Source organism: Agrobacterium sp. 6Ca8, from assembly GCF_055382765.1.
In genome coordinates this window covers 1290608-1404579 of sequence record NZ_AP026433.1, presented here as the reverse complement: position 1 = coordinate 1404579, position 113972 = coordinate 1290608, and the positions used below count along the sequence as shown (strand labels likewise).

103 protein-coding genes, 3 tRNA genes, 1 pseudogene and 1 riboswitch (2 of these 108 running past the window's edge) are annotated in these 113972 nt (G+C 58.9%); of the genes and pseudogenes, 58 read left to right on the top strand and 49 right to left on the bottom strand.

Going from position 1 to position 113972, the window contains the following annotated elements; translation table 11 throughout:
- Positions 1–1028 carry the 3' portion of an ABC transporter ATP-binding protein gene (locus tag ACZ5A6_RS06945; RefSeq protein WP_019566142.1) on the top strand. Its footprint begins 706 nt before the window's first position, so 1028 of the gene's 1734 nt are visible here — the last part of the coding sequence; the start codon falls outside the window, past its left edge; it ends in the stop codon at positions 1026–1028.
- Between the two features lie 22 nt (positions 1029–1050).
- Here ACZ5A6_RS06945 and ACZ5A6_RS06940 read toward each other — a convergent pair whose 3' ends face one another.
- Entirely contained in the window at positions 1051–1275 is a 225-nt protein-coding gene (locus tag ACZ5A6_RS06940; RefSeq protein ID WP_013636298.1) for a hypothetical protein, read from the bottom strand.
- 398 nt (positions 1276–1673) lie between these two features.
- Between ACZ5A6_RS06940 and ACZ5A6_RS06935 the strand changes: the two genes are divergently transcribed.
- On the top strand, positions 1674–2999 hold the full coding sequence (locus ACZ5A6_RS06935) for an Nramp family divalent metal transporter (protein ID WP_013636297.1): 1326 nt from the start codon (positions 1674–1676) through the stop codon (positions 2997–2999).
- Positions 3000–3005: 6 nt separating this feature from the next.
- Here the strand turns inward: ACZ5A6_RS06935 and ACZ5A6_RS06930 are convergent.
- The 7 genes and pseudogenes from ACZ5A6_RS06930 to ACZ5A6_RS06900 all read right to left on the bottom strand — a co-directional run bounded on the left by ACZ5A6_RS06930 (position 3006) and on the right by ACZ5A6_RS06900 (position 10671).
- Positions 3006–3293 (bottom strand): annotated as a pseudogene (locus ACZ5A6_RS06930) (helix-turn-helix domain-containing protein).
- 57 nt (positions 3294–3350) lie between these two features.
- Complete coding sequence (locus ACZ5A6_RS06925) at positions 3351–3698, bottom strand: hypothetical protein (protein WP_065659318.1); 348 nt, start codon at positions 3696–3698, stop codon at positions 3351–3353.
- A 142-nt stretch (positions 3699–3840) separates the two neighbouring features.
- The gene (locus tag ACZ5A6_RS06920; RefSeq protein WP_112292216.1) at positions 3841–7659 is read right to left on the bottom strand and encodes a vitamin B12-dependent ribonucleotide reductase; all 3819 of its coding nucleotides are present in this window, start codon (positions 7657–7659) and stop codon (positions 3841–3843) included.
- A gap of 382 nt (positions 7660–8041) precedes the next feature.
- A complete protein-coding gene (locus tag ACZ5A6_RS06915) occupies positions 8042–8314 on the bottom strand; it encodes a hypothetical protein (protein ID WP_162632910.1) in 273 nt (90 codons plus the stop codon).
- 22 nt (positions 8315–8336) lie between these two features.
- Positions 8337–8834 carry a xanthine phosphoribosyltransferase gene (gene gpt, locus ACZ5A6_RS06910; RefSeq protein ID WP_003515641.1) on the bottom strand — a complete coding sequence of 166 codons (498 nt, stop codon included), beginning with the start codon at positions 8832–8834 and terminating at the stop codon, positions 8337–8339.
- 113 nt (positions 8835–8947) lie between these two features.
- Complete coding sequence (locus tag ACZ5A6_RS06905; RefSeq protein ID WP_003515639.1) at positions 8948–9793, bottom strand: universal stress protein; 846 nt, start codon at positions 9791–9793, stop codon at positions 8948–8950.
- Between the two features lie 86 nt (positions 9794–9879).
- On the bottom strand, positions 9880–10671 hold the full coding sequence (locus tag ACZ5A6_RS06900; RefSeq protein ID WP_013636292.1) for a competence/damage-inducible protein A: 792 nt from the start codon (positions 10669–10671) through the stop codon (positions 9880–9882).
- Between the two features lie 277 nt (positions 10672–10948).
- Here ACZ5A6_RS06900 and wrbA point away from each other — a divergent pair, with 277 nt between their 5' ends.
- Positions 10949–11548, top strand: coding sequence for an NAD(P)H:quinone oxidoreductase type IV (gene wrbA, locus ACZ5A6_RS06895; protein WP_019566148.1), 600 nt, complete (start codon positions 10949–10951; stop codon positions 11546–11548).
- Between the two features lie 509 nt (positions 11549–12057).
- On the opposite strand, the gene ACZ5A6_RS06890 is transcribed toward wrbA, so the two are convergent.
- Complete coding sequence (locus ACZ5A6_RS06890; RefSeq protein ID WP_003515635.1) at positions 12058–12303, bottom strand: DUF982 domain-containing protein; 246 nt, start codon at positions 12301–12303, stop codon at positions 12058–12060.
- A gap of 83 nt (positions 12304–12386) precedes the next feature.
- Positions 12387–12668 carry a hypothetical protein gene (locus ACZ5A6_RS06885; RefSeq protein WP_003515633.1) on the bottom strand — a complete coding sequence of 94 codons (282 nt, stop codon included), beginning with the start codon at positions 12666–12668 and terminating at the stop codon, positions 12387–12389.
- 697 nt (positions 12669–13365) lie between these two features.
- Here ACZ5A6_RS06885 and ACZ5A6_RS06880 point away from each other — a divergent pair.
- The 8 genes from ACZ5A6_RS06880 to exoR all read left to right on the top strand — a co-directional run bounded on the left by ACZ5A6_RS06880 (position 13366) and on the right by exoR (position 22199).
- Complete coding sequence (locus tag ACZ5A6_RS06880) at positions 13366–13518, top strand: DUF3309 family protein (RefSeq protein WP_003515628.1); 153 nt, start codon at positions 13366–13368, stop codon at positions 13516–13518.
- A gap of 240 nt (positions 13519–13758) precedes the next feature.
- A tRNA-Cys gene (locus tag ACZ5A6_RS06875) sits at positions 13759–13832 on the top strand.
- Between the two features lie 245 nt (positions 13833–14077).
- The gene (locus ACZ5A6_RS06870) at positions 14078–14749 is read left to right on the top strand and encodes a protein-L-isoaspartate O-methyltransferase family protein (protein WP_003515626.1); all 672 of its coding nucleotides are present in this window, start codon (positions 14078–14080) and stop codon (positions 14747–14749) included.
- Positions 14750–15104: 355 nt separating this feature from the next.
- Complete coding sequence (gene popZ, locus ACZ5A6_RS06865; RefSeq protein ID WP_141193774.1) at positions 15105–16064, top strand: cell division protein PopZ; 960 nt, start codon at positions 15105–15107, stop codon at positions 16062–16064.
- 193 nt (positions 16065–16257) lie between these two features.
- Positions 16258–19101 carry a valine--tRNA ligase gene (locus ACZ5A6_RS06860; protein ID WP_065687297.1) on the top strand — a complete coding sequence of 948 codons (2844 nt, stop codon included), beginning with the start codon at positions 16258–16260 and terminating at the stop codon, positions 19099–19101.
- Between the two features lie 449 nt (positions 19102–19550).
- Entirely contained in the window at positions 19551–20840 is a 1290-nt protein-coding gene (locus ACZ5A6_RS06855; protein WP_003515621.1) for an outer membrane protein transport protein, read from the top strand.
- A 269-nt stretch (positions 20841–21109) separates the two neighbouring features.
- The gene (locus ACZ5A6_RS06850; protein WP_233283652.1) at positions 21110–21418 is read left to right on the top strand and encodes a hypothetical protein; all 309 of its coding nucleotides are present in this window, start codon (positions 21110–21112) and stop codon (positions 21416–21418) included.
- Complete coding sequence (exoR, locus tag ACZ5A6_RS06845) at positions 21405–22199, top strand: exopolysaccharide production regulator ExoR (RefSeq protein ID WP_003515620.1); 795 nt, start codon at positions 21405–21407, stop codon at positions 22197–22199. The genes ACZ5A6_RS06850 and exoR overlap by 14 nt, the downstream gene beginning before the upstream one ends.
- A 129-nt stretch (positions 22200–22328) precedes the next feature.
- Here exoR and xth read toward each other — a convergent pair whose 3' ends face one another.
- Both xth and erpA read right to left on the bottom strand, forming a co-directional pair.
- Positions 22329–23126 (bottom strand): exodeoxyribonuclease III, encoded by a 798-nt coding sequence (xth, locus tag ACZ5A6_RS06840; protein WP_141193770.1) that lies wholly within the window; start codon positions 23124–23126, stop codon positions 22329–22331.
- A gap of 222 nt (positions 23127–23348) precedes the next feature.
- Complete coding sequence (gene erpA / locus ACZ5A6_RS06835; RefSeq protein ID WP_003515615.1) at positions 23349–23681, bottom strand: iron-sulfur cluster insertion protein ErpA; 333 nt, start codon at positions 23679–23681, stop codon at positions 23349–23351.
- Between the two features lie 229 nt (positions 23682–23910).
- On the opposite strand from erpA, the gene ACZ5A6_RS06830 reads away from it, so the two are divergent.
- The 13 genes from ACZ5A6_RS06830 (at position 23911) to ACZ5A6_RS06770 (ending at position 39790) form a co-directional block, all read left to right on the top strand.
- A complete protein-coding gene (locus ACZ5A6_RS06830) occupies positions 23911–25128 on the top strand; it encodes a deoxyguanosinetriphosphate triphosphohydrolase (RefSeq protein ID WP_003515612.1) in 1218 nt (405 codons plus the stop codon).
- A 76-nt stretch (positions 25129–25204) separates the two neighbouring features.
- The gene (gene argS, locus ACZ5A6_RS06825) at positions 25205–26962 is read left to right on the top strand and encodes an arginine--tRNA ligase (protein WP_038492845.1); all 1758 of its coding nucleotides are present in this window, start codon (positions 25205–25207) and stop codon (positions 26960–26962) included.
- Positions 26963–27028: 66 nt separating this feature from the next.
- Positions 27029–30037 carry an SPOR domain-containing protein gene (locus tag ACZ5A6_RS06820; RefSeq protein ID WP_464111072.1) on the top strand — a complete coding sequence of 1003 codons (3009 nt, stop codon included), beginning with the start codon at positions 27029–27031 and terminating at the stop codon, positions 30035–30037.
- 242 nt (positions 30038–30279) lie between these two features.
- The gene (gene nagZ, locus ACZ5A6_RS06815) at positions 30280–31296 is read left to right on the top strand and encodes a beta-N-acetylhexosaminidase (RefSeq protein WP_026330914.1); all 1017 of its coding nucleotides are present in this window, start codon (positions 30280–30282) and stop codon (positions 31294–31296) included.
- 58 nt (positions 31297–31354) lie between these two features.
- The gene (locus ACZ5A6_RS06810; protein WP_025593638.1) at positions 31355–32203 is read left to right on the top strand and encodes a segregation and condensation protein A; all 849 of its coding nucleotides are present in this window, start codon (positions 31355–31357) and stop codon (positions 32201–32203) included.
- Positions 32193–32939, top strand: coding sequence for an SMC-Scp complex subunit ScpB (gene scpB / locus ACZ5A6_RS06805; RefSeq protein ID WP_019566157.1), 747 nt, complete (start codon positions 32193–32195; stop codon positions 32937–32939). The genes ACZ5A6_RS06810 and scpB overlap by 11 nt, the downstream gene beginning before the upstream one ends.
- 130 nt (positions 32940–33069) lie before the next feature.
- Positions 33070–33276 (top strand): twin-arginine translocase TatA/TatE family subunit, encoded by a 207-nt coding sequence (locus tag ACZ5A6_RS06800; RefSeq protein ID WP_003515599.1) that lies wholly within the window; start codon positions 33070–33072, stop codon positions 33274–33276.
- A 54-nt stretch (positions 33277–33330) separates the two neighbouring features.
- Positions 33331–34059, top strand: coding sequence for a Sec-independent protein translocase protein TatB (tatB, locus tag ACZ5A6_RS06795; protein ID WP_464111071.1), 729 nt, complete (start codon positions 33331–33333; stop codon positions 34057–34059).
- A complete protein-coding gene (tatC, locus tag ACZ5A6_RS06790) occupies positions 34056–34859 on the top strand; it encodes a twin-arginine translocase subunit TatC (protein WP_003515595.1) in 804 nt (267 codons plus the stop codon). The genes tatB and tatC overlap by 4 nt, the downstream gene beginning before the upstream one ends.
- Before the next feature lie 104 nt (positions 34860–34963).
- Entirely contained in the window at positions 34964–36247 is a 1284-nt protein-coding gene (serS, locus tag ACZ5A6_RS06785; RefSeq protein WP_065687302.1) for a serine--tRNA ligase, read from the top strand.
- A 211-nt stretch (positions 36248–36458) separates the two neighbouring features.
- Complete coding sequence (gene surE, locus ACZ5A6_RS06780) at positions 36459–37229, top strand: 5'/3'-nucleotidase SurE (RefSeq protein ID WP_003515592.1); 771 nt, start codon at positions 36459–36461, stop codon at positions 37227–37229.
- Between the two features lie 8 nt (positions 37230–37237).
- Entirely contained in the window at positions 37238–37879 is a 642-nt protein-coding gene (locus tag ACZ5A6_RS06775) for a protein-L-isoaspartate(D-aspartate) O-methyltransferase (protein WP_019566160.1), read from the top strand.
- Positions 37880–38224: 345 nt separating this feature from the next.
- Positions 38225–39790: a LysM peptidoglycan-binding domain-containing M23 family metallopeptidase gene (locus ACZ5A6_RS06770; protein ID WP_003515587.1), complete on the top strand. Its 1566-nt coding sequence runs from the start codon at positions 38225–38227 to the stop codon at positions 39788–39790.
- A gap of 190 nt (positions 39791–39980) precedes the next feature.
- On the opposite strand, the gene mobB is transcribed toward ACZ5A6_RS06770, so the two are convergent.
- From mobB to moaA, 5 genes are all read right to left on the bottom strand, one after another.
- Positions 39981–40496, bottom strand: a complete 516-nt coding sequence (gene mobB / locus ACZ5A6_RS06765) for a molybdopterin-guanine dinucleotide biosynthesis protein B (protein WP_112497282.1) — start codon at positions 40494–40496, stop codon at positions 39981–39983.
- Positions 40493–41119, bottom strand: a complete 627-nt coding sequence (gene mobA / locus ACZ5A6_RS06760) for a molybdenum cofactor guanylyltransferase MobA (protein WP_174061380.1) — start codon at positions 41117–41119, stop codon at positions 40493–40495. The genes mobB and mobA overlap by 4 nt, the downstream gene beginning before the upstream one ends.
- On the bottom strand, positions 41116–42315 hold the full coding sequence (locus ACZ5A6_RS06755; RefSeq protein WP_025593627.1) for a multidrug effflux MFS transporter: 1200 nt from the start codon (positions 42313–42315) through the stop codon (positions 41116–41118). The genes mobA and ACZ5A6_RS06755 overlap by 4 nt, the downstream gene beginning before the upstream one ends.
- Position 42316: 1 nt before the next feature.
- On the bottom strand, positions 42317–43285 hold the full coding sequence (locus ACZ5A6_RS06750; RefSeq protein ID WP_174061379.1) for a DMT family transporter: 969 nt from the start codon (positions 43283–43285) through the stop codon (positions 42317–42319).
- 153 nt (positions 43286–43438) lie between these two features.
- The gene (gene moaA / locus ACZ5A6_RS06745) at positions 43439–44536 is read right to left on the bottom strand and encodes a GTP 3',8-cyclase MoaA (protein ID WP_174061378.1); all 1098 of its coding nucleotides are present in this window, start codon (positions 44534–44536) and stop codon (positions 43439–43441) included.
- 85 nt (positions 44537–44621) lie between these two features.
- On the opposite strand from moaA, the gene ACZ5A6_RS06740 reads away from it, so the two are divergent.
- From ACZ5A6_RS06740 to ACZ5A6_RS06730, 3 genes are all read left to right on the top strand, one after another.
- The gene (locus ACZ5A6_RS06740) at positions 44622–44990 is read left to right on the top strand and encodes a gamma-butyrobetaine hydroxylase family protein (protein ID WP_003515573.1); all 369 of its coding nucleotides are present in this window, start codon (positions 44622–44624) and stop codon (positions 44988–44990) included.
- 222 nt (positions 44991–45212) lie between these two features.
- Positions 45213–47024: a monovalent cation:proton antiporter-2 (CPA2) family protein gene (locus ACZ5A6_RS06735; protein WP_003515571.1), complete on the top strand. Its 1812-nt coding sequence runs from the start codon at positions 45213–45215 to the stop codon at positions 47022–47024.
- A 52-nt stretch (positions 47025–47076) separates the two neighbouring features.
- Complete coding sequence (locus ACZ5A6_RS06730) at positions 47077–47685, top strand: pyridoxamine 5'-phosphate oxidase family protein (protein ID WP_003515570.1); 609 nt, start codon at positions 47077–47079, stop codon at positions 47683–47685.
- A 238-nt stretch (positions 47686–47923) separates the two neighbouring features.
- Here ACZ5A6_RS06730 and ACZ5A6_RS06725 read toward each other — a convergent pair whose 3' ends face one another.
- From ACZ5A6_RS06725 to ACZ5A6_RS06690, 8 genes are all read right to left on the bottom strand, one after another.
- Complete coding sequence (locus ACZ5A6_RS06725; RefSeq protein ID WP_065687305.1) at positions 47924–48994, bottom strand: GGDEF domain-containing protein; 1071 nt, start codon at positions 48992–48994, stop codon at positions 47924–47926.
- Positions 48995–49494: 500 nt separating this feature from the next.
- On the bottom strand, positions 49495–50712 hold the full coding sequence (locus ACZ5A6_RS06720) for a molybdopterin molybdotransferase MoeA (protein WP_174061377.1): 1218 nt from the start codon (positions 50710–50712) through the stop codon (positions 49495–49497).
- Positions 50713–51204, bottom strand: a complete 492-nt coding sequence (gene moaC, locus ACZ5A6_RS06715) for a cyclic pyranopterin monophosphate synthase MoaC (RefSeq protein WP_174061376.1) — start codon at positions 51202–51204, stop codon at positions 50713–50715.
- A gap of 7 nt (positions 51205–51211) precedes the next feature.
- Positions 51212–52027 carry an indole-3-glycerol phosphate synthase TrpC gene (trpC, locus tag ACZ5A6_RS06710; protein ID WP_111796362.1) on the bottom strand — a complete coding sequence of 272 codons (816 nt, stop codon included), beginning with the start codon at positions 52025–52027 and terminating at the stop codon, positions 51212–51214.
- Positions 52028–52046: 19 nt separating this feature from the next.
- Positions 52047–53081, bottom strand: a complete 1035-nt coding sequence (gene trpD, locus ACZ5A6_RS06705; protein WP_013636264.1) for an anthranilate phosphoribosyltransferase — start codon at positions 53079–53081, stop codon at positions 52047–52049.
- A gap of 16 nt (positions 53082–53097) precedes the next feature.
- Positions 53098–54990 (bottom strand): peptidylprolyl isomerase, encoded by a 1893-nt coding sequence (locus ACZ5A6_RS06700; protein ID WP_174061375.1) that lies wholly within the window; start codon positions 54988–54990, stop codon positions 53098–53100.
- Positions 54991–55260: 270 nt separating this feature from the next.
- Complete coding sequence (locus ACZ5A6_RS06695) at positions 55261–55395, bottom strand: hypothetical protein (RefSeq protein WP_003515556.1); 135 nt, start codon at positions 55393–55395, stop codon at positions 55261–55263.
- Between the two features lie 41 nt (positions 55396–55436).
- Entirely contained in the window at positions 55437–55616 is a 180-nt protein-coding gene (locus ACZ5A6_RS06690) for a hypothetical protein (protein WP_003515553.1), read from the bottom strand.
- A 418-nt stretch (positions 55617–56034) separates the two neighbouring features.
- On the opposite strand from ACZ5A6_RS06690, the gene coaD reads away from it, so the two are divergent.
- The 6 genes from coaD (at position 56035) to ACZ5A6_RS06660 (ending at position 61275) form a co-directional block, all read left to right on the top strand.
- A complete protein-coding gene (gene coaD / locus ACZ5A6_RS06685; protein WP_464111070.1) occupies positions 56035–56529 on the top strand; it encodes a pantetheine-phosphate adenylyltransferase in 495 nt (164 codons plus the stop codon).
- Positions 56530–56558: 29 nt separating this feature from the next.
- Positions 56559–57128 (top strand): peptidylprolyl isomerase, encoded by a 570-nt coding sequence (locus tag ACZ5A6_RS06680; RefSeq protein ID WP_019566173.1) that lies wholly within the window; start codon positions 56559–56561, stop codon positions 57126–57128.
- Between the two features lie 36 nt (positions 57129–57164).
- The gene (locus ACZ5A6_RS06675) at positions 57165–57674 is read left to right on the top strand and encodes a peptidylprolyl isomerase (protein ID WP_003515547.1); all 510 of its coding nucleotides are present in this window, start codon (positions 57165–57167) and stop codon (positions 57672–57674) included.
- Between the two features lie 194 nt (positions 57675–57868).
- Complete coding sequence (gene queA, locus ACZ5A6_RS06670) at positions 57869–58951, top strand: tRNA preQ1(34) S-adenosylmethionine ribosyltransferase-isomerase QueA (RefSeq protein WP_019566174.1); 1083 nt, start codon at positions 57869–57871, stop codon at positions 58949–58951.
- On the top strand, positions 58951–60081 hold the full coding sequence (gene tgt, locus ACZ5A6_RS06665; protein ID WP_003515541.1) for a tRNA guanosine(34) transglycosylase Tgt: 1131 nt from the start codon (positions 58951–58953) through the stop codon (positions 60079–60081). Before queA ends, tgt begins: the two co-directional genes overlap by 1 nt.
- A 36-nt stretch (positions 60082–60117) precedes the next feature.
- On the top strand, positions 60118–61275 hold the full coding sequence (locus ACZ5A6_RS06660) for an aminodeoxychorismate synthase component I (protein WP_464111069.1): 1158 nt from the start codon (positions 60118–60120) through the stop codon (positions 61273–61275).
- Between the two features lie 114 nt (positions 61276–61389).
- On the opposite strand, the gene ACZ5A6_RS06655 is transcribed toward ACZ5A6_RS06660, so the two are convergent.
- The 5 genes from ACZ5A6_RS06655 to ACZ5A6_RS06635 form a co-directional block, all read right to left on the bottom strand.
- Positions 61390–62667 (bottom strand): type III PLP-dependent enzyme, encoded by a 1278-nt coding sequence (locus tag ACZ5A6_RS06655; protein ID WP_162692068.1) that lies wholly within the window; start codon positions 62665–62667, stop codon positions 61390–61392.
- On the bottom strand, positions 62651–64183 hold the full coding sequence (locus tag ACZ5A6_RS06650; RefSeq protein ID WP_111799558.1) for an AMP-binding protein: 1533 nt from the start codon (positions 64181–64183) through the stop codon (positions 62651–62653). Before ACZ5A6_RS06650 ends, ACZ5A6_RS06655 begins: the two co-directional genes overlap by 17 nt.
- Entirely contained in the window at positions 64180–64443 is a 264-nt protein-coding gene (locus ACZ5A6_RS06645; RefSeq protein WP_003515534.1) for an acyl carrier protein, read from the bottom strand. Before ACZ5A6_RS06645 ends, ACZ5A6_RS06650 begins: the two co-directional genes overlap by 4 nt.
- Before the next feature lie 88 nt (positions 64444–64531).
- A complete protein-coding gene (locus tag ACZ5A6_RS06640) occupies positions 64532–65290 on the bottom strand; it encodes a hypothetical protein (RefSeq protein WP_174061372.1) in 759 nt (252 codons plus the stop codon).
- Positions 65291–65566: 276 nt separating this feature from the next.
- Positions 65567–66694, bottom strand: coding sequence for an S-(hydroxymethyl)glutathione dehydrogenase/class III alcohol dehydrogenase (locus tag ACZ5A6_RS06635; RefSeq protein WP_013636254.1), 1128 nt, complete (start codon positions 66692–66694; stop codon positions 65567–65569).
- A 543-nt stretch (positions 66695–67237) separates the two neighbouring features.
- Between ACZ5A6_RS06635 and ACZ5A6_RS06630 the strand changes: the two genes are divergently transcribed.
- The 3 genes from ACZ5A6_RS06630 (at position 67238) to ACZ5A6_RS06620 (ending at position 69610) form a co-directional block, all read left to right on the top strand.
- Positions 67238–68515: a pilus assembly protein gene (locus tag ACZ5A6_RS06630; RefSeq protein ID WP_236776054.1), complete on the top strand. Its 1278-nt coding sequence runs from the start codon at positions 67238–67240 to the stop codon at positions 68513–68515.
- Positions 68502–69035 carry a TadE/TadG family type IV pilus assembly protein gene (locus ACZ5A6_RS06625; protein ID WP_038491175.1) on the top strand — a complete coding sequence of 178 codons (534 nt, stop codon included), beginning with the start codon at positions 68502–68504 and terminating at the stop codon, positions 69033–69035. Before ACZ5A6_RS06630 ends, ACZ5A6_RS06625 begins: the two co-directional genes overlap by 14 nt.
- An 80-nt stretch (positions 69036–69115) precedes the next feature.
- A complete protein-coding gene (locus ACZ5A6_RS06620; RefSeq protein WP_236735574.1) occupies positions 69116–69610 on the top strand; it encodes a pilus assembly protein in 495 nt (164 codons plus the stop codon).
- A gap of 43 nt (positions 69611–69653) precedes the next feature.
- On the opposite strand, the gene trmFO is transcribed toward ACZ5A6_RS06620, so the two are convergent.
- The 3 genes from trmFO to ACZ5A6_RS06605 all read right to left on the bottom strand — a co-directional run bounded on the left by trmFO (position 69654) and on the right by ACZ5A6_RS06605 (position 72176).
- Entirely contained in the window at positions 69654–71111 is a 1458-nt protein-coding gene (trmFO, locus tag ACZ5A6_RS06615; protein ID WP_162995185.1) for a methylenetetrahydrofolate--tRNA-(uracil(54)-C(5))-methyltransferase (FADH(2)-oxidizing) TrmFO, read from the bottom strand.
- A gap of 296 nt (positions 71112–71407) precedes the next feature.
- Positions 71408–71551, bottom strand: coding sequence for a DUF1127 domain-containing protein (locus ACZ5A6_RS06610; RefSeq protein WP_003515516.1), 144 nt, complete (start codon positions 71549–71551; stop codon positions 71408–71410).
- Positions 71552–72029: 478 nt separating this feature from the next.
- Positions 72030–72176 (bottom strand): DUF1127 domain-containing protein, encoded by a 147-nt coding sequence (locus ACZ5A6_RS06605; RefSeq protein ID WP_003502992.1) that lies wholly within the window; start codon positions 72174–72176, stop codon positions 72030–72032.
- Positions 72177–72835: 659 nt separating this feature from the next.
- On the opposite strand from ACZ5A6_RS06605, the gene ACZ5A6_RS06600 reads away from it, so the two are divergent.
- Together ACZ5A6_RS06600 and tig are read left to right on the top strand one after the other, a co-directional pair.
- Positions 72836–72918, top strand: a tRNA-Leu gene (locus tag ACZ5A6_RS06600).
- Between the two features lie 240 nt (positions 72919–73158).
- Entirely contained in the window at positions 73159–74637 is a 1479-nt protein-coding gene (tig, locus tag ACZ5A6_RS06595; RefSeq protein ID WP_003515514.1) for a trigger factor, read from the top strand.
- Between the two features lie 139 nt (positions 74638–74776).
- Here the strand turns inward: tig and ACZ5A6_RS06590 are convergent, their stop codons facing one another.
- Positions 74777–75766 (bottom strand): carbon-nitrogen hydrolase family protein, encoded by a 990-nt coding sequence (locus tag ACZ5A6_RS06590; RefSeq protein ID WP_025593588.1) that lies wholly within the window; start codon positions 75764–75766, stop codon positions 74777–74779.
- Between the two features lie 299 nt (positions 75767–76065).
- Here ACZ5A6_RS06590 and ACZ5A6_RS06585 point away from each other — a divergent pair, with 299 nt between their 5' ends.
- A complete protein-coding gene (locus ACZ5A6_RS06585; RefSeq protein WP_112674304.1) occupies positions 76066–76605 on the top strand; it encodes an AAA family ATPase in 540 nt (179 codons plus the stop codon).
- Positions 76606–76860: 255 nt separating this feature from the next.
- The gene (locus tag ACZ5A6_RS06580) at positions 76861–77511 is read left to right on the top strand and encodes a hypothetical protein (protein WP_065660894.1); all 651 of its coding nucleotides are present in this window, start codon (positions 76861–76863) and stop codon (positions 77509–77511) included.
- Positions 77512–77712: 201 nt separating this feature from the next.
- Here ACZ5A6_RS06580 and sthA read toward each other — a convergent pair whose 3' ends face one another.
- From sthA to ACZ5A6_RS06565, 3 genes are all read right to left on the bottom strand, one after another.
- Positions 77713–79116: a Si-specific NAD(P)(+) transhydrogenase gene (sthA, locus tag ACZ5A6_RS06575; RefSeq protein ID WP_003515506.1), complete on the bottom strand. Its 1404-nt coding sequence runs from the start codon at positions 79114–79116 to the stop codon at positions 77713–77715.
- A gap of 542 nt (positions 79117–79658) precedes the next feature.
- A complete protein-coding gene (locus tag ACZ5A6_RS06570; RefSeq protein WP_065687317.1) occupies positions 79659–80192 on the bottom strand; it encodes a DUF1003 domain-containing protein in 534 nt (177 codons plus the stop codon).
- Between the two features lie 109 nt (positions 80193–80301).
- The gene (locus ACZ5A6_RS06565; RefSeq protein ID WP_464111068.1) at positions 80302–82242 is read right to left on the bottom strand and encodes an LTA synthase family protein; all 1941 of its coding nucleotides are present in this window, start codon (positions 82240–82242) and stop codon (positions 80302–80304) included.
- Positions 82243–82473: 231 nt separating this feature from the next.
- On the opposite strand from ACZ5A6_RS06565, the gene ACZ5A6_RS06560 reads away from it, so the two are divergent.
- Complete coding sequence (locus tag ACZ5A6_RS06560) at positions 82474–84153, top strand: NAD+ synthase (RefSeq protein ID WP_174061371.1); 1680 nt, start codon at positions 82474–82476, stop codon at positions 84151–84153.
- A 149-nt stretch (positions 84154–84302) separates the two neighbouring features.
- Here the strand turns inward: ACZ5A6_RS06560 and ACZ5A6_RS06555 are convergent, their stop codons facing one another.
- Positions 84303–84680, bottom strand: coding sequence for a glyoxalase superfamily protein (locus ACZ5A6_RS06555; protein ID WP_111804529.1), 378 nt, complete (start codon positions 84678–84680; stop codon positions 84303–84305).
- A 192-nt stretch (positions 84681–84872) separates the two neighbouring features.
- Here ACZ5A6_RS06555 and ACZ5A6_RS06550 point away from each other — a divergent pair, with 192 nt between their 5' ends.
- On the top strand, positions 84873–85703 hold the full coding sequence (locus ACZ5A6_RS06550; protein WP_174061370.1) for a TolB family protein: 831 nt from the start codon (positions 84873–84875) through the stop codon (positions 85701–85703).
- A 128-nt stretch (positions 85704–85831) separates the two neighbouring features.
- Positions 85832–86017, top strand: a riboswitch (cobalamin riboswitch).
- Between the two features lie 98 nt (positions 86018–86115).
- Complete coding sequence (bluB, locus tag ACZ5A6_RS06545; RefSeq protein WP_065660899.1) at positions 86116–86832, top strand: 5,6-dimethylbenzimidazole synthase; 717 nt, start codon at positions 86116–86118, stop codon at positions 86830–86832.
- A gap of 69 nt (positions 86833–86901) precedes the next feature.
- On the opposite strand, the gene ACZ5A6_RS06540 is transcribed toward bluB, so the two are convergent.
- Both ACZ5A6_RS06540 and ACZ5A6_RS06535 read right to left on the bottom strand, forming a co-directional pair.
- Complete coding sequence (locus ACZ5A6_RS06540) at positions 86902–88002, bottom strand: DUF2865 domain-containing protein (RefSeq protein ID WP_174061369.1); 1101 nt, start codon at positions 88000–88002, stop codon at positions 86902–86904.
- A gap of 135 nt (positions 88003–88137) precedes the next feature.
- Positions 88138–90453 (bottom strand): NADP-dependent malic enzyme, encoded by a 2316-nt coding sequence (locus ACZ5A6_RS06535; protein WP_003515491.1) that lies wholly within the window; start codon positions 90451–90453, stop codon positions 88138–88140.
- Positions 90454–90682: 229 nt separating this feature from the next.
- On the opposite strand from ACZ5A6_RS06535, the gene ACZ5A6_RS06530 reads away from it, so the two are divergent.
- Entirely contained in the window at positions 90683–91519 is an 837-nt protein-coding gene (locus ACZ5A6_RS06530) for a UDP-2,3-diacylglucosamine diphosphatase (RefSeq protein WP_025593573.1), read from the top strand.
- 245 nt (positions 91520–91764) lie between these two features.
- On the opposite strand, the gene dgcA is transcribed toward ACZ5A6_RS06530, so the two are convergent.
- Positions 91765–92748: an N-acetyl-D-Glu racemase DgcA gene (gene dgcA / locus ACZ5A6_RS06525; RefSeq protein WP_113291759.1), complete on the bottom strand. Its 984-nt coding sequence runs from the start codon at positions 92746–92748 to the stop codon at positions 91765–91767.
- Positions 92749–92891: 143 nt separating this feature from the next.
- On the opposite strand from dgcA, the gene ACZ5A6_RS06520 reads away from it, so the two are divergent.
- The 5 genes from ACZ5A6_RS06520 (at position 92892) to ACZ5A6_RS06500 (ending at position 97970) form a co-directional block, all read left to right on the top strand.
- Positions 92892–94052: an ABC transporter permease gene (locus ACZ5A6_RS06520; RefSeq protein WP_464111067.1), complete on the top strand. Its 1161-nt coding sequence runs from the start codon at positions 92892–92894 to the stop codon at positions 94050–94052.
- A 10-nt stretch (positions 94053–94062) separates the two neighbouring features.
- The gene (locus ACZ5A6_RS06515) at positions 94063–94899 is read left to right on the top strand and encodes an ABC transporter ATP-binding protein (RefSeq protein ID WP_003515481.1); all 837 of its coding nucleotides are present in this window, start codon (positions 94063–94065) and stop codon (positions 94897–94899) included.
- Between the two features lie 8 nt (positions 94900–94907).
- The gene (locus ACZ5A6_RS06510) at positions 94908–96278 is read left to right on the top strand and encodes an MCE family protein (RefSeq protein ID WP_003515479.1); all 1371 of its coding nucleotides are present in this window, start codon (positions 94908–94910) and stop codon (positions 96276–96278) included.
- A 15-nt stretch (positions 96279–96293) separates the two neighbouring features.
- Positions 96294–96899 (top strand): ABC-type transport auxiliary lipoprotein family protein, encoded by a 606-nt coding sequence (locus ACZ5A6_RS06505; RefSeq protein ID WP_013636236.1) that lies wholly within the window; start codon positions 96294–96296, stop codon positions 96897–96899.
- A gap of 102 nt (positions 96900–97001) precedes the next feature.
- Entirely contained in the window at positions 97002–97970 is a 969-nt protein-coding gene (locus ACZ5A6_RS06500; RefSeq protein WP_013636235.1) for an alpha/beta hydrolase family protein, read from the top strand.
- 24 nt (positions 97971–97994) lie between these two features.
- Here ACZ5A6_RS06500 and ACZ5A6_RS06495 read toward each other — a convergent pair whose 3' ends face one another.
- Complete coding sequence (locus ACZ5A6_RS06495) at positions 97995–98429, bottom strand: PACE efflux transporter (RefSeq protein WP_013636234.1); 435 nt, start codon at positions 98427–98429, stop codon at positions 97995–97997.
- Positions 98430–99061: 632 nt separating this feature from the next.
- Between ACZ5A6_RS06495 and ACZ5A6_RS06490 the strand changes: the two genes are divergently transcribed.
- Complete coding sequence (locus ACZ5A6_RS06490) at positions 99062–99313, top strand: hypothetical protein (RefSeq protein ID WP_003515471.1); 252 nt, start codon at positions 99062–99064, stop codon at positions 99311–99313.
- A gap of 73 nt (positions 99314–99386) precedes the next feature.
- Here ACZ5A6_RS06490 and ACZ5A6_RS06485 read toward each other — a convergent pair whose 3' ends face one another.
- The 4 genes from ACZ5A6_RS06485 to ACZ5A6_RS06470 form a co-directional block, all read right to left on the bottom strand.
- Positions 99387–99575, bottom strand: coding sequence for a hypothetical protein (locus ACZ5A6_RS06485; RefSeq protein WP_003515469.1), 189 nt, complete (start codon positions 99573–99575; stop codon positions 99387–99389).
- 296 nt (positions 99576–99871) lie between these two features.
- Entirely contained in the window at positions 99872–100096 is a 225-nt protein-coding gene (locus ACZ5A6_RS06480) for a hypothetical protein (RefSeq protein WP_003515467.1), read from the bottom strand.
- Between the two features lie 195 nt (positions 100097–100291).
- Entirely contained in the window at positions 100292–100543 is a 252-nt protein-coding gene (locus tag ACZ5A6_RS06475; protein ID WP_464111076.1) for a hypothetical protein, read from the bottom strand.
- 170 nt (positions 100544–100713) lie between these two features.
- Positions 100714–101046, bottom strand: a complete 333-nt coding sequence (locus ACZ5A6_RS06470) for a hypothetical protein (protein WP_065658592.1) — start codon at positions 101044–101046, stop codon at positions 100714–100716.
- 440 nt (positions 101047–101486) lie between these two features.
- Between ACZ5A6_RS06470 and ACZ5A6_RS06465 the strand changes: the two genes are divergently transcribed.
- Positions 101487–101933: an energy transducer TonB gene (locus ACZ5A6_RS06465; RefSeq protein WP_464111066.1), complete on the top strand. Its 447-nt coding sequence runs from the start codon at positions 101487–101489 to the stop codon at positions 101931–101933.
- A gap of 134 nt (positions 101934–102067) precedes the next feature.
- Here ACZ5A6_RS06465 and ACZ5A6_RS06460 read toward each other — a convergent pair.
- A tRNA-Lys gene (locus ACZ5A6_RS06460) sits at positions 102068–102143 on the bottom strand.
- Positions 102144–102298: 155 nt separating this feature from the next.
- The gene (locus tag ACZ5A6_RS06455) at positions 102299–102553 is read right to left on the bottom strand and encodes a GlsB/YeaQ/YmgE family stress response membrane protein (protein WP_003515453.1); all 255 of its coding nucleotides are present in this window, start codon (positions 102551–102553) and stop codon (positions 102299–102301) included.
- A gap of 123 nt (positions 102554–102676) precedes the next feature.
- Between ACZ5A6_RS06455 and ACZ5A6_RS06450 the strand changes: the two genes are divergently transcribed.
- From ACZ5A6_RS06450 to ACZ5A6_RS06435, 4 genes are all read left to right on the top strand, one after another.
- The gene (locus ACZ5A6_RS06450) at positions 102677–105346 is read left to right on the top strand and encodes a mechanosensitive ion channel family protein (RefSeq protein ID WP_174061368.1); all 2670 of its coding nucleotides are present in this window, start codon (positions 102677–102679) and stop codon (positions 105344–105346) included.
- Positions 105347–105599: 253 nt separating this feature from the next.
- On the top strand, positions 105600–106961 hold the full coding sequence (locus tag ACZ5A6_RS06445) for a hypothetical protein (RefSeq protein ID WP_464111065.1): 1362 nt from the start codon (positions 105600–105602) through the stop codon (positions 106959–106961).
- 586 nt (positions 106962–107547) lie between these two features.
- Positions 107548–110061 (top strand): GcvT family protein, encoded by a 2514-nt coding sequence (locus ACZ5A6_RS06440; protein WP_174061367.1) that lies wholly within the window; start codon positions 107548–107550, stop codon positions 110059–110061.
- A 162-nt stretch (positions 110062–110223) separates the two neighbouring features.
- Positions 110224–111057 (top strand): response regulator, encoded by an 834-nt coding sequence (locus tag ACZ5A6_RS06435; protein ID WP_003515447.1) that lies wholly within the window; start codon positions 110224–110226, stop codon positions 111055–111057.
- A 31-nt stretch (positions 111058–111088) separates the two neighbouring features.
- Here ACZ5A6_RS06435 and ACZ5A6_RS06430 read toward each other — a convergent pair whose 3' ends face one another.
- Complete coding sequence (locus tag ACZ5A6_RS06430; RefSeq protein ID WP_112497517.1) at positions 111089–112645, bottom strand: phospholipase D family protein; 1557 nt, start codon at positions 112643–112645, stop codon at positions 111089–111091.
- A 166-nt stretch (positions 112646–112811) separates the two neighbouring features.
- Between ACZ5A6_RS06430 and ACZ5A6_RS06425 the strand changes: the two genes are divergently transcribed.
- The 3 genes in view from ACZ5A6_RS06425 to ACZ5A6_RS06415 are tightly spaced (at most 43 nt apart) and all read left to right on the top strand, a layout consistent with a single transcriptional unit that may run on beyond the window.
- Positions 112812–113126, top strand: a complete 315-nt coding sequence (locus ACZ5A6_RS06425) for an ArsR/SmtB family transcription factor (protein WP_026330922.1) — start codon at positions 112812–112814, stop codon at positions 113124–113126.
- Positions 113123–113482 carry an SRPBCC family protein gene (locus ACZ5A6_RS06420; RefSeq protein ID WP_065658557.1) on the top strand — a complete coding sequence of 120 codons (360 nt, stop codon included), beginning with the start codon at positions 113123–113125 and terminating at the stop codon, positions 113480–113482. The genes ACZ5A6_RS06425 and ACZ5A6_RS06420 overlap by 4 nt, the downstream gene beginning before the upstream one ends.
- Before the next feature lie 43 nt (positions 113483–113525).
- Positions 113526–113972, top strand: partial view of an ATP-dependent Clp protease proteolytic subunit gene (locus ACZ5A6_RS06415; RefSeq protein WP_013636224.1) — the 5' portion only. 165 nt of this gene lie beyond the right edge of the window; only the first 447 of its 612 coding nucleotides appear in the window; its start codon is at positions 113526–113528; its stop codon lies beyond the right edge, outside the window.

Sequence of the window (113972 nt, the reverse complement as noted above, 5' to 3'; positions counted from 1 at the left end):
TCATGGCGGCCAGCACTTCGCTCAGCTACATGAGCATGCGGCTGACGCAGATGATCGTGATGATCTGCGGCGCCTGGTTCGTGCTGCATGGCGGCCTGACGGAAGGCGGCTTTGTTGGCTTCCTGCTTCTGGTCGGCGTGTTTTTCCGCCCGGTGGAGAAGATCAATTCGGTCATCGAGACCTATCCGAAGGGCATTGCCGGTTTTCGCCGCTTTACCGAGCTTCTGGACACGGCGCCGGATATCACCGACGCACCCGATGCGATCGAGGCACCGGCGCTTTCCGGCGCCATTGAATATCGCCATGTCGGTTTCGGTTATGCCGAGGGCAAGCAGGTTCTCGACAATATCGACCTGAAGATCAATGCGGGCGAGACGGTGGCCTTCGTCGGGCCTTCGGGGGCGGGCAAAACGACGCTTTGCTCGCTGCTGCCGCGCTTTTATGATGTCACCAGCGGTTCGATCACCATTGACGGCATCGATATCCGCAAGATGAAGCTTGCCTCGCTGCGCAACCAGATCGGAATCGTGCAGCAGGATGTGTTCCTGTTTGGCGGCACGATCCGCGAGAATATCGAATATGGCCGGCTCGGCGCTTCCGATGTCGAAATCATGGATGCGGCGCGGCGTGCCCGGCTCGATGGCGTTATCGAAGCGATGCCGATGGGGCTCGACACCGTTATCGGTGAGCGTGGCGTGAAACTTTCCGGTGGTCAGAAACAGCGTCTTGCCATTGCCCGCATGTTCCTCAAGAACCCGCCTATCCTTATTCTCGACGAGGCGACCTCGGCGCTGGATACCGAAACCGAGCGGGCCATCCAGCAATCGCTGACGGAGCTTGCCAAGGGCCGCACAACGCTCGTCATCGCCCACCGGCTGGCAACGATCCGCGATGCGTCACGCATCGTTGTGGTGGACCAGACGGGTATTGCCGAAACGGGCGCCCATGCCGAGCTTTTGGCCGCCAAGGGCCATTATAGCCGCCTGCATGAGGCGCAGTTCAGCGGGCATCTTCAGGGGCTGAGTTAAGCGGCGCATCTTGCGCCGCATATCAGGCGTTCTCCGCTGCGTTTTCCTCGATGATGCCGGTATTCGGCTCGGGCTTGCCGGGATGGCTGGTGACGAGATAACCCATGGCGACAGCGGCGGCGACGATGACCAGCAGCACCACGCCGCTGATGGTCATCAGCCAGTCGCGCGGCCTTCGCTGCGCCATGATATATTTCGGCCACCGGTAAGGCTGGTTCGCCACGCTGAATTTATTGCCGTCTCGCATGAACTTCCCCGGACTATCTTTGCTTCGTGACAGATAAACGCGAGCATGCAAGCGGCTGTTCCGCAATGGCGGGGCAGAGGCGATGACAACGCCGTGAGGTTTTGCGGTAGGACTGGCCATGGGTCCCCGTTGTTTACTGGCTACTACGCCGCGTAGAAGAGTCTTTTCAGCCCAGAGACTTTGGCTTGCTGGCTTCCGGCTTAAGGCTGGAATGACGGAGGAGGGGTCTCATTTCATTAAATCCATGACGCGCTGCGCCGGTGCTTGCGTTCAGGCCGAATGTTACTGCGGCCTCTCGCGCCGGCACACAGTTTCGAAACTCCACTTGCCAGTCCACACCCTTTTATGCGAATGATTTGCAATTGCATTAATTCAATTTCCATTTGAAAGTTCGCAAGATGGACAAGCCTGTCTTTGGATGGCGGCGGAATGGCGACGATCTCTCGCTGTCCGACGTTCACAGCTCGATCAAGATAAGCCCGAATGCCGGTACGTTTCGCCGGGCGATGGCGTTCTTCGGACCCGGATATCTCGTCGCGGTCGGTTACATGGACCCCGGCAACTGGGCAACGTCGCTCGCCGGTGGCTCCAAGTTCGGTTACACGCTGCTGACGGTTGCGCTGATATCGAACATCATGGCCGTTGTCCTTCAGGCGCTCTGTGCCCGTCTGGCGATTGCTTCCGGCCGCGATCTGGCGCAGGCCTGTCGCGATGCCTATCCGAAACCGGTGGCGATGGTGCTCTGGCTGCTGGCCGAAATCGCAATCATCGCCACCGATATTGCCGAGGTCATCGGCACGGCGATCGGTCTCAACCTGATTTTCGGCATTCCGCTCGAACTTGGCGTCCTCATCACGGCGCTTGACGTGTTCCTGATCCTTTATCTGCAAAGGCTTGGCTTCCGCTGGGTGGAGGCGCTTGTCATCACGCTTCTCGGCGTCATCGCGGTGTGTTTCGCCATTCAGCTGGCGCTGGCGGATCCCGACTGGAGCCAGGTGATTCGTGGTTTTGCTCCGACGACGGAGATCGTCACCAACCCCGAGATGCTCTACCTGGCGCTTGGCATTCTGGGCGCGACGGTGATGCCGCATAATCTCTATCTGCATTCAGGGATCGTGCAGACCCGCGCCATCGGCGAGACGCTGGCCGAAAAACGCGAGGCGCTCAAATTCGCGACACTCGATTCAACCATCGCCCTGACGTTTGCTCTCGTCATCAATGCCGCGATCCTCATCCTCGCAGCGGCGACCTTCAACAAAACGGGTCAGACGAATGTTGCCGAACTGGGTGAAGCGCATAGCCTGCTTGCGCCGCTGCTTGGCCTTGCGATTGCGCCGACGCTGTTCGGGGTGGCGCTTTTGTGCTGCGGCATCAATTCCACCGTTACGGCAACGCTTGCGGGCCAGATCGTGATGGAGGGCTTCCTCAAGATGCGGCTTGCCCCGTGGCTGCGCCGCCTTATCACCCGCGGCATCGCCATCATCCCCGCCGCCGGCGTCACCATCGCCTTCGGCGAAAGCGGCACGTCTCAGCTGCTGATACTGACGCAGGTGGTCTTAAGCCTGCAACTTTCTTTCGCCGTCTTCCCGCTGGTCATGTTCACCGCCGACCGCGCCAAGATGGGCGAACTGTGCGCCCCGCGATGGCTCTCGGCGTTTGCATGGCTTATCGCGGTGGTAATTGCGGCGCTGAATGTGAAGCTGCTGTTTGATTTTGTGGGGTAAGGCGCGTCAGGCCGCGCCTCTACGGAGCGCGGCCGCCGTTCCCCCGGGATCGACGGCGATGACTTTCAGATAGGCGCGGGCAGGTTGATCCGGCTCGCTGCGGCCCTGTTCCCAATCACGCAAGGTGCCCAGCGGAATATGATAACGGGCGGAAAACTCTTCCTGCGTCAGTTTCAGCGCCCGGCGAATGATCTTGATGCGCGGCATTTTCTTGGCAGCAGCGAACTGTTCGGCGGAAAGCGGCCGATTGTCGGGATCGGCGAGCGCATTGGCTTCCGCTTATTCGTCGGTCATGGCGTGAAAACGGGCCTATCTGGCTCGGTCGATTTTACCCGATTATTGGCTCTGAACTCAACTTTCATTGCTTTCATCCTTAACTCTAAAGCCTGTGAGATGAAACGTGACGTCGGGAAACGTAGGATTGTCGCCAAGCAAGGTCTTTTTCCCGAGGCTTTCTCCGGCCATCTGTGCCAGCAACGCACTAGATACGTAAAGTCCAAACCAGAAAGGGAATGATAAATAAATGAAGAACGGGGCTAATATGTAAAACAAACCGCTAATATGATCTGTTAAATACGCAATTACGGTGGCCGGCACAGCAGTATATAAAAATAGCTTTATTGCATGAAAAATGAGTCTCGCGAGATTTTTCTGTTGATACAAATTATATGCTTCACGGGCCTGTGCAGTTTTCGTCATTTTAAGTCCAATTTTACGAGCACTTATCAGTGATCGAAAGACGTTAAACTGCTGGCTGACCGATTTTAGGTTTCGGACTGGCCAATATTTCGTTGGCCAGTCCTTAGTTGGTTCTTCGTATCAAACTAACAGAAGAGATATCTTACGAGCAACCGCTCGTCGCACCGCAAGTATCGCACTTCTCGCAGGTGCCATTGCGCACCATCGTGAAGTTCTGGCATTCCGAGCACATGTTGCCGGTATAGCCTTGCGCGATCGAGCGCATGCGGCGTTCGTTTTCCTTCTTCTTGGCTTCCGCCTTGGCCGATGCCGCGTCGGCGGCGGCCTTGTCGGAGAAGAGGGCGGTGGCGGTCTGCTTGGCTTCCTGGACCACGTCGTCGATTACCTCTTCGGCAATCTCTTCCGCCAGTTCCTTGGCGCGTTCTTCATAATCGCGCTTGAAGGAGACGATTTCCGAGGTGGAGATCGCGACTGTCGGTTCCAGCTTGCGGGCTGCTGAGCCTGCAAAGGAAGTGACGTTGGCCGAGGCGCGGGCGGGCGCTGCCGTTGCCGAGCCCTTGGGTTCGGAAGCAGCACGTTCGCCTTCGTTGTTGGAAACCAGCGTCGGCTTGTAACCGCGCGTCCAGCCGGTGGAGAGCAGATTGGTCTTGCCTTCCTGGATACCCTTGCCGAGTGCGGTATTTGAGAAATCCGACGTATCGACATGAGCGAGGTCGTGGCGGCCGAGATAGGAGACGGCGAGTTCGCGGAACACGTAGTCGAGGATCGACGTGGCGTTCTTGATCGCGTCGTTGCCCTGCACCATGCCGGCCGGCTCGAACTTGGTGAAGGTGAAGGCCTCCACATATTCTTCCAGCGGCACGCCATATTGCAGGCCAAGCGAAATGGCGATGGCGAAGTTATTCATCATCGCACGGAAGGCAGCGCCTTCCTTGTGCATGTCGATGAAGATTTCGCCGATGCGGCCGTCACCGAATTCGCCGGTGCGCAGATAGACCTTGTGACCGCCGACCGTTGCCTTCTGGGTGTAACCCTGACGGCGGTTCGGCAGCTTTTCACGCTCGCGCGATACCCGCTCGATGACGCGCTCGACGATCTTTTCGGTGATCGTCACGGCCTGCTGGGCGAGCGGCTGCTGGATCAGTTCTTCAACGAAGTCTTCGTCGTCCTCATCTTCCACCAGCGAAGCGTTGAGCGGCTGGGAAAGCTTGGAGCCATCGCGGTAAAGGGCGTTGGCCTTGAGCGCCAGCTTCCAGGACAGCATGTAGGCTGCGCCGCAATCTTCCACTGTTGCATCATTCGGCATGTTGATCGTCTTTGAGATCGCACCCGAAATGAACGGCTGTGCTGCCGCCATCATGCGGATATGCGATTCGACCGAGAGATAACGCTTGCCGATCTTGCCGCAGGGGTTGGCGCAATCGAATACGGCCAAGTGCTCGTTCTTGAGGAACGGTGCACCTTCCAGCGTCATCGCACCGCAGACGTGCACGTTGGCCGCTTCGATGTCCTTTTTGCTGAAGCCGAGGTGCTCCAGCAGGTTGAAGCTCATGTCGGACAACTGCTCGTCGGAAACCTTGAGCGTGCCCTTGAGGAAATCGGCGCCCAGCGTCCACTGGTTGAAGACGAACTTGATGTCGAAGGCGCTTTTCAGCGCGCCGTTGACGGCTTCGATCTTCTCATCGGTGAAGCCCTTGGCCTTCAGCGTCGAGGGATTGATCGCAGGTGCCTGGTTGAGATTGCCGTGGCCAACGGCATAGGCTTCGATTTCGGCGATCTGGCTTTCCGAATAACCGAGCGAACGCAGGGATTCCGGCACGGCGCGGTTGATGATCTTGAAGTAGCCGCCGCCGGCGAGCTTCTTGAATTTCACCAGCGCGAAGTCCGGCTCGATGCCGGTCGTGTCGCAATCCATCACGAGGCCGATCGTACCTGTCGGCGCGATAACGGTGGTCTGGGCGTTGCGGTAGCCGTGCTTTTCGCCAAGCTCCAGCGCCTTGTCCCAGGCGGCGGTAGCGTGGGCGACAAGGTCCTGATCCGTGCAATCGGAATGGATGAGGGCAACCGGGTTCACCGACAGGCCTTCATAACCGTAGGAAAGGCCATGGGCGGCGCGGCGGTGGTTGCGGATGACGCGCAGCATGTTGTCGCGGTTCGGCGCAAAGCCCGGGAAGGGGCCAAGCTCGCCGGCCATTTCAGCCGAGGTGGCATAGGAAACGCCGGTCATGATGGCGGTCAGCGCACCGGCAATGGCGCGGCCTTCGTCGCTGTCATAGGGAATGCCCGAGGACATCAGCAGGCCGCCGATATTGGCGTAACCGAGGCCGAGCGTGCGGTATTCATAGGAGCGTTCGGCAATCTGGCGCGAAGGGAACTGCGCCATCATGACCGAGACTTCGAGAACGACGGTCCACAGGCGAACCGCATGCTCGTAGTCGGCGATGTCGATGCGCTTCGTTGCCTGATCCTTGAACTGAAGCAGGTTCAGCGAAGCAAGGTTGCAGGCCGTGTCGTCGAGGAACATATATTCCGAGCACGGGTTGGAAGCACGGATCGGGCCTTCGGCCGGCGAGGTGTGCCAGTCGTTCATGGTGGTGTTGAAGTGCAGGCCGGGGTCGGCCGATGCCCAAGCGGCGTGGGAGATCTTTTCCCAGAGGTCGCGGGCCTTCAGCGTCTTCATGACCTTGCCGTCCTTGCGGGCGGTCAGGTTCCAGTCACCGTCGTTTTCAACAGCGCGCAGGAAGTCATCCTTCAGCGATACGGAGTTGTTGGAATTCTGGCCTGAAACCGTGAGGTAGGCTTCGGAATCCCAATCCGTGTCGTAGGTCTTGAACTGGATGTCCTTGTAACCCTGCTGCGCGAACTGGATGACGCGCTTGACGTAGTTTTCCGGCACCATGTCCTTCTTGGCAGCGCGGATTTCGCGCTTCAGGGCAGGGTTCTTGGCCGGGTCGAAGCAATCGCCGTTATCTGCCTCGCAATTGACGCAGGCCTTCATGATTGCCTTGAGGTGCTTGGCAACGATCTTGGAACCGGTGACGAGAGCGGCAACCTTCTGCTCCTCGTTCACCTTCCAGTCGATATAGGCTTCGATATCGGGATGGTCGGCATCAACGACGACCATCTTGGCCGCACGACGGGTGGTGCCGCCGGACTTGATTGCGCCGGCTGCCCGGTCGCCGATCTTGAGGAAGCTCATCAGGCCGGAGGACTTGCCGCCGCCGGAAAGTTTTTCGCCTTCGCCGCGCAGGTAGGAGAAGTTGGAGCCGGTGCCGGAACCGTATTTGAACAGGCGCGCTTCACGCACCCACAGGTCCATGATGCCGCCTTCGTTGACCAGATCGTCTTCGACAGACTGGATGAAGCAGGCATGCGGCTGCGGATGTTCGTAAGAGGACTTGGACTTGGTCAGCTTGCCGGTGAAGGGGTCGACGTAGAAGTGGCCCTGGCCCGGGCCGTCGATGCCATAGGCCCAGTGCAGGCCGGTGTTGAACCACTGCGGGCTGTTGGGGGCTACACGCTGGGTCGCCAGCATATAGGCAAGCTCGTCGCGGAAGGCGAGTGCGTCTTCCTCGGTGGAGAAATATTTGCCCTTCCAGCCCCAGTAGGTCCAGGTGCCGGCAAGGCGGTCGAAAACCTGACGCGCATCGGTTTCGGAGCCATAACGCTCACCCTCGGGGAGGTCCTTCATGGCCTTCTCATCGGCAACCGAACGCCACAGGAAGGAAGGAACATCGTTTTCCTCAACCTTCTTAAGCACCTTCGGCACGCCGGCCTTGCGGAAGTATTTCTGCGCCAGAACGTCGGTCGCGACCTGGCTGAACTGCGCGGGAACGTCGATATCCGCCAGACGGAACACGATGGAACCGTCCGGGTTCTTGATTTCACTGACGGCCTTGCGGAATTCGATTTCCGCATAAGACGATTGGCCGGGCTTCGTGAAGCGGCGTTCGATGCGCATGGTTTCGTGTCCTCGTCCATTGGGCGCCCGGCAAAGGGCGCAAAAATTCGTTCCAGCCGTGCGAACTATGCGCGCAGCCGGTTTTTGCCGATCTGTAAGGGATGTTCATCCTTGGATGTGATCCCTGTATCTCGTGGCTTATTCGGCTGCAAGAGTCATGTGAGTACTAAATATAGTATCAACAGCTTCCTGCCGCCAGTCCCCGCGTCATGTTTTTGGCGGTATCCGCAAGGCACGCAAAATCCACCGGCGAACCGCCCCCTGATGGTCGGGACGCCCCTTCTGGACTTGCGAACTGAGATTGAAAGGAACCGGCCTCGTTACTTTCCGGTCCGTTGCCGCCGCAACATAACTGTCACTTTCCTCCTGCGGCATAGATTCGTCAAGCCATAGATTGAAACCGTTTTTTAACCACAAGATATTGTGTGCAGTGCCTGTGGAAAACGGGGATAGCAAAAGCGTTCAAAAAAATCAGTGACTTGGCGCGAGACTTTGAAGCTTGCGCGAGGCTGGTTTCCGCAGCGGAAAGCGAAAACCCCGCATTTCCGGGGTGCGGCATAAAGGCGACACTGCGGTTTTTCCGTGTTTTTTTGCCGTTACCAAAAAAGCATTTCCACACAAAAAAACCGCCCCGGAGGGACGGCTTTTCAGGCATGGTTTTGGGTTGCGACAGGCGATCAGCCGCGCGATCCCTTGGCGATCGGTTCCTGATAGGTGAAGCCCATGTCCCAGGGAAAATAAATCCAGGTGTCCTGGCTGACCTCGGTGACAAAGGTGTCAATGGTCGGCACGCCCTTCGGCTTGGCGTAAACGCAGGCAAAATGCGCCTTCGGCAACATTTCGCGCACTTCCAGTGCGGTCTTGCCGGTGTCGGTCAGATCGTCAACGACGAGCACGCCTTCGCCGCCGTCGGACATCAGTTCCGGCGCCACGCCCTTCAGGAGAACCGTGTCGCCCTGGTTGACGTAATCGTGGCGGGTGGCGATGCAGACCGTATCGATCAGGCGGATGTTCAGCTCGCGGGAAATGATCGCTGCCGGCACGAGACCGCCGCGGGTGATACAGACGATCGCCCGGAACTCCCGGCCAAGGCCGGCAAGACGCCACGCAAGCGCGCGGGCGTCGCGGTGAAACTGATCCCAGGTTACGGGAAAGGCTTTATCGGGAAGGGACATGTCGTCTACCATCTGGTCAAAATTGTCGATGGCTTTGGCTAATAGCCGCAAGACCTGCAAAAAGGCAAGCATTGCGCGCAGGCTCTTGCGGCTTCATCCACGGCTACCGGTGTTTAACGCGACAAAAGCGTCATCGCCGTCATGGAATCGAGCAGCGTGCGCGTCACGCCGCCGAACAGCAGTTCCCACCAGCGGGAATGGCCGTAGGCGCCCATGACCAGAAGGTCGATGCTGTGGTCTGACAGCCGGTTTTCGATGGCCGCCTGCGGCGAGATGCCGGCGATTTTTTCCTGCGAGGTTACCGTGACGTTGACGCCGTGGCGGGCGAGTGTTGCGGCCAGTTCGGTTCCGGCAAGTCCAGACGATTGCGTTTCGCTCTCGGCCTGATCGACGGAGAAGATCTCGACGCTCTCGGCTGCAATCAGGAAGGGCAGGGCATCGAAGGTGGCACGTGTTGCCTCGCGGGAGCCGTTCCAGGCGATCAGTACACGCTTGACCGGTTTGGCAACCGTCAGCACATGCGGAACGAGAAGAACAGGGCGGCCGCTTTCATGGAGAAAGCCGTCTATATCCGAGCGGCTGTCGGAGAGTGCGGAGGAGTTGCTCTGGCGGGCGACGATGAGATCGGCGCAGCGCGCGCTATCGATTGCCGATGACGAGGCGTAACCCACCGAGGTTACAAAGCTGCGCCACTCATGCGAGATGCCATTGGCAGACAGCGTGTGTTCGAAGAGGTTTCCAACATCCGTGGTTTCCTTGTGCGCCACGTCCTGAAGCACCTGAACGGTAGCGGGGTCGGGAATTTCCATCGGCGCGACGAGCGGAACGGCGGCCAGCGTTTCCATGTGCAGGCCAATCACATGCGAGGAAAACTGGTTGGCAAGACTTACCACGAAATCGCCGAGCTTTTGCGTGTTCTCCACATTGTCGATCACTGCCAGTATCGTTTTGTAACCCATTTTTTAGCTCCTCGGTGACGCGTCGTTTTTGGGAGAGTGGCTGCCTTTGCCGGGTGCCACCTTGATTTTGGTCAATCCGCTTCGTCTCAGGCGGTTGCATCGCCCTTGCTGGCCGACAGTGTTTTTTCCTGACCAATGGTTTCGATCATCGTCGCCACTGCATCCGCCGCCGCTTTCAGGACGGTGGCATCACGGGCGCGCACGACGATCTCCGTCGAAAAGCGTTGTCCGTCATATTTCGGGTAGGAGCCGATGCTGGTTTCCGGGTGCGCTTTCTGGATTGCGGTCAGCGGCGTGCCGATGTCACCTTCGCCATAGGGAGAGCGCACCGACTGCGACATGACTTTCGCGCCGGTGCGCAGCGTTGGCATGACATTGTCCAGCATGGCCTGAAACACCTGCGGAACGCCGGCCATGACGTGGACGTTGCCGATGACGAAGCCGGGGGCGACCGAGACGGGATTGGCGATGTGGCTTGCCCCCCTTGGCATGCGGGCCATGCGCTTGCGCGCTTCGGTGAATTCCATCTCGCGCACACGGTACATGTCACCCAATATCCGCAAAGCCTCGGCATCGTGCTCGCAGGGCAGGCCGAAAGCCACGGATACCGCATCAGCGGTGATGTCGTCATGGGTCGGGCCGATGCCGCCGGAGGTGAAGACATAATCATAGCGGGCGCGCAGCGCATTCAGCGCCTCGACGATTGCGTGCTCCTCGTCGGCGACGATGCGCACTTCCTTCAGATCTATTCCGGACATGGTGAGCACATCCGCGAGGTGCCCGATATTCTTGTCCTTGGTGCGTCCCGACAGCAATTCGTCGCCGATGGCGAGCATGGCGGCGGTCACGACGGATGGGGTGGGTGAGGGATTGGACATGGGGGTACTCGTCAGCTGTTTTGTCCGACGTTAGTCCGCCGCCCGGTGAATGCAAAGCGGTTTTGAAAAAATGTCTATCTATGAAAGGTTGACGTTCCGGCGTTTCGTTCACTGATTGCGAACAGTGCGTATGCGGATGCACCGCTGGTGTGGGACCGGCCTCTGGGCTACCTTTGCATCACATGCTTGTAACGGGTCACCACTAATAATCATCGCGTTCTTAAAAAGGCTTCTGGCTAGTACGCCTGAGACGATTAACCCTAAGGATACAAAGAAAATGACAAAAGTTCTGGTGCTTTATTATTCATCTTACGGCCATATCGAGACGATGGCATATGCCGTTGCCGAAGGCGTGAAGTCTGCCGGCGCGGAAGTTGTCGTCAAGCGCGTTCCGGAACTGGTTCCTGAGGAAGTCGCCAAATCCTCGCACTTCAAGCTCGATCAGGCTGCCCCCATCGCGACTGTTGACGAACTGGCAGAATACGATGCCATCATCGTCGGCGCCGGCACCCGCTTCGGCACGGTTGCCTCACAGATGCGCAATTTCTGGGACCAGACCGGCGGTCTGTGGTTCGGCGGCAAGCTTGTCGGCAAGGTCGGCTCGGCCTTCACCTCGTCGGCCACGCAGCACGGCGGTCAGGAATCGACCATCCTTGGTTTCCTCCCCACCTTCCTGCACCACGGAATGGCCGTTGTCGGTCTGCCCTATGCTTTCCAGGGCCAGATGGGCGTCGATGAAATCAAGGGCGGCTCGCCTTATGGCGCCTCCACCATCACCGATGGCGACGGCTCGCGTCAGCCTTCTGCTATCGAACTGGAAGCCGCACGCTATCAGGGCGCACATGTCGCCAAGCTGGCCGCCAAGCTTTCCGCTTGAGCCTGCATTGCTGGAAAAAGAAATGCGGCCCGAAAGGCCGCATTTTCTTACTCCGGCATCTGACGTCGCCGGTGCCGCAGGGAATGATTTTTAAGGCGGGTCAGATCGGCAGGTTGACCATGAAAAGGCAGCTTGCAATCACGACGCCGAGCATGGAAATTTCGAGAAAACCATTCAATCCGTCACGCATTTCAATCCTCCTTGTTGATCGAAGAGAGAACGGAAAAGATTTATCGCGGTTCCATAACAGCAGAATGAAATTTAGGAAATTTTAATGCCCTGCCGCTCCGCCACAATACGGAGTGGACATCGGTGCTTCAGCCGGTAACGACGAAGGCGACCACGAGGTGACCGAGAAGGCCGATGGCGAGGCAGGAGAGGAGAAATATGAACAGGGCTTTTTTCATGTTTCCAGAAGCTTCCATCTGTTTTTACCCTTCAAACCTGTTGTCCTGACTTGTTTCGCATCAGGACGCCATTTTAATTCTCGACCATGGGTCTTGATGCCGTCAGGCCTTGATGTCGAGGCCAGCCTCGATTGCGGCGGCGATGAAGGCCTTGCGCGCATCTTCCGGCTTTTTCCTGCCGGCATCGACGGCGGCGCAGACCAGCAACGCCGCGTCCAACGCATCGCCGTCCTCTATCGGCCAATCCTCGATCATGGCCCAGGACGCCGCCTGCGTGGTCTCGATGCTCGTATAGTCGCCCGGCGTTTCGAACGCGATCAGGACGGGTTTTTGCCAGCGCGTGTTCATCGCTCATCCGTATTGGTTGTCGTGCCCGGCTCTAAACCAAGCGGGCAGGATGCGCAATTGGTTTCGGTTGGCTCGCGGTGCGGTCAGTCGTCGCGTCCGAACAGCCAATCGCGAATGATGCGGCGGTCTATGAGTTCGAGCGAGCGATCGGGCGCAATGCGATAGGTTTCCACCGCCCTCGTGCTGCCGTCGATGCGGAACTCGTGGCTGAAGGTACTGCCGATCGGCGATTTCGTCAGCTTGGTGCGCGGCTGGCCCTTATAGGTGATGCTGCCGGGGATCGGTTCGACATAAGCGGCCGGGCCTGAGGTCGTGCAGCCCGCAAGCGTAAGCGCGATTGCGGCCAATGATACGAGCGTTTTCATCCTGTCCTCCGAAGTGCGTCTGCGAAAACGATATGGAGGCGCAACGGTTCCCCGCGAGTGATAAAGGGCAGAGCTATTCGCACCTGCTACTTGCGTCTCGGATTTTGAGTGTCGCGCGCGACCCAGCGGAAGAAAGCGTAGACGAGCAGGCCGAAGATGAAAAGCGGGATGAGGTTCGCAAAACCGGACATATGATTCTCATTTCTCCCTCCCGATCCGGGGTCTAACCGGAGAGAAAGAGGCAAGGCAAGCGTGGCGTGCGGCGCCGCAGGTAAAATGTCCGTGTGCCTGTTTGGGGAACGGTTTGCGTGCGGCGGGAAGATCGCCGGAGAAGAGGAAACAGGTGAGACCTGGCGCACTGCCAGTGATACCAGGTCTCCCAGTCCCCCGCCAGTTTCAGGGAACGGGTGACTTGATTTAGTATGACGAACGGCACGCGATATACATAGACCGAGAAATTACCTCGAATAAATCGCTACCTTGGTCGATCACCCCGGGGCGGAGCGTGGTGCCTAGCCAATCGCAGCCGCCGTGCGCGCGCACGACCCGCCGCATTGTCCGCAAATGCCGTTTAACCCGTTGAATCGGCTGGAGATGAATTCTCCGGCCCACGCCATAAGCGGATGGAGGAAACGGAACTTTTTGCGTGTTTGGTCATTAAATTCAGCGCATACCTATTATTCATGGAGGGCTAAACATGATCGGCACCATTCTCGTTATCCTCATCATTCTTTTCCTGATCGGTGCTTTGCCAAGCTGGGGTTACCACAATTACGGTTATGGTCCCTCGGGTGGCCTCGGACTGGTTCTGGTCATCGTCCTCGTTCTTGTTCTGCTGGGTCGCATCTGATCGATCCGCATTGAAGATGCAGCAACTGCCCGCACCCGCGCAAAGCGCCGGCTGCGGGCATCGTTTCTTCTGGAATATGAGTGAGATACAAAAAATGTCGGAATCCGAAGGGCTTAGGACCTGGACTATTGCCCTTTGTCCATCGGATCGGAAAAAACAGCACATTCGGAACGAACCCTCTTGCGCGCATAATGGATTCGTTCTAAATGCCCGCCATCGCTCGAATTCATGAGCGTGTGAGGCCTCGTGGCGGAGTGGTGACGCAGAGGACTGCAAATCCTTGTACCCCGGTTCAATTCCGGGCGAGGCCTCCAAAAATTTCACCGAATAGAACCTGTTTTTTTGAACCTTTGGCTAACCTTGCGGTCATCGGCTGCCCTTGCTGTTCTAAAAAATCCCGGCCATTTCGCTTTTTCCAGCACTTAGGGCTCACCGCGCTTGAAAGCGCAGGCTTGGGCAATTATGAGATTGTTTAAAGGCGAGGGGAGACCCGTGCCGTTTTGAGCTTTTGGGGCCGAGGCTTCCCGACCGGCATCCGCGAAATTGAGGCGATAACGATATGATGGATTTCGAAACCGCACGCGCCAATATGGTCGACAGCCAGTTGCGCACGACCGACGTGACGTCGCATTCGGTGCTGAAGGCGTTTTTGAGCGTGCCGCGCGAAGCTTTCGTGCCGGCGGGTGTGCGGCAGATTGCCTATGTGGACGAGGATCTGCAGATCTGTCCCGCCCGGGATGGTCGCCCGGCCCGTTACGTCATGAAGGCCTCGCCGCTGGCGAAGCTTTTGCAGCTTGCGGCGGTGACCAAGGAAGACGTGGTGCTGGAAGTCGGTGGCGGCGCCGGTTATACCGCGGCCATCCTGTCCCAGCTCGCCGGTTCGGTGGTTTCGCTCGAATGCGACGAAACGCTGGCGGCTGAGGCGACGGAGACGCTGGCCTCGCTCGGATATGACAATGTTGCTGTTGTCACCGGCGATCTCGAAAAGGGTTATGCGGGCGAAGCACCCTATGACCTGATTTTCATCAACGGCTCTGTCGAGGAAGTGCCGGCGGCACTGACCGACCAGCTGCGCGATGGCGGACGTCTGGTCGTCGTTGTCGGATACGGTAACGCTGCGAAGGCAACCGTTTACCGCCGAGATGGCAACAGCACCTCGGCTGCAACCTCTTTCAACGCGTCGATCAAGCCTCTGCCCGGTTTTGCCAAGGCGGCCGAATTCGTTTTCTGATCTTTAAAAGCGATCATTGTTTTGGACGCCGGGGTGGACTTTCCGCCCCGGCGTTTATTTTTGCGGGTGCCGCACCGGCAGACCCGCTTCGCCCACCCAATTGCCCAAAAAGACCATTCTCACAAAGCTGTGCATCACGGCGAAACTTGTCGAATCAGTGATTTAGTTCCTGACTATGCTGCCCTAGACTAAGGGTGATTCGGGGTGTGCGTATTTCTACCCCTTTTCAGGCCATCGGCCCGAAAACCGGAAGCGATTTTCGACAGGAACGGTGTGCAGATTTAAAATGTTGGAGCGTCCTTTGGGCGTCCGTATGGACGCAAGGCGGTCTAGAGAGTGGAAACCGGGGATTGATATGGCTCAGCCAAGCGTAGCGCGTGAACCGTCCATGGAAGAGATCTTGGCGTCCATACGCCGGATCATCGAAAGCAACGAGACCGGGCCTGCCGGCGCGTTTTCCGGGCAGTTGCCGCCTGTCTATGACGACGAAGACGATGGCGCAGGCGAAGCGTCCTTCGTGACGGAGGCCATCAGCCCGCCGGCGCGCGTTCCCCCCGCCGCAAACCAGGCATTTGGCGCAAGGCCGGTGCAGGATTTTTCCGCGGCCTCCGAAAAACAGACACCAGAACAGCAGGAAATCTCGGCCGAGAAAAGCATGTCGCTTGCCGATGTCGCCGCCCGCGTTCGCGCTGCCGCCGACCGCAACGCTGCCATGGGGCCGCAGGCATTTGCCGCCCAGGCGCAGCGTGAGCCCGCGCAGGCAGCCCCGGCCGCTCATTCCTCCAGCGTACCGCAGCCTTCGGCTGCGCAACAGGTTGAACGCCCTGCGCCGCAGCGCCCGACGGATGTGCGGCCGCTGCTGGCGGCCGCTGCCGCGAGCACCAGTGAACAGCCGGCAGCTTTTGCCGCCGAGGATCGTGCTGCTGCTGCCGCTGTCGAGAGCGCAGCTTTCGAGAACCGCTTCGACCAGCTGACGCTGCGTGGCGCCATCGAAACGCCTGTAGCCCAGGATCATTTCGAGATTTCGGTGCAGGAACCTGCTGTCGAGATGCCGTCATTCGATCTGGCCGAACCCAAGGAAGAGGGCGGTTTGTCGCTCAACCTCATTTCCGAGGCTGCCGGTGCGCAGATCGCCCGTTCCTTCAGCGAACTTGCGGAAATTTTCGATGGCGTCGAACGACGCTCGATCGAGGATATGGCCGCCGAAATGCTGCGTCCGATGCTGCAGGACTGGCTGGAAGACAATCTGCCGACCCTGGTGGAGCGTCTCGTGCGTGAGGAAATCGAACGTGTGGCGCGCGGCTCGCGCCGCTAGGCTCTGTTCGTCCGCATCTTGTAACATGCGCGAGATAGTGAAACAGAGGCCGCTCCGGCACCGGGGCGGCTTTTTTGTTGAAGATGAAGGCACTATGGGGTCATAGTCGCTGACGGGTCGGTTTCTGTTGACTCTCGACCATCCATCCTTATTTAAAAAATCCACACAAGAACTCTAAAATTCAGGTCAGGAAATGCTCGAAAAGACCTACGATTCCGCATCCGTCGAACCGAAAATCGCCAAAGCCTGGGACGAGGCGAACGCTTTTCGTGCCGGCGCCAACGCCAAACCGGGCGCGGAAACCTTCACAATCGTCATCCCGCCGCCGAATGTCACCGGCTCCCTGCATATGGGCCATGCGCTCAACAACACGCTTCAGGACATATTGGTCCGCTTCGAGCGCATGCGCGGCAAGGACGTGTTGTGGCAGCCGGGCATGGACCATGCGGGCATCGCCACGCAGATGGTCGTCGAGCGCAAGCTGATGGAACAGCAGCTTCCGGGCCGCCGCGAAATGGGCCGTGAGGCCTTCGTGGACAAGGTCTGGGAATGGAAAGCCGAATCCGGCGGTTTGATCTTCAACCAGCTGAAGCGCCTCGGTGCGTCGTGCGACTGGTCGCGTGAGCGCTTCACCATGGATGAGGGTCTGTCCGAGGCCGTTCTCGAGGTGTTCGTCACCCTTTACAAGCAGAACCTGATCTACAAGGACAAGCGCCTCGTCAACTGGGACCCGAAGCTGCAGACCGCGATTTCCGACATGGAAGTCGAACAGCTGGAAGTGAAGGGCAACCTTTGGCACTTCCGTTATCCGCTGGAAAAGGGTGTGACCTATCAGCACCCGATCGCATTTGACGAGGAGGGCAAGCCCACCGAGTTCGAAACGCGCGATTACATCGTTGTTGCTACGACGCGGCCAGAAACCATGCTCGGCGATACTGGTGTTGCGGTGAACCCGGAAGACGAGCGCTACAAGGGCATCATTGGCAAGCATGTCATCCTGCCGATCGTTGGCCGCAAGATCCCGATCGTTGCCGATGACTATGCCGATCCGACGGCCGGAACGGGCGCCGTGAAGATCACGCCTGCGCACGACTTCAACGATTTCGAGGTCGGCAAGCGTTGCGGTCTGCGCGCCATCAACGTCATGAATATCGATGGGACGATCTCCATCAAGGAGAACGAGGATTTCCTCGAGGGCCTCAATCATCCGGCGGCGCTGCACGGCGCATGGGACCGTCTGGAAGGACAGGATCGTTTCTTCGCTCGCAAGGTCATCGTCGAAATCTTCGAGGAAGCCGGCCTCCTCGACAAGATCGAGCCGCATAAGCACGTCGTGCCGCATGGCGACCGTGGCGGCGTGCCGATCGAGCCGCGCCTCACCGACCAGTGGTGGGTGGACAACAAGACGCTGGCTCAGCCGGCCATTGCCTCGGTTCGCGAAGGCCGCACCAATTTCGTGCCTAAGAACTGGGAAAACACATATTTTCAGTGGATGGAGAACATCCAGCCCTGGTGTATCTCGCGGCAATTGTGGTGGGGACACCAGATTCCGGCATGGTACGGCCCTGACGGGCAGGTCTTCGTTGAAAAGACCGAGGAAGAGGCGCTTCAGGCCGCTATCCAGCATTATATTGCCCATGAAGGTCCGTGGAAGGCCTGGGTCGAGGAGAAGCTTGAAAACTTCAAGCCGGGTGAGATTCTGACCCGTGACGAAGACGTTCTCGATACTTGGTTCTCATCGGCGCTGTGGCCGTTCTCGACGCTCGGCTGGCCGGAAAAGACACCGGAACTGGCGCGGTATTATCCGACCAATGTGCTTGTCACCGGTTTCGACATCATCCCGTTCTGGGTCGTCCGCATGATGCAGATGGGTCTGCATTTCATGAAGGACGATGCCGGCAATCCGGTCGAGCCGTTCAGCACCGTCTACATCCACGCGCTGGTTCGCGACAAGAACGGCCAGAAGATGTCCAAGTCCAAGGGCAACGTCATCGATCCCCTGGAACTGATCGACGAATACGGTGCGGATGCGCTGCGCTTCACGCTCGCCATCATGGCGGCGCAGGGTCGTGACGTGAAACTCGATCCGGCACGTATCGCCGGTTATCGCAACTTCGGCACGAAGCTCTGGAACGCCACGCGTTTTGCCGAAATGAACGGCGTAAAGCGCGATCCGCATTTTCTGGCCGAAACCGCATCGCTGACGATCAACCGGTGGATACTGACCGAGCTTGCCAACACCGCGCGCGATGTGACGGCGGCTCTTGAGAACTTCCGGTTCAACGATGCATCCGGCATCCTCTACCGTTTCGTCTGGAACCAGTTCTGCGACTGGTACCTGGAACTGCTCAAGCCCGTGTTCGGTGGCGAGGATGAGGCGGCAAAGGCGGAATCGCAGGCTTGCGCAGCCTATGTTCTCGATGAGATCTACAAGCTCCTGCATCCCTTCATGCCTTTCATGACGGAAGAGCTGTGGGCGCATACGGCGGGCGAGGGCGAGGAGCGGGCTGATCTTCTCTGCCTTACCGACTGGCCGACTCCGGAATTCCGCGACGATGCTGCGGCTGCGGAGATCAACTGGCTGATCGATCTGGTTTCGGGCATCCGCTCGACGCGTGCCGAGATGAACGTGCCGCCGGGCGCCACCGCATCGCTGGTGGTGGTGGGTGCCAACACCTCGACAGAAGCGCGGCTGGACCGCCATGCCGCCGCCATCCGGCGCCTGGCGCGTGCCGATGAAATCCGTGGTGCCGATGTGGCGCCAAAAGGTTCCGCGCAGATCATCATCGGTGAGGCCACCGTCTGCCTGCCGCTCGGCAACCTCGTCGATCTCGCAGCCGAAAAGGCCCGTCTCGAAAAGGCGATCGGCAAGGTGGACGCGGAGATGGAACGCATCGACAAGAAGCTGTCGAACGAGAAATTCGTGGCCAATGCCGATCCGGAGGTTGTGGCCGCCGAGCGCGAGCGTAAGGCGGAACTGGAAGTTCAGCTGACAAGTCTTCGAACCGCCCTGCAGCGGGTCAGCGAAGCAGGATAAGGTTCCAGTTGCGTGTAAAATCAAAACGCCCCGTGAAAACGGGGCGTTTTGCGTTCTGTCAGGGCCGGCTCAATTCATTGCTGCGTTGCAATGGCGAATCATGCACTGCGTTACAGCGCGATTATTTCTGCCGCGAGGCGCACAAAACCGCGCAGGAAGACGAAAAAGATCAATAAAAACGGCCTGATAAGCGATTTTCTTCGGAAACGTCCAACTGTGGTTATTTGGCGACATTTCCGGTGCGGATTGGGAGTTTGTTTCGTTTTGTGTCGTTTTTTCTAATTGGATTAGAATAATAGCCTAAAATGATTATGTAAGATGCCAAACATCAAAAACTTACGTAAAAAAATGGCCATCCGGTGGCAACCGCGCCGCGCCACGGCAGATTGTCATTTGCCGCAAAGCATTTCACTCTCTCAATGATCACATTGCCTTGATTGGGGAGAGAGATGGCAAAAACTGCATTTTTTCGCGGCGCAGTATGTTTCGTAGCCAGCATCGCGGCGGTCACGCCTTCACTGGCGGGCGGCCTCGAGCGCGGTGGCTACAATATCGACCTGCTGTTCGACCCGTCCGACTATGTTCTCGACAGTTCCGCTACATTCGTTGCGCCACAGCGCAAGGTTGAGAATGCGCGTGACAATCCGCTGAAGAGCGGTCCGCTGCCTGCGACTTGGTCAAGGAGCGCAGATGACTCTGAAAACTTCTGGTCGACCCGCATCGGCGCCAAGGCGGCAATCGGCGATTTCGGCGACTGCATGTTCGATTATTCGCAGCCTTGGGGCGCGCACCTCAATCCGGGCATCTGGCAGGGATCGAGCTACAATATCGAAACCAAGGTAAAGTCGCACAATTACGCCACCACCTGCCGTGTGAAGTTTGATCTTGGCAAGGGCGACTTCTCGATTATTGGCGGCGGCTTTTACCAGGAGATCAGCGGTTATAAATACCGTCAGGTTCTTGGCCCAGCTGTTCTTGGCCTCAATCCGGCCTGGTCCAGCTTCAGCGGCGTCGGCAAACTTGAGATGGAAGGTGACGGTTGGGGTTGGCGCGCCGGCGTTGCCTACGAAATCCCCGAGGTCGCCTTCCGGGCGAGCCTTGTTTATAACAGCGCCGTCGATCATGACCTGACCGGTTTCGCCGACGTCAGAGGAGTTCCGCAGACGCCGCCGTCCATCTCTCCGACGCTGGCGAAATACGGCGGCAAGCTGGTGCCGATCTATGGCTCCGTTTCGATGCCAGACAGCATCGAACTGAAGGTGCAATCCGGCATAGCGCCGGACTGGCTGGCTTTCGGTTCGGTGAAGTGGACTGACTGGAGCCAGATTCAGGTCATTCCTTTCTGCGCGGTAGGGACGTCCCCCTGCGTTCCGAGCGGCGCTGACACGCTGAACACTCTAGACCTGTTTTATCGTGATGGCTGGACGATTTCCGGCGGCGTTGGTCACAAGTTCAACGAGCAGTGGAGCGGTGCTGTGAGCCTGACCTGGGATCGCGGTACATCGACGGTTATCGGCACCCAGACCGACACCTGGACGCTGGGCACGCAGATCGTCTACTCGCCGAACAAGAATATCGAGTTCAAGGTTGCCGGTGCTCTCGGCCTCCTGACCTCCGGTAGCTCATCCATCAACGGTGGACCTTGCGGCGCGGGCTTCACCTGCGGCAATGAGGCGGGCTACGACTTCGGCAACGATCTCGTGGCTGCGATCTCTACTGGCGTCAAGGTCAAGTTCTGACACCATTCGCCACACCTGAACGAAAAGAAAGGTCCGGTTTACCAACCGGACCTTTTTTCATTCCCGACTATGATTCCTGCTCGATAAAAATTTCTAGCCCGAAAGTTTTGTGACGATTTGGCAACACTTTTCTGCAAGCGTGGTGCCGCGTTGGAATGTGGGCATATCTGTCCATTTCCCGCCACAAACAAGGTGCTTGGCTTCTGTTTATGGACGCGGGGATGGAAGAACATGCAGGCGTCTGATGTGGGCCTGCGGAGTTGCGAAGAGTGAAAACGGGTTTGGATTCAGGGTTTAAGCAAGTAATACGGGAATTTGATCCGGGTTTCTTGTTTGGCGCTGACCGGCAGGCGGTCAAACGCCGTTATATTGCCGGAAATTATGCCTATATCTGTCTCACTGAAAATTTGGAGCAATTACCGCATATGACCACCGGCAGTGCGCTGGAAAGTGCTGCCGGAAAGACGCAGTGTGTTCGAAAAATCGCGACCCGGCGGGGTTCAGCTTTGCAGTATTCCGCAAGTATTGGCTATATGCCGGGAAGAGTGAGAGAAGTTCGCCTAAATGCTGAAATGTGAAGCACATGTTCTAAAGCCGCTCATCATGAGCCTTTTGCTTGCGTCGCTCGCAATGCCGGTGCTGGCTTTTGACATCAACGCAGGCGTTACCAAGGAATCCGGGCCCTTCGACCTGTTCAAGTTCGGCTTCAAGGCCTACAAGAACGGTAACAAGGACGAAGCCGTCGAGGCCTATCGCTATGCGGCCGAAAAGGGCCATACCGGCTCGCGCTGGGCGCTTGCCAATATGTATGCCTTCGGCGATGGAGTTGCCAAGAACGACTTCGAAGCCTTCAAGATTTACAGCGAAATTGCCAGCCAGGGCGTCGAGCCGGGCTCCGAGGATACCGGCTTCTTCGTCAACGCGCTGCTTTCTCTTGCCGATTATTACCGCCACGGCATTCCCGGCACTCCGGTAAAGATGGACCTGTCGCAGGCCCGCCAGCTCTATTTTCAGGTGGCTTCCACCTTTGGCGTGGCTGAGGCCCAGTTCCGTCTGGCGGAAATGATCCTTGCGGGTGAGGGCGGCCGGGCGGATGTGCAGCAGGCCAAGAAGTGGCTCAATCAGGCACGCAAGCACGGCCATGCCGGCGCCATGTCGATTTTCGGTAATCTGCTTTTCCAGGAAGGCCAGACGACGCAGGGACTCGCCTTCATGACGGCCGCGCTCGACAAGTGCACGGCGGTGGATTGCACCTGGATCCAGACCCTTCAGGAACAGGCTTTTTCGCTCGCGGGTGAAAACGATCGCCGCGCGGCTATCGCGCTGGCGCAGAACATGCAGATCGACGATCCGAACTGACAATTATGTCTATTGTGGCTGAGGCGACTTAGAGCACGTCCTGTTTAAACGGAATCGTTTGCCGTGCTCTAATTCGTCGTTTCGGAGCACTTTTACCGGAAATTCTCTAACTCGCCCGGCGAGCGCCGTTCAATTAATCGGCGTGAAATTGAAATAACCGCAGACCGGTACGTGGTCGGACGGTTTTTCCCAGGCCCGCACATGTTTTTCGATGCTGACCGATTGCAGCCTGTCGGCCGCTTCCGCCGACAGCATCAGGTGATCGATGCGGATGCCGTTATTTTTAGGCCATGCGCCAGCCTGATAATCCCAGAAGGAATAAAGTCCGGGTTCATCCGTCGTCGCGCGTGCGGCATCGGTAAAGCCGAGATTTTCCAGCCTGCGGAATGCCGAGCGCGTCTTGGGCAGGAACAGCGCATCGCCCGCCCAGACCCGCGGATCGTGGCAATCGAAGGGTTCGGGGATAACGTTGTAGTCACCCGCCAGAATAAGCGGCTCCTCAAGAGCAAGGCGATCTTCGGCAAAGCGGCGCAGCCGCTCCATCCATGCGAGCTTGTAGGGATATTTGACCGGATCGTCAGGCGGATTGCCGTTCGGCAGGTAGAGCGAGCAGACCCGGATCGCACCGCCATCGATGGAAAACACGCCCTCGATGAAGCGCGCCTGTTCATCGGCATCGTCGCCCGGCAGGCCGCGATTGATCTCGTCGGGCTTCATCTTCGACAGAAGGGCGACGCCGTTGAAACCCTTCTGGCCATGGGTCTCGACGTGATAGCCGAGCGCTTCCAGCTCAAGGCGGGGAAAGCCTTCGTCAACCGACTTGATTTCCTGAAGGCAAACGATGTCGGGCGATGAATCCTTCAACCACTGGCAGAGGTTTTCGATACGCGCCTTGACGCCGTTGATGTTCCAGGTGGCAATCTTCATCGGAGTTTCCCTTTTGTGAGGTTACTTTTACCCGATGCAAAAGCGATTGCCACCGTTTTTGGAAACGGCGGGTGAGGATGTGGTGGATAGAAGCCGGGGCAGGGTAGATCAACAGCTATGGATGCACCGCAGCTCCCCAAACCCTCATTCCTGTGACGAGCGCAGGAACGAGGGCGGAGAGAAAGGCGTGAATGATCTCAAGCTTGGCGCTTGATATCACCATCAAATAGAAAAGCTGGTGCCGCAGCCGCAACTTGCGACCGCGTTCGGGTTCTTGATCTGGAAGGACTGGCCGAGCAGATTGTCGACGAAGTCGATTTCAGAGCCGGCCATATAGACAACCGACAGGCTGTCGATCAGCACCTTGGCGTCGCCACGCGCAATCACGATGTCGTCATCGGCGGGGTCTTCCGCCAGATCGAACTTGTAGGAGAAGCCCGAGCAGCCGCCGCCTTCCACCGAAACGCGCAGAGCCTGCTTGCCCGCATCCGCTGCGACGATCTGGGCGATTCGCTTCGCTGCGGCTTCCGAAAGTGTAATGTCGCTGTTTTCCATGTCGTTCCTCGTGCCGGGGTCAAGAACCGGAGAGCAATAGATTTGTCGCCACCATTATAAACCAGTCAAATAAACGGTCTATAGCGATGTCCGCAACGGCATTTGCCGCGATGATGCTTTGCGCCGACCTTTGCGATAGGTATGAAGGGCGGATGAAAAGGTCAATGGTCAAAGGCCATGGACTTCGGGTCAAATGAAGTCCCGGCCAGAGAACAGTACAGGTGGATGAATGATTATAGACCAGCGCGCATTGGGTTTCGGAAGTGGCGAGAGGGCGGTTTTCGCCTCTGATCCATGGACCACGCGCGGGCGTCTTTTTGCCGAGGAAGGTAGCCTGACGCGTTCGGAGTTCCAGCGCGACCGGGACCGCATCGTCCACACCACGGCCTTTCGCCGGCTTAAACACAAGACGCAGGTTTTCATCAGCCCTGACGGCGACCATTACCGCACCCGGCTCACCCACACGATTGAGGTTGCGCAGATTGCCCGCGCACTCGCACGTGCTCTGAAGCTGGACGAGGATCTGGCCGAGGGCGTGGCTCTGGTGCATGATTTCGGCCACACGCCGTTCGGCCATACTGGTGAGGATGCGCTGGATGCGGTGTTGTTGCCCTATGGCGGCTTCGATCACAACGCGCAGTCGCTGCGCATCGTCACCAAGCTGGAGCGCCGCTACGCCGAATATGACGGCATCAACCTGACATGGGAGACGCTGGAGGGGCTGGTGAAGCACAATGGCCCGCTGGTCAATGCCGAGGGCGAGGGCGTGAAGGGCCCGGTTCCGCTGCCCATCCTCGAATATTGCGAGCTGCAGGATCTGGAAATCGGCAGCTATGCCAGCCTTGAGGCACAGATGGCGGCTATTGCCGACGACATCGCCTATAATACCCATGATATCGATGACGGCCTGCGTGCCGGTTATCTGAGCTTCGAGATGCTGGAAGAGGTGCCTTTCCTCAGCAAGCTGATGGCTGAGGTACGTGCGAAATATCCCGTGCTCGACAAGGAACGCTTCGCCAATGAAATCATGCGCCGCCAGATCACCCATATGGTCGAGGATGTAATCGGGGTCGCGCAGCAGAATCTTTCCCGGCTGAAACCGAAGAGTGCGGCCGATATCCGCGCCGCTGATTTTACCGTCGCGACTTTCTCGCCGGAAATGGCTGAAACCGACAGGCAGATCAAGAAACTGCTGTTTGCCCATATCTACCGGCATCCGGAAATCATGCGCATCCGCGCCGGCGCTACGCAGATCGTTACCGACCTTTTCCACCGTTATATGGAAGTGCCGGCAGAGATGCAGAGTCACTACTGGGTGGACAGCATTTCCGGTATGAGCAAGGCCGCAAAAGCCCGCCATGTGGGGGATTATCTGGCCGGTATGACCGACAGTTATGCACTGCGCGCCCACCAGCGGCTGTTTGACCACACCCCCGATTTGCGATAGGGCAGCGGGCGATCGCGAAGCCAACCCGGTTATGATGGCCGGACATGAACAGAAGCCCTTCGCGCAGGTTGGAACGATGAACATTTTTGCCGATTTCGATACCAGGATCAAAAACGCGCTCGAGACTCTCGATCTCGTGAAAGAGAACCGCGAAAAGGTCGATTTCAGTCGAATTACGGTCGAATCCCCGCGCGATCTCAGCCATGGCGATGTCGCAACCAATGCCGCTATGGTTTTGGCGAAGCCGCTCGGCACCAATCCGCGGGCGCTGGCCGAACTCATCGTGCCAGCACTTCAGGCCGATGGCGATGTCGATAGCGTCAACGTCGCCGGTCCCGGCTTCATCAATCTCAAGGTCTCTGTCGGTTACTGGCAGCGTCTTCTTGCCGACATGATCGGGCAGGGCATCGATTTCGGCCGCTCGAAGATCGGCGCGGGCCAGAAGATCAACGTCGAATATGTCTCCGCCAACCCCACCGGTCCTATGCATGTCGGCCATTGCCGTGGTGCTGTCGTGGGTGACACGCTGGCGAACCTGCTCGCCTTTGCCGGTTATGGCGTGACCAAGGAATATTACATCAACGACGCCGGCTCGCAGATCGACGTGCTCGCGCGTTCGGTCTTCCTGCGTTACCGCGAGGCGCTTGGCGAAGATATCGGCGCCATTCCGTCGGGCTTCTACCCCGGTGACTATCTCGTTCCAGTCGGCCAGGCGCTGGCCGATGAATATGGCATCAAGCTGCGCGCCATGCCCGAGGAAAAGTGGCTGCCTATCGTCAAGGACAAGGCGATCGCCGCAATGATGGTGATGATCCGTGAGGATCTGGAGACGCTGAACGTCAAGCACGACGTGTTCTTCTCGGAGCGCACGCTGCATGAGGGCAATGGCGGACCCATTCTCTCGGCCATCAACGATCTCACCTTCAAGGGCCACGTCTACAAGGGCACCCTGCCGCCGCCGAAGGGCGAGTTGCCGGAAGACTGGGAAGACCGCGAGCAGACGCTGTTCCGGTCCACCGAGGTGGGCGACGACATGGACCGCGCGCTGATGAAGTCGGACGGTTCCTACACCTATTTTGCCGCCGACGTTGCCTATTTCAAGAACAAGTTCGATCGCGGTTTTTCCGAGATGATCTATGTGCTCGGCGCCGACCACGGCGGCTATGTGAAGCGGCTTGAAGCGGTTGCGCGCGCCGTCTCGGAAGGCAAGTCGAAGCTGACGGTTCTTCTGTGCCAGCTCGTGAAGCTGTATCGCGATGGCGAGCCGGTGAAGATGTCGAAACGCTCAGGCGATTTCGTCACGCTGCGCGATGTGGTGGACGAAGTAGGTCGCGATCCCGTGCGATTCATGATGCTCTATCGGAAGAATTCCGAGCCGCTGGACTTCGATTTTGCGAAAGTGACCGAACAATCGAAGGATAATCCGGTCTTTTACGTGCAATATGCGCATGCCCGTTGCATGTCCATCTTCCGCCAGGCGCAGGAAGCGTTTCCGGGTCTTGCGCTCTCGCAGGACGACATGTCGTCTTCCGTTGCTTTGATTAGCGATATCAACGAGTTGCAGCTGGTTGCAAAGCTTGCTGAGTACCCGCGCCTGATCGAATCCGCAGCCCTTGCGCACGAGCCGCACAGGCTTGCTTTTTACCTCTACGATCTCGCCAGTTCCTTCCATGGACACTGGAACAAAGGTAAAGACCATCAGGAATTACGTTTTATTAACGATAAAAACCGAGAATTGAGCATTGCCAGACTCGGGCTGGTGAATGCTGTCGCGAATGTTTTGAAGTCTGGTCTTACGCTTTTAGGAGCGGACGCGCCTGACGAGATGCGATAACATATCACCATTATTTGCTCACAATACGCTGGCAAGAGCTGCAATGCGTAGATGGTGGAACACGTAATGGTCGAAAAAAATGTCGCGTATAACCGGGACGCCCGGTCTGAAGGGTTCGCTGACAACGATCCTCTGGCAGAACTGGCGCGTATCGTCGGTTTCGATGAGCGTCCTTCGCATGCGGGTTCCGAAGCTGCGCCACGCGCCGGCTCTGCGGCAACCCGCCGCGAACCCGAATTCAATCTCGAAGACGAGTTGCTTCGAGAGTTCGAGGTTTACGATGCGCCGCATGCCGATCCGGTCGTTCTTGACCCGGCAAACGATGTGCGTGCGGGCATCCACCCCAGCGACTTCATGCAGCGCGTCGAATCGGTTTTCGCCCGGCGCGAGCCTGAGCTTGCGCCAGCGGACGAAACCGTGTTCGAAGCAAGCCCCGCACCCGAAGTGAGCCAGGAGCCACTTCCCGAGGCCGATCAGGCCTACATTCACAATTACGTCGAGACGTCGACGCAGGACATCCGCGCGGATTTCCGTGACGATGCCGGTGCGGTTGCCGAGGTTTTCGATGTGCATTCGCGCCAGTCGCGCCCTGCCGAGCCGGTGGTTTACCAGCAGGCTGCATGGGAAGAGCCGCAGGCTGTCGAGCCGGCTCAAAGCACCTGGCACGCTATGCCTGAGCTTCCGGCCGATGTTTCGAGCAATATTGCGCATTCCGATCAGAGCCATGCGCCTGAGCCGCAGGCTTTCGATCTTGCCGATGAGGTAGAGATCGCCGTCGCCGAAGCGCCTGCACCGATTTCCGTGCGTCCGCCTTCGCATGGTGGCCGTTCTTCGCTGGAATTTTCCAGCCTGCGTCTGCCGCTTGCCAATTTCGGCGCGCGCCGCGATGTTGCGGCAGGTGATCCCAAGCGGATCGAGCCGAGGGCCGAAGCGCTGCCTGCAGCCCGGATCGAGCCACAGGCCGAACCAGTTCCGGCGCCTGAGCCCGTCTTCGTTCAGGCGGAAGAAACTGCACCTACCTTTGCTCCTTCGGTTGCAGAGAAGCCGGTTGAAACAAATCTTTCGCCGATGGACGAGCTGATCTACGGCGTTGCGAAATATTCCATTCCCGGACGCGGCGAAGAGCCTGTCGTTCAGGATGCCCCCATCGCACAGGCTGCGCCTATCGTTCCGGCTGCAAGAGTGGAGCCGCCTTTGGTTGCCACGGCGCCGGTTGCCGCAGCCCCTGTAAAAGCAGCCCCGGTCGTAGCAGCGCCGCCCGTTCAGGAGCCGGACTTTGGGGATTTCGCAGGTTTCAACGACGATGATTTCGAGCTTGCGCTTGATGATCTCGATCTTGACCTCGACCTGTCCGAAATCGCTGCAGCGGAAGTCGCACCTGCGCCTGTGCCGCAGCCCGTTCGCCAGCAGCCGGTCGCTCCGGTAGCGGTTGCTGCCACCGCGCCGCAGCCGGTGCGGGAACAGCCAGCACCTCAGCCGCGCCCGGCCCCGGTTGCTGCAATTCCGATAGCCGCCCCTCCGGTTCAGCAGCGTCCGGTCGCAGCCGCACCGCAGCCTGTTGCACCACAAACGCTGGAAAGCCTGCCTTTCGATCCCTCGCAGATCGGTGAGACGGAAGAACATCCGGAAAATATTACCGAGATGGACGTGCCGGAATTGCCGGTCGGCGTTTTCGAACCCAAGCCTGTCGCCCGTCGTCACGAAGAAGACCTCGATATCGACACCGAGCTCGCAACGCTGTTTGCCCCGGCGGTTGCCGGTGGTCTTGACCGTCACAAACATGCGGAAAACCGGGCTGCTGCCCCGCAGGCGCGTCCTCAGGCACAGGGTCCGGAGGAGGTCGACGAATTTGAGCGGGCGCTGGAAGAAGATTTCCGCCGCTCCATGCAGGAGGCTGCTGCCTCGCGTGGCAATGCGCCGCGCGATGCCGAGAATACTTATGTCGACCATCAGGCGGCCTATCGCGAAGAAGAAGAACGTGGCGGTCGCCGCTGGATCATGCCGGTTGCCGCAGCAATCGGTCTGGTGCTTGTCGGTGGTGGTGTTTACGCGCTGATGTCGGGCGGTTCGTCCGGTGCGGGCTCCAATGGCGCGCCGGTCATCATTTCCGCCGATAACGACCCGATGAAGGTGGTGCCGGAAAATCCGGGTGGCCGCGTCGTGCCCAACCAGGACAAGGCGGTTTACGACCGTGTGGCCGGTGGTAGCGCTGCCGATCCGAAGCAACCGGCGCTGATCTCCAGCAACGAAAAGCCTGTCGATGTGGTCCAGCGTACGCTGATACCCGAACAGCTGCCGCTGGAAGGTGAAAACGACGCGGACATGGAAGCCACCGGCACGCCGGTTGGCGAGACTGAAGATCCGCGCCTGCTTTCGCCGGAAGAAAAGGCCAGCCAGAACGAAGGTGCCGGTGCAACCGGCGTTTCGCCGCGCAAGGTCCGCACCATGATCGTCAAGCCTGATGGTACGCTGGTTGCACAGGAAGTCGATGCGCCTGCTGCCCAGCCACCGAAGGCCGACAAGGTCGCGGAGCTCGCTGCACCGCAGGCAGCCAAGCCGGGTGAGGGCGCTCCCGCCGTCATCGCCGCTTCGCGTGTTCCGGTTGCGCCTGAACACCCGCAGGCCAATACGCCAGCCGCTTCCTCCACACCGGCCTCGCAGTCGGCTGCGCCCGTTCCTTCGGCGCGTCCGTCCGCACAGCCTTCCAATGTGGTGGCAACGGTGACCAATCAGGGCAACGTCCGTCCTGCTGCAACTGCTCCGGCCCAGCCGCAGGCTGCACAGCAGCAGACAGCAGCCGCCATGCCCGCAGCAACGAGCGCGCCGTCTTCGGGTGGTTATTACATCCAGATCGCGTCCCTGCCGAGCCAGGCGGAGGCCCAGAAGTCCTACCAGAACATGTCGGCCAAGTTCGGTTCGGTCATTTCTGGTCGGGGCGTCGACATCAAGGCCGCTGAGATCGCCGGCAAGGGCACGTTCTACCGCGTCCGCATCCCGGCGGGGGACAAGAACGAAGCCGTGGCGCTGTGCGAAAAGTTCCGCGCAGCTGGCGGCAGCTGCCTGGTGGCGCGCTGATAGCGGCTGATCCGGTTGAGTGAAGATTGGGGCTGCCGTCTAAGGCAGCCCTCGCAGTGGGGAAAGGCTTTCCTCACATTCGACGTCATCCTGGGCCCCGTGCCGAGGATCTGCCAACGTTTCGCCAACCGGTCGGTTGCAGATGCTCGGGAAAGGCCCGAGCATGACGGCGGAGGGGTTGTCGACTTATCCCCGACGCCTTGCGGTATAAGGCCATTTCCCCATTCTGTGAGCGTGACATCATGACCGATTGCAAAGCTATGATCCTCGGATGCGGCGGGCTTACGCTTTCCGCTGACGAGATTGCCCTTTACCGCAATGAGCGGCCCTGGGGTTTCATCCTGTTCGGGCGCAATATCGGTGATGCGCAACAGATTACCGATCTCGTCGCCTCGATGCGCGACGCCGTCGCGCGGCCGGATGCCCCGGTTCTGATCGATCAGGAAGGCGGGCGCGTTCAGCGCATCAAGCCTCCGCTTTTGCAGGCCTATCCGAATGCCCGCATTCTCGGCGAAATATATGAGCGCGACCGCGAGGAAGGGCTGCGCGCGGCGTGGTTGATGTCGCGTCTGCATGCCTTCGATCTCATGAAATTCGGCATCAATATCGATTGCCTGCCGGTGCTCGACGTGCCGGTGGAAGGCGCCAGCAACGTCATTGGCAACCGGGCCTATGGCTACAGCCCGACCATGGTGGCGGAGATGGGGCAGGCGGCGGCTGACGGTCTCAAGGCGGGCGGCATGTTGCCTGTCATGAAACACATGCCGGGCCACGGTCGCGGCATGGTGGATTCGCACCATGAATTGCCTGTTGTCGATGTGCCGCTGGACGAGCTGGACGCCCATGATTTTGTGCCATTCCGCGCGCTGAACCGTGAATTGATGGCGATGAGCGCGCATCTGGTGTTCAATGCCGTCGATCGGGAGCGTCCGGCAACGACCTCGCCAAAGGTGATCGAGGAGATCATTCGTGGGCGAATCGGCTTTGACGGTCTGTTGATGTCCGACGACAGTTCCATGAATGCGCTGAAGGGCACGCTTGGCCAGCGTGCCGCGAATATTGTTGCGGGTGGCTGCGATATAGTCTTGCATTGCAACGGCGTGATGGGTGAAATGCTTGAGGTCGTGAAGGAGGTTCCCGTTCTTTCCGGCCGTTCGCTGGAGCGGGTGCGGGCCGTGGAAGCGGGTTTTCCCGCCGCTGATGCCTCCGACGAAGCTGAACTGAGAGCCGAATTCAACGCCATGTGGGCCGTTTCCTGACAATCGGGCGGCGGCCCGGTACTCGGGACGACAGGCCGGACGCCCGGCGGATGGAACAATGGCAGCAGACAAGTCTCGCACTTCAACGCCTATGGACAAGCTCTGGCAGGATGTGACGCCGGAGCGGCTGACGGGCGAGGCCGGGCTGGTGATCGATGTCGCGGGTTTCGAAGGCCCGCTCGATCTGTTGCTACACCTTGCCCGCACGCAGAAGGTCGATCTGTCGCGCATTTCGGTGCTGGCGCTTGCCGAGCAATATCTGCAATTCGTGGAAACAGCCCGCCGCGTGCGCATCGAGCTTGCTGCCGACTATCTGGTGATGGCGGCCTGGCTTGCCTTCCTCAAGTCCAAGCTTCTCATTCCGCAGCAGGCGAAGGATGACGGCCCCTCCGGCGAAGAAATGGCCGCGACGCTGGCCTTCCGGCTGAAACGTCTGGAGGCGATGCGGGAGGCGGCTGAACGCCTCGTCAACCGCGCCCAGCTAGGCCGCGATATCTTCGCCCGTGGCGCGCCGGAGCATATTCCGCATATCAACCGCTCGGCTTACGAGGCGAACCTCTACGATCTCCTGAGTGCGTATGCCAATCTGCGGCAAAGGCAGGCCATCACCCAGGTCACGATTGAAAAGCGGCAGGTCTGGTCGCTTGTGGAAGCCCGGGAGCTTCTGAACAGTCTGCTCGGGGATGTCGGCGAGTGGACGGTGCTCGACCAATATCTGCTGCAATATGTGCCTGACCCCGCGATGCGCGTGACGGCAATCGCCAGCGCTTTCGCTGCCTCGCTGGAGCTCGTGCGCGAGGGATCGCTGCAAATCCGGCAGGAGGGCGCGTTCCAGCCCATCTATATGCGCAGGAGCGAGCGAGATGACCGCGCGCCGAATGCGGAAAGGACTGATAATGACGCATGACGACGAGACCGGCGAAGCCGCCATCGTGGCAGATGGGGCGGCGGACGTGGTTGGGGCCGAGCCCGCGGTATTTTCCGAGCGTCAGCTGAAGGAAGCCGAGCGCATTGCCGAGGCGCTGGTCTTTGCCTCGGCCGAACCGGTTTCAGTTGCCTTCATTGCCGAGCGGCTGCCGCGCGGCATGGATGTTGTTGCCATACTCCACGGGCTGAAGGCCGCTTATGGCGAGCGGGGTGTCAATCTGGTGCAGGTGGGCGGGCAATGGGCGTTCCGCACGGCCGGCGATCTCTCCTTCGTCGTCCATTCTGAGGAAAAGGAACCTAAGAAGCTTTCGCGTGCGGCGCTGGAGGTTCTGGCGATTGTGGCGTATCATCAGCCGGTGACACGCGCCGAAATCGAGGAAATCCGTGGCGTGCAAACCTCACGCGGTACCCTCGATGTGCTGATGGAAGCGGGTTGGGTGCGTTTCAGGGGCCGCAGGCGCACGCCGGGCAGGCCGGTGACGATCGGCACCACGGTGGAGTTTCTCGACCATTTCGGCCTTGAGGAATTGCGGGACTTGCCGGGCCTTGAGGAACTGAAGGGTGCGGGCCTGCTTTCGGGCCGTATTCCTTCCAATTTCGGCGTGCCTTTGCCGATGATGAGCGACGAATTGCGCGAAGACGAAGACCCGATCACGCAGCTCGATCTGGAAGAGTTGGGCCTGCTTGCACCTGGTGGCGGCGATGGCGACGATTGATATCGTCTTCATGCGGATGACAAGGCACGAAAACTTTATGCCCACAGCCTGTTGAAGCAACGATTTGTTGTTTGAAAAAGCCTTTCAAACGTCTTACATCGTCTGAAAGCGAAATTCAGGAGTTTCAGTTATGGGTTCTTTTAGTGTGTGGCATTGGCTGATCGTGCTGGTGATCGTTCTCGTTCTCTTCGGACGCGGAAAGATCCCGGAACTGATGGGCGATGTCGCCAAGGGCATCAAGAGCTTCAAGAAGGGCATGGCTGACGAAGATCAGACTCCGCCGCCAGCCGATGTCAACGCGAAGACTGTTGACCACAAGGCTGACGAGATCAAGTAAGCGGCTTGAACCTGCTTGTTTTGAGACTGGCGCTAGGGTCTCGGGAGCGTTTTGATGTTTGATATCGGTTGGAGCGAGCTTCTGGTGATCGCGGTCGTTTTGATCGTGGTCGTCGGTCCCAAGGACTTGCCGCCCATGATCCGCGCCTTCGGTAAGACGATGGCCGGCCTTCGCAAGATGGCGGGGGATTTCCGCACGCAGTTCGACGAGGCCTTGAAAGAGGCAGACATGGACGATGTGCGGCAGACAATCTCCGATGTGCGCAATCTCAACCCGACGAATTCCCTGCGCGATGCTATGAACCCGCTTCGCCAGCTCGGCAACGAAATCAAGTCTGATCTCCAGAAGGCGACAGCTGCTCCCGATGCGATGTCGTCGACAGCAGCACCTGCAACAAGTGAGCCGGCGGCTCCTCTTGTCAGCGTGCCGGAGCCCGAGATGAAGCTTCCGGATGTGGCGCCTGCGGTGGTTCCCACGCCTTCTGCATCTAGGCCGGTTACTGCGGTTGCTGCTGCGGAAGAAAAGCCGAAGCGTGCGCGTGCGAAATCTGTCGCGACCGTTGAAGCCGAAGCGGTTGCCGCCAAGCCGAAACGCACCACCCGCAGCAAGCCTGCCGCAGCGCCTGTTGAAGAAGCTGCTGTCTTGAAGCCGACCGTGAAGGCTGTCGCCAAAAAGGTTGCTGTCAGGAAAGCGGCAGCTGAGAAGGCGGTTGCCGTTGCGGATGCCAAGCCGGCCAAACCGGCAAGAACCAAGGCTGCAAAGCCCAAAAAGGATGAAGCATGAGCGGGGACATCGAGGACAAGCCGCAGCCGCTTATCGAACATCTCATGGAGTTGCGCACGCGGCTGATCTGGTCGCTCGGCGCGTTCTTCGTCGCCTTCATCGCCTGTTTCGCCGTTGCCAAGCATCTCTTCAACCTGCTCGTCATTCCCTATAAGTGGGCGGTCATCTGGGCGGGGCTGGATGTGGCGAAATCATCGCTGATCTATACGGCGCCGCAGGAATTCTTCTTCACGCAGATCAAGGTTGCCATGTTCGGTGCCATGGTGATCTCCTTTCCGGTGATTGCCTCGCAGCTCTATAAATTCGTGGCGCCGGGCCTCTACAAGAACGAGCGCGCGGCCTTCCTGCCGTTCCTGATCGCGTCGCCGATCCTTTTCCTCATCGGCGCGGCGCTCGTCTATTTCTTCTTCACGCCCATGGTCATGTGGTTCTTCCTCGCCATGCAGCAATTGCCAGTAGATGGCGAGGTGGCGATTTCCCTGATGCCGAAGGTGTCGGAATATCTCAGCCTCATCATGACGCTGGTTTTGTCCTTCGGCCTGGTATTCCAGCTGCCTGTCGTCACCACGCTTCTGGCGCGGGTCGGGATTCTGACCAGCGACTGGCTGCGGGAAAAGCGCAAGTTCGCCATTGTCATGGCCTTCGTGGTTGCGGCCGTGCTGACGCCGCCAGACCCCATGTCCCAGATCGGTCTTGCGCTACCTGCGATCATTCTCTACGAGATTTCCATCTACATGGCTCGACTCGTGGAGAGGAAACGTGCTGCGGAATCCAAAAGCACGGAGCTGGAAGAGACCTGACGCTTCGCCACGGTCTTCCTGCTCATCAAATCTCCTCGCGCCGGGCCTTTCGCCCGGCGTTTTGCTGATAAAACGCGAGCGACCAACAATAGTCTGGAACGACGATGCACGACATTAAATGGATACGCGAAAACCCCGAAGCCTTTGATGCAGCACTTGCACGGCGCGGCGCAGAGCCTGCCGCAAGCAGCCTGATCGCTCTCGACGAAAAGCGCCGTTCCGTCATCCAGTCCCTGCAGGACATGCAGTCGCGTCGCAATGCCGCTTCCAAGGACATCGGCGCCGCCATGGCGCAGAAGAACATGGAGCTGGCGGAAAAGCTGAAAGCGGAAGTCGCCGACATCAAGGAAAACATGCCGCGCGCCGAGGAGGAGGACCGCCAGGTCACCGCCGAGCTTAACGACGCCCTGTCGCGCCTGCCCAACATGCCTTTCGACGATGTTCCTGACGGCAAGGACGAACACGACAATGTGGTGACCCGCGTGGTCGGCCAGAAGCCCGGCTGGAACCATGAAGCAAAGGAGCACTTCGAGATTGGCGAAGCGCTCGGCTACATGGATTTCGAGCGGGCTGCCAAGCTTTCCGGCTCGCGCTTCACCGTGCTGACCAGCCAGCTGGCGCGTCTGGAACGGGCGCTCGGCCAGTTCATGATCGACCTGCACACCTCGGAACATGGCTACACGGAAGTCTCTTCGCCGCTGATGGTGCGTGATGAGGCGATGTTCGGCACCGGGCAATTGCCGAAGTTTTCCGAGGATCTGTTCAAGACCACTGATGGCCGCTGGTTGATCCCGACGGCGGAAGTGACGCTGACCAACCTGGTCTCCGGCGAAATTCTCGAGCAGGAAAAGCTGCCGCTACGCTTCACGGCACTTACGCCGTCCTTCCGTTCGGAAGCTGGCTCTGCCGGCCGTGACACACGCGGCATGCTGCGCCAGCACCAGTTCTGGAAATGCGAACTCGTCTCCATCACCGACGCGGAAAGTGCTGTTGCCGAGCATGAGCGCATGACGGCCTGCGCCGAAGAAGTGCTGAAGCGTCTTGGCCTGCATTTCCGCACCATGACGCTGTGCACCGGCGATATGGGTTTCAGCGCGCGCAAGACCTACGATCTGGAAGTGTGGTTGCCCGGCCAGAACACCTACCGCGAAATTTCGTCCTGCTCCGTCTGCGGCGATTTCCAGGCGCGGCGCATGAATGCGCGTTATCGCGGCAAGGACGACAAGGCGACGAAGTTCGTGCACACGCTGAACGGCTCCGGCACCGCCGTCGGCCGCTGCCTGATCGCCGTTCTCGAAAATTACCTGAACGACGACGGTTCTGTCACAATTCCAGACGTGCTGCTGCCCTATATGGGCGGTCTGACACGGATCGAGAAGGCGGCCTGAGGGAGCGCAGCGTCGTGCTATTGGAAGGAGAATCTTCCAATACGCCGACGTCATCCTCGGGCCTGTCCCGAGGATCTGCAACCTGTCGATTAATTTAGACGTGATTAGATCCTCGGGACAGGCCCGAGGATGACGTTGAGAGAACTGCACACCTCACTGCCGGTGGGGAGGATGCTCCGTCCCGGAAGATATGAAAAGCGGAGAGAGAAACATGCGGATTTTGCTGACCAATGACGACGGTATCCATGCCGAAGGGCTGGCGGTGCTGGAACGTATCGCCCGCACGCTGTCCGATGACGTCTGGATCGTGGCGCCCGAGACCGACCAGAGCGGTCTTGCTCACTCCCTTACTCTATCCGAGCCGCTGCGGCTGCGCAAGGTTTCCGACAAGCATTTCGCGCTGCGCGGTACGCCGACCGATTGCGTCATTATGGGCATCCGTGAAGTTCTGCCGGAAAAGCCCGATCTCGTACTCTCAGGTGTCAATGCCGGCGCCAATATGGCTGACGATGTCACCTATTCCGGCACGATTGCCGGCGCCATTGAAGGTACGCTGCAAGGGGTACGCTCCTTCGCACTCAGCCAGGCTTTCAGCCATTCCGAAGGCCGCGTCGTGCCGTGGGAGGTGACCGAGACCCATGCGCCGGATCTGCTGCGCAAGCTGATGAATGTGGAATTGCCTGATGGCACCTTCCTCAATCTCAATTTCCCCAATTGCGCACCTGATGATGTGCAGGGTGTCTCCGTTACCGGGCAGGGCAAGCTCGATTTCGGCCTGACGGTAGAAGAACGCCAGGATGGCCGCGGTCTTCCTTATTACTGGCTGCGCTTTGGCGAACGCCTCGGCACCTTCCGTGAGGGCACGGATATCCACGCTTTGAAGCACGGCAAGATTTCGGTCACGCCGCTAAAGCTTGACCTTACGGATTACACGGTCAAGGATCGGGTTGCGCAAGCACTTGGATTCGGAGTCGCCGATTGAAATCCGCAATGGTTGAAAAGGAAGGTTTTGCCGCTCTCGTTCTCCGCTTGCGGGGCGAGGGGATTTCCGATCTCGACCTTTTGACGGCGGTCGAACAGACGCCGCGCTCCAAATTCGTGCCGCCGCAATTCGCCGCTGATGCCTATTCCAGCCGTACAATCCCGATCGACTGCGGCGCCTTCATGGAAGGCGCTGACATGGCGGTGAAAATCCTGGCCCGCCTGCAATTGAAGCCGGGCCAGCGCGTGCTGGAAATCGGCACCGGCAGCGGTTTCATGACGGCGATCATCGCGCGCCGGGTGGAGCGGGTCTTTTCGCTGGAGCGATACAAGACGCTGGTGCAGCAGGCGCAGAACTGTCTGGACGATCTTTCCATCCGCAATGTCGTCATCCGCCAGGCGGATGGCAGCAACGGTCTGGTCGGCGAGGGCACCTTCGACCGAATCGTCGCCACCGCCGCCTTTACCACCATGCCCCGCTTTTTCGCCGAGCAAATCGTCTCCGGCGGCATGATGATCGCGCCGATCATTCTGGAAGACGGGCGCTGCGTGATGACGCGCTTCTCCAAGACCGGCAGCCGCTTCGAGAAGGAAGAGCTGTTCGAGACGCCCTATCTGCCGCTTGGCAGCCATATTGCGCGGCATTTGTGACAAAATGAAAATATCGAAGGCGATTAATTTTCGTCTTAGAATGTTCTAAATCATCACAACCAACTGATTTTCCATAATAATATTGTTCCGACATGACACGTGCCGTTTTCGTCATGGTTATCGAAGTGTCAAAAAAGCGCCGAGCGGCTTAACGTTTTAACGGCGTGGTAACACTAACGCGCTTTAATCATAAACATCGACGCATGGTTTTCCCGGGATCGGGAAATGGGCCTTGCAAGAAGTGAAATTTGTGCCGGATCGACCTCGATGCGGCGGGTTGGCGTCAGTGTAGATCGAGTTATGCGTATGAGACATTCGTCTAAAATCGGAAAATCAGTCGCAAAAATGTTCGCAGCGGCATTGCTGGCAAGCGTCGCAACGGGCTGTAGCTCGGATGCAACGCGGTTCAGCGGCCTCTTTTCCAGTGGACCGGATCGGATGACGACAGCGTCAATTCCAGCCCGCCAGGGCGGCGGTGCTTATGGGCAGGCCCCGGTCCCGCAAGGCGACATGAACGGTGGTTATGCCTCTGCGGCACCCCAGGGCGGCTACGCCAATCAGAACATGGCGGCCAACTCCTATCCGTCTTCCGGCGGTTATGGCGGTGGCGTTCAGCCTTCGACGGCCCGATCGGCTTCGGCCTCTCCGGTGCAGCGCTCCGAGCTGTCGGCTCCGCCGGCGGTGGCAAGCCGCGACCCGTCGACCCGCAACGAAGCCATGGCCCAGCCTTTCCCGTCCGCACAACGACCAGCCGCTCCGTCTCTCGCAGCACCTTCACAGCAGGCTGCCGCTCCCGTCGCCGACAATCTCACCACCGCAACCGTCCGTTCCGACAAGAACGGCTGGCATACGGATGGCGCCTCTTCGGTAACGCTGCGTCCGGGTGAAAGCATCGCGACGATCTCCAACCGCTACGGCGTTCCCGAAAAGGAACTGCTGCGGGTCAACGGTCTGAAGACCGCGGCGTCCGCGCAGGCTGGCCAGTCGATCCTTATTCCGAAATTCGGTCAGGTCCGCAATGCCGCTAAGGCTGCGGCTGGTGACATTGCGCTCAACCGCAACGGCGACGAGCCGAACCCGCTGCGTGGTCCAGACCAGAAGGTAGCCGTGCTGCCCTCGCAGAGTGTTGCCCGCGACAAGGTTTCGGCTGAAAACGGCAAGCTCACACCTCCCGGTGGCAAGCCTATGCCGCCAGCCGGTGGTTACAAGGTTCAGCCGGGCGACAGCCTGGCAAAGATCGCCCGTGAAAACGGCGTTTCGGTTGCAGCCCTCAAGGCCGCGAACGGTATTTCCACCGAAAGCATCCGTGTCGGCCAGACACTCGCCATGCCGGGTGCTTCGACCGACGCCATTAAGACAGCCTCCGTACCCGCAAAGGAAGCGGCCAAGGCAGTGGAAACCGCATCCGCCAAGCCGGAACCCTACAAGGCTCCTGCCGCAGCTGCGACCGTACCGTCCGCTCCTGCCGCAACGGCAAGCGTCGGCGATATCGAGAAGAAGTCCGATATGGCCTCGCTCGCTCCGGAATCCACGGGCATCGGCAAATATCGCTGGCCGGTTCGTGGCGCCGTCATCAACAATTTCGGCGACAACGTCGAAGGCAGCCGCAACGATGGCATCAACATCTCCGTTCCGGAAGGCACGCCAATCAAGGCCGCCGAAAATGGTGTGGTCATCTATGCGGGCAATGGCCTTAAGCAGCTCGGCAATACGGTTCTCGTCCGTCATGACGACGGTAAGGTCACCGTTTACGGCAACGCCGCCAATCTTGACGTGCAGCGCGGCCAGAAGGTTCAGCGCGGCCAGACCATTGCCACGTCAGGCATGACCGGCAGCGCCAAACGTCCTCAGGTTCACTTCGAAGTTCGCAAGGATGCGACGCCGGTGAACCCCTCCGGTTTCCTTGAATAGGTATTGCGTCTCAAGGAATGATGAAGCCGGGCCGAACGCCCGGCTTTTTCATTTTTGGGGGTAGGTCAAGCGTCCTCACACATTCGACGTCATCCTCGGGCTTGACCCGAGGATCCATGGTGCGGTCGGTTTGCGGGCCCTCGGGTCAAGCCCGAGGATGACGGAGGAGAGGAGGTTGCCGAAACGGCAGTTACGCCCTTACCAGCCCAACCGTCGTTTCGATGAAGTCCGCAATCGTGGCGGTATCGTCGAGATCGAAGACGGGAAGGGTGGTGTCGGTCACCGCGTGGTCGGCGGCAATTGCGATGATGTGCGGATCGCTTCCGGCAAGCGGTTCGGTCTTGGCAGCTTCCAGTCGGCGCGCCTCGATCTTCGGCACCGGCTCGTATTTGTAACCCTCGATCAGGACGAGATCGCAAGGGGCGAGGCGGGAGAGGATTTCCTCGAAGGACGGTTCGGCTTCGCCGCGCAATTCATGCATGATGGCAAAGCGGGTGCCGGAGACGATGGTGACCTCGTGCGCGCCCGCCTGACGGTGACGCCAGCTGTCGGCGCCAACCTTGTCGATATCGAAATCATGATGGGCATGCTTGATGGTCGAGACCCGATAGCCGCGCGCCGTCAGCTCGGTGACGATGCGGACCGCAAGGCCGGTCTTGCCCGAGTTTTTCCAGCCGGCAATACCGAAGACCTTTTGGCTCATCATGGTTCCATGCTCTCCAGATAGCTTCGAGCGAGCGCCAGTTCATCCGGCGTGTTGATGTTGAAGAACGGATCGAGGCTGCCCTTGGCCGTTTCCAGCGGCGGGAAGGCGATACCGATCGTGACGTGTCGTGCAAGATAGGCGCGGATGCGCCGGTTTGCATCGTTCTTCAGCCATTCCTCCAGATCGTCCGCGAGCGCCACGGGCCATAGCGCGAAAACCGGGTGCAACTGGCCGCTGGAGGCGGCGATGACGATTGCGTCTTCGGCCTTGTGTTCGCAGAGGCGGTCGACGAGATCTTCGGGAAAGAACGGGCTGTCGGCGGGCACTGTCAGGAAGTGGCTTTTCCGGGCGTGATGGTTCTGGAAATGCCGCATGCCGGCGAGAACGCCGGCGAGCGGCCCGGCATGGCCGTTCACGGTGTCAGGCAGCAACGGCAGGCCATAGCTTTCGGCCCAGCCATTCGCGGCATTGATGGTGACATCCGACACCTGTGGCGCGATGCGGCGCACGACATGGGAAAGCAGCGGTTCGTCGCCCAGCATCACGGTCGCCTTGTTGGTGCCCATCCGTCGCGACAGGCCGCCGGCGAGCACGAGACCGGGTATTTCAAATCGCGCCGTCATTGCCGCTTTTCCTGCAGCCTTACAATATAGGTGGTGAGGAGGGCGACAAGGCCGGTCGCCAGCATCACGAGAAGAAGCGGCCAGGTTCCGTCCTCTTTGGACAGAACCGAGGAGGCAAGCACGGAAAGTGCCGCACCGCCGCCGATGGTCATGGCGCCGCCAAGACCGGAGGCGGAGCCTGCCAGATGCGGTTGGACGCTGACCATGCCTGCATTGGCACTCGGCAGGGTCACACCGTTTCCGACACCAATTAGCGCAAGCGGCACGAAAAACGCATAGGGGCTTTCCGCCCCGGTGGAGATCAGCGCTATGGCTGCGACAATGCCGGCGATGGCGACGACATTGCCCGACAGCATCATGCGGGTGATGCCGATCTGGCTCGCATAACGGCCGGAGACGAAGTTGCCGAGCATGTAGCCGCTGGCCATGAAGAAGAATTGCAGGCCGAGCATGGCCGGGGCAAGGCCATAAAGCACGCTGCCGACGAAGGGGGCGCCGCCGAGAAACGAAAAGAACATGCCCGACGAGAAGGTCGAGGTCAGCGCATATCCCCAGAAGAGTGGCGAGCGCAGAAGTTCCGGCCAGGCGTGGAACTGCTGCGAGAAGCTTGCCGATCTGTTGTGATTGGTTTCGCCGAGATCAAACCAGGCGAGCACCAGAATGCCGACCCCGAGCAGGGCAAGAAGCGCAAAGCTGGACTGCCAGCCGGAGATATCGTTGAGCAGACCGCCGACCGTTGGGCCGACCATCGGCACCACTGACATGCCCATGGTCACATAGCCGATCATCGAAGCGGCCTGTTCCATCGGCACCATGTCGCGCACGATGGCGCGCGCCAGCACGAAGCCGGAAACGACGGCCGCCTGCGCCACACGCCCGAACATGAAGACGGTGATATCTGGCGCCAGCATGCAGACGAGCGTGGCGACGATCATCATCGCGATGCTGGCAAGCATGACGGGCCGGCGTCCGAAAAGATCGGATAGCGGGCCGATGAGGAGTTGCAGGCAGGCGGTGGCGGCAAGATAGCCGGACACGGCAAATTGCATCACGGCGTAATCGGTCTCGAAATGGAGCGCCATCGCTGCAAGCGAGGGCAGGAACAGGTTCATGCAAAGCGCCGCGACGCCGGCGATAACGACGAGCGTGATGATGTGGGGCGGGGTGGTGCGATCCAGAAAGCGGGCGTTTTTCATGTCATTCTCCCGCTTTTTCCTTAAAGGCAGCTTTCGTTACGGAAGCTGGCCGCACGGTGGTCACGGCAGTGGGCGTGGCGGCGGAGCGCTTGGCCATCTGCGAGCGCTTGCGCAGGCTTTCACGGTAGAAGGTGTAGAGGCCCGAGCCTATGACGATCATGGCGCCGACGATCGTGAAGCTGTCGATCTTTTCATTGAAGAAGAACACGCCGATCATGAAACCCCAGAGCAGGCTGGTGTAACGGAATGGCGCGACGAAGGAGATTTCGCCGGTTCGCATTGCCAGAATGATTGCCTGGTAACCGACCAGCACCAGAACGGCAGAACCGGCCAGATGCGACAGGATCATGAAGTTCATGGGCTGCCAGCCGCCGAAGGGCTGGATCAGCAGGCCACCCACCGCCATGTTGACGGAGGCGGTAACGAAGGTGACGGCAAGCGAGGGGACATCCGCATACATCTTGCGGGTCAGAAGATCACGCGCAGCTGTGACCGCCAGCGAGGCGACGACCAGCAGCGCGCCTGAGGTAAAGCCTTCCGGGCCGGGCCGGATGATGACGAGCACGCCAATGAAGCCGACGATGATCGCCGCCCAGCGCCGCCAGCCGACGGGCTCGCGCAGGAACAGTGCCGCACCCAGCGTGACGATCAGCGGCAGGGACTGCAATATGGCCGAGGCGTTGGAAAATTCTATGAGTCCAAGCGCCGTCAGATAGAGAACGGCGGCTGTCACTTCGCAGAGACAGCGCAGGATGATGATGGGGCGCATCAGGGTTTTCAGCGGCCGGAGCGCGCCGAAGTGCCGGGCGGCGATATAAATCAGCACCACCGTCATGATGCCGCGCACGAACATGATCTGGCCGGTATTGATGTAGGGGGTGACGGATTTCGTCAGGGCGTCGTTGGCCGTAAAGCTTGCCATGGCGAGCGCCATCAGAAGGGCGCCGCGCGTATTGTCCGTCAATGCCATTTCATACTGTCCCAGACCATGCGCAGCCTAACCCCAAATTCCTCTCAGGGGTCGCCCGCCGGGCGGGACCGCGCATTCCTCCATGCCAAGAGACCTGACACGGCCAAGCCGGCATTTCAACCGCTTAAATGGGTGGGTGGACGAGAAACAGGTTCAGCCGCCGGTCACACTCATATGGCGGGCGACAGCGGGGCGCTTGTGGGTGCGGTCAATGATGAAATCATGCCCTTTCGGCTTGCGCAAAATGGCCTCGTCTATGGCGCCCGAGAGATAGGCGTCGCTGTCGGAAGCGCGCAGCGCCGTGCGAAGGTCGGCGGCATCGTCCTGCCCGAGACACATATAGAGCGTGCCGGTGCAGGTGAGGCGGACGCGGTTGCAGCTTTCGCAGAAATTATGGGTCATGGGTGTGATGAAACCGAGCCTGCCACCGGTTTCCTTCACCGTCACGTAGCGGGCAGGGCCGCCGGTCTGGTAGTCGTTGTCAACAAGCGTGAAGCTTTGTTCCAGATCGGCGCGCAGCCTGGAAAGCGGTAGGTAGCGATCGGTGCGATCTTCCTCGATCTCGCCCATGGGCATGGTCTCGATGACAGTCAGGTCCATACCGCGACCATGGGCGAAACGCATCAGCTCGGGAATTTCAGTCTCGTTGAAGTCCTTCAGCGCGACGGCATTGAGCTTGATCTTGATGCCGGCGGCCTGCGCGGCATCCAGCCCTTCCATCACACGGTCGATATCGCCCCAGCGGGTGATCTCGCGGAATTTCTGCGGGTCCAGCGTATCGAGCGAGACGTTGATGCGCCGCACGCCGCAATCGGCGAGTTCGGCGGCGAACTTCGCAAGCTGCGAACCGTTGGTGGTCAGCGTCAGCTCATCCAGCGCGCCGGTGCCAATATGGCGGCCGAGGTTCCTCACCAGCATCATGATGTTCTTGCGCACCAGCGGCTCGCCGCCTGTCAGCCTCAGCTTGCGCACGCCCCGTTGAATGAAGACGGAACAGAGCCGGTCGAGTTCCTCCAGCGTCAGAAGGTCCTTCTTCGGCAGGAAGGTCATGTGTTCGGACATGCAGTAGGTACAGCGGAAATCGCAGCGGTCTGTCACGGAAACGCGCAGATAGGTTATGGACCGGCCGAAAGGGTCCACCATCGGTGCTTTGTTTTCCGTCAGGGAATGCGCTCTTTCGAGCGATCCGGGGAAACTGTTCACGTCTCCGTCCTCACTGCGCGATGCGCCGGGCACAAGATTGCCGGGCATGTGCTTTACAGGTGATGTAGTGACTTGCCTATCGCGAGGCAAGTCCGTAATTCTGACGCATAAGACGAGCTTGCGGAAGTGAAAAATGAGTGATGCCTGGCCGACTGAACTGCTTGTGTCGAAAGACCGGCGGCAACTGACCGTTTCCTTCGATGATGGAAGCGTCTATCGCCTTGGTGCCGAGATGCTGCGCGTGCTTTCACCCTCCGCGGAAGTGCAGGGCCACGGGCCGGGCCAGAAGGTCACTGTTCCCGGCAAGCGCAACGTGACGATCCGCTCCATGATGGCGACGGGCAATTATGCCGTGCGCATCGTCTTCGACGACGGCCATGACAGCGGCATCTTTACCTGGAGATATCTGAAGGAACTGGGAGAGACCGGCGACGCATCGTTTGCCGATTATGAGCGACAGCTCGCCGAAAAGGGCTTGAGCAGGGAACCGCTATCCCGGTAGGCGGGCGCAAGGCCTGCGGACACTCCCCACCCTCATTCCTGTGACAAGCACGGGAATGAGGGGAGAAGGGCAGCGGCATCTGAAGCCCGCATGCCTTATGGACAAATAACCCGTTGAATCTGCGCATCGTCCTTCTGTAAAATCATTTTCGATTTTCATACTGATGCGCTAGGAAGTGAGGGAGGGAACACCCTCGTTCTATCAATTTAAACGGGGTGATGTGTGGCGGTCGAAGCGAACGGAAATGATCTGGCCCAGGTGGTCGTGCTTTTGGCGGCGGGCGTGGTGGCCGCGCCGATTTTCAAGCGCATAGGCCTCGGTTCGGTGCTGGGTTATCTGGCCGCCGGCCTGGTGATCGGGCCATATGGCTTCGGTTTCTTCTCCGATTCGCAGGCGATCCTTCATATCGCCGAACTCGGCGTGGTGATGTTCCTGTTCATCATCGGCCTTGAAATGCAGCCGTCACGGCTGTGGTCCATGCGGCAGGATATTTTCGGGCTTGGCGCGTTGCAGGTGCTGGTCTGTATGGCGGGCCTGACGATGGTTGGCGTCAGTCTCGGCTTTCCGCTCATCATGTCATTTGTCGCCGGTACCGGCTTCGTGCTGACTTCCACGGCAATCGTCATGCAGATGCTGCAGGAACGCAACAGCATGTCCAGCCTCAAGGGCCAGCGCATCATCGCCATCCTGCTGTTTGAGGATCTCGCCATCGTGCCGCTTCTGGCGCTCGTTGCCTTCCTCGGTGCTGGTGGCGAGCACGTCACACCCTCGGAGCGCTGGATTTCCGTCGGCATCGCGCTCGCCGCCGTCGGCGCGCTCATTCTGGCCGGGCGTTATCTTCTCAACCCGTTCTTCCGCCTGCTGGCGGCGTCCGGTGCGCGCGAGGTAATGACGGCCGCGGCCCTGCTGGTGGTGCTCGGTTCGGCGCTGTTGATGCAGGTCAGCGGTCTTTCCATGGCGATGGGCGCGTTTCTGGCTGGTGTGCTGCTGTCCGAATCGTCGTTCCGCCATCAGCTGGAAGCGGATATCGAGCCGTTTCGCGGCATTCTGCTCGGCCTATTCTTTCTCGGCGTCGGCATGGCGATCGATCTTGCCGTCATCGCATCGAACTGGCAGCTCGTGGTCGTCAGCGTCGCAGGTTACATGCTGCTCAAGGCATTGCTGATCTACGGCGTGGCGCGGGCGCTCGGCACCACCAGGCGCGAAAGCCTGGAGCGGGCTGTGTTGATGGCTCAGGGTGGCGAATTCGCCTTCGTGCTCTATTCCGCCGCTGTCAGCGCCGGCATCCTCGACCGCGAAGCCAACGCCATCCTGACGGCGACCATCATCATCTCGATGGTGCTGACGCCGCTGATGGTCATTCTGCACGACCGGCTGGTGCCGGCGGCCGTTCCCAAGACCGATGATCTCGATGTGCCGGAAAATGTCGAGGGCAGCATTCTGCTGATCGGTTTCGGGCGTTTCGGCCAGATTGTCAGCCAGCCGCTTCTCGCGCGTGGCTACACGCTGTCGCTGATCGACAAGGATGCCGACTTTGTGCGCGATGCCGCGGAATTCGGTTTCAAGGTCTATTATGGCGACGGCTCACGCGCGGAAATCCTGCATGCCGCCGGGGCAAGCACCGCGCGTGCGGTGCTGATCTGCGTCGATGACAAGGAAGCCGCTGTGCGGATCGCGGAGATCGTCAAGCATGAGTTTCCGCTGGTTCCCGTTCTTGCCCGTGCCTATGACCGTGGCCACGCAATCGATCTTGTGAAGGCCGGCGTGGATTACCAGATCCGCGAGACTCTGGAATCGGCGATGAATTTCAGCGAGGAAGTGCTTGGCGCCATGGGCGAGGAGCGGGAAGATGCTGCCCGCTTGGTGGAGGAATTCCGCGACCGCGACGAGGAACGTTTCGCGATGGAAGTCGTCGGCGGTATTTATGCGGGCCGGTCGCTGATCCGCGGCAATTCCCAGCCGGCGGACCTCGTTGCTGCACGCACCGCGCGCGAGCGGGCGGAGCGGGAAAAAGCGGAAGCGGCAGAGGAATAACGCGCCCTGATTTATGGGTGGGGCAGATTGATTGCAGGAGTTGGAGCGGACAATGACGGTCATTCGCACGGTTGAGGAATTGAAGGCCATTTACGATGGCACAAGCGAGGCATCTATCGCGAAGGTGACAGCCACGCTGACCGCCGAATACCGGCAGATGATCGAGGCTTCGCCATTTCTGGCGCTGGCGACTGTCGGGCCGGAAGGCATGGACTGTTCGCCGCGCGGCGACAAGGGCGGTGTGGTAAGGGTGGCCGACGACAGGACGGTGCTTTTGCCCGACTGGCGCGGCAACAACCGCGTCGATTCGCTTTTGAACATCGTCCGCGATCCACGCGTGGCGCTGATGTTCCTGATCCCGGGCTCGAATACAACGATGCGCATCAACGGCCGCGCTGTCGTTTCGGTCGCACCCGATCTGCTGCAAAGCTTCGAAATGGACGGAAAACACCCGCGCACCGTCATTGTGGTCGAAATCGATGAGGTCTATTTCCAGTGCGCGAGGGCCTTGATGCGTTCGGAACTGTGGAACCCCGATAACTTCGTGGAACCCGCGTCACTGCCCACACCCGGCAGCCTGCTCAAAGCCGCCAAGGCGGAGTTCGATCAGGAGACTTATGACCGCGAATGGGCGGTTCGGGCGGCGAAGACCATGTGGTGAGGGGTGGCGGTGCGGCTTTCGTCCTGACGAGACCAGCACATTCGCCCGTGAGCCATTGGCTTCTCTCCGCCCTCATTCCTGTGCTTGTCACAGGAATCTAGCCGACGCGCGTCGGCGCGGCGAGAGAGGCTCTTTTCAGCCCAAGGACTTGGTCTGGCTAGATTCCTGTGACAAGCACAGGAATGAGGGAAGAGGAGAGCGTCCGTTAACTGCGCCCCCGATAAGGACGCACGACGCCCTAGGTACGGTAGATCAGCCAGTTCTTGCCGATATAGTTCTTCTGCATGCCGTCCTCGTAAATGACGGAACGGTTCCTGCCGGTTTCCTTGGCGTGGTAAAGTGCCATATCGGCATGTCCGTAAAGTTCGCCCGGATTGTTTGCCTGCGAGGCGGAGGCGAAGCCGATAGAGATCGTCACCGTACCGTAGTCGGCGCCCGATCGTGAATTGCGGAACGGTGTGCTTTCCAGCGACAGGCGGATGCGCTCGCAGATCACCATGACTTCTTCCGGCGTGTTGCCATCAAGAATGATGGCGAATTCCTCGCCGCCGCTTCTGGCGACGAAGCCGTCCTTGCGGACATTGGCGCGGATGACGGAGGCGACTGTGGCCAGTATCTTGTCGCCGACCGGGTGGCCGAACGTATCGTTGATCCGCTTGAAATGGTCGATGTCGAGCAGGATGAGCGTCGTATATTGCAGGCCGATGGAGCTGTTGTAGACGGAGGCCAGCCTGTCATCGAAAGCGCGACGGTTGGAAAGGCGCGTCAGCGAATCGGTATTGGCGATTCGCTTGTATTCATCCAGCTCCAGACGCACCTGTTGCATTTCCTCGGCATGGCGGTTGACGTCGTTGAACGCCTTTTCGCCATCGATGATTTTCGAGCCGGTGGCCTCGGCCAGCAGCGAGACCGCATTTTTCAGGATATTGGTGCTCGACACGGTCTTGTCGTCAATGCGCTGGCGGGTTTCGCCAAGAATTCTGTTGTAGTTCTCGATGGAGGACTGTTCGCGCCTCAGCGTTCCGAGAAGCGCCTCCAGTTCACGCCGCAGCTTCTCGTGCGCGTCGTCGATCGAGGCGATGGGATTGCCTTCTCCGTACCGCGCGGACAGTTCGTCCAGATCCTCCTGCGTCACCCGGTTTCCCAGTGCCGCCAGATCCCTCGTCAGCGCCGGGTTCGAGCCGATATAGGCTTCGTAAAAAAGGCTATAGTTGCGCGGGATTGGCGACACACCCATGCTCCGCATGGCATAGGCAATCTGCCCGGCGATGTCGGGCCCCGTGGATTTGGGCGTGGATGCCGTGTTCATCAAGAAACTCCAGTGAGTCTGCTTATCGACTATGATTATTATTATGTAGGCCGTTTTGAAAAGCTTAATTTATGGGAAACTAATTTTTGTTCCCTGAAATTTGATCTTCGGCAATTTTTATCTTATTTAGCTGATAATTATAAGTAATTCTCATTTCGAGGAAGTTCCGGAGTTTTTTGATTTCTACTGCTCGTCTTGGTGCCAGCTTCGTATTTATTCTGTCAATCCCGATAGTGATTTTAGGGTGATTTATTTCGGCACAACAACGCAGGGTGATAATCGGGAGATGGTTGAGGCGCGGAGTTTTTCATCTGGCAAGACGCCGCTTATAAGCAACGAACTTCTTCGCGCGTGTCCGGATACAGCAACGTTACAGTTTTTATTACGTCGTCTCAACAGGAGTGGCTGCAGCCCGTCTCATTTCTGTGACTACTTGCGGTGGAAATTGCGCAAGATTTTGAAACAATGCGTTGTTTTGTGCGCCGCCGGAATATGTCCCGTCAGGCTCTAAGCCGTATCACCGAGCATTCCGCACCGGCGTCAACTGCCGGCGCATTTGGCGGGCGCACGATCAGGCCGTCTGAATGTGCCAGTATGTTCATCATGGATGAATCCTGTTTGGCATAGGCTTGCGCCACCAGAGCGCCGTTGCCATCGGTGCTGAAGCGGGCGCGAAGATAATCCTGCCGGTGATCGTTCGCCTTCAGCGGTGTGGCGGTTCGGGCCGTGGTGACGCGTTGCGGCGGAATGCGGCGGGCGATTCTGTGGAGCAGTGGCTCGAGGAACAGCAGGCCGCAGACGAGGCTCGCGACTGGATTTCCTGGCAGGCCCAGAACCTGCATGGCATCGATGGCGCCGACCATCAGCGGTTTTCCAGGACGCATGGCAATGCGCCAGAAATCGAGCTGCATGCCTTCGGCCTTAAGCGCCGCCTGAACGAGATCATGGTCGCCGACAGAGGCGCCGCCGAGCGTCACGAGCACATCGGCCTTTGCCGCGACAGCCTTGCCGATGGCGGCGCGGATCAGCGTGTCGTTGTCGGGTATAATGCCGAGATCGAGAACCTCGGCACCGGCTGCCCGCGCAAGTGCGGCGACACCGAAGGTGTTCGAGGCGATGATCTGGGCGGGAAGGGGCGTGCTTCCGGGCGGCAGCAATTCGTCGCCGGTGGCAAGGATGGCGACCAGTGGCTTGCGATAGACGGCAAGCGTTGCGTGATTCATCGCCGCCGCAACGGTAAGATCGGTGAAGCAGAGTTCGCGCCCGGACTTCAAAACCGTGTCGCCCTCGGCAAAATCCTGTCCGCGCGGGCGAATGTGGCGCCCGGCGGTGATGTCGAAAGCGGTGCGGATTTTGCCCTCGCCGAGAAGCTCGGCATCTTCTTGAATGAGAATGGCATCCGCACCCGCTGGCACCGGTGCGCCGGTAAAGATACGCACGGCCTCGCCTTTACCCACCGTGCCCGGGAAAGCGTGGCCTGCGGCAGCCTGGCCTATAACGGTGAGGACTGACCCGATTTGTGGCGCATCGGCACTGCGCAGCGCATAGCCGTCCATGGCCGAGGCATCGAAAGGCGGCTGGGTCAGACGCGCCGCAAGGTCAGCCGCAAGGACGCGGCCATCGCATTCGGCGAGCGGAAGGGTTTCGCTGTCAACCACAGGAACCGCCGCCTCCAGAAGGCGCGTTACGGCCTCATCCACGGGCAGCAGTGGCTTCATTCAGGTCTCCTGTCGCCGGAAATCGCCCGACTTGCCGCCGCTCTTTTCGAGAAGGCGGATATTGACGATCTCCATCGCCTTGTCGGCGGCTTTGGCCATGTCGTAAATGGTCAGGCAGGCGATGGACACGGCGGTCAGCGCCTCCATCTCCACGCCGGTCTTGCCGGAAAGCTTCACCATGGCCTCCACCCGCAGGCCGGGCATGGCAGCGTCTTCGGTAATGTCCACCGCAACCTTGGTCAGCATCAGCGGGTGGCAGAGCGGAATGAGGTTGGCCGTCTGCTTGGCTGCCATGATGCCCGCGAGCCGGGCTGTGCCGATGACGTCACCCTTCTTGGCATTGCCATCGCGGATGAGCGCCAGCGTTTCCGGCTTCATCTTCACGAAGCCTTCGGCAACGGCGACACGGACGGTCTCGGCTTTGTCGCCGACATCGACCATATGGGCCTCGCCGCTCGCATCGATATGGGTGAGCTTTGTCGCCTCGCTCATCGGCGCATCATTCCGCCGCCAGAACGCCGGATTGGCCGGTTAGCAGGGTTTTGGTAGCTGCCGTCACATCGTCCTTGCGCATCAGGCTTTCGCCGACGAGGAAGGTGCTGATGCCGCTCTTTTCGAGGCGCTGGCAATCCTCATAGGTGAAGATGCCGCTTTCGCCGACCAGCAGCTTATCGGCGGGCACGAGGCCAGCCAGTTTCTCGCTGGTTTCGAGGCTGACCTCGAAAGTGCGCAGATTGCGGTTATTGATGCCGAGAAGCGGCGAGGCGAGCTTCAGCGCCCGTTCGGTTTCTTCCGCATCATGCACCTCGACCAGCACGTCCATGCCGAGTGAAAAAGCCTCGTCTTCAAGGCGTTTCGCCTCATCGTCGGAAAGAGACGCCATGATGAGCAGGATGCAGTCCGCGCCCCAGGCGCGGGCCTCATGCACCTGATAGGTATCGAACATGAAATCCTTGCGCAGCGCAGGCAGCGTGCAGGCATTGCGGGCAGCCGTCAGAAATTCCGGCGCACCCTGAAAGCTCGGCGTGTCCGTCAGCACGGAAAGACAGGCGGCGCCACCAGCCTCATAGGCAGCGGCCAGTGCCGGCGGATCGAAATCCGGGCGGATCAGCCCCTTGGAGGGGCTGGCCTTCTTGATTTCGGCAATCAGACCGAATTTGCCCTCAGCCTGCTTTGTTCGCAGCGCTTTGTAAAAACCGCGCGGCGCAGTCTGGCCGGCGGCCATCGCCTTGAGATCGGCAAGTGAAACCCTGGCCTTGGCGGCGGCAATTTCCTCGCGTTTGTAGATCTCGATATTTTTCAGAATGTCGCTCATGGTTTCGCTCTCATTCCTTTTAGTGGTCGGCCTGCCCGGAGACTGTTTCATTGGAGACAGCGACCAGGCGGTCGAGCGCTGCTGCCGCCGCGCCGCTGTCGAGCGCTTGGCTCACGGTCGTCATCGCCTCGCCAAGCGTTTCGGCCTTGCCGGCAATGACGAGGGCTGCCGCGGCGTTGCACAGCGATACGTCGCGATAGGCGTTGCGCTTGCCGGACAGAACCTCGCGAAGTGCCGCTGCATTGGCAATGCCGTCGCCACCCTTGAGGTCTGCCATGGAAGCGGGTTCAACACCGAAATCCTTCGGCGTCAGGTCGAAGGTGCGGATCTTGCCGTTTTCAAGCGCCGCCACATGGGTGACGCCTGTCGTCGTGACTTCATCCATGCCGTCGCCATGTACCACCCAGATGCTTTCAGAGCCGAGATCGCGCAGCACTTCGGCAAGCGGCACCAGCCAGCGCGGCGAAAAGACGCCGAGCAATTGGCGCTTCGCGCCCGCCGGGTTGGAAAGCGGGCCGAGCAGGTTGAAGATGGTGCGCGTGCCAAGTTCGACGCGGCTTGGACCGACATGGCGCATTGCGGAATGGTGCAGCTGCGCGAACATGAAGCCGAGTCCTGCCTCACTGATGCAGCGGGCGATAAGGTCAGGGCCGATATCCAGCTTCACGCCGAGTGCGGACAGCGCATCTGCCGTGCCGGATTTGGAGCTTAGCGCCCGGTTACCGTGCTTGGCAACGGGAAGGCCCGTGCCGGCAACGATGATCGAGGCGAGCGTCGAGATATTGTAGGTGCCGATGCCGTCACCGCCGGTTCCGACGATGTCGATCGCGTTTTCGGGGGCCGAAACCGGCAGCATGCGCGCGCGCATGGAGGAGACGGCGCCGACAATCTCGTCCACCGTCTCGCCGCGCACGCGCAGTGCCATGAGGAAACCGCCGATCTGCGACGGGGTTGCTTCGCCCGACATCAGAATGTCGAAAGCGGCCCGCGATTCCTCACGGTTCAGGCTTTCCCCGTTTGCGACCTTTGCGATCAGCGGTTTCAGTTCGGCCATCGTTTCCGCCCCCCGGTTAGAAGCCGACCATCGCCTGATCGGCGAGGGCCTGATTGATGGTCACACCGTAGTCGTTCTGCAGGCGGTTGACCATCTGGTCGAGCATGTCGTCGCCTGCCGCGCGGGCGATGGCGGCGAACTGCTGATCGTCATTGGCAAGCGCATCGGCAGGCGCGTTGGTGTCGACTGCCGTGACCTTGAAGAGGATGCGGCTGGAACCATCGGCGTCTGCCGCTGTGCCCGTCATGCCTTCAGCGCCGGAGAATACCGCCGTAATCGTTTGGCGACCGAAAATCGCGTCCTCGCTGGTGCGGCGCAGGCCGGATTTCTGCTCGACGGCAAGGCCGAGTTCGCCAGCCACCGCTGCCAGTGTCTCGCCCTTTTCAACGCGTGCCTTCAGCTCGTCGGCCTTGGTGGCAAGCGCCGTGCGCTGCTGCTCTGCCGTCCAGTCGGCCACGACATCGTCGCGCACTTCGGCAAGCGTGCGGTCGCGGGCGGGGATGATCTGATCGACGTCGAACCAGATGTAGCCTTCGCGGCCAAGATTGATCGGCAGGGCTTCGGTGCCGGGTTCGGTCTTGAAGACTTCCTGGGCAAGCTGCGGCGAGGGCAGGTCCTGAATGGCGTCGCCGTTTTCATCAAGACCGGCGGCATCGATGGCGTCGATGGTGACGGGCTTGAGGTTCAGCTGCTTTGCCGCATCGGCAAGCGAGGAGCCGCCGGCACGCAGGTCTTCGTAACGGTCATGCACATTGGTGACTTCTTCGGCTGCAGCAGCGGTGGCGAGGTCCTTGCGGATGTCCTCTTTCGCTTCTTCCAGCGTGCGGGTGGTTTCCGGCTTGATGCCGGTGATGCGCAGGATGACCGGGCCGAAGGAGCCTGCCACGACCGGAGACACGCCGCCATCCTTCTGGACGGCGAAAGCAGCATCGGCAATCGACTGGTCGGGGATCGTGTCCTTGGTGAATTCGCCAAGCGTCACGTCGGAGGCGGTCTTGCCCTGATCCTTAACCACCTGATCATAGGTGGTGTTGCCAAGGCGGATCTGCTCCGCGGCGGCTTCTGCCATTTCCTTTTCCGGGAAGGTCAGCTGCTCGACGGTGCGGCGACCGGCGGTGCGGAAGCTGTCCTTGTGGCTGTTGTAATAGTCGGCGATCTGCGCATCCGTCACCGAAGCCTGATCGGCAATGTCCGATGGTTCCAGCTTCACATAGGTGAACTTGCGGAACTCGGGCGCGCGATATTTCGCCTTGTTGGTTTCAAACCAGGGTGCAAGCACGTCGTCGCCCGGCGCCTTGACCGGCGCAATGACGGCGTTGGACAGGATGACGTAATCGACCGAGCGCTGTTCGTTGCGGTATTGCTTGAGTGCGTCCACCAGTACCTGCGGTGCCTTGAAACCATCGGAAACGGCTTCAACGATCTGGCTTCTGACCGCGACCTTGCTGCGTTCCTTGATATAGTCGTCTTCGCGCAGGCCGGAGTTGCGCAGCCGTTCGGTGAACAGGGTGCGATCGAACTGGCCATTAACCGATTTGAATGCCGGGTCTTCGGCGATGAGATTGGCGAGGCGGTCTTCCGAAAGGCCGAGATTCATCTTCGACGCCAGTTCGTCCAGCGAGGCACCCGCCGCAAGCTGGCTGAATACCTGGCGGTCGATGCCGAAGGCCTTGGCCTGTTCGGTGGTCAGTCTCGCGCCGAATTGGCGGCTGAGATCGGAAACCTGACGCTGATAGGCGAGGCGGAATTCCTGCGGGCTGACCGTCTGGTCGCCGACGGTCATGACCGCATGCGAATTGGAGGTGACGAGTGATGCGGAGACGCCCCAGACGCCAAACGAAACAACAAGCAGGAGAAGCAGCAGCTTGGCTGCCATGGTTCGAGAAGCATTTCTCAGGGAATCGAGCATCGTTATGCAAACCTCACAGGAACGTCATTGCGGTCGCCAGCCGTCCGGCCCGCAACGTATCGGCGTTCCTTAAATCAATCCAATGGGAAATTGAAGGGAATTTGCCTTGGAAAAACGGGGTTTTGAAAACGCTTATGTGATTGGGGCTAGGTTTTTACGCCTTCATCTTCGCCATACTGGCCCTTAAGGCGGCAAAATAAAACCGCCCGGAGCGTCCAGGCGGTTGCGGAGAATCATATTCTGAAAGACGGCTAAGTCTGATGGTTGCGGTCAGAACGCGCGGTTGCGTCTTACCGAGGCCTTGAATTCCTCGTCTTCCCGCCGCATCTCGGCGACGGCGGAGATCATTGACGTCACGAACATAATGCTGATCAGGGCAAGAAGCAGTGTCAGGAATGTGAACATGATATCATCTCCGTTGGTGGCGAGGAAATCCTAGTTCCTCATCAGTAATAGGTCATGGACTGGTAGCGGGCGGTCATCTGTGGATAGTCCGGTCCCTGGGCAGCAGGCTTCTGATCATAAAGGCTAAACGTTGTTGCTACCATTGCGATGACCAGTACTGTCCAGGCGGTGCTGATGACGCTGATTTTCGCCGAAGTAGACTGTTTTTCTCTTACAAACATCTGTCTGTTCCTTTGGTTTGATATTAACGCGCCACGTCCAATCATGTTCCGCGTCAACCTTAAAAATCGATTAGCATCGCGCCTGTGAAACTTCCTTGAATGGCTTGTTCATCTGGCGTTCAGGAAACCGGCGACTGGCCTCATTCGAGGAAAAGATACTCGGCTGCGAATGATGCGATGACCGAAAAGACGATCATAAAGGCCAGCATTTTCATTTCTCCGGGGGCTTAACGAGGTGAGGGGCATTTCGGTTTCCCGATGCCGTGTATTTATATAAATGAGCCCTGAAACCGCACTGAACGGCGCATTCATCCGTTGTTCAGACCGCACCGGGAGGGCGTCCGGGTTGTAAAAGTCTTGCGCCGCGCCCATCTCCATGACAAAAGGCGGCACATAACGCCCACCACTTGAGAGCGATATGACGATTGCCTTTTATCCAGGATCCTTCGATCCGATGACCAACGGACATCTGGATGTGCTTATCCAGGCGCTGAACGTGGCGTCCAAAGTCATCGTCGCCGTCGGCATCCATCCCGGAAAAGCACCGCTGTTCAGCTTCGAGGAGCGGGCGACGCTGATAAGCCGGGCGCTTTCTGAAAGCCTGCCCGGTGAGGCGGCGCGCGTTGAGGTCGTTTCCTTCGACAATCTGGTCGTCGATGCAGCCCGTCAGCATGGCGCGCGCCTTCTTCTTCGCGGCCTGCGTGACGGCACCGATCTCGATTATGAAATGCAGATGGCCGGCATGAACCGCCAGATGGCATCTGATATACAGACCGTGTTCCTGCCGGCGGGTACGTTGTCGCGACCCATTACAGCCACATTGGTCCGGCAGATCGCCGCCATGGGCGGCAATGTGGATGCCTTCGTTCCCAAAGCCGTGCTTGAAGCCCTCAACGCCAAGCTGAAGCGCTGACTTCAGCCTCACATTCCGGAGCCAATCCAATGAAACTCGTTCGATTTGCCTTTGCCGGCGCCCTGTTTGCGGGCGCGCTTGCCGCCAGCACCTTCGCTTCGGCTGCCGAATTCCTGACCGTCCAGCTGAAGGACGGCCCCGTCGTCATCGAACTGATGCCGGAAGTCGCGCCCAAGCACGTGGCGCAGATTGAAGCGCTGGCGAAAAAGGGCGCCTATGACAACGTGGCATTCCACCGCGTCATTGACGGTTTCATGGCGCAGACCGGCGACGTGCAGTACGGCAACATGGAGAAGGGCTTCAACGCCCAGCGTGCCGGCACCGGCGGCTCTGACATGGCCGACATTCCGGCTGAGTTCTCCAAGACACCGTTCACGCGCGGCGTTGTCGGCATGGCCCGTTCCAGCGATCCGAATTCCGCCAATTCGCAGTTCTTCATCATGTTTGCCGACGGTCCGTTCCTGAACGGCCAGTACACCGTGGTCGGCAAGGTCGTGTCCGGCATGGAAGCCGTGGACAAGATCAAGCGCGGCGCCGGCGGCAACGGCGAAGTTTCCAACCCCGACCGGATGATCAAGGTCACCGTCGGCAAGAAGTAAGGTAGGGCAATAGAGCCCGAACAGAGGAGAATAATCATGGCCGAGATCAAGGATCCGGAAAACACCATCATCATGGAAACGACGACCGGCAAGGTCGTGATCCAGCTGCTTCCGGAAGTTGCTCCGGGCCACGTTGCCCGTATCAAGGAACTGGTATCGGAAGGCGCTTACGACGGCGTCGTGTTCCACCGCGTCATCGAAGACTTCATGGCCCAGACGGGCGATGTGAAGTTCGGCAAGAAGGGTTCGGAAAGCTTCAACCCGGCCCGCGCAGGCATGGGCGGCTCCGAGAAGCCTGACCTCAAGGCTGAATTCTCGGCTATTTCCCACGTACGCGGCACCTGCTCGATGGCCCGTTCGCAGAGCCCGAACTCCGCCAACTCGCAGTTCTTCATCTGCTTCACCGATTCGCCTTGGCTGAACAAGCAGTACACCGTGTGGGGCCAGGTCATCGAAGGCATGGAAGCCATCGACAAGGTCAAGCGCGGCGAGCCTGTGAAGGACCCCGATTCGATCGTTTCGATGAAGCTTGCTTCGGCGGCCTGATAATAGCGTATAAAGTGTTTACCCGCTCCGCAGGAAACTGCGGGGCGTTTCACATTGATGATGGCGTCAACCTCTCAGACCTCATCCTCGCGACAAGCCGAGGATGACTTCGAGTGTAGTCGGAAGCCTTGTCATCACCCACCACCCGCCCCATGCCATGCAGGGCGGGTTTTGATATTTCGAGAGCCCTTGCAATGCGCGTAGACCTGTTCGATTTCGATCTCCCCGAGGACAATATCGCCCTTCGCCCGGCGAACCCGCGCGATAGTGCGCGTCTTCTCGTGGTCGATCCGAATGCGAACCACATGGAAGACCGCATCGTATCCGACCTGACTTCCTTCCTGAAGCCCGGCGACGCGCTGGTATTCAACGACACCCGCGTCATTCCAGCCCAGCTTGAAGGCGTGCGGCTGCGCGAAGGTGCGCCTGAAACGGTAGTTTCAGCCACGCTCCACATGCGCGCCGACCAGTCGCGCTGGAAGGCTTTCGCGCGGCCGGGCAAGCGCATCAAGCAGGGTGACCGCATTCGTTTCGGTTATGAGCGCGACAATGCCTGCGGCCTTGCCCATCTGGAGGCCACCGTCGAGGAGAAGGGTGAGGAGGGCGAGATCACGCTGCTGTTCGACGTTTCCGGCCCTGTTCTGGACGAGGCGATCGCCTCCGTCGGCCATATTCCTTTGCCGCCTTATATTGCCGCGAAGCGCCCGGAAGATGCGCAGGACCAGACCGATTACCAGACAATTTATGCACGCGAGAAGGGCGCCGTTGCCGCACCAACTGCCGGCCTGCATTTCACGCCCGATCTGTTTGCGGCGTTGGACGAAGCCGGCATCGAGCGACATTTCGTGACACTTCACGTTGGGGCAGGCACCTTCCTTCCAGTTAAGGCCGACGATACCGACGATCACAAGATGCATTTCGAGATCGGCCATGTTTCGCAGGAGACTGCGGCAAAGCTCAATGCCGTCAAGGCGCGCGGCGGGCGGATCGTTTCTGTCGGCACCACCTCGCTGCGGCTTATCGAAAGCGCCACTGATGAGAATGGCGTCATTCAGCCATGGTCGGGCGCGACGGGCATCTTCATCACGCCCGGATACCGTTTCCGCGCGGTCGATATTCTGATGACCAATTTCCACCTGCCGAAATCGACGCTGTTCATGCTCGTTTCGGCTTTTTGCGGTCTCGAGACGATGCGTGCCGCTTATGCGCATGCCATCGAAACCGGATACCGTTTTTATTCCTATGGCGATTCAAGCCTGTTGTTCCGGAAGAACTGATGCACGACAAATTCACCTTTACCCTGAAAGCCACGAGCGGCGGCGCCCGCCTTGGCGAAGTCGCCATGCCGCGCGGCGTCATCCGCACACCTGCCTTCATGCCTGTTGGCACTGTCGGTACTGTCAAGGCCATGTATCTCGACCAGGTGCGCGAGCTCGGGGCCGATATCATTCTCGGCAACACCTATCACCTGATGCTGCGGCCCGGCCCGGAGCGCGTGGCAAGGCTTGGCGGGTTGCATGAGCTTATCCGCTGGCCGCATCCGATCCTGACCGACAGCGGCGGTTTTCAAGTCATGTCGCTTTCAGGCCTGCGCAAGCTGGACGAGAAGGGTGTGACCTTCAAGAGCCATGTGGACGGTTCGTTGCACCATATGTCGCCGGAACGCTCTATCGAAATTCAGGGCATGCTTGATTCGGACATCCAGATGCAGCTCGATGAGTGCATCGCGCTGCCGGCCGAGCGCAAGGAAATCGAGCGCGCCATGGAAATGTCGCTGCGCTGGGCGGAGCGTTGCCGCGTCGCCTTCGGTGAACAGCCCGGCAAGGCCATGTTCGGCATTGTGCAGGGCGGCGACCAGCCGGATCTGCGCATTCGCTCCGCCGAAGGGCTGAAGCAGCTTGATCTCAAGGGTTACGCTGTCGGTGGCCTTGCCGTCGGTGAGCCGCAGGATGTGATGCTGGGCATGCTCGACATCACGCTGCCGGTGCTGCCCACCGAAAAGCCGCGTTACCTGATGGGCGTCGGTACGCCAGACGATATTCTGAAATCGGTGGCGCGCGGCATCGACATGTTCGACTGCGTGATGCCGACCCGTTCCGGTCGTCACGGGCTTGCCTTCACCCGTCGCGGCAGGGTCAATATCCGCAATGCCCGCCATGCGGAGGATATGCGGCCGCTCGATGAGCAGTCAAACTGCCCCGCCTCGCGTGATTATTCCCGCGCCTATCTGCATCATCTCACGCGCTCCAACGAGGCGCTGGGCGGCATGCTGCTCTCCTGGCACAATCTTGCCTATTATCAGGAGCTGATGCAGGGTATCCGCAAGTCGATCGAGGAAGGCCGTTTCGCTGATTTTTATGCGGAAACCATAGAGATGTGGGCGCGGGGCGACATAGACCCGATCTGATTTTTCCCGATCCTTTCTCCTGTTCGGACGCTTTCCTTGGCACATGCGCCTTACGTTCTTTTCCGGGATGACACGACCGGCACGGTGACAGCCTTCACCGAGCCGGAGGAGATCATCGTCGCGGATGAGCCAGAGGCGTTTTTCGCGGCGCTGAAACGCATGGAGCAGCTGCGCCGCGCCGGGAAATACCTTGCCGGCTATATGTCCTACGAGGCGGGTTTCCTGTTCGAGCCGAAACTCGCGGACTTTGCTGCCGAGCCTCGCAACGTGCCGTTCCTTCGCTTCGGCGTCTTTTCGGGCCCACAACCGGATGAGGGGCGATTTGCGCGGCCCGAAAGTCTGCCGGATGCCGATGCGTTTCTGTCCGATCCCGCGCCCGCATGGAGCCTTGAAGACTATTGCCAGCGCTTCGAGCGGCTGCACGGGCATCTGCGTCGCGGCGACTGTTATCAGGGCAATCTGACGATGCCCGTTCACGCCCGCTGGAGCGGCGATCCGCTCACGGCCTTCTGGTCATTGGTCGCGCGCCAGCCGGTTAAATATGGCGCGCTGGTCGATCTCGGTGGACCGGTGATCCTGTCGCGCTCACCGGAACTGTTTTTCTCGGTGGACGGGCAAGGTTTCATTGAAACCCATCCGATGAAGGGAACGACGCCGCGCGGTGCGAATGCGCAAGAGGACCGGGCGATCATCGCGGCGATGCTTGAGGATGAAAAGACGCTTGCCGAAAACCGCATGATCGTCGATCTCCTGCGCAACGATATTTCCCGCGTCACCGAGGTCGGCAGCCTCCATGTGCCGCGACTGTTCGATATCGAGACCTATCCCACCGTGCACCAGATGGTCAGCCATGTGCGCGCGAAGCTTTTGCCTGATGTGACGGTGGAGGATATTTTCGCGGCGCTTTTTCCCTGCGGTTCGGTGACCGGCGCGCCGAAAATCTGGGCTATGAAGATCCTGCGCGAACTGGAACAGACGCCGCGCGACGCCTATTGCGGCGCGATCGGCTTCATGTCTCCAGCTGGTGAGATGCGCTTTTCGGTGGCGATCCGCACGCTGACCTTGTTCGATGGCGGCCGCGCGATCTTCAATGTTGGCGGCGGTATTGTGTTCGATTCCGATGCCGAGGCGGAATATGATGAGTGTCTGCTGAAATCGAAATTCGCGGTGGGCGACAGGCTGTTACGGGGGTGATCTCCTTTCCTGTGACTAAGCACAGGAATGAGCGAGGTTGGAGGAAGCTCTAATGTCAGCAGCCGGATATGCGTCCGTAAGAAAACCGGCTACGCGTTTCACGACCACACATCCTCAGCGCGCTATCACCTCAAACGCACCATTCTCCACCAGCACTTCCTTCGCAGCCGGATGGCTGAGAAAACCCGAAGGGCTGGCGGTGGCGCCATAGGCGCCCGATTGCAGGATTGCCAGGAGATCACCAGCCTTCAGCTTCGGCAGGGCCGCATTGCGGGCCAGGGTGTCGAGCGGTGTGCAGAGCGGGCCGACGATAGTTGCCGTTTCCTCATAGTCTGCCTGCATCATGGCCGGTGCGACGATGGGGTAGTTACGCTTGACGATCTGGCCGAGATTGCCGGAGGCTGCCAGATGGTGATGCATGCCACCATCCGTCACCACGAAGGTGGTGCCGCGCGAGGTCTTTACCGAATTGACTTCCACCACATAGATGCCGCCGGGACCGGCGAGGAAGCGGCCGGGTTCGACGATGATATGAGCATTCGCAATCAGCGGATGCGCCTGCATCAAGGTCTTGAGGTCGGGAATGGCGGCACTGACCGCTGCAAGATCAAGCGGCGTTTCTCCGGCGAAATAGGGGATGCCGAGGCCGCCGCCGAGATCGATGGTTTCAAGTGGCCTGCCGAGCATTTCGGCCATGCGCGCCGCCAGCAAAATGGAGTGTCTCCATTGGGAGACAAGCATGTCGGCATCGAGGATTTGCGTGCCACCGTAAATATGGACACCGACGAGACTGATATGCCTGATGTCCCTGAACAGCGGCAGGACGTTTTCGAGTTCTTCCTCGTCAAAACCGAAGGCGGTGGCCTTGCCGCCCATGCGCATGGCGCCGGCCTGCGCATCCGGCACCGGATTGATGCGGATCGAAGCCTTGACCGGTTTGCCGATGGCTTCGATGCGGGCAATTTCCTCGGCGCTCTCAATATGGATTTCGCCGATGCCGCTCTCGATCACCTCAAGCAATTCGGCCTGACGCTTGCCGGGGCCGGCGAAGATGATATTTTCCGGCGGTATGCCCGCCTTGATGGCGGCGCGATATTCACCGACGGAGGCGATTTCCGCGCCAGCGCCTTCTTCGCGGAAAAGCGAGATGATGGCGGGCAGGGGATTGGCTTTCACCGAATAAAAGATATCGGCAAAACCATTGAGCGCGGTTGCGAGATCGCGATAGGCGCGGCGCATGGCGCTGGCATCATAGAGGAAGCACGGCGTTCCGGTCTCAGCGACGATATCGCGCACGGCACGGCCACCGATGACAAGATCGTTTTCGTCGACTGCGAATTGCGCGGCGGCAAGGGCAGGGCCGTGGCTTTGGGGTTTATCCGTGGGCGCCATTATCCGTCCGTTCGCGCACCAGCGCGCGGTAATCCACCTTGCCATTGGCCGTGACCGGAAGCCGGTCGACCAGTTCGATGGCGCGCGGTATCATGAAGGGGGCAAGCATTTCGGCGGCTTTTTTGAGAGCTGCCGAAACATCGATATTTTCGTTGGTGGCGGTTGCCACGGCATGCACCTTCTCGCCTGCAAAGGGGTCCGGCAGGCCGATGACGGCGACCTGCTGGAAAAGGCCAGTCGACATCAGGCTTTCCTCCACCTCGGTCGGGCTGATGCGATAGCCTGACGATTTGATCATCGCATCGTTGCGGGCAACGAAACTGAAAAAGCCGTCCTCGTCTTCCACCGCCAGATCGCCGGAATAACACACGGTCTCGCCGCCGCGTTCGGCCGGAATGAAAGGGTGAGGGCGCAGCACCTTGGCGGTATCTTCCGGCCGGTTCCAGTAACCCAGCGACACGGTCGGGCCGCGATGGACGAGAATGCCGGGCTCACCCGGTTTTGCCCTCTGTCCCTCGGCGGTGACGATGAAGATTTCACATTCCGGGATAGCCTTGCCGATGGAAGTCGGGCGGCGGTCGATTTCATCAGGCGGCAGGAAGGTGGATCGGAAGGCTTCGGTCAGGCCATACATCAGATAGATTTTGGTGTCCGGCAGCTTTTCGCGCAGCGCCCTCACGGTTTCCTGCGGCACGCGTCCGCCGGAGTTTGTGATGTAACGCAACTGCGGCAACGGCGTTTTCGCCAGCAACGGCGCGGCCCTCGTCAGGATAGCCCAAACGGTTGGTACGCCGGCAAGCCCGGTAATGGCATGGTCGCGCAAGTCCCTGACAATGTCGTCGCCGAGCCTGAAGGTGGAGATAACAATGGTCACACCCTGCTCAACCGCCGTCAGCAACTGGTTCAGGCCGTAATCGAAACTGAAGGGCAAAATGGAGAGAAGGCGGTCTTTTCCGGTGATCTCCAGATAGGTGCGCACGATGCGCGCTCCGGCCAGAAGATTACGGTGCGACAGCATCACGCCCTTGGGCGAGCCGGTGGAGCCGGATGTGTAGAGGATTGCTGCAAGGTCCTCGCCAATTGATGGGGAGACTTTGGCAGGCACGGGCGGGCGGCGGTCGATTTGTTCCGCCAGCAGTACAGTGACCTCGGGCAGGTCTTCAACAGCCGCGTTCAGCTCATCCATCATCGTAGCACTGCTGATGACGATTTTTGCGCCGCAATCCGCGACGATATGGCGGATTTGCTGCGCCTTCAAAAGCGCGTTGACCGGCACGAAGACGCAGGAAGCCATGCTCACGCCGAAGATCGACCAGCATTCCTCGATGCCGCGCGGCAGGAAGATGACGACACGGTCGCCGCGCTCCGTTCCGGCCTCCTGCAATGCCGCCGCACAACGTGCGGCCGCTTCGGAAAATTCGCGATAGCTCAGTGATTTTTCTTTGTAGACAAGCGCCTCATCGCCGCTTTCCGCCCGCGCGGTGAGCAGGTGGTGCAGCAGGATGTGGGTTGTCATCTGCGCCGTTCCTGCGTGACGAAGGCAATCAGATCGGCCGGCGTGCTGAGATTTTCCGGGGTGAAATGTTCATCATTGAGAACGATGCCGAAACCTTCGCCGAGAAAGATCATCAGTTCGAGAAAACCGAGCGAATCGATCACGCCGCCTTCGAGCAATTGCGTATCTGCGGAAAACGGGGCATGAGCCGGGAAACGCTGCGAGAGGTAGGAATAGATGGTCTCGGAGACATCGACTTCCCTGGGTTTCGCTGAAAGCATGCTTATTCTCCGCTCGTTCGCGCAGTCGGGACTAGTCTCGGCCGAAGCGCATTTTCTTCTTTTCAGGCAAGGTTTAAGCGCGCGTCTTTCAAGAGCGTCCCAATACCCAGGGTGGCAATAACACCAATTCTGAATATGTTTCGTTAATAAACCGTGGGTTCCATGCTCCCTTTACTTGTATTGGCGAGGATTTGAGTATGGCAAATCCGCCGGCGTCTCGCTTCTCATCGGAAGCCGCCATGGTCAATGCAAGCCGGCCTTTGCCAAGAAGATGGCGGGCAATTGCCGAAATGTGCCTCTGGGCGACTTGCCTGTCCTCGCAATAGATGAGGCGGGCGGAGGGCAGCCTTTTGGTTATGGTTTTTAAAAACACCAGCGGATAATGGCTGCCATCCGCCTCCATGACCGCAACGATGCAGCCGAAACGCGCATGATCTTCCAGCATGTCGCGCGTGGCGGCAGACAGCGTGCCCTGCGGCACTTCGGCAAGCGGGCGCAGCCGCACCCTGGCCGGGCCGAATGCCTTTAAAGGCAGGGGATAAAAAAGCGTGCAATTCGTCACCGTTGTAAACCCCAGTCTCTCGTTCAGCCTGCAGGCTTCTGGAGACGGGGTGAGATCGGTGAAGATGTCTTCGTCGGAGGATGTCGCCATTTGCAGCATAGGCGGTGCAAACCAGCGGCTGGAAGGTTCGACATACCAGCTGGACAGGTTGACGACTGTCCTGCCGGTCTCGGCCAGGCGGCTTCGTATCGTCAGAAGAACGCCAACGGCATCGTCGCCCTTCATCAGCAATTGCCCGATGGGGCCGAGATCCTGCCGCTGATGATGGTCGCTTATAAGGGACACGCCGAGCGCCCAGAACGCCTCGCTCTTTTCCGGAAAACCTTTCGCCAGAAGTGCAACGGCAGCGACGCGGTTTCCGTTGTCGATCGGTACGGTTTTCAGAGGTCGCTCCCGCTATCTGGCGTCGTTTCGGGCAGGGAGGGATTTTTCAACTCCACCGCGCAATATCGGCATACGATGATAGATTTACCGTCCCGTTAATCGGCACGGCTGTAAGCGGAAAGGTCGGTCAATTCATATGGCAGACGCGCGGTGCGCGCCTGCCATTTTGTCAGCCGATCAATAGACCACGACGCCGCGGATGCTCTCGCCCTTGTGCATCAGGTCAAAGCCCTTGTTGATGTCTTCGAGCGGCATCGTGTGGGTGATCATCGGATCGATCTGGATCTTGCCTTCCATGTACCAGTCGACGATCTTCGGCACGTCTGTGCGGCCGCGCGCGCCGCCGAAGGCCGTGCCCATCCAGTTGCGGCCGGTGACCAGCTGGAACGGACGCGTGGAGATTTCCTGGCCCGCACCGGCAACGCCGATGATGACAGACTTGCCCCAGCCGCGATGCGAAGATTCCAGCGCCTGGCGCATGACCTTGGTATTGCCCGTGCAGTCGAACGTATAATCCGCGCCGCCGATCAGGTCGCCATTGCGCTTCGTCATGTTGACGAGATAGGGCACGATGTCGTCGCCCACTTCCTTCGGGTTGACGAAGTGGGTCATGCCGAACTTCTCGCCCCAGGCCTTGCGGTCATTGTTGATATCGACACCGATGATCATGTCAGCGCCGGCAAGACGCAGGCCTTGCAGAACGTTGAGACCAATGCCGCCGAGACCGAAGACGATTGCCGTCGAGCCGATCTCCACCTTGGCGGTGTTGATGACGGCGCCGATGCCGGTCGTCACACCACAGCCGATGTAGCAGACCTTGTCGAAGGGCGCATCGGGATTGATCTTGGCAAGGGCGATCTCGGGCAGGACGGTGAAGTTCGAGAAGGTCGAGCAGCCCATATAGTGGTGGATCTTGTCCTTGCCGATCGAGAAGCGCGAGGTGCCGTCAGGCATCACGCCCTGGCCCTGGGTGGCGCGGATGGAGGTGCAGAGATTGGTCTTGCGCGATGTGCAGGAATAGCACTCGCGGCATTCCGGCGTGTAAAGCGGGATGACATGATCGCCCTTCTTGACCGAGGTGACGCCGGGACCGACATCAACGACGATGCCTGCACCCTCATGGCCGAGGATGGCCGGAAACAGACCTTCGGGATCGGCACCGGAGAGAGTGAAATCATCGGTGTGGCAGATACCTGTCGCCTTGACCTCGACCAGCACTTCGCCAGCGCGGGGACCTTCGAGTTGAACGGTCATGACCTCAAGCGGTTTTCCTGCCTGAATGGCAACTGCGGCGCGAACGTCCATATTCTATCTCCTGGCATGGTCTCGTGATTGGAAAGGGCTGTTTTGCCCGAGCTTGGCGGCAGGGGCAAGGTACAAATCCGTCTTGCCGTGTTCAAAAGACGGCAATGCCCCTCACACCTGTGAGGAATTTGCGCGTCGTCGCGGGCCTGCCATCAGGGCAATGTTTCGCGTTGTCTTTATATGGTTTACTTCAGCTATTCTAAATTATGAATACGTGATTTAAGTGTATGTTTTTACATATATTTTTCGGAATAAAGGTGACCATTAATTTACAAATTTGGTGTTTATACCACACTATAGAATTTCGAATGGAGCATAACCCGCAGTCGGCGCTGTATTTCGGCGGCTGTTATTAGTTTTTGCATCTCTTGCTTGCAAGTGGTTCGGCTCATTTGCCGCGTGCCGCCATGATCGCGGTGCATCAGCCTTTGCTGAGTTTGTTTGCTGCTGCCCCAATATTCCCTCCGGCTGTGGCGTTGTGTCTGTCCGGATGCGTGGAGGGAAACTGGGCGATTTATTTTAAGGCGGGTGATAGCCAATTTCATGAAACGGCATTTTCAAATGTTGAATTTTAAGACAAAACTGCACGGTCTGGCGGAGATTTTCGGGGCGTTTTTGCACGACCGAAGGGCCAGTTTCGCCATTATGACGGCGTTGCTGTTGCCGGTTTTCCTGCTTTTTTTCGGGTTTCTTTTCGAAGGCGGCCGGGCTTTGGCATATTATAGCCAGTCGAAGCGGGTGGTTGCACAGGCCTGTGAGCGTTCGACAAAACCGACGCGCACGAACGTACCCCTGGATGAGGTGCGCCGTAAAAACGTGCTCGACACGTTCGACGCACTGATCCGTTCCACCAAACAAGATGTGGTCAGTCGCGATGTTAAAATCGACTGGCTGACGACGGATATAGACGCAAAGTTCAGCTACAAAACCGTGTTCGCTGGCATGTTCGGGGCGGAAAAACTGGACTATCAGCTGTCGTACCGTTGTGGCGGTATACCGCCTTATCCACATGACGGTGAGGTCGTTGTCAACAACACCTTCGAAAAGACGCTGAACGGCACGGAACGTATGCTGAAAAACGGCAGAACCGCCAAAACACCCAACGGTTGCTGGGGTGTTTATACCTATGCCGAACTGGGGTGGGATGGCGGTACGGGGCCGGGCATCGAACTTCAGGATTGGAGCAATGCGGATTGCCGGAAGAACCATGGCTGGCAGGGCTACGGGGATCAGGAAAAGGAGAAAGAGACAAGCGCCGGGATGACATGCACCCCAAAGTCACAGGCTACTCTTCCCAAAGAAAACAACGATTCGAAAAACGGCAGCAAGGCGCAAACGGATGGCAAGGACGCCTTGAATTCCGAGCAGGAGCAGCAGTGTACTACAGAAGAGAAGAACAACACGCCCTCGATGCGCAACGGCCAAAATGAGCGAATACCGCCAACCCGCTACGCTGTCGAACTTGACAGTCACTGGGAAGGGCAAAAAAGACGCGACGCCAACAGCTCGATCTTCAAATATGTGGAAATGCATCCCGGCAAATACGAAATCTCGGTCTGGTACAACGGGCGAAACCAAAGTTACGAAGGCTCGAACGACATCGATATTTCGCTGCAGGTGTTGCGGCCCCAAATGGGTGTAGAGAAAAAAATTATCCAGATGAGCCAGAAGGCGAATGAAATTCGATGGGAGCGCCGAAGCTACGAGGTCACTGTCGATACTTATTCGCTGTACAAGCTGTCGATCGCCGCCGCTGGAACGAGCGACAGTCTGGGTGGCATCATAACGGCATTCGAGGTCACTTATCTTGACTCGTTTTAAGATATCGCATCGTGACTTCCCCAGTCTCATCCGGTCGCTTGCCACGGATATCCGTGCGGCTACCGCCGTTGAGTTTGGTTTGCTTTTGCCGGTCTATCTCCTGCTGATCTTCGGTATCATCGAAGTTAGTCTCGTGCTTTTCTTCAGCCTCAATATGTCGACGGCGGCCACTGCCGGGACTGAATATCTGCGCAAGGCGGCGGCTGGCCGAACGTCCGTCACCGCGGCGGAGTTCAGGAAGGTTATTGCCTCGAATTTCCTGCTCGCGACAACTGAAGATGATCTGAAAATATCGCTCATTGCCATTGCTGATGCCAACCTTGCTACTACACCGGTGACATTTCCGGTCGAGAACAAATTCGAGGCGCCAAGCAAGGCCGCCGGGCAATATCTTCTGGCGCTGGGGTATGACTGGAAATTCATTCTTCCCACCACCCATCTGCTCGTTCCCAGTTCCGGGGGCAAGCCGCAATTGCAAAATCTCTCTCTGGCGATCACCGCAGTTCGGGTGACGGAATGATTGGTAAGAGATTGAAATATCTATCCATCTCGCTGATAAGTTCGCGCTCTGGCGTTGCCGCGGTGGAATTAGCGCTATTGATGCCTTTGCTCATTCTAGTACTGGCGATGGTGATCGAAATCGGGCGTGGCTGGATGAGCTATGACCGTTTCGTAACAGTTGTGGACAATACGGCCCGTTGGTCGGCCCGATTCCCGGAATTTGAGGAGCGCGTCAGGACGGGCGTCAAATCCTTTGTCATGGCTGCCGGGCGCCCGCTCGAATCTGAAAAGCTTGATCTGACGCTCAGAAGCGCCAAGCTTGTGGGTGGGGTCGCCGTGACCGAGTTCGCCCCATACAATTTTTTTGGCAACGCCGAAAACGTGAAGTGGGACAAGATATTGACGCAAGGAAACTTCAAGACCGAAGAAGCGGTAATCGTAATTTCGGGGCGTTACAAATACCGCCCGCTCATTTCGTTGCTGGGCAATACGGATATCGAGTTCGAATACGTGACGGCGGTAAACCCGTATTTCTCCCGACACTACAAATATCAGAAGGGAAAGTCGGACTGGCTTTTCTGGAATGTTCGCTGACGGCATTGGTCAGGGGCTTCACCCTAGCCAATGCCGTGGCGTTTCAGCGATAATGATCGGTGACGGTTTCTAGGATGACCTCGCCCCCGTTCAACCACGTTGCACAATCCCTCAACGCCCGCGCTGCAACGAGCTGGCGTTTCATGATTGTCTTGTCCTTGCCGCGAAAACGTTTCACGCCTTCCGGCTTGACGATGGAGCCTGGCTCCAGTTCCGGGAAGAGGCCGAAATTGATGTTCATCGGCTGGAAGGAACGTTTGCCCGGCTCATCATTCGAGGAAAGATGCCCGCCGGTGATGTGGTTGAGAAGTGAGCCGAGGGCTGTCGTTGCGGGCGGCAGGCTCGGGGTCTCGCCTTTCCGTTCAGCGGCAGCGAAGCGTCCGGCCAGAAGTCCGACGGAGGCGCTTTCCACATACCCTTCGCAGCCGGTGATCTGGCCTGCAAAACGCAGGTCAGGCCGGGATTTCAGCTTCAGCGATGGATCGAGCAGGACGGGGGAATCGATATAGGTGTTGCGGTGCAGGCCGCCCAAACGGGCGAATTCCGCATTTTCTAGACCCGGGATCATGCGGAATACATCCGCCTGCGCGCCGTATTTCAGTTTGGTCTGGAAACCCACCATGTTGTAAAGCGTGCCGAGCGCATTGTCCTGGCGAAGCTGGACCACGGCATAGGCCTTGACGGTGGGGTTGTGGGCGTTGGTCAGACCCATCGGTTTCATAGGGCCGTGCCGCAGCGTCTGGCGGCCGCGTTCAGCCATGATCTCGATTGGCAGGCAGCCGTCGAAATAGGGTGTGCCTTCCCATTCCTTGAAACCCACCGTGTCGCCGGCGATCAGCGCGTCGATGAAGGCGTTGTACTGCTCCTCGTTCATCGGGCAGTTGATGTAATCCTTGCCCGTGCCGCCGGGGCCAACCTTGTCATAACGCGACTGGTACCAGCAGATATCCATGTTGATGCTGTCGCGGTGCACGATGGGGGCAATGGCGTCAAAGAATGCCAGGGCATCCTCACCCGTCTCGGCCTGAACCGCCGCCGCCAGATCCGGCGAGGTGAGCGGGCCGGTGGCGATGATGCTGCTCCCCCATTCCTTCGGCGGCAGGCCGGAAACCTCTTCGCGCAGGATCGTCACCAGTGGGTGACTTTCGAGCCGGTCCGTGACGGCCTGAGAAAATCCGTCGCGATCGACGGCAAGCGCGCCGCCGGCAGGTACCTGATGCCTGTCGGCGCAGGCCATGATCAACGAGCCGGCAAGCCGCATTTCCGCATGGATGACGCCCACTGCATTGGCGGTCGCATCGTCGGAGCGGAAGGAGTTGGAACAGACCAGTTCCGCCAGCGTATCGCCCTTGTGCGCTTCCGTGCCGCGCACGCCGCGCATTTCGTGCAGGATGACGGGAACGCCGCTTTCAGCGATCTGCCAGGCGGCTTCCGAACCGGCCAGTCCGCCGCCCACGACGTGAATGGGAGAATAGGTCTTGTCTTGCATGCTGGCGCCCACAGGCCGCGTGGGGGCAAAAGCTCCCCTCCGGCGGCTGTCTTTCGAGTGATTGTTCCGCGCGGGTCCCGAAGGACGCGTTTTTCAGGGCGATGCACTACCATGCATGGCTGCGACAGCCAAATGTTTTTGCGGGTGGCACGATTGGGGCGGAGGGAATGTGGTCTCTATGCTTGTAAGCCAAAAATCTCCGGCGAATACCGCCAGAATCAAAAACGGCGCCAGAGGCGCCGCTTTCTTTTACCTGTCGCTCAATCGTCGCGCCCTGGAGGTCGGGCAGCGGGACGATCTTTTACGCCTTAGCGGAACGAACGGGAAGCTACGTTACGGATGTCGTAACGTGTCAGGCCGATGTCGCTCAGGGCCTGGTTGGACAGGCTGCCAAGTTCGTTGATCGTGCGACGGTAGGAGATCCAGTTCTTTGCGATGCGGATAGGGTTCATGATCGTTTCCTCAATCTTTCTTTGATTTCGTCGGCCGGCTCAGTGTTTCTGTGCTCTCGGCTGTTGAGGTTTTATATATAGACATTGAGCCATGTTGTGCAGTGCAGAATTTAGGCGACTGCCATGCATTTGTGCACTATGTCGGCTAAATTTGCGGCTTTGACTACCGCATGAGCAAAATATGAGCGGAAATGCCTGTCTTTCGGGCGGTTTTGAAGGGGTTTGCGGCCATTGGCGGTGTTAGACCGGCTTTTTGCTCCCCTCAGCGGTGCTTGAAGGGCGTTCGGGCTCTCCAGACATGCCGGATGCAGCCGCCTAATCGATGCATTTTTCATCTGTTTGTCACGCGCACATGCCGGTGGGGCGGCGCGGCTCGGTTCCGAGAGGGTGCCAGAACGAAAAAAAAAGGCCGGAGGCGGGAGCCTCTGGCCTTTTGGGAGGGTCGTCTCGCATCCGCCGCTTCAAGCGGCGGAGCGTATTAGATGCCGACGGCGGTGCGTGCGACGCGACGGATGTCCTGACGGCCAATGCCGAGGTCATTCAGTTCGCGGTCGGTCATGCGGCCGAGTTCGGTTACGGTCTGACGATACTTGCGCCAGTTGGTGAGCGAGCGTGTAATGTTCATTGTCATCTTCCTCTTCGTGCTGTCCAGCATTTCCGGCCCGTCTTGGGAGGATTAGGCTCGGGGCTGAACTCGATCTCTGTATGACCATGAATATAATCGGTTTAATAAAAACAAAAACAGACAAAGCAAGATGCCACCTATGCATGGAACGCAAAGCAAGCCGGTAAATGACCCCAATTGCGGCGGTTACTGCATAATTTGTGACCAATTTGTGTGCTTTTAGTGAACTTGGCGGCATCTGTCGCTGCCAAGCCGTGCGGTCCGGCTGAATACGAGGGGTTGGGCAGGGCAGCGGCGAGGATGGGGATGCAAAGGTCGTTCGTATAAGGGATTCGGCTGGAGGCGCACATTCTCGTAAAATGACTGGCGGCATGTCATATATATAATGTCATGTAGCCGCATAAATGTTGCGCGTTTTTCCTGTCGGAACATGTGAAGCCGGACGGGAAAGAGGGAGACGGCGCGCGCAGTTTTGCGGCCTCTCGTGTCATCGTCTGCGGGCGCGCCGTTCCCTTTCATGCGGGCACGAAACGGCAAGAACGTACCGGGCGGCTTTTGCGGCTGGGGCGGGGACCCAAGAAAAGTCCGGGCGAAACCGGACGCGGCGATAAGGTGTGCTTGACCCTTCCAGAACATTGTGACATACCGCCGCCCAACGTGCGGGTATGGCGGAATTGGTAGACGCATTGGTTTTAGGTACCAACGCTTCGGCGTGGGAGTTCGAGTCTCTCTACCCGCACCACAAGTAAAGCATGGCTGTGCCACGCTTGTGCCAGAGTGCATCCTTAGTGATGCAGGGAGCTTTGGGGTTCATCATCCCCTTCGCGCCCTTGTCTCCGGCGCGAGCGCAATTTTGTCCGGCAGGCGCTTGTGTGAAGAAATAATGGAAGCCACGGCCGGGGAACGACGTTTCCGGCGCAGTGCTCGAAAGTAAACCAACGGCTGTCTGAGCACCGCCGCCATGATGTGAAGGTTTGAGAAAATGCAGGTTATCGAAACGCTGGCTGAAGGCCTGAAGCGCGAACTCAAGGTCGTTATCCCGGCTGCCGACATGAAGGCCCGTCTGGACGAGCGCCTGGTTGACGCCAAGGACAAGGTTCGCATCAACGGTTTCCGTCCCGGCAAGGTGCCGATGGGCCATCTGAAGAAGATGTATGGCAAGTCCATCATGGCCGACCTCGTCAACGAGCTGGTTCGTGAAAAGCCTTCCGAAATCCTTTCCAGCCGCGGTGAGAAGTCTGCAACGCAGCCGGCCATCTCCATGACCGAAGACGAGCAGGAAGCCGAAAAGATCCTTTCGGCTGAAACCGATTTCGAATTCACCGTTGCCTACGAAATCATTCCGGCCATCGAACTGAAGGCCAATGACGGCATCAAGGTTACCCGCGAAGTTGTTGAAGTCTCCGAAGACGAAATCAACGAGCAGATTCTCAAGATCGCTGAGAGCGCCCGTACCTTTGAAGCCAAGAAGGGCAAGGCCGCCGAAGGCGACCGCGTCACCATGAACTATCTCGGCAAGGTTGACGGCGAAGCCTTCGATGGCGGCGCTGCTGAAGACGCTGAACTGGTTCTCGGTTCTGGCCGCTTTATCCCCGGCTTCGAAGACCAGCTCGTTGGCGTCAAGGCCGGCGACGAAAAGACCATCACCGTGACTTTCCCGGCTGACTACCCGGCTGCGAACCTCGCAGGCAAGGAAGCCAACTTCGACATCACCGTCAAGGAAGTTGCTGCTGCCGCTGCTGTTGAAATCAACGACGAACTGGCGGAAAAGCTCGGTCTCGAATCGGCTGAAAAGCTGAAGGAAATCGTTCGCGGCCAGATCGAAAGCCAGTACGGCAACGTAACCCGCCAGAAGGTCAAGCGTCAGATTCTCGACCAGCTCGACGAAATGTACAAGTTCGACACGCCGGCTGGCCTCGTCGATGCCGAATTCGACAACATCTGGCGCCAGATCAACACCGATCTTGCCCAGTCCGGCAAGACCTTCGCTGACGAAGACACCACGGAAGAAGAAGCCCGCGAAGAATATCGTAAGCTCGCTGAACGCCGCGTTCGTCTCGGCCTCGTTCTCTCCGAAATCGGCGAAAAGGCCGGCGTCGAAGTGACCGAAGAAGAAATGCAGCGCGCGCTGTTCCAGCAGCTGCAGCAGTTCCCCGGCCAGCAGAAGGAAATCCTCGATTTCTTCCGCAACACCCCCGGCGCTTCCGCTTCGCTGCGCGCTCCGATCTTCGAAGAAAAGGTCATAGACAAGCTGCTCACGGAAATCTCGGTAACGGACAAGACCGTTTCCAAGGAAGAGCTTCTGGCTGACGACGGCGAAGAAGCAACGGAAACCAAGAAGAAGGCGCCTGCCAAGAAAAAGGCTGCTGCCAAAGCTGACGACGCCGCTGAAGGCGAAGAAGCCGCTCCGAAGAAGAAGGCTCCGGCCAAGAAGAAGGCCACTGAGGCCGACGCCGAATAATCTTGGCTGGCGAAAGCTGAATGAATGGAAGGGCCGTGGCGAAAGCTGCGGCCTTTTTTGTTTCGTCTGGGCGATGCGGTCCATCCGCCTTGCGCGGTGGCCAGCGGACCCAAACCGCGCCGCTGACCGATCTCGCCTGTTAAAATTGCTCCCGGCTATCGCTTCTGGGATCATTATTCACCTGATGAGGCGCATATAGATCGCTGCGGGCTTTTCGCCGCCATGGTCGTGCGGGATTTTCACGATCGATAGCAATGTCTGCTATTGCGATAGCCGGTAAACCGTTCATCGGGCATTGCGCCACCCAACGGCCATCCGGTGCGGCGATTCCCGAGGGAGCAGCTGTACTCTGAGCCGCCAAGGTGGAATAGCTGGCCCAATAGGTGTTGCTCACCGCATGCCCCAATATTTCGGCTGCAAATGCCGGGGCATTGGACGGGCCATCACCTGCGGTGGAAAACAGCACGCAATCGACGTTCAGCTTCTCGTATTCCATGAATATTTCTGGGTAGTGCGCCTCCATGCCGAGCGCGCAACCAAAACGGAAGCCATCGATTTCAAACGTCACCGGTACAGTTCCCGGCGAGTACATGAACGAGATTTTGGTGTTCGACAGCAGGCGCTCATCGTAGCGAGTTATAAGCTTCCCGCGATCGGAGATGACGTACAGGCTGTTATACGGTCGATGTGGCGGAGTAAGCTGATGGACGGAACCGAGAATCGTCCAAAGCTTCAGCCTTCGCGCCAGTTTTCTGCTCGCTTCCAGTTCTCTGCGCAGGGTTTCCCATTCAAAGCGCGTCCAGTCGGAAGGCCCGATTTCTCTCGGCCCAGTTTCGGACATGATGCGTTTATTGGGCCAGCACGTTGCCCCTTCCGGGAAATGGATGAGACGGGCGCCGGCCTTATGGGCATCGCACATGAGGCGACGCATTTCTTGCCCGGCTGCTTTCAGTGCCGAAACCATACGAGGGTCGTCGACCAGCGACGTTTGCGCGACAGCCATTCGTAAAGAAGGGCTAACTGGCATGTCGGGAGTTCGGCGGATATGCTTGAGCGCCGCCGTATAGGACTCGCCGGTTTTCGCTGCACGAGCTCTTACGCGGCGTTTGAAATTATTATTTTGCGTCATGATCAGGCCTTTCACGTCCCGGACGCGATTCCCCAGCAACCCGCCCGAAACGATCGGACCAAGACAGTAGCCTGAGACAACGACAGTCCCTTTGCCTCCGTTCAAGACCATGCTGGGGAAGGTCTGGGAGGTTAGGCGCAGGCTTCGCCTTTTTGTCACTATCAGTGGGAAAACGTTGAGTCGTCAAGCTACCGCAATTTCGCGTTACATGAACCGGAGAATTCGACACTCCGACATCTTCACGTCTTTCTCGACTATTATCTTCAGAAGGCATGACAGGGCGTTGGGCAGTCGCGGCGATGGGCAGAAGAAATTATTTGATCGAGGGTGTCTCCGGGGCTGGTAAAACCTCGGTTGCAACGGAACTTCAGCAACGCGGCTTTCATGTGATTCACGGCGACCGTGAACTGGCTTACAAAGGCGACCCCGAAACGGGCGAAACCATGGATGTCGCGCTGTTTCAGGGCGGCGACACAAAAATCGCCTTCCGTCACCGACATCACATCTGGAATGTCGAAAAAGTTCGGCAGCTTGTGGCTGATCAAGAGCACGCCGTCACCTTCTTCTGTGGCGGATCGAGAAATTTTCGACGCTTTGTAGATCTGTTCGATGAGGTCTTCATTCTGGATGTCGATGCAGCGACCTTACAAAGACGGCTGGCTGCCAGGCCCGAGGATGAGTTCGGTGGCAATCTGGCCGAAAGACAATTTGTCCTGCAACTCCACGCAACGAAAGAAGACCTTCCAGTCGGTGCATCTGCCATTGATTCATCGAGGTCTTTGGGAGTGGTGGTGGATGATATTCTGGCTCGTTGCGTTGTTCCGAAGGCAGGAAATTAACACGCTACGCTTCCCGTCACCTTCGTTTCGATCACAATGCGGTGCAGCATGATTTTTTGCTGCATCTGCTCTTGTTCATCTCCCGTTCATCTGGCACCCTGCGCAGCATGATTTGTCTTGGCTGCCGGTGCAGCCGTCAAGGAAACATGGGCCGCCAACGCGCGGCTGTCATCGCTGCCAAAACCTTTGGCCTTAAGCTTTTACCGTGCCTGCCGGGTTCACCCGGTGCGCCCTTAATTTGCCAGGGGACAAGATATGTCACCACGAACAGGCTTTGGCCTTTTGCTCTCTTTGTTCACTGCTCTTGGGTCCTCCGCCCATGCCGATGAGGCTGGTTTGATCTGGAAGCCGGTCAAGAATTCCGATCGTTCCTATACGGCGCGTATCGGTGCGAAGCTGCCGGTCGAGACGCCGATCCGGGCGGGGCTGGAAATGGGCATGAATGCCTCCAGGACGGGGCAGGTGGTGGATACGCCAGTAAGGTTGTGGGGCAATGTCACGCTGCTGGCGGAACAGTTGCCCGGCGTGTCGCTTGCCCGTGATGTCGGTGTCCTCTTCAACGCGTTGACGGGGTCGAGCAGCGTTTCCATGACGTCGCGACAGAAACGCATCGTTACGCCGGAACTGGATATCGAGGCCAACCGAAATTTCACGGTGCGTTATGACGGCACGGCGCAGCAATGGAACGGCCTGGATGTATCGCAGTCGCTGCGCCTTTCCCGCTCGGAAACCGGCACGGCCTTCGTGCTGACGGGGGCAAGCCGCAACAGCTTCAACGAGTTCAGCAGCGGCGTGGCCGTGGAGCAGAAGATCGGCGATCACCTGACAGTGCGCGGAACGCTCGATCAGGGATATGCGGATCATTTTCGGCCGGGTGTGAGTGCGCGGTATAGTATTCGGTGGTGAGGGGCGTCACCGGTTATCGTATGGATGAGCAGAAGGTGATAGACGTTCTTGCGTCGCATTCGGCGTCATCCTTGGGCTAGTCCCATGGATCTAATCACGTCGCATAAAATCGTGACGTTGCAGATGCTCGGGACAGGCCCGAGCATGACGGAGGAGAGGTTTGCGCACATTGCAAACGATCTCCACCCGCAACAGCCAGCCTCAATCCTTCTTCAGCTCACCCATGCGGTTCCACGCATCGAGACCGGCAATCTTGTAGGCCTCGGCAAGCGTGGGATAGTTGAAGGTGTTCTCGACAAAATATTCCACCGTACCCTTCAGGTTCAGCACGGCCTGGCCGATATGCACCAGTTCGGTGGCACCTTCGCCGACGATGTGGACGCCGAGCAGACGGCGGGTTTTCAGCGAGAAGATCATCTTCAGCAACCCGCTGTCGAGACCCATGATATGGCCGCGTGAGGTTTCGCGGAAATGGGCGATGCCGCATTCATAGGGAATGTGGCGTTCGGTGACTTCTTCTTCCGTCAGGCCGCAGGTGGAGATTTCCGGAACGGCATAGATGCCGTAAGGGAAGAACTGCGGCGGTTCACCGGCCGGTGCACCGACCGCGTGGCGGGCGGCGATACGGCCCTGTTCCATCGAGGTGGAGGCGAGGCTCGGAAAACCGATGATATCGCCGGCGGCGTAAATGTTCGGCACTGTTGTCTGGAAGGTCTCGGGATTGACCTTCAGGCGGCCGCGGCTGTCGGCTTCCAGCCCACAGGCGGAAAGATTGAGCGTATCGGTTGCGCCGACGCGTCCGGCGGCGAACAACACCGTCTCGGCTTTAAGGACGCGGCCGTTGCTGAGCGAAACGAGGCACTTGCCGCTGTCGTCGCGCTCCACCTTTTCCGCTTTCTGGCCGAAGATCAGCTTCATGTTACGGTCGCGCAACTGATAGGTGAAGTCCTCGACGATTTCCTTGTCGATGAATTCCAGCATGGTTTCGCGCGGTTCCACCACCGTTACCTGCGTGTCGAGCGCACTGAAGATCGTGGCATATTCGATGCCGATGACGCCCGCGCCGACAACGACCATGGAGCGCGGCAGTTCCTTGATCTCGAGTATCTCGTCCGAATCGAGCACTGCCGCGCCGTCGAAGGGAATATGCGGTGGCCGGTAGGGCCGCGTGCCGATGGCGAGCAGAATGGAAGCGCCGGTGACGTTCATGACTTCACCGTCGTTCTTCACCACCTTCACCGTGTTGGCATCGACGAAGCTTGCCGTGCCGCGAATGTGCTGCACGCGGTTGCGGGCGAACTGGTGTTCCAGCACCTCGACCTCGTGGTCGAGCGTGATCAGCAGGCGGCGGCGCAGATCGTCCGCGTCGATCTCCTGCTTGACGCGGTATGAGCGGCCATAAAAACCGCGTTCGCGCCAGCCGGTGAGATTGAGCGCGGTTTCGCGCAATGTCTTGGAAGGGATGGTACCTGTGTGCACCGAAACGCCGCCGACGCGGCTGCCCTTCTCGATGACCAGAACCCTCTTTTCGAGCTTGGCGGCCTGGATGGCGGCGCGTCTTCCCGCCGGACCGCTGCCGATAACAATCAGATCGAACTGGTACATGAAAACCCCGGAACAGAATGTATTGCAATGACCGGATGTCGCATCCGGGATGGCGCTGCCGCGAAATGGTCGTGATGCCATTTTGACCAGGGGAAGTGATTCCCTTGTCAGCCTTGCACACGAGAGTGCAATGCAACAAACGCCTGCGTCAATCTGTAGCGCAATAATCTGACGGATTCGTAACCGTTTTGCCCGCTTGTCGTTTTGCGACGCAAAGATGCGCCTTTGCGCCCGGCACGGCCTTCGCCGTCGGGTTTTCGTAGTTTCAGACGGGTTTTGCCCGGTCACGCGCTGATTGGGGTTGGAGTGGACGGATGCTTGCGCGACCGGGCATTCCAGAAAGCCGTATTTCGCAAGAGGCAGTGCACGGCCTTTTGCGAAATGGTCCTGTCACCATGAACGTGCCACCGTTCCCACCACCAGGACCGTCCTTCGGTTTACGCCACGTCTGGCGTCTACCCGGCAGGACTGCATTCAAGATAACAGGGTAAGGCGGGGCGGGGAAAAGCGGGGATGGATTTTCGCGCGCCGGTTCTTTCTCGTCAGTCTCCTTTCCGGGTCACATGGCGGTGAAGGGCAGCGAGGTCCTGCCTGAGTGCTGCCAGTTCGGCCAGTACCTTCACGTCGATCTTTTCGTGCAGAGACAGCACCTCAAGCTCGGCTTTCAGGTTCACCTCATAATCCTTGGCGGCCTCGAAGCGGTCGCGGGCGGCCTGCCGGTTCTGCGACATCATGATGATCGGCGCCTGAATGGCCGCGAGCATGGAGAGCAGAAGATTGAGGAAGATGAAGGGGTAGGGGTCGAAGGCCCGCGTCGTCAGCACGATGGTGTTGATGATTGCCCAGAACACCAGGAAAAAGCAGAAGCTGAGGATAAATCCCCAGGAGCCGCCAACCCTTGCAATGCTGTCGGCCAGCCTGTCGCCCAGGTTTGCCCCGGCGGAAAATTCCGCATTGGTGTCGGTCGAGACCAGCTTTTTCTGGTGCGACAGTTCCAGAATACGACGCTCGACCTCGCCGATTTCCCGGGAGGAGCGCTTGAAGTGCGAAACGATATAGTCGGAGATGTCTGACACGGTGCTTCTCGTGGTGCTGATGGTTCGTTACGGCCCTGTCGAGATAAACCCGCATGGCAAAGGAATTCAAACGATTTCCGCTGCCATGCCGTTTAGACATCCAGCCCCATCAGACGGAGGGTGTAGCGTCATTTACCCAGTTGAAGCCGGGGAAGAAGCGCTCTCGGCCATATTGCTCGCCGAACATCATGTCGAATTGCAGCAGGCGATAATTGCGCACCACGTCCGGAATGGAATTGGGTGAAATCGACCAGTCGGGCAGGGCCTTGCCATCCGTTGCCACGAGCATATGCCGGTCGACGACGGAAAACGCATCCTGCACTTCACCCAAAGTCCCCGTATAGAAGGGGTCTGAGAAACCGGCTGTTTTCAGTACGTGATAGGGCAACAGCGCCGGGCTGATGGTGCCGATATTCTTGCGCACGCCCGTCTTCGAGGACCAGACGACGAGCGGCGTCTCGTGTTCCTTTTTCATGACTTCCAGCGGCGCGCGGCGGCTGGCCACCATGCCCGGCATGTAGCCGCTTTCCACGAATGTCTGGCCAAGCGGCGGCAGGTGATCGCCGAAGAGCACGATGATGGTTTCGCGCTCGCGCTTTTTTGCCCAGCGCATCAGCTTCAGAAGGGCGTCGTCGGCCTCCGCCACGCCCTGCGCATAGGTACCAAGCGCCTGCGATGCGGAAGCGGAAAGATCGCCCTCTACGCCGATGGTGTCGCTGGCATAACGGCCCGCCTCGTAAGGTCCGTGTCCCTGCAGGGTGACGGCGAAGAGGAAGAGCGGGTTGCGCGCATCGTCCGCGGCCACCATGATCTGGTCCATCAGCGCGTCGTCGGAGGCGAAGTTGCCGCGCTTTTCCATGGGCGGCAATGTCTCTTCCGAGCGGAACTCCTCGAAGCCGAAATTCCTGTAAACTTCCTTGCGGTTCCAGAACCATTCCTGAAACGGATGCATGGCGATTGCCGAATACCCTTCGCCACGGAAGAAGCTGGCAAGCGAGGGCACCGGGCGGCGGATATATTGCTGGTAGGGAATGCTGCCATAGGGCAGGAAGGCGTTGGAAAAGCCGGTCAGCGCCTCGAATTCCACATTCGCCGTCATGCCGCCGAATTCCGGCGAGAACACGTTGCCGGATTGCTTGGCGCGGATGTTGGGCATCGGATCGGCAGAGAGCTTCACGTTTTCAAGCCGTGTCGGATCCCACAGCGATTCGCTCATCAACATGATGACATCAGGGTAATCGCCCGTGTTGGCGGCAAAGGCGGCGGGTTCCGAGGTCAGGTCTGCGATGCTGTTTTGGCCGTAACCCTGCGGCGCCGAGACGTTGGCCATGGGAATATTGAAGGCAAAGGCCATCAGGAAACCGTTATGGCGGTAATTCTCCTGTTGATCCCACATCATGGGGATGATGTTGAGACGATCGCGCACCCACGAATAATGCGAATAGTCCATGAGCGAGGCGAGGCCGGCCAGAAGCGGCAGCGCCAGCACAAGACCTGCGGCGCGTTCGCGCCAGCTCAAGCCCGGCGAATAACGCCGCGCCAGCAGCCACAGGGTGGAAAGGGCCGCAACCGTGGCGCAAAGGCCAAGGCCGACCAGCACGGCCGTCAGCGGCTGGGCTTTCAGCATGGTGGGCAGAAGCTCGAGGATCTGCCGGCCGAACAGCAGGTCGGAGGGATAAAGCGGATCGGAGAGATAGGTCTGTTTCTGCGCGGAAATCAGCCCTGTCAGCGCGCAAAGCGGCGCAACGGCGATGAGCGACAGGTAACGGCTGCCGAGGATGGAATCCAGCGCTACGAGCAGCAGCAGCACGGCGGCGATGGTGGTCATGCCGGGGCGGGCGGATGAGGTGAGGAAGGTGCCGACATCAACTAGCGAACCGCGGGCGATCCATTCCAGCGCGACGACAAGCACGACCGACGAAAATGTCAGATTGGCAAGCGTGTAGGCCTTACCCGAAAGCTTGGAAAGGCTCCGCGTCCATGCAGGCGAAAAGACAAAATCAGCCTTTTCGGAAGCCGTTGTTTTTGGCGCCGAATTTCTCAAACTCATACTCCGGTATTACGAGGCAACACCGCGCAATTCGGGGAGGTGAATCGGGGCGTCGCAAAACTGTCATGTAACTGTCACATAAGCGCGATGAACGCGACATGAACTTTGCGGAGTGTGGCCGGTGCGGTGATAACCTTAGCGTGAATGCCTGTTGCGGCTTCATCCTATCAAGGTGGTGCGGCATGCAATTGCCGCGTTGCGGAGCGGGCACGGGCGCGGTATTGAAAAGCCATGAGCGACAGACACGACATCAAAAACCATCTTCGAATTGCCGTCGGGCAGTTCAATCCGACTGTTGGCGACGTGGCGGGCAATCTCGCCAGGGCGCGCGAAGCACGGGCCGATGCGGCGACGCAGGGTGCCGATCTCCTGCTTCTGACCGAGCTGTTCATATCCGGCTATCCGCCGGAAGACCTGGTATTGAAGCCGGCTTTTCTGAAAGCGTGCCTGAAGGCCGTGGAAGAACTGGCGGCGGAAACCGCCGATGGCGGGCCGGGCGTCGTCATCGGTTTTCCGCGTCAGGGCGAAGCGGGCCGGCACAATTCGGTTGCGCTTCTGGATGGCGGCAAGATCATCGCGCTGCGTGACAAGATCGACCTGCCGAATTACGGCGAGTTCGATGAAAAACGCGTTTTCGCCGAAGGTTCGATCTCCGGTCCCTATAATTTCCGCGGTGTCAGGATCGGCATTCCGATCTGCGAGGAAATCTGGAACGATATGGGTGTGTGCGAAACGCTTGCCGAAAGCGGGGCGGAAATCCTGCTGGTGCCGAATGGTTCACCCTATTATCGCGGCAAGCTGGATGTGCGCCATCAGGTGGCGCTGAAGCAGGTAATCGAAAGCGGCTTGCCGCTGGTCTTCGCCAATCAGCTTGGCGGGCAGGACGAGCTGGTTTTCGACGGCGCGAGCTTCGGTTTTAATGCCGACAAGACCCTTGCCTTCCAGATGAGCCAGTTCGAGGCGACCCTTGCCGTCACCGATTGGAAACGCACCGCAGAAGGCTGGCGCTGCGAGAGCGGTCCTTTCTCGAAAATCCCTGAAGGCGAGGAGGCGGATTACCGCGCCTGCATGCTGGGCTTTCGCGATTACGTCAACAAGAACGGCTTCAAGAGCGTGGTTCTCGGCCTTTCCGGCGGTATCGATTCGGCGATCTGCGCTGCGCTTGCTGTTGATGCGCTGGGCGAAGAGCGGGTGCGCTGCATCATGCTGCCCTATCGTTACACCTCCGAGGATTCGCTGAAGGACGCAGCCGATTGCGCCAAGGCACTTGGCTGCCGTTACGATATCGTGCCCATTGCCGAACCGGTGGATGGGTTCCTGTCGTCGCTTTCGGAAATGTTCGAAGGCACGGAAGAAGGCATTACCGAAGAAAACCTGCAGAGCCGTACACGCGGCACCATTCTCATGGCTGTTTCCAACAAGTTCGGCTCGATGGTGGTGACAACAGGCAACAAGTCGGAAATGTCGGTGGGGTATGCGACGCTTTATGGCGACATGAATGGCGGTTTCAATCCCATCAAGGACCTCTACAAGATGCAGGTCTACGCCATCTCCAGTTGGCGCAATTCCCATGTGCCGCCGGGCGCGCTCGGGCCATCCGGCGAAGTGATCCCCGCCAATATCATCTCCAAGGCGCCATCCGCTGAATTGCGACCCAACCAGACAGACCAGGATTCGCTACCGCCCTATCCGGTGCTGGACGATATTCTGGAGTGCCTGGTGGAAAAGGAAATGTCGGTCGAGGAGATCCTCGCGCGTGGCCATGATATCGCGACGGTGCACCGGATCGAGCATCTGCTCTATCTCGCCGAATACAAACGCCGCCAATCCGCGCCCGGGGTGAAGATCACCAAGAAGAACTTCGGCCGCGATCGCCGTTATCCGATTACCAACCGGTTCAGGGACAGGTAGTCGAAGGAGGGCATGGAGGGAGCTTGCTGGACCCCGAATCTAGTTCGGGGTGACGGAGTGCGGATGCTGCGGATTCGCCATATATCGATGGCGAAGAAGCATCCTTTTCCTCCAACGGCGCGGACACGCCCCGCCGTTTCCCTATCTCGTTAAATAACCTGCCCCACATCGATGCGGTTGCCATCCGGGTCTTCGAAAACGAAAGCCCGCAGGCCATAATCCTTGTCCTGCAGACTTTTGATGATGCGAAGCCCGTGGCTTTCGCAAAGCGCGTGCAGCGAGTCGACGTCGCTGACCAGCATATGCGCCACATTAAAGGGGGCCGGTTTGTGCGTCGACTGCAATGTCAGGTGCAACTCGGCATTACCTTGTTTCAAGATCATGAAACCGACAGGGTTGCCGTTTTCGAAGGTCTTTTCGAAGCCCAGCACACGGACATAAAAGTCATGGGCCTTCTCGATATTCTTGACAGGAAGCATTGCGGCGATCCGACCGAAGCGGATGCCGTGATCGGCGATGGTGTTCATCGCGGAACCTCGGATCTGGGAGAAACGGGCAGGGGTGCGGGCGGTGCCGGCACGCTGCTGTTTTTTCCTATTTGAATTTGCAGGGCGGTGCCTGCGGCAATAGGATCATAATCACGGCGGTGGCGGATGCAAACGGAATGTTTGTGCCATTCAACGCTCCACGCCAGACGATCGACAGGCCCGGGAGGCAGCATGCGCAGTTCCATCGAAATCTTCAACACCCGCACTCGGCAGATGCGGGTGGTCTGGCAGACGCCGGAGCTGTTCGAGGCTCCGAACTGGTCGCCGGACGGGAAATACCTGCTTCTGAACTGCGACGGTCTGCTTTATCGCCTGTCACTTGCCGGCGACCCTTCGCCGGAAAAGGTCGATACCGGCTTTGCGACAATCTGCAACAATGACCACGGCATTTCGCCTGACGGTTCGCTTTATGCCATTTCCGACAAGGTGGAGTTCGGCAAGAGTGCCATCTATCTGCTGCCTTCGACGGGCGGAACGCCGCGTCTGATGACTAAGAACCTTCCGTCCTACTGGCACGGCTGGTCGCCGGACGGGAAAGGTTTCGCCTATTGCGGCATTCGCGATCAGGTTTTCGATATTTATTCCATGGACATAGACAGCGGCGTTGAGACACGCCTTACCCATGGTGAGGGCCGCAATGACGGGCCGGATTATTCGCCGGATGGAGAATGGATCTATTTCAACTCCAGCCGCACCGGCCAGATGCAGATCTGGCGCGTGCGGGTGGATGGCTCGGCCGTCGAGCGTATCACCGACAGCGCCTATGGCGACTGGTTCCCGCATCCGTCCCCCAGCGGTGACAAAGTCGTCTTCGTCTCCTACGACGCCGAAGTCTTCGACCATCCGCGCGACCTCAACGTGCGCGTGCGGCTGATGGATATGGATGGCGGCAATGCCGAAACGCTGTTTGACCTTTTCGGCGGGCAGGGAACGATGAATTCGCCCAACTGGTCACCGGACGGGGATGAGTTCGCTTATGTGCGGTATTTTCCCGTTGGGTGATGCGGTAGGGAGTGCTTCAGCCGGCGCGCGTCTGCGCGGCGGCTGAAGGCCGCAATACGCAGGTGAGGTGGCCACGGTCACATTGCCGCATCGCTGCGCAAGATACTTGTATTTGCAATCTTTGTTGCTCATAAGCTTCTTCGTCAGGTGCCTGCCCTTTAGGGCGGGAGAATCGGGAATCCGGTGCAAGACCGGAACGTGCCCAGCGCTGTGAGGCGGATGCCCTTTTTCTTGATGCCACTGAATCCATTCGGGAAGGCGAAAGTGGGCGGACGAAGCCGAGTCAGAAGACCGGCCTGACAGGATAGACCAGACCGCGTGGACGGCGGCAGGTTGTTGCAGCAGCGCGTCGTGCAGGTGAAAACCGGAGCCGGTTTTCGTGGCGGCGCGCCAGCATTGTTGGGGATAGACGATGCCGACCGATCCACTCGCGACCAGTTCGCTCGACGCCGATGCATTCGATCACGCGCTTTCGCCCGCCTACCCGTTTTCCGAGGGAGAGCGAGAGGCGATCTACCGTGCCATCGAAACCCGCCGTGATGTGCGCGACCAGTTCCTTCCGGATCCATTGCCGGAAGATGTGGTCGAGCGCTTGCTGAAGGCGGCGCATTCCGCGCCATCAGTCGGTTTCATGCAGCCGTGGAATTTCACGCTCGTCACTGACGGTGCGGTCAGGCAGGCAGCCTGGGTTGCCTTCAGCCGCGCCAATGGCGAGGCGGCGGCGATGTTCGAGGGGGAGCAGCAGGCGCTTTACCGCAGCCTCAAGCTTGAGGGCATCCGCAAGGCGCCGCTCAGCATCTGCGTCACCTGCGATCCGACGCGTGGCGGCAAGGTGGTGCTGGGCCGCACCCACAATCCGCGCACCGATGTCTATTCCACCGTCTGCGCCATCCAGAACCTCTGGCTTGCAGCGCGCGCCGAAGGCATCGGCGTCGGCTGGGTCAGCATTTTCCACGATAGCGACATTCGTACCATTCTGGAGATTCCCGACCACATCGAGATCGTCGCCTGGCTATGCCTCGGCCGCGTCGATACACTTTATACCGAGCCGGAACTGGCGGTGAAGGGGTGGCGCCAGCGCGTGCCGCTGGAGGAGCTGGTGTTTCGCAATCGCTGGGGTGGACGGTAAAGAGAAGACGCGACCGTCTTGTGAGTGAGACAGAGCGTTGCCAACTCCATACCGTGTGCCTGATGGGAGCTATTGCTGCGGCTGAATGCCCTTCAGCGCCGGGTTCTTCAGGTCGATCCGGCCTGTCTGGTCGGGCAGGAATTTAGGGCCGATGACGCGGACCTTGCTGTTGTTCGGGTCATAGTCGCGTTCCGGAACCGGTTGTTCCGGCGGCTTTGCGGCCTGCTGCAGTTCGGTGGGTTTTTTGGGGGTGTCACCTTGCGGTGATGGAATGGTCGTGATGCTGGAATAGGGTTTCTCAGCTTCCGGCCGCGCAGCCTCCTGCTGCTTCATCTCCTCGTGATAGGCGGCCATGTTGCAGGCGCAGCCTGGGGCTTTCGTTGAGGCATTTCGATAGGCAAAGGCGGTCGGCAGGTCCTTGTAGGGCTTTCCTGTTTCAGCCGAGACCATGTCAGCCGTTTCCTGCTCCGTCATGGAGTGGAAATAAAGCTCCGTCTGCGTACCCGGACACATTTTCTGGCATTGTTCGGCCTGCGCACGGAAATCGAGCGGCGAGGCATTGGAAGCGATGGGGAAGAACGAGCCGTCGCAGGTGCGCACGCACAGCGTCCTGAGCCCGCCTTCAGCAGCGGCATTGGGGTATGGCGAAAGCCCTGCCTGTCCTGGCGGATTGCTCTGTTCGCCGAAGGCGTCGGGGTAACGTGTCACATCGGGTGCCGTCGGCTGGTGCGCTTCTGTTTCCGGAATGGCGCTGCAGCCATTGGCGTCGAGTGCGGCGAGAATGCGCTGGCGTCTGATGTCGCCATCATCGCTGCCCTGGGCCGCCATGGCATAGTCGCGGTCACGGATGATGGCATCGCGTTCGCTCTGCGCATCGGCCATCGCGTCGCTGATCTCCGCGCAGAGTTCGGCATTCGGGCTGCCATAAACGGTGACGCTTGCGGATGAACAGCCGTAACGGCGCAGATCGTTCCTGATCCTGCGGATCTCGATGTTCTGGCGGGTGAGCGCATTGGCGTAACGCCGTACCTCGGCGGTGTTGCCGATGACACGCGGAGGTTCGCGCAGCTGCGCATAAAGCGTATCGCAGACCTGATCCGCGAAAGCAGCGGCCGGGGCGATGAAAACAAGGGGAAGCAGGAGGCCGATAATGCTGCGGCGCCGGGTCAATGGTGCGATCCGTTCGATGTCCCCGGCCGGTGGCGAGGGTGTTATGCTTCGGGAAATCCGTGTTTCAGGAAGATAACATAAGCTGTTGCCGCAATGCGGCAACAGCATGTTCAAAACTGCGTTAATACGCCTTCATCACACCGAAGGGTGCGATGCCTGCACGACGGCAAAGGCCGCCATGTTGACAACGCCGCGCGAGGTGACGCTGGGCGACAGGATATGGGCGGGAAGTGCCGTGCCAAGCAGGATGGGGCCGACATGCAGGCCCTCCGTCAGCGTGCGGGTGACGCCGAGCGTGATGTTTGCGGCATCGAGGTTCGGGAAGACCAGCAGGTTCGCTTCGCCGGTCAGCACGCTGTTGGGCATCGCGCGCTTGCGCAGCGCTTCCGAAAGTGCCGAGCCGCCCTGCATTTCGCCGTCCACTTCCAATTCGGGTGCCGCTGCCTGCACGATCTTCAGGGCGCGGCGCATCTTGCGGGCGCTTTCCGAATCGCGCGACCCGAAATTGGAGTGGCTGGCGAGCGCGATCTTCGGCGTGATGCCGAAGCGGCGGATTTCCTTTGCCGCGAGAATGGCCATTTCAGCCACTTCTTCGGAGGTCGGATCGTTGTTGACGAAGGTGTCGGTGAGGAACAGCGCGCCCTGCTGGGTGATGAGCAGGCTGAGGCCTGCGAAAGAGCGAACGCTTTCCTGCTTGCCGATGATCTGGTTCACGTCGCGCAGGTGCCGGTCGTAACGGCCTTCCAGACCGCAGATCAGCGCATCCGCCTCACCACGCTTCACCGACAGCGCGCCGATGACCGTGGAGTTGGTGCGCACGATGGTGCGGGCCGCCTCCGGGTTGATGCCAGCGCGGCCGACCAGGGCGAAATAATCATCGACGTAGTCGCGGTAACGCGGATCGTCTTCGGGATTGACCACCGCAAAATCGGTATTCGGGCGGATACGCAGGCCGAAGCGCTTCAGGCGCGTTTCGATGATCTGCGGGCGACCGATGAGGATCGGGATGCCGGTGCCTTCTTCCAGAAGCACCTGTGCGGCGCGCAGCACGCGCTCGTCTTCGCCTTCAGCAAAGATGATGCGCTTCTTTTCGGCAACCTTGGCGGCGTTGAAGACCGGTTTCATGATGAAGCCGGAACGCCAGACGAAGCGGTTCAGCTGGTCGAGATAGGCTTCGAAATCGCTGATTGGCCGGGCGGCGACACCGCTTGCGGCGGCAGCACGGGCAACGGCCGGCGCGATGCGCAGGATGAGGCGCGGATCGAAAGGCGAGGGAATGAGGTAGTTCGGGCCGAAGATCGGCGTTTCGCCGCTATAGGCCTTGGCGGCGACTTCCGAGACCTCCTCGCGGGCAAGCTCGGCGATGGCCTGCACGGCGGCCATCTTCATTTCCTCGTTGATCGTGGTTGCGCCGCAATCCAGCGCGCCGCGGAAGATATAGGGGAAGCACAGCACGTTGTTGACCTGGTTCGGGAAGTCCGAACGGCCGGTGCAGATCATCGCATCCGGGCGGGCAGCACGGGCCACTTCCGGCATGATTTCCGGATTGGGGTTGGCAAGTGCCAGGATCAGCGGATTTTCCGCCATGCGCTCCAGAAGTTCCGGCTTCAGCACGCCTGCCGCCGAAAGACCGAGGAAGACATCCGCCCCGTCGATCGAGTCGGCCAGAACCCGCTTGTCGGTCTTTTGCGCGTAGACTTCCTTCCACTCGTCCATCAGCGAGTTGCGGCCGTCATAAACGAGGCCCTCGATATCGTGGACCCAGATGTTTTCTTTCTTTGCGCCCATGGCGACAAGCAGATTGAGGCAGGCAAGGGCTGCCGCACCGGCGCCTGACGCAACGATCTTGACGCTCGAAAGCGATTTTCCAGCCAGTTCCAGCGCGTTGGTGACGGCGGCGGCGACGATGATCGCCGTGCCGTGCTGATCGTCGTGGAAGACGGGGATGTTCATCTTCTCGCGCAGCTGGCGCTCCACCTCGAAACATTCGGGCGCCTTGATGTCTTCAAGGTTGATGCCGCCGAAGGTGGGTTCCAGCGCTGCGATGGTGGAGACCATGTCGTTGATGCCGGGCGCATCGATCTCGATATCGAAAACGTCGATGCCGGCGAATTTCTTGAAGAGGACGGCCTTGCCCTCCATAACAGGCTTGGACGCAAGCGGGCCGATATTTCCAAGGCCAAGCACTGCCGTACCGTTGGAAATCACTGCAACGAGATTGGCGCGGGCGGTATATTCCGCTGCCATTTCCGGATTTTCATGGATGGCGAGGCAGGGGGCGGCGACACCCGGCGAGTAGGCAAGCGCCAGATCGCGCTGGTTGCCAAGGGGCTTGGTGGCCTGGATTTCCAGCTTGCCGGGGCGCGGGTAGCGGTGGAAAAAGAGCGCCTGTTCCTCGATGTCGGCCTTTGCCGTGTTGGCGGGCGTGTTGTTCTTATCGTGAGAGGTCATGTCTTCCACCGTCATGTCTGGTTCAATTCCGGCCCTCTGAATACAACAAACTTTCCCGTGGTACAGCCGTTATTTGCCGCCCCCTTATGCAAATGCGGGCATGGCTTATTCGCGTTTTCGTGATGCCATCAGTCATATTCCATACAAAAACCGGCCATTGTCATGTTGCTGCAACACGAGTCTGGTTCTGAGAGGGAAGAAAGCCGCAGGGACGCAACCGAACAAGGGGATTAAATCCGTGGCCGGTCAAATTGAAACCAGACAGTTCAGAACGCTTTTCATTTCGGATGTCCATCTCGGTTCCAAGGCGGCCAAGACGGATTTTTTGCTCGACTTCCTGAAACATCACGAGGCCGATACGATCATCCTGGTCGGTGACATCATCGACGGCTGGCGCCTGCGCCGCAGCTGGTACTGGCCGCAGGGCTGCAACGACGTGGTGCAGAAGTTGTTGCGCAAGGCCCGCAAGGGAACGCGCATCGTTTACATTCCCGGCAACCACGATGAATTTCTGCGCGAGTTTCCGGGCATGCATTTCGGCGGTATCGAAGTGGCCGAGCGCATGATCCACGAGGCGGCAGACGGCAAGAAATACCTCATCATCCATGGCGACGAGTTCGATGTGGTGGTGCGCAATGCCCGCCTGCTCGCCTATCTCGGTGACTGGGCCTACGACGCGGCGATTGCGATCAACATCGTCCTTGCTGCGGTGCGCCGCCGCATCGGTCTGCCTTACTGGTCGTTCTCGGCCTGGGCGAAATTGCAGGTCAAACACGCCGTCAACTTCATCGGCGAGTTCCAGCGCGTAGTGGCCGACGAGGCGCGCCGCAACAATGTGGATGGTGTGATCTGTGGCCATATCCACCACGCCGTGATGGAAGACATGGACGGCATCCGCTACATCAACACCGGCGACTGGGTGGAAAGCTGCACAGCGATTGCCGAAAATGCCGATGGCACTTTCGAGCTGATCACCTGGATGCAGACGAGCGATGTCCCTTCGCAGACATCGGACGAGATGGAGCCGGTGGATATTCCAGGTCTGATTGGCAAGCACGCGGCCTGATTGGGGTTTGTTCAACAGGCAGGGCGATCCCTAAGCGCGGGATGGTTCAGCTCTCTGTAGTCATCCTTGGGCTTGTCCCAAGGATCTGCAACCGATTGATTTCGCGCGACGTGGATAGATCCTCGGGACAAGCCCGAGGAAGACGCCGAGTGTGAGGCAAGGCTGGTCATACAGTTTACGTGATACTGCAAAGACTATTGCGATGTGCGGCGTAGTGCTTTCACACGAAACCCGAACGAGGGCTCTTATCCCCACAACTCCGGCTGCGGCGGATAAACCAGCGAACCCTCGTAAACGAGGCCCGGCTGCCGGTCCTGCCTGAGAATCAGCGGGCCGTCGAGATCGGAGAAGGCGGCTCCCTGAGCGGCCAGAACGGCGGGAGCCATGCCGAGCGAGGTGCCGAGCATGCAGCCGACCATGATGATGAAGCCTAGCCGCTCCGCCTCTGCCTTCATGACAAGTGCTTCCGTGAGACCGCCAGTCTTGTCCAGCTTGATGTTGATCGCATCGTAACGGTCGCGCAGGTCTGCGAGGTCCTTGGTGGAATGCACGCTTTCATCGGCGCAGATGGGGACCGGGTGGTCGATGCGGGCCAGGATGGCGTCCTTGCCGGCGGGAAGCGGCTGTTCGATGAGCGCGATGTTCAGTTCCGCTGCGAGTTTCAGATAATATTCGATATTATCGTCGTTCCAGCCCTCATTGGCGTCGATGATGATGCGCGCGTCAGGTGCTGCGGTGCGCACGGCCCGCAGGCGCGCCTCGTCATCCGCCGTTCCTGTCTTGATCTTCAGCAGCGGGCGGCCAGCGTTTTCCGCCGTTTTCGCCGCCATGGTCTCGGGATCGGCAAGCGAGATGGTATAGGCGGTAAGGAGCGGTTTTGCCGCGTGTCCGAGACTATGTTCGGCAGCACTTTTGCCACTCATCTTGGCTTCGAGGTCCCATAGTGCGCAATCCACTGCATTGCGGGCGGCGCCGGGTTTCATCACCTGCTGCAATTCATGCCGTGTCAGGCCGCCGGCAATCTGCTCAGCCATCGCTTCGATATCGGCGATAACGCCTTCGATGCTTTCACCATAACGCGGGTAGGGCACACATTCACCTCTGCCGGTAAAGGAACCATCGCGGATGGTGCACGTTACGACATCCGCATGTGTGCGAGTGCCGCGTGAAATAGTGAAGCTGCCAGCAACGGCGAAACGTTCTGTTGTGGCTTGAAGGTAACGGGGCATGTTTTTTCACTTCCTGACAGGCGTTAAAAGACACATGACGCCAAATTTATCGCGAATTGTCGGCTGTCACTGTGGCTTGCCGAAGGCCAAACCGTTATGAAACCTTTAAGAATCTCGTGACGGCTGCACTCGCTCGGAGCATTATGCAAGAACAGGATATACGGCAACAGGCGAACCCGGCCGCAATCACCGAAGACGACGCCGTCTCCGGCGGCGGCCAGCGGTATGCCTTGAGCGGTTCCTGGCGCAACAGCAATCTTTCCGGCATTTTTGCACGCCTCGAAAACATCGAGAAAAGCGGCCCTGCCGGTCCGGTGGAGATCGATCTTTCCTCGGTGGAGGCAATCGACACGACCGGCGCCTGGGTCATCCGGCGATTGCGCGAAGATATGGAAGCGAAGGGCGTTACCGTCACGCTTACCGGAAACGAGCGAATCGAGGATCTGATCGGCCAATTGCCGGATAAAGCGGCGATGGAGGGTGAGCCTGCCGCCAAGGTGGGACTTGCCGAACGCTTCTTCTCGCCGATAGGACAAGCTGTCGTCCAGAATGGTGCGGATTTCCTCGCGGGCATGTATATTCTGGGTTCTGCCGTGCGCGGCGCGCAGATGAAGCTCGGGCGCGGCCGTGGCGTCTCGCCGGCGGCCATCGTCAACCAGATCGACCATATGGGCGTGCGCGCCGTGCCGATCATCATGCTGATGTCGTTTTTGATCGGCGCCATCATCGCCCAGCAGGGCGCCTTCCAGCTGCGTTACTTCGGCGCGGAAGTGTTCGTCGTCGATCTCGTCGGCATCCTGCAATTGCGAGAAATCGGCGTGCTTCTGACCGCAATCATGATCGCCGGTCGCTCCGGCAGTGCGATCACGGCGGAAATCGGCTCGATGAAGATGCGCGAGGAAATCGACGCGCTGAAGGTGATCGGTCTCAACCCCGTTGGCGTGCTGGTGTTTCCGCGTCTCGTGGCGCTGACAATCGCACTGCCGCTTCTGACCATCCTTGCCAATTTCGCCGCACTTTTCGGCGCCGCCATCGTCACACTTCTCTATTCCGGCATCACCTTCGAAGTGTTTCTGTCGCGTCTGCATGGCGCGGTTGAGGAATCGACCATCGCCGCCGGCATGATCAAGGCGCCGTTCATGGCGCTGATCATCGGCATCGTTGCGGCGGTTGAGGGTATGAAGGTCGGCGGTTCGGCGGAATCGCTCGGCAAACACGTCACGTCGTCGGTGGTCAAATCGATCTTCGTCGTCATTCTGGTGGATGGCCTTTTTTCCATCTTCTACGCAGCCATCGATTTTTAAGGAGGGCGCGTTGGAAACTTTGGACCAGAAGCCGCAAGAGACAAAAACTGCTAAGGACGGCCGTGAGACGGTTCTTTCCGTCGAGGGTGTGACTGTCGGTTTCAACGGCAGGAACGTGCTTGAGAATCTCGATCTGGATGTCTATCGCGGTGAAATCCTTGGCTTCATCGGCCCATCCGGCGCGGGTAAATCCGTCCTGATGCGTGCGATCTTGAGGCTTCTGCCACGCCAGGCGGGTGCAATCCGCATTCTCGGCACCGATTACGACAAGGCCAGCGAAGACGACCGCATGATGCTAGACCAGCGGCTCGGCGTGCTGTTCCAGCAGGGGGCGCTGTTTTCCGGCCTGACGGTGAAGGAAAACATCCAGCTGCCCATGCGGGAATATCTGGACCTGCCGAAAAAGCTGATGGACGAGCTTGCCTATCTCAAGATCGAGATGGTGGGCCTGAAGCCCGATGCGGGCGACAAATACCCGTCGGAGCTTTCCGGCGGCATGATCAAGCGTGCCGCGCTTGCGCGCGCGCTGTCGCTCGATCCCGACCTTGTCTTCCTCGATGAGCCGACATCCGGCCTCGATCCCATCGGGGCGGCGGAATTTGATATGCTGATCGCGCGCTTGCGCGATTCGCTCGGTTTGACCGTGTATATGGTGACGCACGACCTCGACAGCCTGTTCTCCGTCTGCGACCGCATTGCGGTGCTAGGGCAGAAGAAGGTGCTGGTGGAAGGGACCTTGCAGGACATGTTTGCCTGTGACGACCCCTGGGTGCAGTCCTATTTCCGTGGCAAACGGGCGCGCTCTGTCGTTCTTCCGGACGACAGACACGAAAATCCGGTGGAGTAACAAGAAGCATGGAAACCAAGGCGAACTACACCATAGTCGGAATTTTCACGCTGATCGTGATCGCCGCCGCATTCGGCTTCGTTTACTGGATGGCAGAATTCGGCCGGGGTGGACCGACGGCGCAGCTCGTGGTGCGTATTCCCGGCTCGGCAAACGGCCTTTCCGTCGGCTCTCCGGTACGCTTCAACGGCATTCCTGTCGGCACGGTGCGCGGTCTTGCGATCGACCGTGACGATCCGGCCTATTCCATCGCCTTTACCGAAGTGCAGGCGGACGCGCCGGTTTTCCCGTCCACCCGCGCCGTGCTTGAAATTCAGGGCCTGACGGGCGCTGCCTATATCGAGCTCTCCGGCGGCAACAAGGATGGTGAGCGCATTCTGCAGAAATCCGTCGAAAGCGGCGTTCCCGCCGAGCTGACGGCTGATCTTTCCAGCGTCACCAACCTTCTTGCCACCGCCGACAAGATCCTGAAACGCGCCGATGGCGCCATCGGCGAATTGCAGGGTTTCGTGCAGGATGCCCGTGGGCCGCTGACGCAGACGGTGCGTAACGCCGAGAAATTCTCCGATGCGCTGGCCGCAAATTCCGATGGTATCAAGAGTTTCATCGCCAGCCTCAGTTCGCTTTCCACCACCGTCCAATCGGTCTCGGTACGCCTGGACGGCACGCTGACTGCTGTCGAAGATCTGGTGAAGGCGGTGGATGCCGGCAAGATCGATTCCATCCTGTCTAATGTCGACAAGGTGACGAAGGACGTCGCTTCCGCTTCGAGCGATATTCAGGGCATCATGGAAACGGTGCAGAGCACGGCGCGCAACTTCGAGGCGGCGAGCACGGAAGTGCAGACGGTGGTGAAGCGCGCGGATGAGCTTTTGGCGTCGGTCGATCCCGCAAAGGTCAGCACCGTGGTGGGTGATGTTTCCGCAGCGACTGCCGATGCGCGCGATGCCGTGGCGAACTTCAAGCGGATTGCCGACGATGTCGGCGCGCGCCGGGCCGATATCGACCAGGCGGTCTCCGATTTCACCGACATGGGCCGCAAGCTGAACCTTGCCTCAAGCCGTGTCGATGGCATTCTTGCCAAGGTGGACGGCATGCTTGGAACCGACGATGCCAATTCGCTGTTTGCAAAGGCGCGCGAGACTTTGACCTCGTTCAAGGCCGTAGCCGACAATCTCAATGCCCGAATCGGGCCGATTGCAGACAATCTCACGCGCTTCTCCAGTTCGGGCCTGAAGGATTTCCAGGCGCTTATCGGCAGCACGCGGCAGACGGTCGACAATCTCAACAATGCGATCACCAATATCGACCGCGATCCGCAGCGGTTGATTTTCGGCGGCGAAACCGTGAAACAATATGACGGCAGAACAAGGCGCTAAAAGGGGTATGGGCCAATGACACGATTGATGAACGGCCATAAGCGCCGTGCCCTGCTTCTGGTTCCGCTGCTTGCGGTTGCGGTGGCGGGCTGTGCGGGAACCCCATCGAACGATACGTTCGACCTTTCCGTCTCTTCGGCGACTGTGACGCAGGGGCCGTCGCTCAAAGGCCGGCAATTGCTGATCGCCGATCCGACGGCGCTGAAAGCGCTTGATAGCGAAAACATCGTGGTGCGCCTTTCCGGCTCGGAAGTGCAATATCTCGGCAATTCGCAATGGAGCGACCGCCTGCCGCGCATGGTGCAATCCAAGCTGGTGCAAGCATTCGAGGATACCGGCAAGCTCGGTGGCGTCGGCCGGCCGGGGCAGGGGCTGGCGATCGATTACCAGGTGGTCAGCGATATTCGTACCTTCGAAATCGATACGGCAAAAAACACCGCCGATATCGAGATTTCGGTGAAGCTCTTGAACGATCGCAACGGCACGGTAAAGGCGCAGGAAGTATTCCGCGCCAGCGCACGCGTCAGCGGTTCCGGAAATGCCAATTTCGTCAAAGCGCTGGACCAGGCTTTCGCCGCCGCCACCCGCGAAATCGTGGCCTGGACGCTGAAGTCGCTCTAAGTCTGACGACGGTCATTTCCGCTACAAGAGATTGCTCTATGTTGCGGGTGAGGCCTGTTGGTGACGGCCTTGCATTCAATGTTTCCGATCCGCGGGTCCGTCATGCGATTTCTGGTGTTGCTTTGCCTTTCCCTTGTTTCCGCCATGTGCGGAACGGGCACCGTTCTGGCAGCCGGTCTTCGGTTGATCGAGATTACCTCGGCAGGCGGAAAGCCTTCCATGAGGGCGGCGGTGTGGTCGCCCTGCGCGGCGACTCCGGTGGAGACCCGCATCGGCCCCTTCGCTCTGCAAGCGGTGCGTGATTGCCCAGTTGTCGATGGGCAATATCCGCTCGTCATCATCTCCCACGGTTTCGGCGGTACGTATCTCAGCCATCGGGATACCGCGGCGGCGCTGGCGGATGCCGGTTTCATCGTCGCGGCGATCAATCATCCCGGCGATAACGCCATTGACATGAAGCGGGCAGGCGATCTTTCCGCACTGACCGAGCGACCGGCCGATATCGTCCGCCTGCTCGACCATATGCTGGCGAACTGGAACGATGCCCGTTTTATCGATGCCGGAAGGATCGGGGTGTTCGGATTTTCGCGCGGCGGTTATACGGCGCTGGTGCTTGCCGGCGGCGTTCCGGATTTTCCAAATACCGGATTGCCGTGCCCTGATGGGCAGGCGGCGGTGTGTGCTCAGATGCTGGAAAGGTCTGCTTCGCCTGAGGACCGGGTCTACGATGCGCGGGTGAAGGCTGTGGTTGTTGCAGACCCGCTCAACGCCTTTCCAGGGCGGGCCGATCTGCGAGATATCAAAATCCCCGTTCAGCTCTGGAGTTCAGAGCGCGGCGGCGACGGTGTGGCGCCGGAGGATATTTTAGGGCTGCGCGACGACCTGCCGGCAAAACCGGACTATCAGACGGTGAAAGGGGCAGGGCATTTTTCGTTCATAACACCTTGCCCCGCCGAGATGGAAAAAGCCCTGGCCGAGATATGCGGCGATATTCCGGGGTTTGACCGGGCGGAGTTTCATCGTCGGCTGAACAGCGAAGTCATCCGCTTTTTCACGGCTTCGCTACGCTGACGCACACGCCGGTGCCGCCGTCGATCAGACGGCGTCCTGCGACTGCCATTCCGGCAGCGGGAAAAGCCGGTCGTAGCCCCAGTTGAAGACGAAGGCATAGACTACGTAGAACAGCGCAAACGAGATATCCATCACTAGCGCCTGGGCAAGGCTGATGCTGAGATACCAGGCGATGAAGGGCATCAGCACGATCAGTAGACCAAGTTCGAACAGCAGGGCATGGGCGACGCGGATAGCGGGCGTCTTCAGCGTCGTGCCTTTCAGGCGCTGCATGGCATGGTCGAAGCCGAGATTGTAAAGATAGTTCCAGGCGGTGGCGAGCGTGGCGCTGACCAGACCGACAATGCCGATATCTTCCATGGGCATGTGAAATACGAATGCACCCAGCGGCACGACCAGCAGAAGGCCGATGATTTCGAAGCTGAGAGCGTGGCGGATACGATCGGGCAGGGAACGCAATTTATTCTCCGGTATGTGACCGGGCCGTCCCGCATGCTGTCGCCATAATGGCCGAGGTCGTCCTCTCGCAAAGCCATATAGCGGTTTCGGGCAAAATTTCAAGCCTTGGGTCATGGTTGGGTTTGGGAGCGCTCTTCTCAGCGGGAGCGGGATGAGGTGGCGAGGCCGGAGTTATGCGGCGAGACTTCGCCTTCGTCGGACTATTCCTGCCACCATCTCACCGGCGTGGAGACGAAGCACGCGGCGGCACCTTATCTTTTCAATTGTCCTGCGTTTCGCCGCTGCGGAACAAGACCGCTGTTTTTTCGTTATCGCTCATGGAAGGAGGCGTGCCATGCAGCATAATTCTCCAGATGGACGAACGATAAAGGCCGCCAACGCGGCACAGGCCACGACTTACAAGCCTAGCCTGATTTCCCTGAAGGGAAGTTATGTGGCGATGATATTCCGCAGGCCGCTTTGCCAAAATCCGCTGGATCTGCGGAAAAAATAAAGCGGCACGCCTCACCCATCGCCACCGATGACGACTGCCGCAATGACAGAGAGCTTTAGATGTCTCTAAAGTGTGATTTTCAATCCGGACCGTCTCCCCTTAGATTGGGAGATCGCCACGAAAGCGAAGGGAGAATGACATGAAATCAGTTCTCATTATCGCCGCTGTACTCGGTTTTTCCGCCAGTGCAGCGTTGGCGGAGTGCGCAGGTCATGAAAAGATCAACGCTTCCGTTCCTGCTGTCGACCGTGAATTCAAAACTGCAAGCATCGTTCCGCCGACGGATCCGGTGGACAAGCCCATCGTCATACTGAAAAAGACCGATCGCCTTCCGGCGGCAACGGTTGCGACGACTGGCGAACCCGAAGCCGCAATGCAACGCATGCAATAAGACAAGACAATGATCGTTTCATTCTGAAAATCCCGTGTGTGAGGTAATCCGCACGGGATTTGCTTTTTGCCATCTAGCTGTCGAGTTTCAGCGACAATTGCTTCGGGCCTTCATTCTTTTTCAGCACGTAGAGCGGCCGGGCGATGATGACTTCCGTTCGCCGCTGCAATTCCCGTCTCCTCTCGAGCGCGCGCTCGCGCATATCGCGGGAGCGAGCGACCACGGACAGGGCATTTTCTATGGTTGCGTCTGCTGCGTTCATCGCTGACCTCCATAATGTTCACTTTATGTTCTCATTATCGGTCGCTTATGTCAACACTGTGGCAGCGATACTTAAAGGGCAGCTGAAATGCTCTGGAGATGGTCTGTGACGGGGACGCTACCGGCTGCATTGAGGGGTCAGGGCTTTGCCTGGAGCGTTTTCTCCCCTCGCGCTTGCGACGGAGCATCGAAGGCCCGTGCGGGCGCGACGGGGGATACTCCCGCCTGCTCAATCAATTTTCGGGATGCTTTGGCAATCATGCCGGGTGCCGATCGGCTCCGGCGGGCGGGAGGCTGTCAGGACAGGGGGCGTTGATCGGGTACGGTGAGGCCGGGAAGCAGGTCACTCAGATGTTCACTGGCGAGCGCGACGATGGCAAGCGCGGCTTGCTGGCGGTTCCAGCCAGCGTCTTCCGCTTTTTCGATCAGCCCTTGAATGGAGGGCTCCAGCGCGAACTGGCACTCGGCCTGATAGTCCATGGTATCGATAGAAAGCGATGGAGAATTAATTGCGGCCCGCATCGTTTGGTCTCCCTGTTTTCCGCCATGCACGTCGTTAAGCGACGCGCAAATCGGAAACATGCACATTCAGAGGCCTATGATATCGGGCAGGCCCGTATATCAATGGCAGCGAATCCCCCAGCAGGCGGGACGTTAACGGCAAGTCTCGATGGCTGTCAACGAACGTCCGGTAGCGACGGCGCCGTCTTACCTATTTCAGAGCCTTCCGTTCCGGAAAGGTTTTCGTCTCCAGACCAGCAATGCCATGACATAAAGCGCAAAAAGCACGAACCATGTGACGGGCAGCACCATGAAAAGCGCCGCACAGGCACAACTTCCCTCGAAACAGGAACCGAGAAATCCGGAATCGGCAAGCGTACCCGACAATAGAAACGCACATACGCCGCTTCCGACTGCGCCGAGGGCGAAAAGCAATATGTTGACCATCAATCTCATCACGCCAATCATAGGCATGATTAAGACCGCTTTGCGGAGCGGGTGGCACTGCCGCGCTGATATTTCGTCGTTTCAGTAGCTGTGTTGCAAAACCGGCGTTGCCGGAGCGGCTGATTTTTTTTGAAGGCCGCTTGTTGGTGCAGGCCCCGCCATGATCGGGCAGGGCCGTTATTGACGGATTCTTACTCGGTGATGGTATATTCGCCGAGTTCGCACAGGTTCTGCGTATCCTCGAGGTCCTCCAGCTCATCGCCCTGGAATTCGAAACGCATGTCGTATTTGCACACGCGGCGGCCATCGGCGATGGTGATCTCCATCGTTTCGCCCGGACCAAGCGCCTTCTTTCCGAAAACGTCGTCTTCCCAGTCATCGACGCCGACCGGCGAGGTGTAGAAGGCATTGAGAACGGAGTTCGTTCCGTTCTTCAGCGAAAAGACGAGGTCGTCCGCCTGCGCCGCACCCGCAACCGTCAACGTAGCCGCGAAAAACACCGCCGTTACCCATTTTGATGTCATGATATCCCCCTTTTGCGCCATCGTTCTGGCTGGGCAATGCATACAACCAAACCAGTGGCTTGCAATGCAAACTGCGGGTTTTGGTTAAATTGCGAAGGGTTCGTTATGGGTAATTTTTCGAGATATCCAGTCTATTTTAAATATTACAAATATATATAAATAAATATTTCTAATTTTTTCCTTTATTTGTAATTTTATTTTTATGAAACCAATATATTATTTTTATATTCCGAAACTGTTTTTTTATTTTCAATTGTTTTGTCATTTATTTTGAGGTTTATTTTGATGTATTTATGATTTTTCTGTGTGTATCGTGGACTTTATTATTTTTTATATATCGATTGCTGAATCAGCGAAGAGTTTTTACTGACAAAAATATTTTTTCAAAAATGACGTTAATTGGTGGATGGGCCAGGCTGATCGCTTTCCGACAGAGGATAATGGATTTGATCAAGCGTTCGTTTTTATTCTTCTGCGGCCTCAAGCTGCCGGGTATCGTGGCACTGGCCACCCTGTACGCGGGTTTTCTGACGCAGGCTTTGGGCCAGTCGCGGGTCTGCAACGATCCTGCTCCGGTCAGCAACCTCAAAGAAATGTTCGATGCGATTTACGCATGCTGGGTGCCGCCGGAAGACACGGAGGGGCTTGTCGTGACGCTTCAGTTCATTCTGCATAAGGATGGGCAGATAAGGGGCAAGGTGGTCGTCACAGCCGCGCGCTCGCAGGAAGACAGTCCAAGACGGCAAGCCTTTATCGATTCCGCCATCGACGCGGTGAAGCGGGCAGCGCCTGTTCCTTTCACCGAGGAATTCGCAAGCCGTATTGCCGGGCGGCCCTTGGGGCCACGTTTTATCGGGACAAAAATCATACCCGAAACGAAGTTGTAGGTTTTCTTGGGAGCTAGGTCCGCTGTCGCGGCCGCATGTTTTGGGGCGCCGAATGCGAACTGTTTTTTCAGTGCCCGGCGCCGAAGGCGATGCTTTAACTTAGCACCGCAACGTCTTGTCATTTTTGAAGAATTTGGTGGGTGATGTAGGGCTCGAACCTACGACCCGCTGATTAAGAGTCAGCTGCTCTACCAACTGAGCTAATCACCCGACCGACACCGTGTGGCGGTGTGAGGGGGGCTATAAAGGGGAAGTTTCGGCTTGTCCAGCGCGGAAATGAAATTTCTTCGATTTTTGTGACGAAAAAATTTCAGTCGCGCTGGAAAAGGCTGGAAATCCGGGATTTTACGGATTTTTTTCTTTTGCTATCCTCGCCGGAAGGCTCTGCCGATAACGATGAGGATGCAGGCGCCGATGAAACCGGCGATGAGATAACCGATCCATCCGGTCAAAACGATTCCGAATACCGAGAGAATGGCGTTGGCGACGATCGCGCCGACGATTCCAAGTAGGATGTTCATGAAAACACCCATATTGCTTTTCATGAATTGTTCGGCGAGCCACCCGGCGACACCACCGATGATGATAGCTGCGATCCAGCCAATACCAGCAGATTCCATGATTTCCTCCCATGATTGCTGCACTATTGAAGGTGATGATTCTCCGGGTGAAAAGCAAGGTAAACTCCCGAAAACCTCGCTTTTTGCGGGTGGTTTTCCGCGCGGCAGGCGATAAATAGCCTGATGCTGGGTGAAGATATGAAAGGCATGGATGTGCGGTTGATGTTTGGCGGAATGATTGACGGTAGGCGGATGTTCGGCGGGCCTTTATCCGGCCGGCGGCGAAAGGCCGCCCTGGCTGCAATAATGGTCGCGGTATTCACCCTCCTTGGCAGCTTTCTGTCGTCCGCAACCTTGGCGTCGGCACAGGATTTGCCAGCGGCCGCACCAGTCGCTATCCAGGCTTCCATCGTCGAGCAGGCGCGCACGGATCTGGAAAAATGGAAGGCCGATATTTCGGCAATCGCCAAACAGGTGGAGGCGGGCGGCAGCGATGACGTGCAGCTGGTGGACCTGAAGGGACGCGCCGATACCATTGCAGCCGATGCTGCCGCCGCCAACACCAAGTTGCGGACCCGCCTGGACCAGATCAAGACGCGTCTCGACGCGCTTGGCGCTGCTCCGGCGGAAGGACAGCCACCCGAAGCGAGCATGGTGACGGAGGAGCGCTCCCGGCTGACGGCGGAGCGTGCCGAGGTGAATGCCATTGCCGGCGAGGTGGAGAGCACTGCCACCAACGCCGCGCAGATTTCCAACAACATAACGGCAGTTCGCCGGGCGCTTTTTGCCGCGACCCTGTTCAAGCGCACCGAAGTCTCTTCCCAGACGCTGGGCGACGCCTCTTCCGCCTTCGTGAGCGAGCTGACCAATCTCAACAACGCCTTCAGCAGCTGGGCGGGTTTCGTCTGGAACTACAAACGCCTGCCGATGTTCGGGGCGGTGATGCTGTCGATCATGGCGGCGCTGCTGTTTCTGGTGGGCGGTTATCGCTTTTTCGGCAGCCGCATGGAAAGGCGGGCCTTTTCCGGCGAGCCTTCCTATCTGCGGCGGCTTTCGGTGGCCTTCTGGTCAACCATGGTGCAGTCGCTGTCGCTTTTCCTGTTTCTGGTGACCTCTGCGTTTTTCCTCGATAATTTCAACGTGCTTCGTTCCGATATCGCGCCGATCCTGTTCGGGGCCATGGCAGTTACGGGCTTCGTCTATTTCGTGTCGCGGCTGAGCTACGCTATCTTTGCGCCGACACAGCCGGAATGGCGTCTGTTGCAGGTTTCCAATCGCGGAGCGCACACGCTGTCCTCGGCCGTGCTTTTGATGGCGCTCGTCAACGGTCTCGATTATCTGTTCGGCACGATCAGCGAGACGCTCTATTCGCCGCTGATCGTCACCGTTGCCAAAAGCTTCATTGCCTCCATCATCATTGGCATCATCCTGCTCACCGTGTCGTTCCTGCGCCCGGTGATCGGTGAGGGGCAGGACTACGAGACCGGCAACCAGCGCCTGCCGCGCTGGCTGGTCATTCTGCTCAGGGTCGGCGGGCTTGTTCTCATCGGTGCCTGCCTGACGGGTTATGTGGGGCTGGCGCGGTTCCTTGCCACGCAGATCGTCGCCACCGGTGCGGTGCTCGCAACGATGTATATCGGCATTCTTTCCGGCAAGGCGATTTCGCGACAGGGCGCCTTTTCCGAATCCCTGGCCGGTCGTTATCTCGGGCGGCGCTACGGTCTCGGCCCGGTTGCGCTGGATCAGGCCGGTCTTGCGGCGGGGCTCGGCATCTATGTCATCGCACTCGCCTTCGGCGTGCCGCTCATCCTGTTTTCCTGGGGGTTCCAGCCGGGCGATATCGAAAGCTGGGCCTATCGTCTGCTGACCGGCATCACCGTCGGCAATGCCTCCATCTCGCTGATCGGCCTGTTCGGCGGCGTCCTTGTCTTTGCCATCGGCTACATCATCACACGCTGGTTCCAGAAGTGGCTGGACAACAACGTCATGGCGCGCGGGCAGGTGGATGCTGGCGTGCGCAACTCTGTCAAGACCGGCATCGGTTATCTCGGTATCGCGGTTGCGGCCATTTTCGGCGTCTCTTCCGCCGGTCTTAACCTCTCCAGCCTGGCGCTGGTGGCGTCTGCCCTTTCGGTCGGTATCGGTTTCGGCCTTCAGAACATCGTCTCGAACTTTGTCTCCGGCCTCATCCTGCTGGTCGAGCGTCCCTTCAAGGTGGGTGACTGGGTGGTGACAGGCACGACTGAAGGCACCGTCAAACGGCTTTCGGTGCGCGCGACCGAGATTGAAACCTTCCGCGGCCAGTCGATCATCGTACCGAACTCGGAATTCATCAATTCCTCGGTCGGCAACTGGACACACCGCAACCGTATTATGCGTGCGGAAATTCCGGTCTCCGTTGCCTATGAATCCGATCCGCAGCAGGTGATGGATATTCTGTTGGAACTGGTGCGCACCCAGCCGCCCGTACTGCGCAACCCCGAACCGCACGTGGAATTCCTCCGTTTCGGCGACTTCTCGCTGGATTTCGAATTGCGTTTCCACCTCGCCGATCTTTCGAATGGGCTTGGCGTGAAAAACGCGCTGAGGATCGCGATCCTGAAACGCTTCCGCGAAGAGGGGATCGCCATCCCGTTCCCGCAGCGTAACCTCAACATCCACGTGGAAGGCGATGCAAATCCGCAAATGCTGGCGGCGCTGCTTTCGGAAGAGGGTGACAAGGCGGTGGCGGCGCATACGGGCGCGGCGGCGCCTGCCGCGGCAACTGCACCGGAAAAGGATGCGGGCAAGGCGGGTGACAAAACCGTGGTGGAGCCGAAGGCGACGTTGAAGGCGGCCGGCAAGGACACTTAATCTGCGGCTACCGCCGCTGCGGCGACGCAGCCGATACGGGCGTTGACGGGCGCGGGGAGTTATCCTCGCGCCCGATTTGCATTGTGGCGGATGAGACGCCCGGGGGAAAGATCTTATTGGGAGGGAAACCGGATTTTGTCGGTCGTCTTCATGAAATACAGTGAAAAATTCCCTCGATGACTGTATTGTTTTTTAAACTTTAAGTTGATATGCTGGGTTATACTTAGTTCATTTCTTTCCTGTCGGGGTTCACATGCCGGATCCAGTCGATGAGAATGCCCAGCCTGCCCAGCCTGCCCAGCCTGCCCAGCCTGCCCAGCCTGCCCAGCCTGCCCAGCCTGCCCAGCCTGCCCAGCCTGCCCAGCCTGCCCAGCCTGCCCAGCCTGCCCAGCCTGCCCAGCCTGCCCAGCCTGCCCAGCCTCCGGGCCAAGTTCCCGCGAAAACGTCTTTGCGGGAAAAATTGAGGAGTGCGTGGAGGTGGGTGACACCCCATGCCGCCCGAGTATCCTTACTGGCGACAGGTGTCGTTATCGGTTCTGCCGGTCTGTTTTTCCTGATGGGCGAAACCGATGTGACGGATGATTACCTGCCGAAACGCTGGAATGAATCCATCCGCAGACTGGGCATCGAGCCGGTCTATCCTCCACAGGAGGATATTTATGTCGGAGACATCATCGCCGAGGTCGTGGATTCGGGCCACAAGTTCAAGTTTTTGCCCACCGACCTCGAAAGCGAAGCCTTCATCGGTCGCTACGTCAAGATCACCCAGATACCTAATTTGCGGGGATATCTCGGGGTCAAGTCTGAGGCGCCTTATTTCGGCGACAGCACCTGGTCGGAGGATAAAAAGTCTCTATCGATTGCTCAACCGCGTACGGAGGTGGCTGTGGATGGGACGACGTCTGGCCTGGTGGTGAAGGACGCGCTGTTTCCCATCGTCAGGATAGAACGCAAGGAAGGAATGGCAGGACTTTTACGCAATATCGCCTTTGGTGGCGCACGGGCGGATATCGAGGAAATCGAGCTTCAGAATGTGCAGACCTATGCGATCAATCCCTTCCATGCACAAAGTGCGCTGATGCGGTTTTGCAATGATGACGACACCAAGGTCTATTGCGCCGACGACTATCTTCGCGAAAAACTCTCGTACATTCTCAGCCGCAATATTTTGAGAACCGCGGAGACAGAGGACTGTGGTTCGCGCTATATTTACGACATTCGCCTGCTGGTCGTGCGTCAGGCGTTTCTGACACGCGGGGTAAAGGTCACCAACGGCCGGGCACGGTCGGGTTTCATCGATGCGGGGGGAAACAAAGGCGACGTCCAGAAGACTGTGGATGGTGCGGACGTTGCCGCGACCACAGGCCCGCAGGGCCAGCAGCCGGCGGCCGAAAACATGGCCGGCAATGACAACACCATTCGCAGCACGAACAGTTCCGGCCTTTTTTCCGATAGCCAGTTTGCGAGGCCGCTCGTCATAGGCTTCAACAGCGTTTCCATCGGTATGCGCAACAGCACGCCCGCATGGCTGGACGCCGCGGCAAAAGCTGCTGCTGGCAAGGACGTAAAAGACCGCGCCAAGGTTTGTGCATCTTCGCAGGAGGTTGCGAAATGAGACTGGCTATTTTTCTCTTCGGTATGTTTTTTCCGTTTCTGGCAAATGCGCAGGATGTGGTTCTCCCGTCTGCGAGTGGAGATATTGCGCAATTCAACGATGATTGCATTTATCGCATTCCACCTTGCAGCAAGGATGGTGGCGGCGTTTTTCCGCCGCCACCACCTCCGCCCGGTGGCGGCGGCGGGATACACAATCTGCCAGGCGGTCCTGTCCTCAAGAACTCGATTATCGTTCCCGGCAATGACGTTATAAAGGGGTTAAACTTGGACGGCCCGGATGTGCGGGGAATGCAATTGCAGCTTCAGACCAGATAGACGGTTTATCCGGCGGTTCAGGCTCCAATCCGTCTTGGCTGACACTTGATCTGTTCCGGTTGGTATTTTCCCATATGTGCGCCACCGTCGTCTTCAAAAGGCGACGGTGGTTTGAAACCCGCCTCCAGCGACGGCATTTTCTCCCCTGTCGCAGCACCCTATGGCCATGTCGCAATCAGGCGGCTGAACGGCCGCCGGGCGCTTCATATTCCATCCCATCGATTTGGCAGCACGACAGGCAATGCCGGCGCTTTTTAGGGGTTCTGTAAATGAAGACACATGCACGGGCGGTGGTGATCGGTGGCGGCGTCGTCGGCGTTTCGACGCTTTATCATCTTGCCAAGAAGGGCTGGAGCGACAGCGTCCTTATCGAGCGCAAGGAACTGACCTCCGGTTCCACCTGGCACGCAGCCGGTCTTTTGCCGCTGTTCAACATGAGCTACTCGGTCGGCCAGATCCACAAATATTCGGTGAAGTTCTACGAGGAGCTTCAGGAAGAGACCGGCATGAATGTCGGTTTCTCCAAGGTCTCGAACATTCGTCTCGCCCGCACCAAGGATCGCTGGGACGAATATATGTATTATGCCGGCATTGCCGAGACCATCGGTGTGCGGGTCAACATGCTGACGCCGGAGCAGGTTAAGGAAATCTGGCCGCTTTGCGAGACGGACGGCCTGCTGGGCGCCATCCAGCACCCCGATGATGGTTATATCCAGCCCGCCGACCTGACGCAGGCGCTGGCGAAGGGCGCGCGAGACCGTGGCGCCACCATCTATCGCAACACCACCGTCACCGCCATCGAGCAGCTGGAAGACGGTCACTGGAAGGTGACGACGGATAAGGGCGAGATCATCGCCGAACATATCGTCTCCTGCACCGGCTCCTTTGCCCGCAAGACCGGCGAGATGGTCGGCATCAATATTCCGGTCATCCCGGTTGAGCACCAATATATTGTCACCGAGCCGCACCCGGCCATTCTGGAGCGCCGCCGTCAGGGTCTGCCGGAAATGGGCGTTCTGCGTGAATCGGATTCGGCCTGGTACATGCGCGAGGAGGCCGGCGGTCTGATCCTCGGCCCCTACGAAGTCGGCGCTCCGGTCTGTTATGTCGACGGTCCCTCTGACGATAGCGAATATGAGCTGTTCCAGGAGGAACTCGACCGCCTTATGCCGCATATCGAAACGGCGATGGTGCGCGTTCCGGCTTTCGGTGAAGTCGGTATCAAGAAGGTCTATAACGGCGCTATCGCCTATACGCCTGATGGCAACCCGATCGTCGGTCCGGCACCGGGCCTGAAGAATTTCTGGCTGAATGAAGGCCACTCGTTCGGCATCACCGCTGCTGGTGGTGCTGGCTGGCAGCTTGCCGAATGGATCGTCGATGGTGAGCCTACACTTGATCTGATGGGTGTCGATCCGCGCCGCTTCGGCCCTCACGCAACGGAAGGTTACCTCATTGCCAAGAATGAGGAAGCCTATGCCAACGTCTTCACCATGCATTACCCTGATGAAGAACGTTCCGCTGCCCGTCCGCTGAAGACGACGCCGGTTTACGACCGTCTGAAGAAGCTCGGCGGTGTGTTCGGTTCCGTTTACGGCTGGGAGCGTGCCAACTGGTATGCGCCGGAAGGTTATGCGCTACGCGAAGAGGACCTCGGCGTCGGTGCGGATGTCATCACCAGCCACAACTATGCGCCGCCACTGGATGATGGCCGTATCGTCGAGAAGTGGTCGTTCCGCCGCTCGAACTATTTCGAACATGTCGGCAACGAGGTGAAGAACGTCACCCAGAATGTCGGCGTGCTTGACATGTCGGCCTTCGCCAAGATGGAAGTCTCAGGTCCCGGCGCGCGCGCCTGGCTGGACAGCATTCTCGCCAATATCGTGCCGAAGAAGCGCGGCCGTATTGCGCTGACGCACCTTCTGACTCCAAATGGCGGCGTGAAGGTGGAGTTCACCGTCTATGAATGGGCGCCGGGCCGGTTCTATCTGGTGTCCGCCGGTGGTCTTGAAGCGCACGATCATGATGTGCTCCAGCGCCTTGCGCCCACCGACGGTTCCGTCGTGCTGCAGCCCATCACCCAGAAATACGGCGTGCTGGTGCTTGCCGGTCCGAAGTCGCGCGATCTCCTGAAGAAGCTGACCCGTACCAGCCTCGAGAACAAGGATTTCCCGTGGCTGACGGCGAAGCAGATCTCCGTGGGTGTGGCGACGGCGCATGCGCTGCGCGTCAACTTCGTCGGTGAACTGGGCTGGGAGTTGCACCATCCTATCGAAATGCAGAACTACATCTTCGACCGGCTGATGGAAGCGGGCGCCGAATTTGGCATCAAGCCATTCGGTATTCGTGCGATGGTGTCGATGTCGCTTGAAAAGTCGTATCGCAACATGGGCCGCGAGCTTTCGGTCGAATATAACGCCTATGAATCCGGTCTCGACCGTTTCCTGCGTCCGGAGAAAAACTTCATCGGCCGCGACGCGCTGGTGGCATACAAGGAAGCCGGCTTGAAATCGGTATTCTCGACGCTGACCGTTTCGGGCAATACGGATGTCGATGCCCGTGGTTCTGAAGCTATCTTCGATGCAGATGGCGCACTTGCCGGCCGTGTGACGAGCGGCGGCTTTGGCTGGCGTATCGGAAAATCGATTGCCCTTGCCATGCTGAAACCCGAATATGCCACGATTGGCACAAAGCTGAAAATCCGCATTCTTGGCACGCTTTATGACGCCGAGGTGGTGGAAGAAAGCCCCTTCGATACGGAAAACGCGCTGCTGCGCGCCTGAGGGATTTTCCTGGAAGCATTCGAAACACGGCCCTCCCTCGGGGGCCGTGTTTTCTTTTGGGTAAGCATGTATGCCGACTGTTTTCGGGCAAAAGTGTTATTAATCATTCTGAAAAATACGCCTGCTAATTTCCCGTGAAAGACGACGGGGGACTGGGACAAAATGAATTTTCTGGGCATTACGGGCATGCAATATTCGGGTGTGCCATTTACCAATTGCCGCATTTTGCTTGCGGAAGATACCAATGTGTTCACCCAGATGGTGAGCATGCGCCTGAAGGAATTGCTGGGCGTTTCCGTGGAGGTGTGCCGCAACTTCGAGGAGTTGCAGGCGTGCTACGAACACTCGGCCGAACCCGTGACGCTTGCGATTTCCAATATCAATCTTCCGGGGGCGGAAAATGGCGAGGCGCTGGAATATCTGATCGATCTTTCGATCCCGACCATCGTTTTCACCAGCACGTTCCATGAGGCGACCCGCGAAACGCTGATCGCCAAGAATGTGGTCGACTACATTCTGAAAGACAATATCTTTGCCGTGGACATGCTGACGGAATCCATCTGTCGGTTCCTCACCAACCACCGCCACCATGTGCTGATCGTGGATGACAGCCCAACGGCGCGGGCGCTGCTTTCCAGCCGCCTCAAGCGTTATAATTTCCGCGTCAGCCTTGCCGATAGCGGTGCGAAGGCGCTCGAAATCCTGAAGGCCAATCCCGATATCGGGCTGGTGGTGACCGACTACAATATGCCCGATATAGACGGTTTCGAACTGACACGGCGCATCCGCACCGTACGCGGTTCGCACGAGTTGCGCATCATCGGCGTTTCCTCTTCCACCAACCGGCTTTTGTCGGCGCGGTTCCTGAAGGCGGGTGGCAACGATTTCATGCTGCGGCCCTTCATCGACGAGGAATTTTATTGCCGCGTCAACCAGAACCTCGACACGCTGGTGCAGATACAGCTGGCCAAGGCTGGCGTGAGACCGGCGGCCTGACCGGACTTTTCGTTGTCAAAGCCGCGATAAGTCAAAGCTGAGACTCGAGCGGCAGGAAACGCATGATGCCCGCGACGATCCGGCGGCTGATGGCAGCGTCCGGTTCGCGTCGGTATGTCTTCGGCTGGCCGTGTTCTTCGGTCATCCAGACGATGCGATTGCCGTTGTCTATATCCAGCTCGAAGCTCATCGAGCGGCGGATCTCTTCGCTGAATATCTCGTCCATGCGCGCAACCAGCGGGGCTGAGGTGAAAACGACGCCCATTTCCGTGTTGAGAGACGCGGAGCGTGGATCGAAATTGAGCGAGCCGATATAGCCGGTCTTGCCGTCGCGGGAGAACGCCTTGGTGTGGAGGCTCGCCTGTCCTGAACCGCGAAGCGTAAAGCTTGGCTGGTCCGCCTGTGCACGCAGTTCATGCAGTCGCACCCCGCCCAGCAGAAGCGGCTTTCGATACCGTGCGTAACCGGCGTGAACGGCGGCAACATCTGTTGCAGCCAGCGAGTTGGTGAGGATTGCAACCGAGACGCCGCGCTCGGCAAGGTTTGCAAAAATGTCCAAGCCCTGTTTGCCGGGAATGAAATAAGGGGAGGTGATGTGCAGGCTGTCATTTGCCTCCTGCATCAGCGGCAGCAGGCTCTCCATCAGGAAGTTGTGGCCGTTGCGGCGTTTTCCCGCTGCTTTTTCCGGCGGGTCGGCAAGCACGTCGGCTTCATCGACCCAGTGCAGGCGGTCCGACATCAGGAAATGACCGCTGCCATATTGGTTTTCGACGCGCTCGAGATAGGGTTTGGCAGCCTCGCTTTTCGGCAGCGCAGCAAGCTCGCGCCTTAACCTGGCAAGCTTGCTCGGCCTGCGCGCCAGAAGCGAGCGCACGGGAACGGAAACGGCGCTGTTCCAGTAGTCGTCGAAGATTTCGGTGGCATCCGCAACGATCCTGCCGAAACCGAGAATGTCGAAATCGTGGAAATTGGCCCGTTCGGCGGCATCGAAATAGGCATCGCCAATATTACGGCCGCCAACGATCGCGGCGCGTCCATCGGCAATCCACGCCTTGTTGTGCATGCGCCGGTTGACGCTTCGGAACCGGAGGACCAGTTCCAGGCTTCGATACAGGATGTTTTCCCGCGCCCTGGTTGGGTTGAACAGCCGCAGCTCGATATTGGGATGGCTGTCGATGGCGTGGAAGATGCGGTCGGACATCGAGACGCCGAGATCGTCCAGAAGCAGCCTCACGCGCACGCCGCGATCTGCCGCGGCAATGACCTCGCGCATCATCAGCCGACCGGTCAGGTCGGCATTCCACATGTAATACATCAGATCAAGGCTGCGCCCAGCCGCCCGCGCGGCCGCCATACGCACTGCAAAGGCATCCAGATTGGAATGCAGCAGGCAGAGCGCGTTTTTCTCGTTCCAGCCGTTCCTTATCGACTGCCAGTGGCGGTCGAGCCCGGTCGCATCCTCGGCAACGGGCAGGGCAGTTGAGGGGCGTTTGGGAATGGCCTTTTCCCGCTGCTTGCTGATGACAACAAACAGGGCTGGTCCGACGACCAGCAGCACCATGGCGATAAAGACCGTAAATGCAGTCACTTGTTTTGATCACTCCCGGCCTGAAGATTATCAGGCCGGGTGAAAACGCGCGAGCACATAAAGCGTTCACGGCAGAAGAGGGTGCGGGAGCGAAAAAGCGTGCCTTGCGAAGCGAATGCAGGAGGCGAGACTTGTGAATCACATAAGTCTATGCTTATCTGTTGTCATGACAGAGAATGATATTTTCCGGGCGCTGGCCGATCCGACACGCCGCGCTATTTTCGAGAAGCTCGCGGATGGTGCCCAGAACGCTTCCGCCTTGCGTGAGGGTATCGATATCAGCCAGCCGGCCATGTCGCAGCATCTTGCCGTGCTGCGGGGGGCGGGGCTGGTCGTCGAACGGCGGCAGGGTCGTTTCGTCAATTACGAGGTCGATCCGGATGGGCTGACACGGATTGCGACATGGCTTGGCAAATACCGCGCCTACTGGCCGCAGCGCGTAGAAGCACTGAAGCTCTTGCTGAAGGATATGGATCAATGAACAGGGAACTGCCCGCAGCACCGAAACCCGGTATCGAGCTGGAATATGATCTCGATGAGCCGCCGCAAAAAGTCTGGCGTGCGATCAGCATTCCGGCCTTCCGTGAACACTGGTTGCCGAAGGAGGCTTTAGCTGAACCCGAGGCGATTAGGATCACCCCGGGGAAGGAGGTCTGTTACAGGATGCGGGATGACGTTCCGCCATTTCTGGAAAGCACCGTCACCTTCAGTATTGCACCCAACGCGAGCGGCGGCACCAGCCTGCGGGTCATTCATGAGTTGCCCATCACCGGTTCTGGTCGGATGACAAAGGCCGCCGCAAACCACAACCGTTCGCCCATCAAGCTCGCCGCCTGATCCACCACATTTCCTTACATTTTCAAACGACAGGAGTTCGCCGATGCGCGAAGCGATGCAACTCGTCCCTATGGTAGTTGAACAATCCGCAAGGGGAGAAAGGTCTTTCGACATCTATTCCCGGCTGTTGCGGGAAAGGATCATCTTTCTCAACGGTGAGGTCAACGACGCTGTTTCTGCGCTTGTCTGCGCGCAACTGCTGTTTCTGGAGGCGGAAAACCCGAAGAAGCCGATCCATCTCTACATCAATTCTCCAGGCGGCGTCGTGACCAGCGGTCTCGCAATGTATGACACCATGCGCTACATCCGCGCGCCGGTTCATACTCTGTGCATGGGGACCGCCCGTTCGATGGGCTCGTTCCTGCTTATGGCGGGCGAACCGGGCGCGCGGGCGGCATTGCCCAACGCCAGCATCCTCATTCACCAGCCGTCCGGCGGGTTTCAGGGGCAGGCGTCGGATATGCTCATCCATGCTGAAGAAATCAGGCAG

Excerpts from the sequence above, each read along its gene's own strand:
- ACZ5A6_RS06940 (WP_013636298.1), bottom strand. The coding sequence starts at position 1,275 with ATGCGAGACGGCAATAAATTCAGCGTGGCGAACCAGCCTTACCGGTGG.
- ACZ5A6_RS06935 (WP_013636297.1), top strand. The coding sequence starts at position 1,674 with ATGGACAAGCCTGTCTTTGGATGGCGGCGGAATGGCGACGATCTCTCG.
- ACZ5A6_RS06925 (WP_065659318.1), bottom strand. The coding sequence starts at position 3,698 with ATGACGAAAACTGCACAGGCCCGTGAAGCATATAATTTGTATCAACAG.
- ACZ5A6_RS06920 (WP_112292216.1), bottom strand. The coding sequence starts at position 7,659 with ATGCGCATCGAACGCCGCTTCACGAAGCCCGGCCAATCGTCTTATGCG.
- ACZ5A6_RS06915 (WP_162632910.1), bottom strand. The coding sequence starts at position 8,314 with ATGCCTGAAAAGCCGTCCCTCCGGGGCGGTTTTTTTGTGTGGAAATGC.
- gpt (WP_003515641.1), bottom strand. The coding sequence starts at position 8,834 with ATGTCCCTTCCCGATAAAGCCTTTCCCGTAACCTGGGATCAGTTTCAC.
- ACZ5A6_RS06905 (WP_003515639.1), bottom strand. The coding sequence starts at position 9,793 with ATGGGTTACAAAACGATACTGGCAGTGATCGACAATGTGGAGAACACG.
- ACZ5A6_RS06900 (WP_013636292.1), bottom strand. The coding sequence starts at position 10,671 with ATGTCCAATCCCTCACCCACCCCATCCGTCGTGACCGCCGCCATGCTC.
- wrbA (WP_019566148.1), top strand. The coding sequence starts at position 10,949 with ATGACAAAAGTTCTGGTGCTTTATTATTCATCTTACGGCCATATCGAG.
- ACZ5A6_RS06890 (WP_003515635.1), bottom strand. The coding sequence starts at position 12,303 with ATGAACACGCGCTGGCAAAAACCCGTCCTGATCGCGTTCGAAACGCCG.
- ACZ5A6_RS06885 (WP_003515633.1), bottom strand. The coding sequence starts at position 12,668 with ATGAAAACGCTCGTATCATTGGCCGCAATCGCGCTTACGCTTGCGGGC.
- ACZ5A6_RS06880 (WP_003515628.1), top strand. The coding sequence starts at position 13,366 with ATGATCGGCACCATTCTCGTTATCCTCATCATTCTTTTCCTGATCGGT.
- ACZ5A6_RS06870 (WP_003515626.1), top strand. The coding sequence starts at position 14,078 with ATGATGGATTTCGAAACCGCACGCGCCAATATGGTCGACAGCCAGTTG.
- popZ (WP_141193774.1), top strand. The coding sequence starts at position 15,105 with ATGGCTCAGCCAAGCGTAGCGCGTGAACCGTCCATGGAAGAGATCTTG.
- ACZ5A6_RS06860 (WP_065687297.1), top strand. The coding sequence starts at position 16,258 with ATGCTCGAAAAGACCTACGATTCCGCATCCGTCGAACCGAAAATCGCC.
- ACZ5A6_RS06855 (WP_003515621.1), top strand. The coding sequence starts at position 19,551 with ATGGCAAAAACTGCATTTTTTCGCGGCGCAGTATGTTTCGTAGCCAGC.
- exoR (WP_003515620.1), top strand. The coding sequence starts at position 21,405 with ATGCTGAAATGTGAAGCACATGTTCTAAAGCCGCTCATCATGAGCCTT.
- xth (WP_141193770.1), bottom strand. The coding sequence starts at position 23,126 with ATGAAGATTGCCACCTGGAACATCAACGGCGTCAAGGCGCGTATCGAA.
- erpA (WP_003515615.1), bottom strand. The coding sequence starts at position 23,681 with ATGGAAAACAGCGACATTACACTTTCGGAAGCCGCAGCGAAGCGAATC.
- ACZ5A6_RS06830 (WP_003515612.1), top strand. The coding sequence starts at position 23,911 with ATGATTATAGACCAGCGCGCATTGGGTTTCGGAAGTGGCGAGAGGGCG.
- argS (WP_038492845.1), top strand. The coding sequence starts at position 25,205 with ATGAACATTTTTGCCGATTTCGATACCAGGATCAAAAACGCGCTCGAG.
- ACZ5A6_RS06820 (WP_464111072.1), top strand. The coding sequence starts at position 27,029 with ATGGTCGAAAAAAATGTCGCGTATAACCGGGACGCCCGGTCTGAAGGG.
- nagZ (WP_026330914.1), top strand. The coding sequence starts at position 30,280 with ATGACCGATTGCAAAGCTATGATCCTCGGATGCGGCGGGCTTACGCTT.
- ACZ5A6_RS06810 (WP_025593638.1), top strand. The coding sequence starts at position 31,355 with ATGGCAGCAGACAAGTCTCGCACTTCAACGCCTATGGACAAGCTCTGG.
- scpB (WP_019566157.1), top strand. The coding sequence starts at position 32,193 with ATGACGCATGACGACGAGACCGGCGAAGCCGCCATCGTGGCAGATGGG.
- ACZ5A6_RS06800 (WP_003515599.1), top strand. The coding sequence starts at position 33,070 with ATGGGTTCTTTTAGTGTGTGGCATTGGCTGATCGTGCTGGTGATCGTT.
- tatB (WP_464111071.1), top strand. The coding sequence starts at position 33,331 with ATGTTTGATATCGGTTGGAGCGAGCTTCTGGTGATCGCGGTCGTTTTG.
- tatC (WP_003515595.1), top strand. The coding sequence starts at position 34,056 with ATGAGCGGGGACATCGAGGACAAGCCGCAGCCGCTTATCGAACATCTC.
- serS (WP_065687302.1), top strand. The coding sequence starts at position 34,964 with ATGCACGACATTAAATGGATACGCGAAAACCCCGAAGCCTTTGATGCA.
- surE (WP_003515592.1), top strand. The coding sequence starts at position 36,459 with ATGCGGATTTTGCTGACCAATGACGACGGTATCCATGCCGAAGGGCTG.
- ACZ5A6_RS06775 (WP_019566160.1), top strand. The coding sequence starts at position 37,238 with ATGGTTGAAAAGGAAGGTTTTGCCGCTCTCGTTCTCCGCTTGCGGGGC.
- ACZ5A6_RS06770 (WP_003515587.1), top strand. The coding sequence starts at position 38,225 with ATGTTCGCAGCGGCATTGCTGGCAAGCGTCGCAACGGGCTGTAGCTCG.
- mobB (WP_112497282.1), bottom strand. The coding sequence starts at position 40,496 with ATGATGAGCCAAAAGGTCTTCGGTATTGCCGGCTGGAAAAACTCGGGC.
- mobA (WP_174061380.1), bottom strand. The coding sequence starts at position 41,119 with ATGACGGCGCGATTTGAAATACCCGGTCTCGTGCTCGCCGGCGGCCTG.
- ACZ5A6_RS06755 (WP_025593627.1), bottom strand. The coding sequence starts at position 42,315 with ATGAAAAACGCCCGCTTTCTGGATCGCACCACCCCGCCCCACATCATC.
- ACZ5A6_RS06750 (WP_174061379.1), bottom strand. The coding sequence starts at position 43,285 with ATGGCATTGACGGACAATACGCGCGGCGCCCTTCTGATGGCGCTCGCC.
- moaA (WP_174061378.1), bottom strand. The coding sequence starts at position 44,536 with ATGCCCGGCAATCTTGTGCCCGGCGCATCGCGCAGTGAGGACGGAGAC.
- ACZ5A6_RS06740 (WP_003515573.1), top strand. The coding sequence starts at position 44,622 with ATGAGTGATGCCTGGCCGACTGAACTGCTTGTGTCGAAAGACCGGCGG.
- ACZ5A6_RS06730 (WP_003515570.1), top strand. The coding sequence starts at position 47,077 with ATGACGGTCATTCGCACGGTTGAGGAATTGAAGGCCATTTACGATGGC.
- ACZ5A6_RS06725 (WP_065687305.1), bottom strand. The coding sequence starts at position 48,994 with ATGAACACGGCATCCACGCCCAAATCCACGGGGCCCGACATCGCCGGG.
- ACZ5A6_RS06720 (WP_174061377.1), bottom strand. The coding sequence starts at position 50,712 with ATGAAGCCACTGCTGCCCGTGGATGAGGCCGTAACGCGCCTTCTGGAG.
- moaC (WP_174061376.1), bottom strand. The coding sequence starts at position 51,204 with ATGAGCGAGGCGACAAAGCTCACCCATATCGATGCGAGCGGCGAGGCC.
- trpC (WP_111796362.1), bottom strand. The coding sequence starts at position 52,027 with ATGAGCGACATTCTGAAAAATATCGAGATCTACAAACGCGAGGAAATT.
- trpD (WP_013636264.1), bottom strand. The coding sequence starts at position 53,081 with ATGGCCGAACTGAAACCGCTGATCGCAAAGGTCGCAAACGGGGAAAGC.
- ACZ5A6_RS06700 (WP_174061375.1), bottom strand. The coding sequence starts at position 54,990 with ATGCTCGATTCCCTGAGAAATGCTTCTCGAACCATGGCAGCCAAGCTG.
- ACZ5A6_RS06695 (WP_003515556.1), bottom strand. The coding sequence starts at position 55,395 with ATGTTCACATTCCTGACACTGCTTCTTGCCCTGATCAGCATTATGTTC.
- ACZ5A6_RS06690 (WP_003515553.1), bottom strand. The coding sequence starts at position 55,616 with ATGTTTGTAAGAGAAAAACAGTCTACTTCGGCGAAAATCAGCGTCATC.
- coaD (WP_464111070.1), top strand. The coding sequence starts at position 56,035 with ATGACGATTGCCTTTTATCCAGGATCCTTCGATCCGATGACCAACGGA.
- ACZ5A6_RS06680 (WP_019566173.1), top strand. The coding sequence starts at position 56,559 with ATGAAACTCGTTCGATTTGCCTTTGCCGGCGCCCTGTTTGCGGGCGCG.
- ACZ5A6_RS06675 (WP_003515547.1), top strand. The coding sequence starts at position 57,165 with ATGGCCGAGATCAAGGATCCGGAAAACACCATCATCATGGAAACGACG.
- queA (WP_019566174.1), top strand. The coding sequence starts at position 57,869 with ATGCGCGTAGACCTGTTCGATTTCGATCTCCCCGAGGACAATATCGCC.
- tgt (WP_003515541.1), top strand. The coding sequence starts at position 58,951 with ATGCACGACAAATTCACCTTTACCCTGAAAGCCACGAGCGGCGGCGCC.
- ACZ5A6_RS06655 (WP_162692068.1), bottom strand. The coding sequence starts at position 62,667 with ATGGCGCCCACGGATAAACCCCAAAGCCACGGCCCTGCCCTTGCCGCC.
- ACZ5A6_RS06650 (WP_111799558.1), bottom strand. The coding sequence starts at position 64,183 with ATGACAACCCACATCCTGCTGCACCACCTGCTCACCGCGCGGGCGGAA.
- ACZ5A6_RS06645 (WP_003515534.1), bottom strand. The coding sequence starts at position 64,443 with ATGCTTTCAGCGAAACCCAGGGAAGTCGATGTCTCCGAGACCATCTAT.
- ACZ5A6_RS06635 (WP_013636254.1), bottom strand. The coding sequence starts at position 66,694 with ATGGACGTTCGCGCCGCAGTTGCCATTCAGGCAGGAAAACCGCTTGAG.
- ACZ5A6_RS06630 (WP_236776054.1), top strand. The coding sequence starts at position 67,238 with ATGAAACGGCATTTTCAAATGTTGAATTTTAAGACAAAACTGCACGGT.
- ACZ5A6_RS06620 (WP_236735574.1), top strand. The coding sequence starts at position 69,116 with ATGCCTTTGCTCATTCTAGTACTGGCGATGGTGATCGAAATCGGGCGT.
- ACZ5A6_RS06610 (WP_003515516.1), bottom strand. The coding sequence starts at position 71,551 with ATGAACCCTATCCGCATCGCAAAGAACTGGATCTCCTACCGTCGCACG.
- ACZ5A6_RS06605 (WP_003502992.1), bottom strand. The coding sequence starts at position 72,176 with ATGAACATTACACGCTCGCTCACCAACTGGCGCAAGTATCGTCAGACC.
- tig (WP_003515514.1), top strand. The coding sequence starts at position 73,159 with ATGCAGGTTATCGAAACGCTGGCTGAAGGCCTGAAGCGCGAACTCAAG.
- ACZ5A6_RS06590 (WP_025593588.1), bottom strand. The coding sequence starts at position 75,766 with ATGACGCAAAATAATAATTTCAAACGCCGCGTAAGAGCTCGTGCAGCG.
- ACZ5A6_RS06585 (WP_112674304.1), top strand. The coding sequence starts at position 76,066 with ATGGGCAGAAGAAATTATTTGATCGAGGGTGTCTCCGGGGCTGGTAAA.
- ACZ5A6_RS06580 (WP_065660894.1), top strand. The coding sequence starts at position 76,861 with ATGTCACCACGAACAGGCTTTGGCCTTTTGCTCTCTTTGTTCACTGCT.
- sthA (WP_003515506.1), bottom strand. The coding sequence starts at position 79,116 with ATGTACCAGTTCGATCTGATTGTTATCGGCAGCGGTCCGGCGGGAAGA.
- ACZ5A6_RS06565 (WP_464111068.1), bottom strand. The coding sequence starts at position 82,242 with ATGAGTTTGAGAAATTCGGCGCCAAAAACAACGGCTTCCGAAAAGGCT.
- ACZ5A6_RS06560 (WP_174061371.1), top strand. The coding sequence starts at position 82,474 with ATGAGCGACAGACACGACATCAAAAACCATCTTCGAATTGCCGTCGGG.
- ACZ5A6_RS06555 (WP_111804529.1), bottom strand. The coding sequence starts at position 84,680 with ATGAACACCATCGCCGATCACGGCATCCGCTTCGGTCGGATCGCCGCA.
- ACZ5A6_RS06550 (WP_174061370.1), top strand. The coding sequence starts at position 84,873 with ATGCGCAGTTCCATCGAAATCTTCAACACCCGCACTCGGCAGATGCGG.
- bluB (WP_065660899.1), top strand. The coding sequence starts at position 86,116 with ATGCCGACCGATCCACTCGCGACCAGTTCGCTCGACGCCGATGCATTC.
- ACZ5A6_RS06535 (WP_003515491.1), bottom strand. The coding sequence starts at position 90,453 with ATGACCTCTCACGATAAGAACAACACGCCCGCCAACACGGCAAAGGCC.
- dgcA (WP_113291759.1), bottom strand. The coding sequence starts at position 92,748 with ATGCCCCGTTACCTTCAAGCCACAACAGAACGTTTCGCCGTTGCTGGC.
- ACZ5A6_RS06520 (WP_464111067.1), top strand. The coding sequence starts at position 92,892 with ATGCAAGAACAGGATATACGGCAACAGGCGAACCCGGCCGCAATCACC.
- ACZ5A6_RS06510 (WP_003515479.1), top strand. The coding sequence starts at position 94,908 with ATGGAAACCAAGGCGAACTACACCATAGTCGGAATTTTCACGCTGATC.
- ACZ5A6_RS06505 (WP_013636236.1), top strand. The coding sequence starts at position 96,294 with ATGACACGATTGATGAACGGCCATAAGCGCCGTGCCCTGCTTCTGGTT.
- ACZ5A6_RS06500 (WP_013636235.1), top strand. The coding sequence starts at position 97,002 with ATGCGATTTCTGGTGTTGCTTTGCCTTTCCCTTGTTTCCGCCATGTGC.
- ACZ5A6_RS06490 (WP_003515471.1), top strand. The coding sequence starts at position 99,062 with ATGAAATCAGTTCTCATTATCGCCGCTGTACTCGGTTTTTCCGCCAGT.
- ACZ5A6_RS06485 (WP_003515469.1), bottom strand. The coding sequence starts at position 99,575 with ATGAACGCAGCAGACGCAACCATAGAAAATGCCCTGTCCGTGGTCGCT.
- ACZ5A6_RS06480 (WP_003515467.1), bottom strand. The coding sequence starts at position 100,096 with ATGCGGGCCGCAATTAATTCTCCATCGCTTTCTATCGATACCATGGAC.
- ACZ5A6_RS06475 (WP_464111076.1), bottom strand. The coding sequence starts at position 100,543 with ATGATTGGCGTGATGAGATTGATGGTCAACATATTGCTTTTCGCCCTC.
- ACZ5A6_RS06470 (WP_065658592.1), bottom strand. The coding sequence starts at position 101,046 with ATGACATCAAAATGGGTAACGGCGGTGTTTTTCGCGGCTACGTTGACG.
- ACZ5A6_RS06465 (WP_464111066.1), top strand. The coding sequence starts at position 101,487 with ATGGATTTGATCAAGCGTTCGTTTTTATTCTTCTGCGGCCTCAAGCTG.
- ACZ5A6_RS06455 (WP_003515453.1), bottom strand. The coding sequence starts at position 102,553 with ATGGAATCTGCTGGTATTGGCTGGATCGCAGCTATCATCATCGGTGGT.
- ACZ5A6_RS06450 (WP_174061368.1), top strand. The coding sequence starts at position 102,677 with ATGCTGGGTGAAGATATGAAAGGCATGGATGTGCGGTTGATGTTTGGC.
- ACZ5A6_RS06445 (WP_464111065.1), top strand. The coding sequence starts at position 105,600 with ATGCCGGATCCAGTCGATGAGAATGCCCAGCCTGCCCAGCCTGCCCAG.
- ACZ5A6_RS06440 (WP_174061367.1), top strand. The coding sequence starts at position 107,548 with ATGAAGACACATGCACGGGCGGTGGTGATCGGTGGCGGCGTCGTCGGC.
- ACZ5A6_RS06435 (WP_003515447.1), top strand. The coding sequence starts at position 110,224 with ATGAATTTTCTGGGCATTACGGGCATGCAATATTCGGGTGTGCCATTT.
- ACZ5A6_RS06425 (WP_026330922.1), top strand. The coding sequence starts at position 112,812 with ATGACAGAGAATGATATTTTCCGGGCGCTGGCCGATCCGACACGCCGC.
- ACZ5A6_RS06420 (WP_065658557.1), top strand. The coding sequence starts at position 113,123 with ATGAACAGGGAACTGCCCGCAGCACCGAAACCCGGTATCGAGCTGGAA.